At 67.7% G+C, this 110890-nt stretch carries 113 protein-coding genes and 1 pseudogene (2 of these 114 only partly in view); 54 read left to right on the top strand and 60 right to left on the bottom strand.

Annotated features, from left to right (window positions below; all coding sequences use genetic code 11):
* From Q0579_RS12675 to Q0579_RS12660, 4 genes are all read right to left on the bottom strand, one after another.
* A protein-coding gene (locus tag Q0579_RS12675) for a M20/M25/M40 family metallo-hydrolase (protein ID WP_298812904.1) crosses the window boundary here: on the bottom strand, positions 1 to 563 show its start. 724 nt of this gene lie to the left of the window's left edge; 563 of the gene's 1287 nt are visible here — the first part of the coding sequence; the start codon lies at positions 561 to 563; the stop codon falls past the left edge of the window.
* Between the two features lie 177 nt (positions 564 to 740).
* Entirely contained in the window at positions 741 to 1526 is a 786-nt protein-coding gene (locus Q0579_RS12670) for an SDR family NAD(P)-dependent oxidoreductase (protein ID WP_298812902.1), read from the bottom strand.
* 13 nt (positions 1527 to 1539) lie between these two features.
* Positions 1540 to 2721, bottom strand: a complete 1182-nt coding sequence (locus Q0579_RS12665) for a zinc-dependent alcohol dehydrogenase (RefSeq protein WP_298812899.1) — start codon at positions 2719 to 2721, stop codon at positions 1540 to 1542.
* Positions 2718 to 3290, bottom strand: a complete 573-nt coding sequence (locus tag Q0579_RS12660) for an SRPBCC family protein (RefSeq protein WP_298812894.1) — start codon at positions 3288 to 3290, stop codon at positions 2718 to 2720. The genes Q0579_RS12665 and Q0579_RS12660 overlap by 4 nt, the downstream gene beginning before the upstream one ends.
* A 231-nt stretch (positions 3291 to 3521) precedes the next feature.
* Here Q0579_RS12660 and Q0579_RS12655 point away from each other — a divergent pair, with 231 nt between their 5' ends.
* Both Q0579_RS12655 and Q0579_RS12650 read left to right on the top strand, forming a co-directional pair.
* Positions 3522 to 3944, top strand: a complete 423-nt coding sequence (locus Q0579_RS12655; protein ID WP_298812890.1) for a hypothetical protein — start codon at positions 3522 to 3524, stop codon at positions 3942 to 3944.
* Positions 3945 to 3947: 3 nt separating this feature from the next.
* Positions 3948 to 4685 carry a TorF family putative porin gene (locus tag Q0579_RS12650; RefSeq protein WP_298812887.1) on the top strand — a complete coding sequence of 246 codons (738 nt, stop codon included), beginning with the start codon at positions 3948 to 3950 and terminating at the stop codon, positions 4683 to 4685.
* A gap of 215 nt (positions 4686 to 4900) precedes the next feature.
* Here Q0579_RS12650 and glnA read toward each other — a convergent pair whose 3' ends face one another.
* From glnA to map, 3 genes are all read right to left on the bottom strand, one after another.
* Positions 4901 to 6313 carry a type I glutamate--ammonia ligase gene (gene glnA / locus Q0579_RS12645; RefSeq protein WP_298812884.1) on the bottom strand — a complete coding sequence of 471 codons (1413 nt, stop codon included), beginning with the start codon at positions 6311 to 6313 and terminating at the stop codon, positions 4901 to 4903.
* Between the two features lie 115 nt (positions 6314 to 6428).
* Positions 6429 to 6767 carry a P-II family nitrogen regulator gene (locus tag Q0579_RS12640; protein ID WP_174191831.1) on the bottom strand — a complete coding sequence of 113 codons (339 nt, stop codon included), beginning with the start codon at positions 6765 to 6767 and terminating at the stop codon, positions 6429 to 6431.
* Between the two features lie 170 nt (positions 6768 to 6937).
* Entirely contained in the window at positions 6938 to 7765 is an 828-nt protein-coding gene (map, locus tag Q0579_RS12635) for a type I methionyl aminopeptidase (protein WP_298812882.1), read from the bottom strand.
* 67 nt (positions 7766 to 7832) lie between these two features.
* Between map and Q0579_RS12630 the strand changes: the two genes are divergently transcribed.
* Positions 7833 to 8588 carry a molybdopterin-binding protein gene (locus tag Q0579_RS12630; protein ID WP_298812878.1) on the top strand — a complete coding sequence of 252 codons (756 nt, stop codon included), beginning with the start codon at positions 7833 to 7835 and terminating at the stop codon, positions 8586 to 8588.
* 88 nt (positions 8589 to 8676) lie between these two features.
* Here the strand turns inward: Q0579_RS12630 and Q0579_RS12625 are convergent, their stop codons facing one another.
* A complete protein-coding gene (locus Q0579_RS12625) occupies positions 8677 to 9213 on the bottom strand; it encodes a molybdenum cofactor guanylyltransferase (RefSeq protein WP_298812876.1) in 537 nt (178 codons plus the stop codon).
* A gap of 346 nt (positions 9214 to 9559) precedes the next feature.
* Between Q0579_RS12625 and Q0579_RS12620 the strand changes: the two genes are divergently transcribed.
* A complete protein-coding gene (locus Q0579_RS12620) occupies positions 9560 to 10072 on the top strand; it encodes a hypothetical protein (protein ID WP_298812873.1) in 513 nt (170 codons plus the stop codon).
* Positions 10073 to 10079: 7 nt separating this feature from the next.
* Here the strand turns inward: Q0579_RS12620 and purB are convergent, their stop codons facing one another.
* Positions 10080 to 11390: an adenylosuccinate lyase gene (gene purB, locus Q0579_RS12615; protein WP_298812869.1), complete on the bottom strand. Its 1311-nt coding sequence runs from the start codon at positions 11388 to 11390 to the stop codon at positions 10080 to 10082.
* A gap of 260 nt (positions 11391 to 11650) precedes the next feature.
* Here purB and Q0579_RS12610 point away from each other — a divergent pair, with 260 nt between their 5' ends.
* The gene (locus tag Q0579_RS12610) at positions 11651 to 12151 is read left to right on the top strand and encodes an EF-hand domain-containing protein (protein ID WP_298812866.1); all 501 of its coding nucleotides are present in this window, start codon (positions 11651 to 11653) and stop codon (positions 12149 to 12151) included.
* 149 nt (positions 12152 to 12300) lie between these two features.
* On the opposite strand, the gene radC is transcribed toward Q0579_RS12610, so the two are convergent.
* Complete coding sequence (radC, locus tag Q0579_RS12605; protein ID WP_298812863.1) at positions 12301 to 13032, bottom strand: DNA repair protein RadC; 732 nt, start codon at positions 13030 to 13032, stop codon at positions 12301 to 12303.
* Positions 13033 to 13115: 83 nt separating this feature from the next.
* On the opposite strand from radC, the gene Q0579_RS12600 reads away from it, so the two are divergent.
* The 9 genes from Q0579_RS12600 to Q0579_RS12560 all read left to right on the top strand — a co-directional run bounded on the left by Q0579_RS12600 (position 13116) and on the right by Q0579_RS12560 (position 20386).
* Positions 13116 to 16316, top strand: coding sequence for a YdbH domain-containing protein (locus Q0579_RS12600; protein ID WP_298812860.1), 3201 nt, complete (start codon positions 13116 to 13118; stop codon positions 16314 to 16316).
* A 56-nt stretch (positions 16317 to 16372) separates the two neighbouring features.
* Positions 16373 to 16537, top strand: coding sequence for a YnbE family lipoprotein (locus Q0579_RS12595; RefSeq protein WP_366522286.1), 165 nt, complete (start codon positions 16373 to 16375; stop codon positions 16535 to 16537).
* A gap of 3 nt (positions 16538 to 16540) precedes the next feature.
* Complete coding sequence (locus Q0579_RS12590) at positions 16541 to 16930, top strand: YdbL family protein (protein WP_298812858.1); 390 nt, start codon at positions 16541 to 16543, stop codon at positions 16928 to 16930.
* A gap of 237 nt (positions 16931 to 17167) precedes the next feature.
* Complete coding sequence (locus tag Q0579_RS12585; protein WP_298812856.1) at positions 17168 to 17518, top strand: AtpZ/AtpI family protein; 351 nt, start codon at positions 17168 to 17170, stop codon at positions 17516 to 17518.
* A 27-nt stretch (positions 17519 to 17545) separates the two neighbouring features.
* Entirely contained in the window at positions 17546 to 18334 is a 789-nt protein-coding gene (locus Q0579_RS12580) for a F0F1 ATP synthase subunit A (protein WP_298812854.1), read from the top strand.
* Positions 18335 to 18429: 95 nt separating this feature from the next.
* On the top strand, positions 18430 to 18657 hold the full coding sequence (locus tag Q0579_RS12575; RefSeq protein ID WP_019515901.1) for a F0F1 ATP synthase subunit C: 228 nt from the start codon (positions 18430 to 18432) through the stop codon (positions 18655 to 18657).
* Positions 18658 to 18717: 60 nt separating this feature from the next.
* Positions 18718 to 19212, top strand: coding sequence for an ATPase (locus tag Q0579_RS12570; protein ID WP_298812848.1), 495 nt, complete (start codon positions 18718 to 18720; stop codon positions 19210 to 19212).
* Positions 19205 to 19840, top strand: a complete 636-nt coding sequence (locus Q0579_RS12565) for a hypothetical protein (protein WP_298812846.1) — start codon at positions 19205 to 19207, stop codon at positions 19838 to 19840. The genes Q0579_RS12570 and Q0579_RS12565 overlap by 8 nt, the downstream gene beginning before the upstream one ends.
* Positions 19841 to 20005: 165 nt before the next feature.
* Positions 20006 to 20386: a JAB domain-containing protein gene (locus Q0579_RS12560; RefSeq protein WP_298812843.1), complete on the top strand. Its 381-nt coding sequence runs from the start codon at positions 20006 to 20008 to the stop codon at positions 20384 to 20386.
* Here the strand turns inward: Q0579_RS12560 and Q0579_RS12555 are convergent.
* Both Q0579_RS12555 and prfB read right to left on the bottom strand, forming a co-directional pair.
* Positions 20378 to 21064, bottom strand: a complete 687-nt coding sequence (locus Q0579_RS12555; RefSeq protein ID WP_298813164.1) for a class I SAM-dependent methyltransferase — start codon at positions 21062 to 21064, stop codon at positions 20378 to 20380. The genes Q0579_RS12560 and Q0579_RS12555 overlap by 9 nt on opposite strands.
* A gap of 47 nt (positions 21065 to 21111) precedes the next feature.
* A complete protein-coding gene (prfB, locus tag Q0579_RS12550; RefSeq protein WP_298813163.1) occupies positions 21112 to 22239 on the bottom strand; it encodes a peptide chain release factor 2 in 1128 nt (375 codons plus the stop codon).
* A 249-nt stretch (positions 22240 to 22488) separates the two neighbouring features.
* On the opposite strand from prfB, the gene Q0579_RS12545 reads away from it, so the two are divergent.
* Positions 22489 to 22659, top strand: a complete 171-nt coding sequence (locus Q0579_RS12545) for a hypothetical protein (RefSeq protein ID WP_298812841.1) — start codon at positions 22489 to 22491, stop codon at positions 22657 to 22659.
* A 43-nt stretch (positions 22660 to 22702) separates the two neighbouring features.
* On the opposite strand, the gene Q0579_RS12540 is transcribed toward Q0579_RS12545, so the two are convergent.
* Both Q0579_RS12540 and Q0579_RS12535 read right to left on the bottom strand, forming a co-directional pair.
* Positions 22703 to 25198 carry a transglycosylase domain-containing protein gene (locus tag Q0579_RS12540; RefSeq protein WP_298813161.1) on the bottom strand — a complete coding sequence of 832 codons (2496 nt, stop codon included), beginning with the start codon at positions 25196 to 25198 and terminating at the stop codon, positions 22703 to 22705.
* Positions 25199 to 25310: 112 nt separating this feature from the next.
* A complete protein-coding gene (locus Q0579_RS12535; protein WP_298812838.1) occupies positions 25311 to 26555 on the bottom strand; it encodes an N-acetylmuramoyl-L-alanine amidase in 1245 nt (414 codons plus the stop codon).
* Positions 26556 to 27027: 472 nt separating this feature from the next.
* Here Q0579_RS12535 and Q0579_RS12530 point away from each other — a divergent pair, with 472 nt between their 5' ends.
* The 3 genes from Q0579_RS12530 (at position 27028) to Q0579_RS12520 (ending at position 32078) form a co-directional block, all read left to right on the top strand.
* Positions 27028 to 29859: a ribonuclease E/G gene (locus tag Q0579_RS12530; protein ID WP_298813159.1), complete on the top strand. Its 2832-nt coding sequence runs from the start codon at positions 27028 to 27030 to the stop codon at positions 29857 to 29859.
* A gap of 159 nt (positions 29860 to 30018) precedes the next feature.
* Positions 30019 to 31362 (top strand): M48 family metalloprotease, encoded by a 1344-nt coding sequence (locus tag Q0579_RS12525; RefSeq protein ID WP_298813157.1) that lies wholly within the window; start codon positions 30019 to 30021, stop codon positions 31360 to 31362.
* Complete coding sequence (locus Q0579_RS12520; protein ID WP_298812835.1) at positions 31359 to 32078, top strand: DsbA family protein; 720 nt, start codon at positions 31359 to 31361, stop codon at positions 32076 to 32078. The genes Q0579_RS12525 and Q0579_RS12520 overlap by 4 nt, the downstream gene beginning before the upstream one ends.
* 97 nt (positions 32079 to 32175) lie before the next feature.
* Here Q0579_RS12520 and Q0579_RS12515 read toward each other — a convergent pair whose 3' ends face one another.
* The 13 genes from Q0579_RS12515 to Q0579_RS12455 form a co-directional block, all read right to left on the bottom strand.
* Positions 32176 to 32475, bottom strand: coding sequence for a GCN5-related N-acetyltransferase (locus Q0579_RS12515; RefSeq protein WP_298812833.1), 300 nt, complete (start codon positions 32473 to 32475; stop codon positions 32176 to 32178).
* Positions 32472 to 32678: a molybdopterin-binding protein gene (locus Q0579_RS12510; RefSeq protein WP_298812829.1), complete on the bottom strand. Its 207-nt coding sequence runs from the start codon at positions 32676 to 32678 to the stop codon at positions 32472 to 32474. The genes Q0579_RS12515 and Q0579_RS12510 overlap by 4 nt, the downstream gene beginning before the upstream one ends.
* A gap of 98 nt (positions 32679 to 32776) precedes the next feature.
* A complete protein-coding gene (locus tag Q0579_RS12505; RefSeq protein ID WP_298812826.1) occupies positions 32777 to 33007 on the bottom strand; it encodes a hypothetical protein in 231 nt (76 codons plus the stop codon).
* 148 nt (positions 33008 to 33155) lie between these two features.
* Positions 33156 to 34547 (bottom strand): dihydrolipoyl dehydrogenase, encoded by a 1392-nt coding sequence (gene lpdA, locus Q0579_RS12500; RefSeq protein WP_298812823.1) that lies wholly within the window; start codon positions 34545 to 34547, stop codon positions 33156 to 33158.
* A gap of 112 nt (positions 34548 to 34659) precedes the next feature.
* On the bottom strand, positions 34660 to 35946 hold the full coding sequence (gene odhB, locus Q0579_RS12495) for a 2-oxoglutarate dehydrogenase complex dihydrolipoyllysine-residue succinyltransferase (RefSeq protein WP_298812820.1): 1287 nt from the start codon (positions 35944 to 35946) through the stop codon (positions 34660 to 34662).
* A gap of 26 nt (positions 35947 to 35972) precedes the next feature.
* Positions 35973 to 38939 carry a 2-oxoglutarate dehydrogenase E1 component gene (locus Q0579_RS12490; RefSeq protein WP_298812817.1) on the bottom strand — a complete coding sequence of 989 codons (2967 nt, stop codon included), beginning with the start codon at positions 38937 to 38939 and terminating at the stop codon, positions 35973 to 35975.
* A 137-nt stretch (positions 38940 to 39076) separates the two neighbouring features.
* Positions 39077 to 39961: a succinate--CoA ligase subunit alpha gene (sucD, locus tag Q0579_RS12485; RefSeq protein WP_298812814.1), complete on the bottom strand. Its 885-nt coding sequence runs from the start codon at positions 39959 to 39961 to the stop codon at positions 39077 to 39079.
* A 23-nt stretch (positions 39962 to 39984) separates the two neighbouring features.
* On the bottom strand, positions 39985 to 40947 hold the full coding sequence (gene mdh, locus Q0579_RS12480; RefSeq protein ID WP_298812811.1) for a malate dehydrogenase: 963 nt from the start codon (positions 40945 to 40947) through the stop codon (positions 39985 to 39987).
* 123 nt (positions 40948 to 41070) lie between these two features.
* Positions 41071 to 42165: a cell division protein ZapE gene (gene zapE, locus Q0579_RS12475; protein WP_298812809.1), complete on the bottom strand. Its 1095-nt coding sequence runs from the start codon at positions 42163 to 42165 to the stop codon at positions 41071 to 41073.
* Positions 42165 to 42638, bottom strand: coding sequence for a PaaI family thioesterase (locus tag Q0579_RS12470; protein ID WP_298812806.1), 474 nt, complete (start codon positions 42636 to 42638; stop codon positions 42165 to 42167). Before Q0579_RS12470 ends, zapE begins: the two co-directional genes overlap by 1 nt.
* Positions 42639 to 42733: 95 nt before the next feature.
* Positions 42734 to 43516, bottom strand: coding sequence for a succinate dehydrogenase iron-sulfur subunit (locus Q0579_RS12465; protein WP_298812803.1), 783 nt, complete (start codon positions 43514 to 43516; stop codon positions 42734 to 42736).
* Between the two features lie 183 nt (positions 43517 to 43699).
* Positions 43700 to 44293 carry an ATP-dependent Clp protease proteolytic subunit gene (locus tag Q0579_RS12460; RefSeq protein ID WP_298812799.1) on the bottom strand — a complete coding sequence of 198 codons (594 nt, stop codon included), beginning with the start codon at positions 44291 to 44293 and terminating at the stop codon, positions 43700 to 43702.
* Positions 44294 to 44339: 46 nt separating this feature from the next.
* A complete protein-coding gene (locus Q0579_RS12455) occupies positions 44340 to 45305 on the bottom strand; it encodes a C13 family peptidase (protein WP_298812797.1) in 966 nt (321 codons plus the stop codon).
* A 119-nt stretch (positions 45306 to 45424) separates the two neighbouring features.
* On the opposite strand from Q0579_RS12455, the gene Q0579_RS12450 reads away from it, so the two are divergent.
* Positions 45425 to 46462 (top strand): SDR family oxidoreductase, encoded by a 1038-nt coding sequence (locus Q0579_RS12450; RefSeq protein WP_298812795.1) that lies wholly within the window; start codon positions 45425 to 45427, stop codon positions 46460 to 46462.
* A gap of 172 nt (positions 46463 to 46634) precedes the next feature.
* Here Q0579_RS12450 and sdhA read toward each other — a convergent pair whose 3' ends face one another.
* From sdhA to sdhC, 3 genes are read right to left on the bottom strand one after another with little or no spacing between them, the layout of a single operon-like run.
* Complete coding sequence (gene sdhA, locus Q0579_RS12445) at positions 46635 to 48434, bottom strand: succinate dehydrogenase flavoprotein subunit (RefSeq protein WP_298812793.1); 1800 nt, start codon at positions 48432 to 48434, stop codon at positions 46635 to 46637.
* Entirely contained in the window at positions 48434 to 48811 is a 378-nt protein-coding gene (gene sdhD / locus Q0579_RS12440; RefSeq protein ID WP_298812791.1) for a succinate dehydrogenase, hydrophobic membrane anchor protein, read from the bottom strand. Before sdhD ends, sdhA begins: the two co-directional genes overlap by 1 nt.
* Positions 48811 to 49245, bottom strand: coding sequence for a succinate dehydrogenase, cytochrome b556 subunit (gene sdhC / locus Q0579_RS12435; protein WP_298812789.1), 435 nt, complete (start codon positions 49243 to 49245; stop codon positions 48811 to 48813). The genes sdhD and sdhC overlap by 1 nt, the downstream gene beginning before the upstream one ends.
* 98 nt (positions 49246 to 49343) lie before the next feature.
* Between sdhC and Q0579_RS12430 the strand changes: the two are divergent.
* From Q0579_RS12430 to Q0579_RS12415, 4 genes and pseudogenes are all read left to right on the top strand, one after another.
* Positions 49344 to 49682 (top strand): annotated as a pseudogene (locus Q0579_RS12430) (chemotaxis protein); the annotation flags it as partial.
* Positions 49683 to 49692: 10 nt separating this feature from the next.
* Positions 49693 to 51039: a methyl-accepting chemotaxis protein gene (locus tag Q0579_RS12425; protein ID WP_298812787.1), complete on the top strand. Its 1347-nt coding sequence runs from the start codon at positions 49693 to 49695 to the stop codon at positions 51037 to 51039.
* 55 nt (positions 51040 to 51094) lie between these two features.
* Positions 51095 to 51793, top strand: coding sequence for an SDR family oxidoreductase (locus Q0579_RS12420; RefSeq protein WP_298812785.1), 699 nt, complete (start codon positions 51095 to 51097; stop codon positions 51791 to 51793).
* Positions 51783 to 52751, top strand: a complete 969-nt coding sequence (locus Q0579_RS12415) for a 50S ribosomal protein L11 methyltransferase (RefSeq protein WP_298812782.1) — start codon at positions 51783 to 51785, stop codon at positions 52749 to 52751. Before Q0579_RS12420 ends, Q0579_RS12415 begins: the two co-directional genes overlap by 11 nt.
* 25 nt (positions 52752 to 52776) lie before the next feature.
* On the opposite strand, the gene Q0579_RS12410 is transcribed toward Q0579_RS12415, so the two are convergent.
* The 5 genes from Q0579_RS12410 to rsmI all read right to left on the bottom strand — a co-directional run bounded on the left by Q0579_RS12410 (position 52777) and on the right by rsmI (position 57477).
* The gene (locus tag Q0579_RS12410) at positions 52777 to 53379 is read right to left on the bottom strand and encodes a DedA family protein (protein ID WP_298812780.1); all 603 of its coding nucleotides are present in this window, start codon (positions 53377 to 53379) and stop codon (positions 52777 to 52779) included.
* Positions 53380 to 53425: 46 nt separating this feature from the next.
* Positions 53426 to 54391, bottom strand: a complete 966-nt coding sequence (gene gshB / locus Q0579_RS12405; protein WP_298812778.1) for a glutathione synthase — start codon at positions 54389 to 54391, stop codon at positions 53426 to 53428.
* 191 nt (positions 54392 to 54582) lie between these two features.
* Entirely contained in the window at positions 54583 to 54963 is a 381-nt protein-coding gene (locus Q0579_RS12400; RefSeq protein ID WP_298812776.1) for a YraN family protein, read from the bottom strand.
* 172 nt (positions 54964 to 55135) lie between these two features.
* On the bottom strand, positions 55136 to 56566 hold the full coding sequence (locus Q0579_RS12395; protein ID WP_298812773.1) for a sensor domain-containing diguanylate cyclase: 1431 nt from the start codon (positions 56564 to 56566) through the stop codon (positions 55136 to 55138).
* Between the two features lie 62 nt (positions 56567 to 56628).
* Complete coding sequence (rsmI, locus tag Q0579_RS12390) at positions 56629 to 57477, bottom strand: 16S rRNA (cytidine(1402)-2'-O)-methyltransferase (RefSeq protein WP_298812771.1); 849 nt, start codon at positions 57475 to 57477, stop codon at positions 56629 to 56631.
* Here rsmI and Q0579_RS12385 point away from each other — a divergent pair.
* Positions 57476 to 58681 carry a penicillin-binding protein activator gene (locus tag Q0579_RS12385; protein WP_298812769.1) on the top strand — a complete coding sequence of 402 codons (1206 nt, stop codon included), beginning with the start codon at positions 57476 to 57478 and terminating at the stop codon, positions 58679 to 58681. The two genes, rsmI and Q0579_RS12385, sit on opposite strands and share 2 nt — an antisense overlap.
* 52 nt (positions 58682 to 58733) lie before the next feature.
* On the opposite strand, the gene hemW is transcribed toward Q0579_RS12385, so the two are convergent.
* Complete coding sequence (gene hemW, locus Q0579_RS12380; protein ID WP_298812767.1) at positions 58734 to 59924, bottom strand: radical SAM family heme chaperone HemW; 1191 nt, start codon at positions 59922 to 59924, stop codon at positions 58734 to 58736.
* A 20-nt stretch (positions 59925 to 59944) separates the two neighbouring features.
* Between hemW and Q0579_RS12375 the strand changes: the two genes are divergently transcribed.
* Both Q0579_RS12375 and Q0579_RS12370 read left to right on the top strand, forming a co-directional pair.
* Entirely contained in the window at positions 59945 to 60502 is a 558-nt protein-coding gene (locus Q0579_RS12375; protein WP_298812765.1) for a CAP domain-containing protein, read from the top strand.
* 62 nt (positions 60503 to 60564) lie between these two features.
* On the top strand, positions 60565 to 62052 hold the full coding sequence (locus Q0579_RS12370; protein WP_298812763.1) for an aminotransferase class V-fold PLP-dependent enzyme: 1488 nt from the start codon (positions 60565 to 60567) through the stop codon (positions 62050 to 62052).
* Position 62053: 1 nt separating this feature from the next.
* Here the strand turns inward: Q0579_RS12370 and Q0579_RS12365 are convergent, their stop codons facing one another.
* The 3 genes from Q0579_RS12365 to rph form a co-directional block, all read right to left on the bottom strand.
* Positions 62054 to 62218, bottom strand: coding sequence for a hypothetical protein (locus Q0579_RS12365; RefSeq protein ID WP_298812760.1), 165 nt, complete (start codon positions 62216 to 62218; stop codon positions 62054 to 62056).
* A 179-nt stretch (positions 62219 to 62397) separates the two neighbouring features.
* Positions 62398 to 63024 carry an RdgB/HAM1 family non-canonical purine NTP pyrophosphatase gene (gene rdgB, locus Q0579_RS12360; protein ID WP_298812757.1) on the bottom strand — a complete coding sequence of 209 codons (627 nt, stop codon included), beginning with the start codon at positions 63022 to 63024 and terminating at the stop codon, positions 62398 to 62400.
* Positions 63021 to 63734: a ribonuclease PH gene (rph, locus tag Q0579_RS12355; protein ID WP_298812755.1), complete on the bottom strand. Its 714-nt coding sequence runs from the start codon at positions 63732 to 63734 to the stop codon at positions 63021 to 63023. The genes rdgB and rph overlap by 4 nt, the downstream gene beginning before the upstream one ends.
* Before the next feature lie 160 nt (positions 63735 to 63894).
* On the opposite strand from rph, the gene hrcA reads away from it, so the two are divergent.
* The 4 genes from hrcA (at position 63895) to Q0579_RS12335 (ending at position 68834) form a co-directional block, all read left to right on the top strand.
* Positions 63895 to 64938, top strand: a complete 1044-nt coding sequence (hrcA, locus tag Q0579_RS12350; RefSeq protein WP_298812752.1) for a heat-inducible transcriptional repressor HrcA — start codon at positions 63895 to 63897, stop codon at positions 64936 to 64938.
* Between the two features lie 45 nt (positions 64939 to 64983).
* Positions 64984 to 65529 carry a nucleotide exchange factor GrpE gene (gene grpE / locus Q0579_RS12345; protein WP_298812751.1) on the top strand — a complete coding sequence of 182 codons (546 nt, stop codon included), beginning with the start codon at positions 64984 to 64986 and terminating at the stop codon, positions 65527 to 65529.
* A 199-nt stretch (positions 65530 to 65728) separates the two neighbouring features.
* Positions 65729 to 66952: a threonine synthase gene (locus Q0579_RS12340; protein WP_298812748.1), complete on the top strand. Its 1224-nt coding sequence runs from the start codon at positions 65729 to 65731 to the stop codon at positions 66950 to 66952.
* A gap of 82 nt (positions 66953 to 67034) precedes the next feature.
* Complete coding sequence (locus tag Q0579_RS12335; protein ID WP_298812745.1) at positions 67035 to 68834, top strand: aspartyl protease family protein; 1800 nt, start codon at positions 67035 to 67037, stop codon at positions 68832 to 68834.
* A 47-nt stretch (positions 68835 to 68881) separates the two neighbouring features.
* Here Q0579_RS12335 and Q0579_RS12330 read toward each other — a convergent pair whose 3' ends face one another.
* Positions 68882 to 69880 (bottom strand): Gfo/Idh/MocA family oxidoreductase, encoded by a 999-nt coding sequence (locus tag Q0579_RS12330; protein ID WP_298812742.1) that lies wholly within the window; start codon positions 69878 to 69880, stop codon positions 68882 to 68884.
* On the bottom strand, positions 69873 to 70838 hold the full coding sequence (locus Q0579_RS12325) for a zinc-binding dehydrogenase (RefSeq protein ID WP_298812740.1): 966 nt from the start codon (positions 70836 to 70838) through the stop codon (positions 69873 to 69875). Before Q0579_RS12325 ends, Q0579_RS12330 begins: the two co-directional genes overlap by 8 nt.
* Positions 70839 to 71101: 263 nt before the next feature.
* Here Q0579_RS12325 and Q0579_RS12320 point away from each other — a divergent pair, with 263 nt between their 5' ends.
* From Q0579_RS12320 to Q0579_RS12310, 3 genes are all read left to right on the top strand, one after another.
* Positions 71102 to 72292, top strand: a complete 1191-nt coding sequence (locus tag Q0579_RS12320) for a PAS domain-containing protein (protein WP_298812738.1) — start codon at positions 71102 to 71104, stop codon at positions 72290 to 72292.
* Positions 72289 to 72741, top strand: coding sequence for a response regulator (locus tag Q0579_RS12315; protein ID WP_298812736.1), 453 nt, complete (start codon positions 72289 to 72291; stop codon positions 72739 to 72741). The genes Q0579_RS12320 and Q0579_RS12315 overlap by 4 nt, the downstream gene beginning before the upstream one ends.
* Positions 72742 to 72854: 113 nt before the next feature.
* Positions 72855 to 73148 carry a CsbD family protein gene (locus Q0579_RS12310; RefSeq protein ID WP_298812733.1) on the top strand — a complete coding sequence of 98 codons (294 nt, stop codon included), beginning with the start codon at positions 72855 to 72857 and terminating at the stop codon, positions 73146 to 73148.
* 49 nt (positions 73149 to 73197) lie between these two features.
* On the opposite strand, the gene Q0579_RS12305 is transcribed toward Q0579_RS12310, so the two are convergent.
* Both Q0579_RS12305 and Q0579_RS12300 read right to left on the bottom strand, forming a co-directional pair.
* Entirely contained in the window at positions 73198 to 73749 is a 552-nt protein-coding gene (locus Q0579_RS12305; RefSeq protein WP_298812730.1) for a PRC-barrel domain containing protein, read from the bottom strand.
* An 11-nt stretch (positions 73750 to 73760) separates the two neighbouring features.
* Entirely contained in the window at positions 73761 to 75638 is a 1878-nt protein-coding gene (locus Q0579_RS12300; protein WP_298812728.1) for a YhjD/YihY/BrkB family envelope integrity protein, read from the bottom strand.
* 174 nt (positions 75639 to 75812) lie between these two features.
* Here Q0579_RS12300 and Q0579_RS12295 point away from each other — a divergent pair, with 174 nt between their 5' ends.
* From Q0579_RS12295 to Q0579_RS12280, 4 genes are all read left to right on the top strand, one after another.
* The gene (locus Q0579_RS12295) at positions 75813 to 76103 is read left to right on the top strand and encodes a hypothetical protein (protein WP_298812726.1); all 291 of its coding nucleotides are present in this window, start codon (positions 75813 to 75815) and stop codon (positions 76101 to 76103) included.
* A 79-nt stretch (positions 76104 to 76182) separates the two neighbouring features.
* Positions 76183 to 76455, top strand: a complete 273-nt coding sequence (locus Q0579_RS12290; protein WP_298812724.1) for a DUF1488 family protein — start codon at positions 76183 to 76185, stop codon at positions 76453 to 76455.
* A gap of 40 nt (positions 76456 to 76495) precedes the next feature.
* Positions 76496 to 76660: a hypothetical protein gene (locus tag Q0579_RS12285; RefSeq protein ID WP_298812721.1), complete on the top strand. Its 165-nt coding sequence runs from the start codon at positions 76496 to 76498 to the stop codon at positions 76658 to 76660.
* Between the two features lie 260 nt (positions 76661 to 76920).
* Positions 76921 to 77928, top strand: coding sequence for an NAD(P)-dependent alcohol dehydrogenase (locus tag Q0579_RS12280; protein WP_298812719.1), 1008 nt, complete (start codon positions 76921 to 76923; stop codon positions 77926 to 77928).
* Between the two features lie 431 nt (positions 77929 to 78359).
* Here Q0579_RS12280 and Q0579_RS12275 read toward each other — a convergent pair whose 3' ends face one another.
* A complete protein-coding gene (locus tag Q0579_RS12275) occupies positions 78360 to 79940 on the bottom strand; it encodes a hypothetical protein (RefSeq protein WP_298812716.1) in 1581 nt (526 codons plus the stop codon).
* A 380-nt stretch (positions 79941 to 80320) separates the two neighbouring features.
* Between Q0579_RS12275 and rlmN the strand changes: the two genes are divergently transcribed.
* The gene (gene rlmN / locus Q0579_RS12270; protein WP_298812714.1) at positions 80321 to 81541 is read left to right on the top strand and encodes a 23S rRNA (adenine(2503)-C(2))-methyltransferase RlmN; all 1221 of its coding nucleotides are present in this window, start codon (positions 80321 to 80323) and stop codon (positions 81539 to 81541) included.
* Positions 81542 to 81817: 276 nt separating this feature from the next.
* On the opposite strand, the gene Q0579_RS12265 is transcribed toward rlmN, so the two are convergent.
* A complete protein-coding gene (locus Q0579_RS12265; protein WP_298812711.1) occupies positions 81818 to 82444 on the bottom strand; it encodes a hypothetical protein in 627 nt (208 codons plus the stop codon).
* Positions 82445 to 82756: 312 nt separating this feature from the next.
* Between Q0579_RS12265 and Q0579_RS12260 the strand changes: the two genes are divergently transcribed.
* Complete coding sequence (locus Q0579_RS12260; protein WP_298812707.1) at positions 82757 to 83512, top strand: sulfite exporter TauE/SafE family protein; 756 nt, start codon at positions 82757 to 82759, stop codon at positions 83510 to 83512.
* Between the two features lie 57 nt (positions 83513 to 83569).
* Positions 83570 to 83893 (top strand): hypothetical protein, encoded by a 324-nt coding sequence (locus Q0579_RS12255; RefSeq protein WP_298812705.1) that lies wholly within the window; start codon positions 83570 to 83572, stop codon positions 83891 to 83893.
* A 78-nt stretch (positions 83894 to 83971) separates the two neighbouring features.
* Here Q0579_RS12255 and Q0579_RS12250 read toward each other — a convergent pair whose 3' ends face one another.
* The gene (locus Q0579_RS12250) at positions 83972 to 84589 is read right to left on the bottom strand and encodes a flavin reductase family protein (RefSeq protein WP_298812702.1); all 618 of its coding nucleotides are present in this window, start codon (positions 84587 to 84589) and stop codon (positions 83972 to 83974) included.
* Between the two features lie 26 nt (positions 84590 to 84615).
* Between Q0579_RS12250 and Q0579_RS12245 the strand changes: the two genes are divergently transcribed.
* Genes Q0579_RS12245 through Q0579_RS12230 form a run of 4 tightly spaced genes read left to right on the top strand, consistent with a single transcriptional unit; the run spans position 84616 to position 87888 of the window.
* On the top strand, positions 84616 to 85416 hold the full coding sequence (locus tag Q0579_RS12245; RefSeq protein ID WP_298812700.1) for a cytochrome b/b6 domain-containing protein: 801 nt from the start codon (positions 84616 to 84618) through the stop codon (positions 85414 to 85416).
* Entirely contained in the window at positions 85413 to 86159 is a 747-nt protein-coding gene (locus Q0579_RS12240; protein WP_298812697.1) for a molybdopterin-dependent oxidoreductase, read from the top strand. Before Q0579_RS12245 ends, Q0579_RS12240 begins: the two co-directional genes overlap by 4 nt.
* Positions 86160 to 86216: 57 nt before the next feature.
* Positions 86217 to 87443 carry a cyclopropane-fatty-acyl-phospholipid synthase family protein gene (locus Q0579_RS12235; protein WP_298812695.1) on the top strand — a complete coding sequence of 409 codons (1227 nt, stop codon included), beginning with the start codon at positions 86217 to 86219 and terminating at the stop codon, positions 87441 to 87443.
* A gap of 34 nt (positions 87444 to 87477) precedes the next feature.
* The gene (locus Q0579_RS12230) at positions 87478 to 87888 is read left to right on the top strand and encodes a hypothetical protein (protein WP_298812693.1); all 411 of its coding nucleotides are present in this window, start codon (positions 87478 to 87480) and stop codon (positions 87886 to 87888) included.
* Between the two features lie 94 nt (positions 87889 to 87982).
* Here the strand turns inward: Q0579_RS12230 and Q0579_RS12225 are convergent, their stop codons facing one another.
* Entirely contained in the window at positions 87983 to 88414 is a 432-nt protein-coding gene (locus Q0579_RS12225; protein ID WP_298812691.1) for an EF-hand domain-containing protein, read from the bottom strand.
* A gap of 113 nt (positions 88415 to 88527) precedes the next feature.
* Positions 88528 to 90576 carry a S46 family peptidase gene (locus tag Q0579_RS12220; RefSeq protein ID WP_298812689.1) on the bottom strand — a complete coding sequence of 683 codons (2049 nt, stop codon included), beginning with the start codon at positions 90574 to 90576 and terminating at the stop codon, positions 88528 to 88530.
* Between the two features lie 183 nt (positions 90577 to 90759).
* Between Q0579_RS12220 and Q0579_RS12215 the strand changes: the two genes are divergently transcribed.
* Together Q0579_RS12215 and Q0579_RS12210 are read left to right on the top strand one after the other, a co-directional pair.
* On the top strand, positions 90760 to 91977 hold the full coding sequence (locus Q0579_RS12215) for an argininosuccinate synthase (protein ID WP_298812687.1): 1218 nt from the start codon (positions 90760 to 90762) through the stop codon (positions 91975 to 91977).
* Between the two features lie 128 nt (positions 91978 to 92105).
* Positions 92106 to 93764 (top strand): hypothetical protein, encoded by a 1659-nt coding sequence (locus tag Q0579_RS12210; protein ID WP_298812684.1) that lies wholly within the window; start codon positions 92106 to 92108, stop codon positions 93762 to 93764.
* 82 nt (positions 93765 to 93846) lie between these two features.
* Here Q0579_RS12210 and Q0579_RS12205 read toward each other — a convergent pair whose 3' ends face one another.
* The 4 genes from Q0579_RS12205 to Q0579_RS12190 form a co-directional block, all read right to left on the bottom strand.
* Complete coding sequence (locus Q0579_RS12205) at positions 93847 to 94977, bottom strand: GNAT family N-acetyltransferase (protein WP_298812681.1); 1131 nt, start codon at positions 94975 to 94977, stop codon at positions 93847 to 93849.
* A gap of 269 nt (positions 94978 to 95246) precedes the next feature.
* Complete coding sequence (locus Q0579_RS12200) at positions 95247 to 95717, bottom strand: RidA family protein (protein WP_298812678.1); 471 nt, start codon at positions 95715 to 95717, stop codon at positions 95247 to 95249.
* A 32-nt stretch (positions 95718 to 95749) separates the two neighbouring features.
* A complete protein-coding gene (locus Q0579_RS12195) occupies positions 95750 to 96397 on the bottom strand; it encodes an HAD family hydrolase (RefSeq protein WP_298812676.1) in 648 nt (215 codons plus the stop codon).
* A complete protein-coding gene (locus Q0579_RS12190) occupies positions 96394 to 96684 on the bottom strand; it encodes a DUF3572 domain-containing protein (protein WP_298812674.1) in 291 nt (96 codons plus the stop codon). Before Q0579_RS12190 ends, Q0579_RS12195 begins: the two co-directional genes overlap by 4 nt.
* A 40-nt stretch (positions 96685 to 96724) precedes the next feature.
* On the opposite strand from Q0579_RS12190, the gene Q0579_RS12185 reads away from it, so the two are divergent.
* On the top strand, positions 96725 to 97087 hold the full coding sequence (locus Q0579_RS12185; RefSeq protein WP_298812671.1) for a response regulator: 363 nt from the start codon (positions 96725 to 96727) through the stop codon (positions 97085 to 97087).
* Between the two features lie 121 nt (positions 97088 to 97208).
* Here the strand turns inward: Q0579_RS12185 and rpmG are convergent, their stop codons facing one another.
* Complete coding sequence (gene rpmG / locus Q0579_RS12180) at positions 97209 to 97376, bottom strand: 50S ribosomal protein L33 (protein WP_019516727.1); 168 nt, start codon at positions 97374 to 97376, stop codon at positions 97209 to 97211.
* A 202-nt stretch (positions 97377 to 97578) separates the two neighbouring features.
* Here rpmG and Q0579_RS12175 point away from each other — a divergent pair, with 202 nt between their 5' ends.
* The 3 genes from Q0579_RS12175 to Q0579_RS12165 all read left to right on the top strand — a co-directional run bounded on the left by Q0579_RS12175 (position 97579) and on the right by Q0579_RS12165 (position 99051).
* Positions 97579 to 97902 (top strand): hypothetical protein, encoded by a 324-nt coding sequence (locus tag Q0579_RS12175; RefSeq protein WP_298812668.1) that lies wholly within the window; start codon positions 97579 to 97581, stop codon positions 97900 to 97902.
* A gap of 18 nt (positions 97903 to 97920) precedes the next feature.
* Positions 97921 to 98487 (top strand): TMEM165/GDT1 family protein, encoded by a 567-nt coding sequence (locus Q0579_RS12170; RefSeq protein WP_298812666.1) that lies wholly within the window; start codon positions 97921 to 97923, stop codon positions 98485 to 98487.
* 123 nt (positions 98488 to 98610) lie between these two features.
* Positions 98611 to 99051 (top strand): DNA starvation/stationary phase protection protein, encoded by a 441-nt coding sequence (locus Q0579_RS12165; RefSeq protein WP_294189947.1) that lies wholly within the window; start codon positions 98611 to 98613, stop codon positions 99049 to 99051.
* A 40-nt stretch (positions 99052 to 99091) separates the two neighbouring features.
* On the opposite strand, the gene Q0579_RS12160 is transcribed toward Q0579_RS12165, so the two are convergent.
* Complete coding sequence (locus Q0579_RS12160) at positions 99092 to 99931, bottom strand: metallophosphoesterase (protein WP_298812663.1); 840 nt, start codon at positions 99929 to 99931, stop codon at positions 99092 to 99094.
* 158 nt (positions 99932 to 100089) lie between these two features.
* Here Q0579_RS12160 and Q0579_RS12155 point away from each other — a divergent pair, with 158 nt between their 5' ends.
* The 3 genes from Q0579_RS12155 (at position 100090) to Q0579_RS12145 (ending at position 103222) form a co-directional block, all read left to right on the top strand.
* Positions 100090 to 100539, top strand: a complete 450-nt coding sequence (locus tag Q0579_RS12155; protein ID WP_298812661.1) for a hypothetical protein — start codon at positions 100090 to 100092, stop codon at positions 100537 to 100539.
* A 135-nt stretch (positions 100540 to 100674) separates the two neighbouring features.
* Positions 100675 to 102294 carry a cisplatin damage response ATP-dependent DNA ligase gene (locus Q0579_RS12150; RefSeq protein WP_298812659.1) on the top strand — a complete coding sequence of 540 codons (1620 nt, stop codon included), beginning with the start codon at positions 100675 to 100677 and terminating at the stop codon, positions 102292 to 102294.
* Positions 102295 to 102358: 64 nt separating this feature from the next.
* On the top strand, positions 102359 to 103222 hold the full coding sequence (locus tag Q0579_RS12145; protein WP_298812657.1) for a DMT family transporter: 864 nt from the start codon (positions 102359 to 102361) through the stop codon (positions 103220 to 103222).
* A gap of 15 nt (positions 103223 to 103237) precedes the next feature.
* Here Q0579_RS12145 and Q0579_RS12140 read toward each other — a convergent pair whose 3' ends face one another.
* From Q0579_RS12140 to recQ, 4 genes are all read right to left on the bottom strand, one after another.
* Positions 103238 to 103408, bottom strand: coding sequence for a hypothetical protein (locus Q0579_RS12140; protein ID WP_298812655.1), 171 nt, complete (start codon positions 103406 to 103408; stop codon positions 103238 to 103240).
* A 49-nt stretch (positions 103409 to 103457) separates the two neighbouring features.
* On the bottom strand, positions 103458 to 103844 hold the full coding sequence (locus Q0579_RS12135; RefSeq protein WP_298812652.1) for a hypothetical protein: 387 nt from the start codon (positions 103842 to 103844) through the stop codon (positions 103458 to 103460).
* On the bottom strand, positions 103828 to 104274 hold the full coding sequence (locus Q0579_RS12130; RefSeq protein ID WP_298812650.1) for a TIGR01244 family sulfur transferase: 447 nt from the start codon (positions 104272 to 104274) through the stop codon (positions 103828 to 103830). The genes Q0579_RS12135 and Q0579_RS12130 overlap by 17 nt, the downstream gene beginning before the upstream one ends.
* A gap of 179 nt (positions 104275 to 104453) precedes the next feature.
* On the bottom strand, positions 104454 to 106220 hold the full coding sequence (recQ, locus tag Q0579_RS12125) for a DNA helicase RecQ (RefSeq protein ID WP_298812648.1): 1767 nt from the start codon (positions 106218 to 106220) through the stop codon (positions 104454 to 104456).
* An 82-nt stretch (positions 106221 to 106302) separates the two neighbouring features.
* On the opposite strand from recQ, the gene Q0579_RS12120 reads away from it, so the two are divergent.
* Positions 106303 to 106575, top strand: a complete 273-nt coding sequence (locus tag Q0579_RS12120; RefSeq protein WP_298812645.1) for a GNAT family N-acetyltransferase — start codon at positions 106303 to 106305, stop codon at positions 106573 to 106575.
* Between the two features lie 54 nt (positions 106576 to 106629).
* Here Q0579_RS12120 and Q0579_RS12115 read toward each other — a convergent pair whose 3' ends face one another.
* Together Q0579_RS12115 and Q0579_RS12110 are read right to left on the bottom strand one after the other, a co-directional pair.
* Positions 106630 to 108873 carry a M3 family metallopeptidase gene (locus tag Q0579_RS12115; RefSeq protein ID WP_298812644.1) on the bottom strand — a complete coding sequence of 748 codons (2244 nt, stop codon included), beginning with the start codon at positions 108871 to 108873 and terminating at the stop codon, positions 106630 to 106632.
* 247 nt (positions 108874 to 109120) lie between these two features.
* Positions 109121 to 110890 carry the 3' portion of an ABC transporter ATP-binding protein/permease gene (locus Q0579_RS12110; protein WP_298813154.1) on the bottom strand. 48 nt of this gene lie beyond the right edge of the window, so only the last 1770 of its 1818 coding nucleotides appear in the window; the start codon falls outside the window, past its right edge; the stop codon is at positions 109121 to 109123.

Raw genomic sequence — 110890 nt, 5'->3', positions numbered from 1 at the left:
GCCCATTTGCCCGCCGCGATCAGGTCGGCGCGCGCGAGGGCGAGCGGTGCGCCGGCGCGCTCCTCGTCGCCGGTTAGCACAACCTGTATGTCGGCGTTCTTGAGCGTGCCCGCCGCCTGCATCGCGTGCAACGCGGCAACGATCACGACCAGCCCGCCCTTGTCGTCCCCCACGCCGGGGCCGTAGGCGCGCGTGCCTTCGCGCCGGAATCCGGTGAACGGGCTGTCGGGCTCGAACACCGTGTCGAGGTGACCGATCAGCAGCACGCGCTTTCCGCGGCCGTTGCCCTTATGCGTCGCGACGATATGGCCCGCCCGCCCGGTCGCGCGCATGTCAACGAAGCGTACGTCGAAACCGAGCGGCGCGAGTTCACGGCGCATTATCTCGCCCACCTTCGTCACGCCATCGAGGTTGAGCGAGCCCGAATTCTGCTCGACCAATCGTTCGAGCAGCGCCTCACTCCGCCCCGCGTCGGCGGTGACCACGTCGCGCATCTTCGTCTCGACGGGAGAAAGCGTGGCGGCAGCGGCAGCAACGGCGAGCGAGAGCAGGGTGGCGATCATGTTCGCCAAGCTAGAACAGTTCCGCACCGATCTGAACAGCGATCAGCGCCGGTCGCCTTTCACTTGATCGATAGATCGCGGCAGCATCGCAAAGTTTAGCCCGCGCAACCTCAAACAATGCGAAAAGCCCGCACCGCGCTCGGCGGTACGGGCTCGTCATAGTGCTAGGCCGTTCAATCAGTCCTTCGCCGATCCCGGTTCCGCCATCTTGCGATGTTGTTCGGCAAGCACCGATCCGGGCACCACATTGGCGAGCACGCCCTGGATCTTCGTCGTCCAACCAGAGAAGACCGACGGCTTGCCGCTCATCAGCGCCTTCCAGCCGTCCTTGGCGACATCCTCCGCCGAGCGCTTGTTCGGATCGCTGCCGACCTGCGTGTCGAGTAGGTCGCCGCGCGCGAAGAACTCGGTGTCGACCGGGCCGGGCATCAGCGTGCTGATCGTGACACCGTCGGCGTCCTTCAACTCGTTGCGCAGCGCCTCGGTGAAGCTGTCGATGAACGCCTTGGTCCCGTTATACACCGCCTGGAACGCGCCGGGAATGTAACCCGCGATCGATCCGACCACCAGCACCTTGCCGTCATTGCGCGCCACCATGTCGGGCAGCACGCGCTGGAGCAGATAGGCGGTGCCGGTGATGTTGGTATCGACCACGTGACGCCAGTCTTCGACCTTCTGGTCGAGGAAGCCGTGGCCCAGCCCGCGTCCGGCATTGGCGCACAGCACGTCGATACGGCGCCCGTTCGCGGCGGCGAGCAGCTTATCGACGCCCTCGATCGTCGACAGATCGGCCTCGACCGCCTGCACGCTCGTGCCGAACTGCTCAAAATCGCGCGCGGCGTCGTTGATCAGCGCTTCGTCGGCGACGACGAGAATGTCGTAGCCGTCCTGCGCAGCGAGCGTCGCGAGCTCGAACCCGATGCCGGTCGAGGCACCGGTGATGATGGCGAATTTGTCGGCCATTACGTCTCTCCTGTTAGCCGTTTAGGCCGGGCTTGAGCACGATCTTGGTGTAGTCGTTCTGCTCGTCGTGGAACTTCTGATAACCGGTCGGCGCGTCCTCCAGGTCCATCCGGTGCGAGATCAGGAAGGTGGTGTCGATCTTCCCGTCGATGATCGCCTGGAGCAGCCCGGGCAGATAGTGCTGGACGTGGGTCTGCCCGGTCTTGAGCGTCAGCCCCTTCTCCATGAACGCACCCAGCGGCCATTTGTCGACGAAGCCGCCGTAGACCGCGGGCATCGACACGCGCCCGCCCTTGCGGCACGCGATGATCGCCTGACGATTGGCGTGCGGGCGGTCGGTGCCGAGGAAGGTCGATGCCTTCACCTGATCCACCACGTTGTCGACGTACAGCCCGTGTGATTCGAGGCCGACCGAGTCGATCACCGCGTCCGGCCCGATCCCGCCGGTCATCAGCATGAGCGCGTCGTAGATGTCGGTCTGCTCGAAGTTGAGCGTTTCCGCGCCGAACTTCTTGGCCAACTCCAACCGGCGCGGAAAGTGGTCGATCGCGATCACGCGTTCGGCTCCCATCAGGAAGGCCGACTGCACCGCGAACAGCCCGACCGGGCCGCAGCCCCATACCGCCACCGTGTCGCCAGGCTCGATGTCGGCATTCTCCGCCGCCATCCAGCCGGTCGGCAAGATGTCCGACAGGAACAGCACCTTGTCGTCCTCGATGCCATCGGGGATGACGATCGGGCCGACATCGCTGAACGGCACGCGGACATATTCCGCCTGACCGCCCGCATAACCGCCGGTCATGTGGCTGTAGCCGAACAGCCCGGCCATCGGGTGGCCGTACAGCTCCTGCGCGATGTCCTGATTGTCGGCCGGCAGTCCGTTGTCGCAGGCCGAGTATTGGTGCTTGCCGCAATGGTAACAGCTGCCGCATGCGATGGTGAACGGCACCACGACGCGCTGCCCCTTCTTCAACGTCGACTTCGCGCCGACCTCGACCACCTCACCCATGAACTCGTGGCCCAGGATGTCGCCCGCCTTCATCGTCGGGATGTACCCGTCGTAGAGGTGGAGGTCCGAGCCGCAGATCGCGGTCGAGGTCACCTTGATGATGCAGTCGCGCGGGTTGACGATGCCGGGGTCGTCCACCGTGTCGACGCGCACGTCATGCTTGCCATGCCAGGTCAGCGCTCTCACAGCCCCATCTCCTCGAATTGCTTCTGGTTCATCGCGGGGGTCGCGATCTCGCCCGCTTCCATCAATTGCTTGAACCGCCGTAGATCGCGGCGCGCCTGGATCGCGGGTTCGCGCTGGAACATCTTGGCGATCAGCTTGCCGACCACGCCCGCGGGTGGATCGTACAGGATCGTCGCGGTCACCACCGTGCCGCGCTGCCCTGCGTCGCGGAATTCGACGCGGCCCGAGTTGGGCACGTCAGCGCCTTCCTCGCTGGTCCAGGCGATCAGCGCATTCGGCTGATCCTCGGTCACGCGCGCGTCCCACTCGACCGTGGTGCCGCCCGGCGCCTTCACGACCCAATGCGAGCGCGTCGCGTCGGGCGTGTCGATGCTGACCACATTCTCCATGAACGAGGGCAGGTTGGAGAAGTCGCGGAAGTAGGCGTAAACCTCCGCCACCGGCTTGTTGATCGTCACCGCGCGCGCAAGCGCGCTGCTGCCCTGCGACTGTGGAATGGTCGCGGCGGTCAGTTCATCAGGGTTCTTCTTCGCGGTCACCACCGGACCGTCGTCGCGGCTATCGGTCATACCAGCCTCCGTTATCAACGCGCCCGACAAGCGCGCGGGCCGCGGCAGCGTTCCCTCATGCGAGTGAGTTGTTGATGTAGATCAATGCCTTGCGCGTCGTGCCCGTAACGATTGCGGCCAGCATCTTACGAATGATGTCCGTGCCGCGCGGGCGCGTTGAAGTGCCTAGCGGCCACGATCATCTCGGTTGCATCGCGGGCCCGAGAGGCTCGCCCTAGCACGGAGAGGACCATGTCACCTATCATCGCCGCCGCGCTGCTCGCTGCCTCCCCGGCGGCCGCGCACCTGCATCACGAACGCTTCGAGCACGCCGGTACGGCGGTTGAGGCGACCTATCAGGGCACGATGCACACCGAGATGCGACAGGTAGGCGCCGTCTCTGCACCGGGGCGCCCCGCAACGCTGCGCTGCCGCTGGCACGCGCGTGTCGCGGTGGACCGCTACGCGCGCCACGCCGCCGGGCACATTGCGGCGCGACGGATCGAGGCACCCGCACTGCTCAGCGGCACGCGGCCGGGCTGGTGCGCGGGTCAGCGCGCGGCTATCCACGCCGAGGTCGCCGCCGCGGGCGAGCGGATGCGCGCGCACCTGGTCGACGTCGCCGCCCGCGACCGCCGCGACCTGATTGCCGATCTCGAACGGATACAAGGATAGTCCATGCGTAAACCCGCCGTCGCCGCCTGGGCGCTGCTCGCCGCAACCGTCGTTCCCGCGCAGGCGCAGGTCATCCCGCATGCCGGGGTCGAGACGACCACCGACGAGCGGCGGCGCGGGATCAGCTGGAGCGATGGCGAGGGCGCGCTTGCCGCGTCTGCGCGACTCGACCTGTCGAGCGGGTTCGACGTCGGCGTCCGCGCGCTCACTACGCGCGGTGATCCGCGTCACGGCGGCGCGGACGCGGTGTTCGAGCCGACGCTCGGCTACAGCCAGTCGGTCAATGGTTTCCGGCTCGATGCGTTCGCGACCGGGCACGTCTTCACGAACGGCAACGGTCCGCTCGATTATTACGAAGGCGGGGCAGGGGCGAGCTACACGCTCGGCCCGGCAGAGGCGGGGATCGAGGCGCGCTACGCGCCGTCGCAGGATGCGATCGGCGGCAGCAATCTGTACTTGGGGCTACGCGGGCGCGTCGGGGTGCCGCTGACGCCGTTCAGCTTCACCGCGAGCGCCGGGCGATCGAGCGGTCGCGTCAACGATCCCGTCCGCGCGGCGCGACTGCGGCCCGACGACACCTATTATGACTGGTCGTTCGGCGTGCAGCACGCGACCGGGCCGCTGGTGCTGACGGTGGAATATACCGGCACCGACATCGACAACACGCGCGCGCTGTCGCCGTTCGCCGCGCGGAACAACGCGGGTGACCGGATCGCGGCGCGCGCGGCGGTCAGTTTCTAGGCGCCGTCGATCCACTCCCGTCACCCCGGCGGCGAGCCGGGGGGCGGCTTTCTTAGCCTACGTAAGAGAAAAGGCGCTCGGATCGCTCCGAGCGCCTTTTCCTTGTCGTGGCATCGCCGCGGCAAAGCCGCGTCGTCGGTCCTCGCCGATGCGAGCCGGCCGGCACCGCGTATGCGAACGGTTGCCCGCTCGCACCGGCTGGCGGCACGCCAGCCTTACGCGCTGTAATACATATCGAACTCGACCGGGCTCGGCGTCATTTCCCAGCGCGCGACTTCCGACCACTTGAGCTCGACGTACGCCTCGATCTGGTCCTTGGTGAACACGTCGCCCTTCAGCAGGAAGTCGTGGTCGGCCTGGAGCGACTCGAGCGCCTCGCGCAGGCTCGCGCACACCGTCGGCACTTCCGCCAGTTCGGCCGGCGGCAGGTCGTACAGGTTCTTGTCCATCGCCTCGCCCGGATGGATCTTGTTCTGAATCCCGTCCAGACCCGCCATTAGCAGCGCGGCATAGGCGAGATACGGGTTCGCCATCGCGTCGGGGAAGCGCACCTCGACGCGCTTCGACTTCGGCCCCGTACCGTAGGGAATGCGGCACGATGCCGACCGGTTGCGCGCCGAATAAGCGAGCAGCACCGGCGCCTCGTAACCCGGCACCAGCCGCTTGTAGCTGTTGGTGGTCGGGTTGGTGAAGGCGTTGATCGCCTTCGCGTGCTTGATGATGCCACCGATGAAATAGAGGCAGGTGTCAGACAGACCCGCGTAGCCGTTACCCGCGAACAGCGGCTCCTTGCCCTGCCAGATCGAGAAGTGCGTGTGCATTCCCGATCCGTTGTCCTCCTTGATCGGCTTCGGCATGAACGTCGCCGACTTGCCGTACGCGTGCGCGACCTGGTGCACGACGTACTTGTAGATCTGCATCCGGTCGGCGGTCTGCGTCAGCGTGCCGAAGGTGAGGCCTAGCTCGTGCTGCGCCGCCGCCACCTCGTGGTGGTGCTTGTCGCACGGCAGGCCCATCTCGATCATGGTCGAGACCATCTCGCCGCGGATGTCGACTGCCGAGTCGACCGGCGCGACGGGGAAATAGCCGCCCTTGGCGCGCGGACGATGCGCCAAATTGCCGCCCTCATATTCGCGGCCCGTGTTGGTCGGCAGTTCGATATCGTCGATCTTGAAATACGACTGGTTGTACGACGTGTCGAAGCGGACGTCGTCGAACATGAAGAACTCGGCCTCCGGGCCGACATAGACGGTGTCGCCAATCCCGGTCTGCGCGACATAGGCTTCGGCGCGCTTGGCGGTGGTGCGCGGGTCGCGCGCGTAGCCTTCTCCGGTCGAGGGTTCGACGATGTCGCAGAACACGATCAGCATCGGCGTGGCCGAGAACGGGTCGGTATAGACTGCGTCCAGGTCGGGCTTCAGAATCATGTCCGACTCGTTGATCGCCTTCCAGCCCTCGATCGAAGAGCCGTCGAACATCAGCCCGTCGGTCCACTCGTCCTCGCCCATGACGCTGGCGACCATCGTCAGGTGCTGCCACTTACCCTTGGGATCGGTGAAGCGCAGGTCGATCCACTCGATCTCCTCGTCCTTGATCTTGCTCAGAACGTCTGCGGCCGTGTTTGCCATGTCGCTTCTTCCTTGATCGTGCGCCGCGCCTTGGGGGCCGGCCGTGATGGAACTGGAGGGATGAAACCTAGGGGATGTGGGTCGCCGCGGCGGTGACCCGCGGATGACCGATGCGTCAGATCGCGTCGTTGTCGCGTTCGCCGGTGCGGATGCGCAGCGCGGTCTCTACCGGAATGACGAAGATCTTGCCGTCGCCGATGCGCCCGGTCTGCGCGGCGGCGGCGACCGCCTCCACCACGCGCTCGGCCAGGCCGTCCTCGACCACGACCTCGAGCTTCACCTTGGGCAGGAAATCGACGACGTACTCGGCGCCGCGGTACAATTCGGTGTGGCCCTTCTGACGGCCGAAACCCTTGGCCTCGGTCACGGTGATGCCGCTCACGCCGATCTCGTGCAGCGCTTCCTTCACCTCATCAAGCTTGAACGGCTTGATGATCGCTTCGATCTTCTTCACGCGTGAACGTCCCAACTCCGACAGACACCCCGGCGCGTCGTCTTGCAGCGAACGTGCCAGCCAGCCGGCCTGAGGGCAAGGGCAGAAAAGCGCGGATTTCTGCCGTTCTCGTGCCGCCAAAACGAGCACGCGCATGTGCCTTGCTCAATAAACAGGCACACGCAGGAGCACTACAGATAAGGCGGCTTGTCGAACCCGGCAGGCGAGGTGGTGAAGATCTCGCATCCCGTCTCGGTGATGCCGATCGAATGCTCGAACTGCGCCGAGAGCGACCGGTCGCGGGTGACTGCGGTCCAGCCGTCGTCGAGCAGCTTCACGTCGGGACGACCGATGTTGATCATTGGCTCGACGGTAAAGATCATGCCGGGGCGCAACTCGGGCCCGGTGCCCGGCCGCCCGACGTGCACCACCTCGGGCGCGTCGTGGAACAATCGCCCGACACCGTGACCGCAGAAGTCGCGCACCACGCCGTAGCGGTGCGCCTCGGCGTGGCGCTGCACCGCGTGCGCGATGTCGCCCATGTGGTTGCCAGGCTTCGCCTGTTCGAGGCCGAGCATCAGGCATTCGTACGTCACCTCAACCAGCCGGCGGGCCTTCAGCGGCACGTCGCCGATCAGGTACATGCGGCTCGTGTCGCCGTGCCAGCCGTCGACGATCGGAGTCACGTCGACGTTGACGATGTCACCCGATTTCAGCGGCTTTTCCGTCGGGATGCCGTGGCAGACGACGTGGTTGATCGAGATACACGACGAATGCGTGTAGCCGCGATAGCCGAGCGTCGCGGGCACCCCGCCGCGCTCGTTAATGAAGTCGTAGATCAGCCGGTCGATCTCGGCCGTCGTCACGCCCGGCGCCATATGCGGCGCAATCATGTCAAGCGTCTCGGCAGCCAGCCGCCCCGCCTTGTGCATGCCTGCGAACGCGTCGGGGCCGTGCAGCTTGATCGCGCCGTCGCGCCCGAGCGGCGCGTCGCTGGTGACGGTAACGTAGTTGGTCATGGGCTTGGATATAGCGCCATTGCGCTGCGTTTGCGAGGCTGCCCGCTTGCCGATAAGGACCTGCTGTATGAGCGAACGCATCTGGACCGCCGCGCTGGTGGTGATCGGCGACGAAATCCTGTCGGGCCGCACGCAGGACAAGAATGTCGCGCAGATCGCAGCATGGCTCAACGTTCAGGGCATTCGCCTGGCCGAGGTGCGCGTCGTCGCCGACCGCGAGGAGGCGATCGTCGAGGCGGTCAACACGCTGCGTGCGCGCAACGACTACCTCTTCACCACCGGCGGCATCGGCCCGACGCACGACGACATCACGATTGACGCGATCGCCGCTGCGTTGGGCGTAAGCGTCGAGCACCACCCGGAGGCGGTCGCGACGCTGGAGCGCTATTACGAGACGCGCGGCGGCGTCACTGAGGCGCGGCTGCGCATGGCGCGCGTCCCCGCCGGCGCGGACCTGATCGAGAACCGCGTGTCGGGTGCGCCGGGCATCCGCATCGGTAACATCTTCATCATGGCGGGCGTGCCGCACATCACCGCGGGCATGCTCGACGCGCTGACCGGCACGCTGGAGGGCGGTCGCCCGGTCGTGTCCAAGTCGATCGGCGGCTGGGTGGCGGAAAGCGAGGTCGCCGATACACTGCGCGCCGCGGAAAAGGCGCACGAAGGCGTCGCGATCGGCAGCTACCCCTTCTTCCGCGAAGGCCGCGTCGGCGCGAACTTCGTCGTCCGCTCGCCCGACGAGGCGCTGGTCGACCGCTGCCTCGCCGATCTGACCCGCGTGCTGGAGGATGCGGGCTACGAAATTACCGCCGGCGGCATCTGACTAGTCTCGTCATCACGGACTTGATCCGGGATCACGCTGCCTTTTTTGCTGATTGCGTAGAAAGCGTGACCCCGGATCAGGTCCCAGGTCACGTTATCTTCGCGTCGATCAAGTTCGTGAGATCGTCCATCGTATTGACGTTCGGTACCGTCACCCCGGGCAGCACCGCCGCCACGTCCGCGCTCATGGCCCAGCGCCGAATCGAGCGGCTCTCGCCCGACGCCAGCCGCGCGAGCAGCGGGTCCAGCAACCGCACCGGCCAGTGCCCCACCGTCGGCGCCTCCGCCGCGCAAGCCGCCTCCTTCGCCAGTAGCGCCGCGACGAGCGCGTTCGGCAGGCTCGGCGTGTCGCACGCGGTGGTCAGCACCGATGAATGCCCGCGCGCCCGCGCAAAGGCGAGCGCCCCCGCGATACCGCCGAGCGGACCGAGATCAGCGTGCGGTAGGTCGGGCGTAACCGCGACGGGCGCGTGGTCACGCCCGACGACCACCAGCGCGTCAACGTGCAGCGCGAGGCTGGCGATTGCGTGTTCCAGCAGTGTCGCCTCGCCGAGCGTGGCCAGCGCCTTGTCACGCCCGAACCGCGTCGCGCGCCCGCCTGCCAGCACTGCACCCAGGATCGTCATGGGTCAGGGTCTAGTGATGAAGGGGAGAAAAGGGGAGGCCGCCCCGGCCAACCCGCCCTCGCGGAAGCGAAGGCGGAGGGCCGATGGGTCAGAGCGTCGTGATGATGGCGCCGACCACCAGCGCCTGTGCCGCGAGCACCAGCACGGTGCTGGCCGCGGTCTCGAAGATGCGCATGTGGGGTCTCCAGTACCGGATCATCCGGCCGCTCGGATATGTAGATCGTTGCGCGTCGACGCAACAAACGTGCGCAACAATCTTGCTTGCAGTTGATGCAATCAGCGCATGCTTGGCGGCATCGCGTGTGGCTGCTAGGTGGTGGAAGCCGGGGCAAACGGACCCATCACCATGCTCGCCGATCCTCCTCTCGCGCCATCACCCGCTGCCGTCCGGATCGTCACCGACGCGCTCCGCTTCTGCGTCAGTGCCGATCCGACTATCGTCGCGCGGCGCGTCGCAGCAGCAGGCTGGAAGGCCACGCGTCCGCCTTCCGGGCTGAGTGTCGCGGCGAACGCTCCCGACCGCGACGAGCAACTCGCCGCCGGCGAGACGGTGCAACCGGCAGAGCGGCTTGAGACGTGCAGCGTCTTCACCAACACGCCGGTTGGTGGCGTCGACGCGCAGGTGGCGCGGGCGCTGGGTACTGCGCCGCTGTTCCGCTACGCAGGCTCGTCAACCTACCGCGCCTGGCGGCCAGGCGGGGCAGGAGGAAACGGGATATGGCGCTCGACGCCGACCGACCCCGCTGCCTTCGCTGAGGCGCGTGCCACGGGGGAGATCTATAGCCTGATCGTGACTGAGAACGCGAACGGCAGCGGCGTGGTGATCGTCAACCCACGTCCTGCCGCCTCACAGCCGTAGGTGCGTGTCAGCCGAACACGCGGTCGAAGATCGTGTCGACGTGCTTGAAATGATAACCAAGGTCGAACTTGTCCTCAACTTCTTCGGGCGACAGCGCCGCAGTCACCTCGTTGTCCGCCTTGAGCAGATCGAGCAGCGACAGCGCGCCATCCGACTCCCACACCTTCATCGCGTTGCGCTGCACCAGCCGATACGAATCCTCACGGCTCACCCCGGCCTGCGTCAGCGCGAGCAAAACGCGCTGCGAGTGGACGAGGCCACCCATGCGGTCGAGGTTCTTCCCCATCCGCTCGGGATAGACGAGCAGCTTGTCGACCACCCCGGTCAGCCGCGCGAGTGCGAAGTCGAGCGTGATGGTCGCGTCCGGTCCGATGTAGCGCTCGACCGAGGAGTGCGAGATGTCGCGCTCGTGCCACAGCGCAACATTCTCCAGCGCAGGCGTGACATAGCCGCGCACCATGCGCGCCAGCCCGGTCAGGTTCTCGGTCAGCACCGGATTGCGCTTGTGCGGCATCGCCGATGAACCCTTCTGCCCGGGCGAGAAAAATTCCTCCGCTTCCAGCACTTCGGTGCGTTGCAGGTGGCGCACCTCGACTGCAACGCGCTCGATCGAGCCGGCGATCACGCCCAGCGTCGCGAAGAACATTGCGTGGCGGTCGCGCGGGATCACCTGCGTCGAGACGGGTTCGACGGTGAGGCCCATCTTCTCGGCCACATGCGCCTCGACCCGCGGATCGATGTTGGCGAAGGTGCCGACCGCGCCCGAGATGGCGCAGGTCGCGATGTCGGCGCGCGCGGCGACCAGCCGTTCGCGGTTGCGGCGGAACTCGGCATAAGCCTCAGCAAGCTTCAGCCCGAACGTCACCGGCTCGGCGTGGATGCCGTGGCTGCGGCCGATCGTCGGCGTCAGCTTGTGCTCGCGCGCGCGCCGCTCCAGCACGACGAGCAGCGCGTCCAAATCGGCGATCAGGATGTCGGACGCGCGCGCGAGCTGCACCGACAGCGTCGTGTCGAGCACGTCGGACGAGGTCATCCCCTGGTGCATGAAGCGCGCTTCATCGCCCACCTGTTCGGCGACCCAGGTCAGGAACGCGATCACGTCGTGCTTGGTCACCGCCTCGATCGCATCGATTGCCGCCACATCAATCGCGGGGTTCGTCGCCCACCAGCGCCACAGCGCCTCCGCGGCCGATTTCGGCACCACGCCAAGTTCGGCCAGCGCGTCGGTTGCGTGCGCCTCGATCTCGAACCAGATGCGGTCGCGCGCCTCGGGCGTCCACAGTGCGGCCATCTCGGGGCGGGAGTAACGAGGGATCACTTGGCGGCTCCTTGGGCGGGAAGGCGGGTGCTGCGCGGAGGAAATCCGAACCACACGCCGCAGCGGGAAAACGGGTCATCGCACCTGAACGACGGCGCGGCGCGCATTAGCAAAGCCGGCAAACCCTAGCAAATCCGCCAGAAATCACCCGTTCACAGCTTGGATAAGTAATTTTGTTGCGTTAACAGTGGAGATTGTCCCTCCCTAAGTAACGTCCTACATCGCGTGCAGCACACGGTTAGAACCAAAAGGAGACGGTGATGCTCAAGTATGTTCTTTTGGCCTCGGCAATGACGATGGCTGCTCCGGCGATTGCGCAGCAGGCGCAAACCGCACCGCAGACTGCGCCAACAACTGGAGCGGATGCAACGGGAACTGCCGCGACACCTGCCGATGCGACACAATCCGGTGCTGCCGCTGCGACGCCGAACGATCCGGCCGCGTCCACGACGCCCCCGGCGCAGACCGCGCAAACACCGACAAGCGAATCTGCGACGCAGGGCACGAACGAGCCCGATCAGGTCGCCTCTATCCTCGACAGCGAATTTCCGAGCTATGACAAGGACAAGTCAGGATCGCTCAACAAGGCCGAGTTCGCGACGTGGATGGACACGCTGAAGGCAAAGGCCGATCCGAGCGCCAAGCCCGACAAGGCGTGGAATGCTGCCGCCTTCAAGAAGGCCGATACTGACAAGTCGGCCAGCGTGAGCAAGGCCGAACTCGCGACCTTCCTCAGCAGCGGTGCAAAGCAGGCCGGCTGAACGTTTCTGACGGAACACGAGGCGGCTGTCGGAGCGATCCGGCAGCCGTTTTCGTGTGCGCAACAAGCGGGTGAGCAGGCGTAGCGGTCACGTTTATTGCTCGATCTGCTTCCTGCTTATCGCTGTGACGCTTGGTGCGCTCACGGCTGCTAGATCACGCCCTTCGCGCGCAGGCTGGTCTGTCCGTTGCGACCGACGATGATATGATCGTGCACCGCGATGTTGAGCGGCTTGCCCGCCTCCACGATCGCGCGGGTGATGCGGATGTCGGCCTGGCTCGGCGATGGGTCGCCCGATGGGTGATTGTGCACCAGAATCAGCGCGGCCGAGCCGATGTCGAGCGCGCGTTTGATCACCTCGCGCACGTGCACCGCCGCTTCGTCGATCGTTCCGCGCGACATGACCTCGTCGCGCACCAGCACGTTCTTGGTGTTGAGGTGGAGCACGCGGAACCGCTCCACCGCGTCGTGCGCCATGTCGGCGTGGAGATAGTCTGCCAACGCCTGCCAATTGGAGAGCACCGGCAGGTCGCGGGTGTGGGCGCGGACCAGTCGGATCGCGGCGGCGTGCGCGATCTTCAAGGCGGCGATGCCGGTGTCGCCCATGCCCTTCACCCGCCGGAGCTCGGCGGGATCGGCGGCAAGCGCGGCACCGATGCCGCCGAACTCGCGCAGCAGTGCTTTTGCGAGCGGCTTAGTATCGACCCGCGGGATCGCGAGCGTGAGCAGATATTCGATCAGCTCGTAATCCTGCAGCCCTTCCGCATCGTCGAGCAGCCGGGTGCGCAACCGTTCGCGGTGACCTTTGGCATCGAGCGCGCGCTGGTCCTCGGGCGTGGGCGCCGCGGACGGCGAGTCGAAGAGCGTGCGCGCGGTTGTCATGCCGCGCGAGGCTAGGTTGCCGCGCGTGTGGGGGCAATTGCGCCATTTGCACGCCACCGCCGCCGCCTTATGCTGCCGCCGCAATGAGCGGTGAGCGATCGGACGACCAGGCGAAGCGATCGCCCGCCAGCCGGCGGCGCGCGCGCGTGCTGGTGGCCGTCTCCACGCTGTCGCTCGCCGCGATCGGCGGCGTCTGGCTCAGCCGCGTGCCGATCGCGACGCGGCTGATCGACCGCGAACTCGCGACGAAACACGTGCCCGCGCGCTACCGGATCAGCGATCTGGGCTTCGGGCGGCAGCGATTGACCGACGTCGTCATCGGCGATCCCGCACGCCCCGATCTCGTCGCCGACTGGGTCGAGACGCGCACCGATGTCGGGTTCGACGGTCCGCATCTGATCGGCGTGCGCGCGGGCCGCGTCCGAATGCGCGCGCGGCTCGTCGACGGGCGCGTGTCGTTCGGCGCGCTCGACCGGTTGATCCCCACGGGCAGCGGCGGCGCGCCGGCGCTGCCGTCGATTGACCTCTCGCTCGCCGACGGCGGGATGCGGCTGGAGACGCCTTACGGGATCGCCGGGGTCAGCCTGAGCGGCAGCGGCAGGCTCGATGGGGACTTCACGGGGCACTACGCGCTCGCGGCCGAACGATTGGCGCAGGGTGATTGCCGCGCCGGCGGCGTGCGCGCGGCGGGACGGGTCACATCGACCGGACGCACACCGAGCGGCGGTTACGGCGTGACGCTCGACGGGCCGCTGCGCGCGGCCGCGGTCGCGTGCGGCGACGCGCAGGTCGCGGCGGTCACGAGTGCGCTACACGGACGTGTGGTCGTCGGCGACTTCCTGCGCTCGACACTGCGGGCGCGGTTCGCCACCGGCGCGGCGCGCTACGCCGCTATTCGCGCCGCGGGCGTGTCGGGCGAGGCTGCGCTCAGCGTGGGGCAGGGTGGTGCCGCGGTCGTTCCGCTCGTCCTCGCCGCGCAGCAGGTCCGCGAGATCGACGGATCGGCGCGTCGCATAGCACTCGACGGTAGCGTCAGCATCGAAGCGGGGCGCACCGCTTTCGCGGGCAAGGTCGCAGTGCAGCGTGCGGACGTGTCCGTGCTGGTGCCCCGCACGCTCGCGACTGGCGCCGCGACGCCGGTCACCCCGCTGCTCGCGCGCGCGACTGTTGCCGCATCACGCGCCGCACGCGACCTCTCAGCCAGCGCAGACGTGGTTGCGAAGATCGCCGACGGCGTGACCGAGATCGCGATCAAGCGCGCGCGCGTTTCCTCGGCGAGCGGTGCGACCGCCGTGCTCGTCACCCGACAACCGTTTCGCTGGCGCAGCGATGCGGCGGTGGCGGGGGCGGGGACGCTCCGGGTCGACGGCGGCGGATTGCCGCAGTTCGTGGCCAGCGTTGCGCGCGGCGGGGACGGCGGCACGCTGACCGGGCAGGCGCAGGTGGCGCGCTACGCCGCGGGTGACGCCGCGATCGCGCTCGACCAGGTGCGGTTCCGTATCGGTGCGCGTGCAGGTGATGCGACCGCGCGCGTGACATTGTCCGGGCCGCTGCCCGACGGACGCGTCGACGCGCTGACGCTGCCGCTCGACCTGCGCTGGAGCGGCAGTAACCTGCGCGTCAATCCGGCGTGTACGCCCGTCGCGTTCGCGCAATTGCGCGTCTCGTCGCTGCGGCTTGATCCCGCCCGGCTGATCGTTTGTCCCGCGGGTGGCGCGTTGGTCGAGCGGCGGGGCGGTGGTGTGAACGTCGCCGCGCGGCTGCCCGCGACGCAGCTGTCGGGCACAATCGGGGGCACCCCGCTGCGCGTCGCCGCAGGAGGCGCGCGGCTTTCGCTCGGCGCGCGCGGGTTCCAGCTCGACGACGTGCTCGCGCGGATCGGGGCTGCCACGCGCGAGACGCGGATCGACGCGACGCGGCTGACGGGGACGCTTGGGCAAGGCGGCGTGGCGGGGGACTTCACGGGGCTGGCGGGGCAGATCGCCAACGTGCCGCTGCTCCTCGGAGACGGCACGGGGACGTGGCGGTTCGCGAACGGCGCACTCGCACTCGCCGGCGCGCTCAAGGTGCGCGACGCCGCGGCGAGCGCGCGGTTTAACCCGATGGTTGCGCGTAACGTTGCATTGTCGCTGGAACGCGGCGCGATCTGGGCGACGGGCACGATCGTCGAGCCGACGCGCGGGGTGCAAATCGCCGAGGTCGCGATCGATCACCGGCTGAGCACCGGTGCCGGTCACGCCGTGCTGAGCGTGCCCGGCATCACCTTCGGCGACACGTTCCAGCCCGAGTTGATCACGCCGCTGACCTTTGGCGTCGTCGCCGACGTGCGCGGCAGCGTCAGCGGGCGCGGCGACATCGCCTGGGGCACGAAGGGCGTGACCAGCACGGGCACCTTTTCGACGAGTGACACCGCGCTCGCCGCTGCGTTTGGACCCGTCGAGGGTTTGTCGGGAACGATCCGCTTCACCGACCTGCTGGCGCTGGAAAGCGCGCCCGCCCAGGTCGCGACCGTGCGCTCGATCAATCCCGGTGTACCCGTGACCGACGGGCGCATCGTCTATCAAACGTTGCCGGGCACGCGCATCAAGGTCGATTCCGGCACATGGCCGTTCGCGGGCGGCACGCTGACGCTGGAGCCGACGCTGCTCGATTTCTCCAGTGCGCAGGAGCGGCGGCTGACCTTCCGCGTCGCGGGCATGGAGGCAGGTGCGTTCCTGCAGCAGTTCGATTTCAAGAATCTGAACGCGACCGGCACGTTCGACGGCGTGCTGCCGATGATCTTCGACACGTCCGGCGGGCGGATCGAGGGCGGGCAGCTGACCGCGCGGACCGGCGGCAGCCTCGCCTATGTCGGCGAGCTGAGCGAGAAGAACCTCGGCTTCTGGGGCAATTACGCGTTCCAGATGCTCAAATCGCTGACCTATCGCAACCTCGACATCGGCATGAACGGGCCGCTCGCGGGGGAGATGATCACCGATGTGCGCTTCGCCGGGATCAGGCAGGGGGTGGGGGCGAAGTCGAATTTCCTCATTCGCCGGCTGACGCGGTTGCTGATCCTGTTCAACATCCGCATTCGCGCGCCTTTCCGCGGGCTGATCGACTCGGCCGCCAGCTTCTACGATCCGCAGCGGCTGGTCGCGCGCAATCTGCAACAATTGATCGAGGAGCAGAACCGGCGCACCGCGCCCAGCACGCTGCCCAGTGCACGGCCGGGCAGCGGAGCGACGACCGACGCGCCGCTGGTTCCTCCCATTCAGCCTTCCGCAAGCGAGATCGTGCCATGAGCGTAACAGGAGCAACGAGGGTGAAGCGAATCGGAGGTGTGCAATGGGGAGCAAAGGTGCTCTTGTTGGCGCCGCTCTTGATGAACGCCGCCTGCGTCAACATCTCGGCCCCGACCAAGCCGATCGAGATCAACCTCAACATCAACGTGACGCAGGAGGTGGTCTACCGCCTCGACAATGAAGCCAAGTCGCTGATCAAGCAGAACCCGGGGATTTTCTGAGCCATGACGCCCAAGACCGCCAAGACCCTGACGATGTTCGCCGCCGCGGTGACGCTGGCGGGCGTGTCCGGGGCTGCCTTCGCGCAGCGCGATCCCGCTTACGCCGCCGCACGGTCGGCCGGCGAGGTGGGCGAGCAGCCCGACGGCTATCTGGGCGTGGTGGGTGCGGGCAACGCGCAGCTGCGCGCCCTGGTCAGCAACATCAACATCCAGCGCAAGGCCGCCTATACGCAGAAGGCGCAGGCGTCGGGCGCGACCGTTGAGCAGCTAGCCTTCACCAGCGGGTGCAATCTGATCGCGCAGACGCAGCCGGGCGAGAAATATCGCACCCCGGCTGGCAATTGGGAAACCCGCGGCAGCGACGCGCCGACGCGCGACCCGCGCTGCGTCTGATCCCGATGTTACCGCTGGCGACAGCTTGGGCGGGAAGGCCGTTCGTCGCGCGCCAGATCGGTTGACACCGCGGGACCATGTCGGCGTTTGATCCAGGTGTTCGAGCGGCGGTGTCCGTGCGTCGCCGCCGACCACGCGATTGTCACAATGGTTGACACCCCCCGACCCCCCGGCTAACCGGACGGCGCCTTGGCGGGGTCGCTTGCCCACCGTGTGCTCACTTCCCCGGCATAAGATATGTGGAGAGGGTGGCGCGTGGCGGATAACGGTTCCGGACAGGATTTCCACGACGCGGAGGACCCGCGGCTCGCCTCGCTGGATCAGCGACTGGAACGGGCTCGCAGGGACGAAGCGAAGCGCACGGGGGTGGTGCGTGACGAGGGGGAGGCGGGCTATCAGCTCGGCAACCGCGTTCTGGCCGCCCTTATCGGAAGTCTCGTCGGCTCGGCGCTGATCGGCTGGCTCATCGACCGCTGGTTCGGCACCACGCCCTGGGCGCTGATCGTCGCGTTGTTCCTCGGAATCGCGGTGGCGTTCAGGCAGATCATTCGGTTAACGACCAAGCGCCCGGACCAGCCGGGCGCTTGACGTATGTGGGAAGCACAAGGGGCTAACGTGGCGGCAGAAGGCGGCAAGATCGATCCGATGCACCAGTTCCTGATCGAGCCTGTGCTCGGTCTGCGCTGGAACGTGGCGGGCTATGATCTGTCCTTCACCAATTCCGCATTGTGGATGGTGATCACGCTGGTCACGTTGTGGCTGTTCATGCTCGGTGGCATGAAGCGCGAACTGGTGCCCGGTCGCTGGCAGGCGGCGGTGGAGGGCTTCACCGGGTTCGTGCAGAACATGCTGACCTCGAACATCGGCCTCGAGGGCAAGCGCTTCGTGCCCTATGTCTTCTCGTTGTTCATGTTCATCCTGTTCGCGAACATCCTGGGGCTGATGCCCGTCGGCATCGTGCCGGGCTGGCATCCCTTCACCGTGACGAGCCACCTGACCGTCACCGGCGTGCTCGCAATCATCAGCTTCTCCATCGTCCTAATTGTCGGCTTCGGTCGCCACGGGTTCCACTTCTTCAGCCTGTTCGTGCCGCACGGTACGCCGGTTGTGATGATCCCGCTGATCTTCGTGGTCGAGCTGATGAGCTTCCTCGTGCGTCCGTTCAGCCTTGGTCTGCGACTGTTCGTCGCGATGACCGCGGGGCATATTCTGCTGAAGGTGCTGGCCGCTTTCGTGATCAACGGCATCAACCTCGGGCCGGGCTATGTCGCGATCGTGTCGCTGCCCAGCTTCGTGCTGATGCTCGGCATCACGCTGCTCGAGCTGCTGGTCGCCGCGATCCAGGCTTACGTGTTCGCGCTGCTCACCAGCGTTTATCTGAACGACGCGGTGAACCTGCACTGATTTTCTGAAACGTCCCCGCGCGCGCACGTGCGTAGGGGTGTGACCTTCGTGACTTTCCGATCCACCACCACGAATTGAACTGGGAGTATATCAAAATGGACGCAAACGCCGCCAAGCTGCTCGGTGCCGGTCTCGCCGCAATCGGCATGGGCATCGCCGCCCTGGGCGTGGGCAACGTGTTCGCTGCCTTCCTCGAGGGTGCGCTGCGCAACCCGGGTGCGGCCGACGGTCAGCAGGGTCGTCTGTTCATCGGCTTCGCGGGTGCCGAGCTTCTCGGTCTGCTCGCCTTCGTGACGATGATCATCCTGGTGTTCGTCGCCTGATTACCCGATCCGCCGCGTGGGTCGCAGGACGCTCGCGGCGGGTATGATTAACGGACCGCCATGCCTCAAATCAGTCAGATCGCCGCAACCTACGCGTCCCAGATCTTCTGGCTGCTCATCACCTTCGGCATCCTGTATTTCGGGATCGGCAAGATGATGGTGCCCAGGGTCACGGGCGTGATGGATCTGCGCGAGCGTCAGATCGCCGACGACCTCGCCGCCGCCGAGCGCACCCGCGCCGAGGCGACGTCGACGGAAGCCGCGTGGCAGTCGGACATGGAGGCGGCGCGCGCCACCGCGCAGGCCGAGGTCGCTGCGGCAAAGCAGCGCGCGACGCAGGCGAGCGAGGCGCAACTGCACGCGGTCGACGAACAGTTGAACGAGCGGGTCGCGCACCACGATCTCGCGATCGGCAACGCCAAGGCCGCCGCCATGGTCAAGGTGCAGGACATCGCTGCCGAGACGGTGCAGGAACTCGTCGCCAAGGTGGCGGGCATGACCGTCTCGCCCGACGTCGCGCACGCCGCGGTTCGCCAGGAGCTGCACAATGTCTAACGCTTCCGCAGCGCCCGCGGTCGACAATCTCTCGGAGGCGACGCACGAGCAATCGTTGCAGACCGCCGACATGCAGAACGGCAGCGGGCTCGTCGGCAACGTGTCCGAGCCCGGCGGGGCCGAGCATGTCGCGGCGCCCACCGCGCTCGGCTTCAACGACACCGGTTGGGTCGGCCTCGCCGCATTGGTCGTGCTGATCGCGGCGGTGATCTGGAAGGTGCCGGCGACGATCGGCGCGATGCTCGACAAGCGTATCGGTGAGATCCGTCGCCAGCTCGACGAGGCAGCACAGCTTCGCCGCGAGGCGGAGGCGCTGCGCGACGAATATGCCGCGCGCGCGCGCTCGGCCGAGGCCGATGCCGCGCAGATGCGTGAGAATGCGCATCACGAAGCCGCGCAGATCGTCGCCAAGGCCAAGGCCGATACCGAGGCGCTGATGGAGCGTCGCACACGCATGGCGGAGGACAAGATCGCCGCCGCCGAGCGCGCCGCGCTGGACGAGGTTCGCGCCACCGTCGTGGCTGCCGCGACCGCTGCCGCCGGCCGTGTCATCGCTGAGCAGCACAATGCCGAGGCGGACCGCGCGCTCGTCAACAGCGCGATCCAGCGGGTCGGCCGCTTCAACTGAACGATCGTCCGACGACATCAAAAAGGGCCGCGATGCAGCAGCGTCGCGGCCCTTCTCGTTTGAGCGCTATCCCTGCGAAGCGCACTACGCAAATTACGTAGTTCGCGCTTCATGTCGGAGCCGACTGGCTGTGGCAATAATGCTGTCTCATCCTAGCATCGCGTCATGTCCGATCGGCCTCGCGACGACGCCCATGTCCTGCCGCCGCTGTTTCAGTCGCTCGGGCGATTGACGCGCGAGGTCGCGGTCACGCTGTATCTCGGCGCGGGCCACGCGCAGCTTGGCGCGCGCCATTTCATGTCCGACCGGCGCGAGAGCGTCGACGTGTCACTGCGGCTGATCGTGTCGGACGTGCTCGCGCTCGACGCGCGCCACGTGCTGCTCGCGCACAATCACCCGCGCGGCGATCCGATGCCCAGTCGCGAGGATCTGAACCTTACCCGACGTCTGTTCGCGACACTCGATACGATCGGTGTGCGGTTGATCGACCATTACATCGTCGCGCCGGGTGGTTGGACGAGCTTTCGCGAACGCGGTTTATTGTGACGCGATCCGGCACGGCTTGATCGCGGCCGGCTCGGGCCGCGCGCCGACCGGCTGGAACGTAGCGAGATAGCCGCCGGCGGAGGGCATGTTGTCGAAGCTGACCTGTTGGTAGCCGACGGCTTCGAACTCGCAGCGCAGGAGCGCAGGGGGGGTGCCGTGGTTCTGCGTCGATCGATTGGCATCGACCACCACAACCAATCCGTCGCTGCGCAGTGACGGACGCATCCGCCACAGGAATTCATAGGGTTGCGCGATCTCGTGATACATGTGGACCATCAGCACGCGGTCGAAGCTGTTGGCGGGCAGCCGCGGATCGGCCGGGCGGCCCAGGCGTACGCTGACGTTCTCCAGTCGCTGTCGCGCCACACGCTCGGCCAGCGCGTCGCGCGTCGCGGGCATGATATCCTCTGCCAGCACGCGCCCGTCCTCGCCGACGCGTGCGGCGAGGCGGATGGTGTAATATCCCTCGCCCGCGCCGATGTCGGCGACCGTCATGCCCGGCTTGATCCGTGCACCGTCCATCACCGCGCCGGCCTCGTTCAACCGGTCGCGCTCTTCCTCGTTCGACCAGCGCGCCGAGACGATGTTGGCGACCGGGCGATCGGCGGCGGGGAACGGGCCGGGCTGTTTGGTCGAATGCTTGATCAGCGGCTGCGAGCCGTCGCACGCGACGAGCATGCCCGCGGCGCTCAGCAGCACGGCTGCGACGAAGGCGCGCTCAGGCGTCAATCGACATCCTCCACCTCGACCTTCTCGCCGGTCACGCGCTGCGACAAGGCCGCGGCCATGAAATCGTCGAGCGCACCGTCGAGTACGTCACCGGGCGAGGTCGAAGTCACGCCGGTGCGCAGGTCCTTCACCAGCTGATATGGTTGCAGCACGTAGGAGCGGATCTGGTGACCCCAGCCGATGTCGGTCTTGGTGGCGTTGACCGCATTCGCTTCTTCCTCGCGCTTGCGCAGTTCGTGCTCATAGAGGCGCGCGCGAAGCTGGTTGTACGCCTCGGCCTTGTTCTTGTGCTGGCTGCGCTGGTTCTGGCACGCGACGACGATGCCGGTCGGCAAGTGCGTGATGCGCACCGCGGAGTCGGTCGTGTTGATGTGCTGACCACCCGCACCCGACGCGCGATAGGTGTCGATCCGCAACTCGCTGTCGTTGATCTCGATATCGATCGAATCGTCGATCACCGGGTACACCCACACTGAGGAGAAGCTGGTGTGGCGGCGCGCGGAGCTGTCGTACGGGCTGATGCGGACGAGGCGGTGCACTCCGCTCTCGGTCTTGGCATAACCGTAGGCGTTCTCACCCTTGAGCAGCAGCGTCGCCGATTTGATCCCGGCCTGTTCGCCGGCGTGATAGTCGATCAGCTCGACCTTCATGCCACGACGCTCGGCCCAGCGCGTGTACATGCGTTGCAGCATCTCGGCCCAGTCCTGGCTTTCCGTGCCGCCGGCGCCCGCGTTGATCTCGACGTAGCTGTCATTGGCGTCGGCCTCTCCGGCGAGCAGCGCCTTGATCTTGTCCGCCTGCGCGCGCTGGGCGAGCGTCTTTAGCGCCTGCGTGCCCTCGTCCGCCATCTCGGCGTCGCCCTCGGCTTCCGCCATTTCGATCAGTTCGGCGGTGTCGGACAGTTCGCGCTCGATATCGCGGGTGGCGGTGATCGCTTCGTCGAGCCGGCGCCGCTCACGCATTACGTCCTGCGCGGCCTTGGGATTTTCCCACAAGGTCGGGTCCTCGACGCGCGCGTTGAGCTCGTCGAGACGACGGAGCGCGCGATCCCAGTCGAGGAAGCGACGCAGCAGCGCCAGCGCCTCGTTGATGGTGTCGGCATGGGCTTGCGCTTCGGCGCGCATATTCTGTTCTCCAAACGCTTCGGTGCCGGCGTTGCGCGTGTCGAAGCCGCTCCGGCGACCCGCCGGACGACGGATCAACAATCATCGTGCGATCTAGGCCGCGCGCCGGCAAACGGCAACGGGGTCAGGCTGTGCGTTCCACCGATTGCGCGGCGTCGGTTCCGGCGGCGTTAACCGCTTTTCCTTCCAACGGCGCAGTGTTGCAATCTTCTGCAATACCACGCCCGATCACGCGTGATACCGGGCACCATGCCCTATCGTGCAGGCCTGGAAGAAGCGAAACAGAAGCTGGCGTCGTTGGAGCAGGCGCGACAGCGATCGGGCGCGAATGGCGAAAGCTCGCACTATGCGTTGGCGCGCGATCGGCTGATCGAGCAGATCGACCTGTTCGAGCGGCTGACCGGCAACAAGCAGCCCTGATCAGCGGCAGCGGGTCGGCAGCGCGCAGCCCGCAGCCCGCCGGTCAGTAAATGCCGCCTTGCTGCTGCAGGAACTCGCTGTCGCGCGGTGCTGGCTGCGCGCTGGGCGCAGCACGCGGGGTCGCGACCGTCGGCGCGGCGGCGGGGGCATAGCGGCGCGGGCGACGCGCCTCGCTTTGCGGCTTGAACGCTTCCCAGATCACCCCGGCCTTGGGATCGTCGTCGCTCGGCCAGGGACCGAACACCGGGCGACCCGACGCGCGATCGATGCGGACCAGCCGGATGCCGGGCGGCGCGCGGAAGGCGAGCACGGGCAGATTCTCGAACGCCTTGGTTGCGAACTGTTTGAAGATCGGCACCGCCAGCGTCCCGCCTTGCGCGTAGCCGCCCAGGCCGCGGGGCGTATCGTAGCCGATGTACAAGCCACCCACCATCTGCGGCGTCCCGCCGATGAACCACACGTCGGTCGGACCGGTGTTGGTCCCGGTCTTTCCGAAGATCGGGCGACCGAGATCGCGCAGCGCGGTCGCGGTGCCGCGCTGGATCACGCCTTCGGTGATATGGACCATCTGATACGCGCTCATCGCGTCGAGCACCTGGCGGCCGCGCGTCACCGGTCGAGGCATCGGGCGGCCGTTCCACCGCGCCATGTTGCATCCGTCGCAGGCGCGCCAATTGGCCGGCCAGACGACTTGCCCGTGGCGGTCCTGCACGAAGTCGATCAGCGATGGATCGTGCCAGCGCCCCTGATTGGCGAGCACGCCGTAAGCATTGACCATCCGCTCCACCGTCGTCTCGCCCGCACCGAGCGAGTAGCTGAGATAGGGCGAATAGTCGCCGATCTGCATCTGCTTCATCAACCCGACAACGTTCTTCATGCCGGTCTGCGCCGCCGCGCGCACCGTCATCAGGTTGCGTGATTGCTCGATGCCCCAGCGCATCGTGTGCGGGCCGGCACCGCGCGAGTTGCCGAAGTTGCGGAAACATTTCTGCCCCAGCCGCGCGCCCTGGTAGACGCAGAACGGGCCGTCGACGATGATTGACGCGGGCGTCATGCCGTGTTCCAGCGCGGCGGAATAGACGATCGGCTTGATCGTCGATCCCGGCTGGCGATAGGCCTGGGTCGCGCGATTGAAGGCCTGCACGCTCGCGTCGAACCCGCCCTGCATCGCCAGAATGCGGCCGGTCGCGGGCTCCTGCACCACGAACCCGCCGGAGATGCGCGGCACGCTGCGCAGCGAGAAGCTGCTGCCCGACGGAGCGACCGCGATCACGTCGCCGACCTTGATCCGTCCGAACGCCGGCGTGCCCGTTCCGCGCGCGGGCGTCTGCGCGGCGCTACGCGGCAGCGTGCCGGTGCGGCCATCGGCGAACCCCAGCGACAAGGCGCCGCTGTCGCGCGCGGTGACGATCGCGGCGTGCCAATCCTTGTAGTCGAGCATGATGTTGGTGCCGATCAGTACGCCCTGCCACTGATCCGGGTCGTCGAGATCGACGTGGGTCAATGGCCCGGACCAGCCGCGTCCGCTCTCGTAGCGGAGCAGCCCGTCGCGCAGCGCTTCCGCGGCATAGCGCTGCACCTGCGGATCGAGCGAGGTGCGCACCCACAGGCCGCCGGAGTAGACGCTGTAGGGCCCCGACTGCGCATTCTCACCGAATCTGTCGATCAGTTGACGGCGGACTTCCTCGACGAAATAGCCGCCCACGCGCTCGAACTTGGGCGCGCGGCGTCGGATCGCACCGATCGGCTCGGCATTCGCGGCACTCGCCTGCGCGGCTGTCACGAAGCCGTTGCGCGCCATTTCACGCAGCACGTAGTTGCGCCGCTCCAGCGCCCGCTCGGTATTGCGGAACGGGTCGTAATTGGCAGGGCCTTTGGGCAGGATTGCCAGATAAGCCATTTGCGCGAGCGTGAGTTCGGGCAATTCCTTGTCGAAATAGGCGTGGCTCGCGGCCTCGACGCCGTACGCGTTGCGACCCAAGAAGATCTGATTGAGGTAGAGCTCCAGGATCTGCTGCTTGGTCAGCGTCTGCTCGATGCGGTACGCGAGGATCGCCTCGCGCACCTTGCGCGTCGGCGAATATTCGTTGCCGATCAGCAGGTTCTTCGCGACCTGCTGCGTGATGGTCGAGCCGCCGCGCGCGCGCTGCCCGGTGCCGAACTTGCTCGCGTAATCGACCACTGCTCCGGCCAGGCCGGGAAAATCGACGCCGTGATGCTCGAAAAAGGTCTTGTCCTCCGCGGCCAGGAACGCGCGGATGAGAAGCGGGGGATATTCGGCGAACGACAGCTGGACGCGCCGCTCGCGCGCGTAGGAATAGATCGGCGCACCATCGATGCCGCGCACGTTGGTCGGCAGCGGCGGCTCATAGGCCTTGAGCTTCTCGACCGAGGGGAGGTCGCGCGCGAAGATCAGCCAGAATGCGGCGAGCGCGACCAAGAGCAGTGCGACCAGCGCCGCGAACCAGCGCACCAGCCGGCGGCGCCACAAGCCGCCGAGTGCGCCGCCGGCGCGCCCGATGCGCTGCCCGATCGTCATCTTTTCCGGTGGGGAAGAAGCCATATGGCCTGCGCGTTTAGCACGTTCCGCGCCGCGCGAAAGCGCTGCGGCCCGGTGCGCCGGTCACGCCGGCCGCTCGGCATAGCGCGTTTCAGCGCAGCGCGAGGCGGCGCGCGAAGTAGATCTCGACCGCGCGCCGCACGCTTTCCGCCACGTTGGCGCGTCCTTCGCTGCTGGCGAGGAATGCCGAGTCGTTGCTGTTGGAGATATAGCCCGCCTCCAGCAGGATCGAAGGCGTGTCGGGCGCCTTCAGCACCATGAGCGACGCCATGCGGTGGAAGTTGGGCTTGATCGCCATCAGCGGCTGCGCCTCACGACCGAGCAGGCGTGCGAACCCCGCCGACGCGTTCATCGTCTCGCGCTGCGTCAGGTCGATCAGGATCGATGACACGTCGGGATTGCGGTCGAGGTCGACGCCGTTGATGATGTCGACCTTGTTCTCGCGCGCGGCCAGTCGCGCAGCTTCCTTGTCGCTGGCGACCTCGGACAAGGTGTAGGCGGTTGCACCGGATGCCTCAGTCGACAGCGCGCTGTCGCAGTGGATCGAGATGAACAGGTCGGCCTTCAACTTGCGCGCGACGCCGTAGCGTTCGCGCAGCACCAGAAAGCGGTCGTCGTCGCGGGTCAGCGCGACGCGCACGCGGCCCGATTTGAGCAGGGCGTCGCGGACCGCGAGCGCCATCTTCAGCGTCAGATCCTTTTCGCGCAATTCGCCATCGGGCGAGATCGAGCCCGGGTCGTGTCCGCCGTGGCCGGCGTCGATCACGACGAGCGGCCGGCTGGCATCACCGCGGACGCGCGGCATCGGCAACGCTTGCCGGGCCGGCGGCACCGCTTGCGACACGGTGTATGCCGCGGGGCGCACCGCGGGCAGCGCGCGCCCAGTCCAGTTGAGTGGCGCGCGCGCGCTCGCGGCGGCGAACTGCTGCGCCGCGACCGGGCGCAGGCGCAGCGTCAGTTCGCGACCGCCATCGTCGAACCCACCGTGTTCCACGATCATCGGTTGGGAGAGGTCGAGCACGACGCGCGCGCCGTCCGCCCCGCGCACGCCCTGGCGCACGGCGGTGATCGCACCGTCGCGCTCGCCGTTGCCGGGCCCTGGACGCGCGCCATCGATATCGACCGCGATCCGCTGCGGCTCGGCGAGCAGGAAACTGGAGGCAGCGGCGACCGCGTCGTCGAACCGGATGACGACCTTGTCGTCGGACACGTCGATCCGCTCCACGGTGGCGGCCCAGCCGGGCGCCCCGGCAAACACGCCCAACAACAACGCGAGCACGATCGACACGCGGCCGCCATGCCGCGAAAGTCGTTTGCCCGTCCAGCGAAAAGCCATGCTACGCAACCCTTTGACCAGGAACATCGGAGTAGCCGGCGGGTCTCAAGTCTGCGTTGCGCAGCGGGGTTAACGCGCCGTTCGGCACGATTTGCCGGCAAGATCCTGCCGCGCGGCTGCAAGAACCGGCAGTTGATGACTGACTTAACCAATGCTAGCAGTCGTGCGACCGGAGTAGTGCACGCGCACGTCAAGCTCCGGTGCCACTGTCCGCCCGGCCTTCTGCCGGTGCCGGGCCATCAGGTTGACGTCCGCATGTTGCATCCCGCCCGTTCGCTGTTCCGCCCGGCCTCTGCCGGCGGAGCGGGCGCGGCGTTTCCCGGCCATCAGGCGCCCGGGGCTGCAGCGCGGACGAAGGCGATTTCTGCAACATCGTGCGCGCCCGCGCTCCCGCGGCGCGCAACCCATTATCGCGCGGGCGCACCGCTAGCCGGACGGCCCAGCGCGCGGAGAACAATCAATGACCACGCGTATGCTGATCGACGCACGCCACCGGGAGGAAACCCGGGTCGCCGTCGTCAAGGGTAACCGGATCGAGGAATTCGATTTCGAAAGCGCCGAGCGCAAGCAGCTCAAGGGGAACATCTATCTTGCCAAGGTGACGCGCGTCGAGCCGTCGCTGCAGGCGGCGTTCATCGATTACGGCGGCAACCGCCACGGCTTCCTGGCCTTCTCGGAAATCCACCCGGACTATTATCAGATCCCCAAGGAGGACCGCGACGCGCTGCTGCGCGAGGAAGCGGAGCACGCCGCGGAAGAAGCCAAGCTGCGTGCCGAACTCGACGCCGAAGACGTGACGTTCGACGACGATGACGACGCGCATCACGACGACGACGTGCATGATCACGACGACGACCACGCGGACGACGACCACGCCGACGATGACGATGCGCACGACGATCACGTCGACGAGGCGGGCGGCGACGGTGATGCCGAGGCGAACGGCGACGGCTCGGGTGGCCGCCGCCGCAAGGGCCGGCGCTCGAACGGCGACGACCAGGTCGAGGCGCTGCGCCAGCGCCGCATGAACCTGCGCCGCCGCTACAAGATCCAGGACGTGATCCGCCGCCGCCAGGTGCTGCTGGTGCAGGTCGTGAAAGAGGAGCGCGGCAACAAGGGCGCGGCGTTGACGACCTATCTCAGCCTCGCCGGGCGTTACTGCGTGCTGATGCCCAACACGTCTCACGGCGGCGGGATCAGCCGCAAGATTTCGAACGCGGGCGATCGCAAGCGGTTGAAGGCGATCATGGCGGACCTGGAGCTGCCGTCGTCGATGGGCTGCATCGTGCGCACCGCCGGGCTGCAGCGCACCAAGACCGAGATCAAGCGCGACTTCGATTACCTCGCGCGCCTGTGGGACGAGATCCGCGACAAGACGCTATCGTCATCGGCGCCCGCGCTCGTGTACGGCGACAGCGACCTGATGAAGCGCGCGATCCGCGACATCTACAACAAGGACATCGACGAGGTGATCGTCGAGGGCGACGAGGGTTATCGTCAGGCCAAGGACTTCATGCGCCTGCTGATGCCGACGCATGCCAAGAAGGTGAAGCATTACAGTGACCCGGTGCCGCTCTACCAGCGCGCGGGTGTCGAGGATCAGCTCGCCGCGATGTACCATCCGGTGGTGCAGCTGAAGTCGGGCGGCTACCTCGTCATCAACCCGACCGAAGCGCTCGTCTCGATCGACATCAACTCGGGCCGCTCGACGCGCGAGCACAATATCGAGCAGACCGCGACCGCGACCAACCTGGAGGCCGCGCAGGAAATCGCGCGCCAGCTGCGTCTGCGCGACATGGCGGGCCTCGTCGTGATCGACTTCATCGACATGGATCACGGATCGAACGTCCGTAAGGTCGAGAAGGCGATGAAGGAGGCGCTCAAGAACGATCGTGCGCGCATCCAGGTCGGCCGCATCTCGTCGTTCGGCCTCATGGAGATGAGCCGGCAGCGGCTGCGCACCGGCGTGCTCGAGGCGTCGACGCGCCAGTGCCCGCATTGCGAGGGCACGGGTCTGGTGCGCACCGCCTCGTCGGCCGGCCTGTCCGCACTACGCCTGATCGAGGACGAAGCGGCGCGCGGGCGCGGCTCGCACCTGACGCTCCGGTGCAGCCAGGAAGCGGCGTTCTACGTGCTTAACCGCAAGCGCGGCGACATCGCCGAGATCGAGGATCGCTACGGCGTGCAGGTCGACATTCTCGCCGACGGTGAGGAGGAAGGCGCGCGCATGTCGGTCGAGGCCGCCGGTCCGCCGCCTGCCTATGCGCCCAAGTTCGACGCCCCGATGATCGAGGTCGAGGAAGACGTCGAGGACGAGTACGAGGTCGAGGAAGAGGAAGCGGTCGAGGAAGACGCGCCCGCCGAGCGCGAGGAGCGCGAGCGTGACCGTGACCGTGACGCCGGGGACCGCGAGGGTGGTCGCCGCCGTCGCCGTCGTCGCGGGCGTCGCAACCGCGCGCGCGGTGAGGGTGACGAGGCGCAGGCCGACGAGGCCGGTGTCGACGAGGTCGAGGCCGACGACATCGAGTCGGACCGGGCTGGGCCGAACGAGGCTGACGCCGATGAGGCGGGTGACGCGATCGTGTCCGACGAGGGCGCGAACAACGATGAGGCGGCGGGTGAGGCGCCCGCGGGTAACGGCCGTCGCCGCCGTCGCAACCGCCGCGGTCGTCGTCGCGACGGGCAGGGCGCTGTCGCAGGCGAGGAGGCGAGCACGGAGGCCGCCGGCGAGGCAGAGCTGCCGAGCGTGTTGGCGAGCGAGGAGGCGCAACCTGCCGACATCGACGCCGAGCCGGTCGCCGAAGCGGCAGCCGAGCAGCCGGTAGCGGAGGAGCCCGCGTCTGAGCCCGCGCCCAAGCCCAAGACGCGTCGCCGTCCGCGCGCGCGTGCGGCCAAGGCTGCGCCGGAGACGCCGGCCGTCGTCGAGGAGGAGCCGGTCGCCGAAGTGCCCGCAGAGGCCGAAGCTCCGGCCAAGCCGAAGCGCACGCGGCGCAAGAAGGCGGACGCGCCGACGGTTGAAGCCGGCGATGCCGCGCCCGTGACCGACGGCCTGCCCGCGCCCGACAGCGCCGAGGCGGAGCCTGAGCCGGCGCCCGCCAAGCCGAAGCGTACCCGCCGCAAGAAGGCCGACGCTGCGCCCGCGGAGCCGGTCGCGGCCGAGCCCGCCGCGTCGGAACCGGCCGAGACACCGGCCGCGGCTGAGCCGGCGGCGGACGCCGCGCCGACGAGTGACGAGGGCGAGGCTGTGGCAGACACGGAAACGACGCCGCGTCGCGGTTGGTGGCAGCGGACGTTCGGCAACTGACCGCGGTGACATCGCCCGGACGCTTCAGCGGTGGTTCAGCGCCACCGCGGCAAGCATCCGGGCGATGCGCTGCTATGCTCCCGCGCCGTTCGGCGCTACGGTGACGCTCATGCGTCTGCCCCTGTCCCCGGTGTCGACCCGCGCGAGCGCTGCGCGGTGATCCGCCGCATCATCGCCTTGGTCGCGGGCGCCGCGATGCTCGCTGCCGTTCCGGCTCAGGCGCAGTCGCTGCTGCGCGACGCCGAGACCGAGGCGCTGTTCCACGACATGTCCGCGCCCATCGTGACCGCGGCCGGACTGCGGCCAAGCGACGTGCAGTTCGCGCTGGTCAACGACGGATCGATCAACGCCTTCGTCGTCGGAGGGCAGACGGTCTACATCCATTCCGGGCTGATCGAGGCCGCCGACAATGTGAACCAGGTCCAGGGCGTGATCGCGCACGAACTGGGGCACATCGCCGACGGCCATGTCGCCAACGCCGATGCGGGGCAGAAACCAGCGATGGCGATGTACCTGCTGTCGATGGTGCTCGGTCTCGCGACGGCGGCGGCAGGCGGCGGTGCCGCGGGGATGGGCGTGATGGCGGCGGGGCAGCAGGCCGCGATGGGCCATTATCTTGCCTTCACGCGGACGCAGGAAGCAACCGCGGACGCGAGCGCGATCAAATATCTGAAGACCGCGGGCATCTCGGCAAAGGGGATGCTCACCTTCTTCAAGACATTGCAGCAGCAGGAATATCGCTACGGGCTCGGCAACATCGACCCGTTCATGCAGTCGCACCCGCTGTCCGGCACGCGCATCGCGACGCTGGAAGGCGACGTGAAGGAATCGCCCTTCTACGACAAGCCGATCGACCCGCAGTTGCAGGAGCGGTTCCGCCGCGTGAAGGCAAAGCTGCTCGGCTACGTCGCCGATCCCAAGCGGACGCTCAACGAATATCCCGACACCGATCAGTCGATCTACGCGCATTACGCGCGCGCCTACGCCTATCACAAGGCGGGCTACCCCGATCGGGCCGATGCCGAGGCCGCGGCGCTGATCAAGGCCAAGCCCGACGATCCGTATTTCCAGGAAATTGTCGGGCAGATCATGCTGGAGGCGGGGCGGCCGAAGGACGCACTGGTCCCCTTGCGCGCCGCCTTCGAGGGGACGCGCAGCAACCCGTTGATCGGCACCACCTACGGCCACGCGCTGATCGCGACGGAGAACCCGGCCAATTACGACGAGGCGAAGCGCGTGCTGCGCGTCGCGGTGCAGCGCGACGATGAAAACCCCTTCGCGTGGTTCCAGCTCGGCACGGTGTACGAGCGCACCGGCGACGAGGCGCGTGCGGCCCTTGCCGGCGCGGAGCAGGCGAGCCTGACCGGTGACACGCGGACCGCCGCAGTGCGCGCGCGCATGGCGATGGCGGGACTGCCGAAGAATACGCCCGACTGGATCAGGGCACAGGACATTTCGATGACGTCGCAGGACGTGATCGACAAGGGCAAGAAGCGCAAATGAACCGGGCGACATTGTTGGGCATGGTGGCGCTCGGCGCGGCATTTGGCGCGGGCGGCATGTTCCTCGCCGATCGCCTGGCGCCGGGCGATCTGGGAAGCGCGGACAAGGCGCGGGTCGAGCGCGTCGTGCGCGATTACGTGCTCGCCAACCCTGACCTTATCCCGCAGGCGATGCAGAAGCTGCAGGAACGCGACACCGCGCGCGCCGTGGCGGCGAGCCGCGGCGCGATCCAGGAGCCGTACGCGGGGGCGTGGATCGGCAATCCCAAGGGCGACGTGACGCTGGTCGAATATTACGACTATAATTGCGGCTTCTGCCGCGCGACGTTGCCGGTGTTGCAGAAGCTGGTCGATCAGGACCGGAACCTGCGCATCGTCTTCAAGGAACTGCCGGTGCTGTCGGCGGAAAGCCGCGTCGCGGCGCGCGCGGCCCTTGCCGCGGCCAAGCAGAACAGGTTCAAGCCGTTCCATGACGCGCTCTACGCCGCCGGGCCGGTCAGCGACGCCACCATCGCCGCGGCGGGGCGTGCCTCCGGCGTGAACGTCGCCGCGATCCCGGATGATGCCGACGCGACGATCCGGGACAATCTGGAAACCGCGGCCAAGCTCGGCATCACGGGGACACCGAGCTGGGTGGTCGGCGATCAGGTGCTGACCGGCGCGCTGCCGATCGACCAATTGCAATCCGCCATCGCACGCGCCCGCGCGACAGGGTGAGGGCAGGCTCCATTTACGGGTTCCGAACCGCGGGCGTGAAGGGAAACCCGAAAGCGTGGCGGCGGACCGGACCGCGGCGTCTGATCGATATCAGCGCTCAGCGCGCGACCTTGCCCCGCCACGCCAGCGACTGACGATTGAGCGCCGCCAGATCGGCGCTGCCGGCGATCACCGCCTCGCCCAGATCGATGGCGCGCGCGAGCACCGCCGCATCGGCGTGGCGATAGGCGGGTCGCCTGGGTATTGCGTCGTACCACACGCCGCCGACCGCGGTGTCGAGCAGGATGCGCTGGAAACAGTGATCGCTCCGCACCGGCCAGCTGCGCGCGGCGGCGAGCGCGGGCATCGTCTCGCGCGTCAGCGTCAGCCAGCGCCGTTCCAGCGCATCGCGCGTCACTTGCCGATCAGGACGTCGCTCGCCTTCACCAGCACCGTTACCTGATCGCCGACCAAAAGGCCGAGCTCGCCGATCGCTTCCTCGGTGATCGAGGAGGTGACGATGTTGCCGCCGCCGATGTCGACCTTGATCGTGCCATTGACCGCGCCCGGATTGATCGCGGTGATCGTGCCCGGGAATTGATTGCGCGCGCTGATCTTCATGTTCGAATGTCTCCGACGCGGAGCTAGGGCGGTCGCGTCGGAGATCGTCATGCTACGCGCCCGAGGGGCAGGCAAGGGAGCAGCCGCCCCGTCGCGCGTCAGCCGCGATGCGGTTGCGCCTGCGCCGCCTGCTTGCGCGCGGCGACCTTGGCGCGGTGATGGCCGACCGCGCAGCCGATCGCGGCACCCGCGACCGCGTGGCCCTTACCGACGAAATGCCCGCCGACCCCGCCGACCGCCGCGCCCTTCAGACACCCCTTCGCCTCGGCGGGCGCGGTGGCGAGCGTGGCGGAGGTGGCGAGGGCCAGAATGATCGCTGTGTGCTTCACGGTTACTCTCCTTATCGAAGGAGATCGATCTGCGCTTCCCGCGCCGTCACGGCGGTGGCGGCGGCGTTAAACTTCGGTCACCCCGAACGGAAAGCGGCGGCGGCGCATCGCTGCACCACCGCCGCCCGTGTGATCGCGCGGATGCCGATCAGATGTGGATCGGCTTGCCCGTCACCGCCATCGCGGCTTCCTTGATCGCTTCCGAATGCGTCGGGTGCGCGTGGCAGGTGTAGGCGATGTCCTCGCTCGTCGCGCCGAACTCCATCGCCTGCGCGGCCTGCGCGATCATCGTGCCTGCGACCGAGGCGATCGCCCAGACACCGACGACGCGGTCGGTCTTCGCATCCGCGATGATCTTCACGAAGCCGTCGGGCTCGTGGTTGGTCTTCGCGCGGCTGTTCGCCATCATTGGGAACTTGCCGACCTTTACCTCTCCCTGCTCGCGCGCCAGCTCCTCGGTCAGCCCGACGCCCGCGATCTCGGGCCAGGTGTAGACGACCGAGGGGATGATCGCGTGGTTCACGATGCCGTGCTGGCCCGCGATGTTCTCCGCCACCGCGATCCCCTCGTCCTCGGCCTTGTGCGCGAGCATCGGGCCCGGGATCACGTCGCCGATTGCCCATACGCCGTCGACCGACGTGCGGAAATCATGGTCGGTTTCGACCTGCCCGCGATTGTTGGGCGACAGCCCGATCTTGTCGAGCGCGAGGCCGTCGGTGTTCGCGCGGCGACCGATCGAGACGAGCACGCAGTCGGCGGTCAGCGTCGTCGCCTCACCGCCCGCGGCAGGCTCCAGCGTCAGCGTCGCGGTGGTGCCGTCCGAGGTGATGCCGGTCACCTTGGTGCCGAGCTTGAACTCGATCCCCTGCTTCTTGAAGATCTTGTTCGATTCCTTGCGGATGTCGCCGTCGAAGCCGGGCAGGATCTGGTCGAGGAACTCGACGCAGGTGACCTTGGCGCCCAGGCGCCGCCACACGCTGCCGAGCTCGAGGCCGATCACCCCGCCGCCGATCACCACCATATGCTCGGGCACCTTGGGCAACTCGAGCGCGCCGGTCGAATCGACGATCACCTTCTGGTCGATCTCGACACCCGGCAGCGGCGTAACGGTCGAACCGGTCGCGATGACGATGTTCTTCGCGGTCACGCGCTCGCCCGCGACGGTGACGGTGTGCGCGTCCTCGAACGCGGCGCGGCCCTTCAGCCACGTCACCTTGTTCTTCTTGAACAGGAACTCGATGCCGCCGGTCAACTGCTTCACCGCGTCGCGGCGCTGCCCGTGCATCGCTTCCAGGTCGAGTTCGGGCGTCACCTTGATGCCCATCTTCGCCATGGCGCCGTTCGCCGCGGCGTCGAAATATTCGGATGCGTGAAGGAGCGCCTTCGACGGGATGCAGCCGACGTTGAGGCAGGTACCGCCGAGCGTCTCGCGGCTTTCCGCGCACGCGGTCTTGAGCCCGAGCTGCGCGGCGCGGATCGCGGCAACGTAGCCGCCGGGGCCGGCGCCGATCACCAGCACGTCATAGTCGTATTCAGCCATCGTACTTCTCCCGGACATCAGGCCAGCGCGCGGGCCGGCATCTCGCGCGGCAGGAGCGATGCGCTCCCCAGGCACGAGACCCCGGCCGCAACCGGGGTGACGCTTGATATGATTACAGGTCGATCAGGATGCGAGTCGGATCCTCGATCGCGTTCTTCAAGGCGACGAGGAACGTCACCGCCTCGCGTCCGTCGATCAGGCGGTGGTCGTAGGAGAGTGCCAGATACATCATCGGGCGCACCACGACTTGGCCGTTCACCACCACCGGGCGATCCTCGATGCGGTGGAGGCCCAGCACCGCAGACTGCGGCGGGTTGATGATCGGGGTCGACATCAGCGAGCCGAACACGCCGCCGTTCGAGATCGTGAACGTGCCGCCACGCATCTCGTCCATCTTGAGCGTGCCGTCCTTGGCGCGGCGGCCGAAGTCGCCGATCGTTTTCTCGATGCCCGCAACCGACAGATCCTGCGCGTCGCGAATGACGGGAACGACCAGGCCGTTCGGCGCAGATACCGCGACCGAGATGTCGGCGTAATCGTGGTAGACGATCTCATCGCCCTCGATCGAGGCGTTGACGGATGGAATGTCTTTCAAGGCCATCGTCGCGGCCTTCACGAAGAAGCCCATGAAGCCCAGGCGCACGCCGTGCTTCTTCTCGAACAGGTCCTTGTACTTGGCGCGCGCCTCGATCACCGCGGTCATGTCGACGTCGTTGAACGTCGTCAGCATCGCGGCGGTGTTCTGCGCTTCCTTTAACCGCTTGGCGATCGTCTGGCGCAGGCGCGTCATCTTGATGCGCTCTTCGCCACGCGAAGACGCACGGCCGGCGGTGGCGGCGCCACCGTCCGCCGACGCGCCTGCGGCGGCGGGGGCGGCGGTCGCCTGGGACTTGGACGAAGCCGCGGCGGCGACGTCTTCCTTGGTCAGGCGGCCGTCCTTGCCGGTGCCCTTGATCGTCGCGGGGTCGACGCCGTGCTCCAGCACCGCGCGGCGTGCCGAGGGGGACAGCGCGGCGGGGCCTTCGCCCGCGACCGGGATCGCGCCGTGGTTGCCGTAGCCGCCGGCGGTCGGCGCAGCGGCGCCCTGATCGTTGTTGGTGGAGGAGGCGGGCGTCTGCGTGACGGCCGGCTGCGGCGCGCTCGACTGCGCGGGCGCGGAGCCGCCCGCGTCGACGGTCGCGAGCAACGCGCCGACCTCGACCGTGTCGCCGACCTTGACCGCGTGCTCGCCCATCACGCCCGCGACCGGCGAGGGAACCTCGACCGAGACCTTGTCGGTCTCAAGGCTCGCGATCGGCTCGTCGGCGGCGACCTTGTCGCCCGGCTGCTTCAGCCACTCGCCGACGGTGGCTTCGGTGATCGATTCGCCCAGCGTGGGCACCAGAACTTCGGTTGCCATTCTATTTTCCTGTCTTGAGCGAAGGGTCAGGCGCCGGCGGTGCCGGCCTTCTTGGTCGTGTCGGCCTCACGGGTCCGGCGGATTTCCTCGCGCACGTTGTGGCCGAGCGCGTCGGCGATCAGCGCACCCTGCTCGGCCTGGTGGCGCTTCATCAGACCCGTCGCGGGCGAGGCAGCGGCGGCGCGGCCGGCGTAGCGCGGACGCTTGACCGGTGAGTTCGCGAGCCCCAGCACTTCCTCGATGAAGGGTTCGACGAAGAACCAGTAGCCGTTGTTGCGCGGCTCTTCCTGCGCCCAGATCACCTCTTCGAGGTTCGGCATCCGCGCAATCCGCTCAACCAGCGACTGCGTGGGGAAGGGGTAGAGCTGCTCGACCCGCACGATCTGCGTGTGCTCGTCACCCGCCGCATCGCGCGCTTCCATCAGGTCGTACGATACCTTGCCGGTGCACAGCACCAGCCGCTTGGTCGCCGCATCCGCGGGTGCCGACGGGTCGGACAGCACGCGGCGGAAATGCGTGTCGCGCTGGAAGTCCGCCGCACTCGACACCGCCAGCTTATGACGCAGCAGCGACTTGGGTGTGAAGACGACCAAGGGCTTGCGGAAATTGCGGTGCATTTGACGGCGCAGCAGGTGGAAATAGTTCGCCGGCGTGGTGCAGTTCGCGACCTGGATGTTGTCGCCGGCGCACGCCTGCAGGAACCGTTCGGGGCGCGCCGAGCTATGCTCGGGACCCTGGCCCTCGTACCCGTGCGGCAGCAGCATCACCAGACCGTTCGCGCGTAGCCACTTGGCCTCACCCGAGGTGATGAACTGATCGATCATGATCTGCGCGCCGTTGACGAAGTCGCCGAACTGCGCCTCCCACAGCACCAGCGTCTTCGGATCGGCGAGCGCGTAGCCGTATTCGAACCCGAGCACGCCATACTCCGACAGCGGGCTGTCCAGCACCTCGAAGCTGCCGTGCTCGACGTTCCACAGCGGCACGTGGCGGTGCTCGTCATTCTGGTCGACCCAGACGGCGTGGCGCTGCGAAAAGGTGCCGCGGCCCGAATCCTGTCCCGACAGGCGGACGCCGTAGCCTTCGGACAAGAGCGAGCCGAACGCCAGCGCCTCGCCGGTCGCCCAGTCGAAGTTCGCACCCGAACGGAACATCTCGCGCTTGGCATCGAGCACGCGCGACAGCGTCTTGTGGACTGCGATCGTGTCCGGGATCGTCGTCAGCAGCCGGCCGATCGCGTCGAACAGCTTGGGCTCGATCCCGGTGTCGACGCTGCGGCGCTGGCTGTCGGCGTCGGCGGGGGCGTGGAGCCCCGACCAGCGACCCGCGAACCAGTCCGCCTTGTTGGGCTTGTAGCTCGCGCCGGCCTCGAACTCGCCTTCGAGCAGCGTCGTGAACTGCTTGACGTTGTCGTCGACCCAGGCCTGATCGACCACGCCTTCCTGCACCAGCCGCTTGGCATAGATGTCGCTGACGCCCGGATGGCTGCGGATCGCCTTGTACATCAGCGGCTGGGTGAAGCCGGGCTCATCGCCCTCGTTGTGGCCGAAGCGGCGATAGCACCACATGTCGATCACGACGTCGCGGTGGAACTTCTGCCGGTATTCGATCGCCATCTTGGTGGCGAAGGTCACCGCCTCGGGATCGTCGCCGTTGACGTGGAAGATCGGCGCCTGGACGCCCTTGGCGACGTCCGACGGATAGGGCGACGACCGCGCGAATTGCGGGCTGGTCGTGAAGCCGATCTGGTTGTTGATGACGAAGTGGACGCAGCCGCCGGTGTTGTAGCCGCGGATGCCCGAGAAGCCGAAACACTCCCACACGATGCCCTGGCCCGCAAAGGCGGCGTCGCCGTGGATCAGCACGGGCAGCGACTTGCAATGGTCGGTCAGGTCGCCCGCGATCGTCTGGATCGCGCGCACCTTGCCGAGCACGACCGGGTCGGCCGCCTCGAGATGCGAGGGGTTGGCAACGAGGCTCATGTGCACCTTGTGACCGTCGAACTCACGGTCGGTCGAGGTGCCGAGGTGGTATTTGACGTCACCCGAGCCGCCGATGTCGTCGGGGTTGGCGCTACCGCCCGCGAATTCGTGGAAGATCACGCGCAGCGGCTTGCCCATGACGTTGGCGAGCACGTTCAGCCGCCCGCGGTGGGCCATGCCGAACACGATCTCGTTGACGCCGGCCGCGCCGCCGTATTTGATCAGACTCTCGAGCGCGGGGATCATGCTCTCGCCGCCGTCGAGCCCGAAACGCTTGGTGCCGACATACTTGCGGCCGAGGAACTTCTCCCACTGCTCGGCCTCGATCACCTTGTTGAGGATCGCCTTCTTGCCCTGGGGCGTGAACTCGATCGCCTTGTCCTTGCCCTCCATGCGGTCTTGCAGGAACCGGCGCTCCTCGACGTCGGCGATGTGCATGTATTCGAGGCCGACGTTGCCGCAGTAGTTGGCGCGCAACGTGTCAACGACCTCGCGCACAGTCGCCCATTCGAGGCCGAGCGTGCCGCCGAGATAGACGGGGCGATCGATGTCGTTGTCGGTGAAGCCGTAATATTCGGTCTTCAGATCCTCGGGCAGCTCACGCAGGCCCGACAGGCCGAGCGGATCGAGGTTGGCGGCGAGATGCCCGCGCACGCGATAGGTGCGCACCAGCATCTGCACGCGGATCGCATCACCCGCGGCGCGGATGATGTCGTCCTTCGACGGGGCAGGAGCCGCGGCGGCAGGCTTCGCGCCACCCTTGGCGGGCTTGGGCGCGGGTTCCATCTGCGTCGGGTCGAGCGCGGCGGTCAGATCGTCGGTGGTGGTGAGCGGCCAGCGCTGGTTGGTCCACGACGGGGTGCTGCTCGCACCCTCCAGCCCTTCGAAAAAGGTACGCCAGCCCGGCTCGACGCTGTCCGGCGCGGATTTGTAGCGGGCGTAGAGCGTGTCGATGAACGCGGGGCTGACGCCGCCGGCGATGTCGCTGAAATCCTGACCTTCGAAGCCCATCACACACCTCATGTCCCGCCCGCGAGAGCGAGGATGGGGCCAGCCACCTCAAAGGCGGCGAGCGGACGAGCGCGGGTGGCCCCAGTTACAAGCGCCCGTCCGTTTTCAACGCTCCGCCCCATGCAGGGCGGCGTACTTCAACCCTTGAGAACTTCCAGCAGCGTCGAGCCGAGCTCGCTGGGCGAGGCTGCGACCTTGATGCCGGCCGCTTCCATCGCCGCAATCTTGCTCTCGGCATCGCCCTTGCCGCCCGACACGATCGCGCCGGCGTGACCCATGCGACGGCCCGGAGGCGCGGTGCGGCCCGCGATGAAACCGGCCATCGGCTTCTTGCGACCGCGCTTCGCCTCATCCTTGAGGAACTGCGCCGCCTGCTCCTCGGCGTCGCCGCCGATCTCGCCGATCATGATGATCGACTCGGTCGCGTCATCGGCGAGGAACAGTTCCAGCACGTCGATGAAGTTGGTGCCGTTGACCGGATCACCGCCGATGCCGACCGCGGTCGTCTGACCGAGCCCTGCGTTCGAGGTCTGGAACACCGCTTCGTAGGTGAGCGTGCCCGAGCGGCTGACGACGCCGACCGAACCCTTGCGGAAGATGTTGCCCGGCATGATGCCGATCTTGCACTCGCCCGGCGTCAGCACGCCCGGGCAGTTCGGGCCGATCAGCCGCGACTTCGAACCCGACAGCGCGCGCTTGACGCGCACCATGTCGAGCACCGGAATACCCTCGGTGATGCAGACGATCAGCGGCACCTCGGCGTCGATCGCCTCCAGGATCGAGTCCGCGGCGAAGGGCGGCGGCACGTACACCGCGCTCGCGGTCGCACCCGTAGCGGCAACGGCCTCGTGCACCGTGTTGTAGATCGGCAGGCCGAGATGCTCGCTGCCGCCCTTGCCCGGCGTGACGCCGCCGACCATCTGCGTGCCGTAATCGAGCGCCGCCTGGGTGTGGAAGCTGCCGGTGTTGCCGGTCATCCCTTGCGTGATGACCTTGGTGTTCTTGTCGACGAGGATGCTCATCGGGGGTCCTTTTCGTCAGCCGTTCAGGCGAGCGTGTTGTCGATGCCGCGGCACGCGGTGAGCAGTTCCTTGACCGCGTCGACCGATACCTGGAGGTTCTGCTTCGCCTCGTCGGACAGCTTGACCTCGACGATCTTCTCGACGCCGCCGGCCCCGATCACAACGGGGACGCCGACGTAGAGGTTGTCGATGCCATACTCACCCGACAGGTTCGCCGCGGCGGGCAGGATGCGCTTCTGATCGTACAGATAGGCTTCCGCCATCGCGATGCCGCTGGTCGCGGGCGCGTAATAGGCAGAACCGGTCTTCAGCAGGGCGACGATCTCGCCGCCGCCGCCGCGCGTGCGCTTCACGATCTCGTCGACCTTCTCCTTGGTGGAGAAACCCATCTCGATCAGGTCGCTGACGGGGATGCCGGACACGGTCGAATATTCGAGCACCGGCACCATCGTGTCGCCGTGGCCGCCGAGCACGAAGGTGTTCACGTCCTTCACCGACACGCCGAACTCGGTCGCGAGGAAGTGCGAGAAGCGCGCCGAGTCGAGCACGCCCGCCATGCCAACGACCTTGTTGTGCGGCAGGCCGGAGAATTCACGCAGCGCCCACACCATCGCGTCGAGCGGGTTGGTGATGCAGATGACGAAGGCGTCGGGGGCGTTGTTCTTGATGCCCTCGCCGACGGCCTTCATCACTTTGAGGTTGATGCCGAGCAGGTCGTCGCGGCTCATGCCTGGCTTGCGCGCGACACCGGCGGTGACGATGATGACGTCCGCGCCCGCGATGTCGGCGTAATCGTTGGTGCCGGTGATCTTGGCATCGAAGCCCTCGACCGGACCGCACTGCGACAGGTCGAGCGCCTTGCCCTGCGGCACGCCTTCGACGACGTCGAAGAGGACGATGTCACCCAGGTTCTTGAGCGCAGCCAGGTGCGCGAGCGTGCCGCCGATGTTGCCGGCGCCGATCAGCGCGATCTTCTTGCGGGCCATTCCATCCCCTCTCGTCGTTACGGTGGATGGGAAGGTCGCCTACGCCCTTTGGCCGTCCGCGACAACCCGCAAAAGCCTAGGAACCAATATAGTAGAGATAACGGTTCGCAATAGCGATTACGCTCAATCCTGGCCGTGACCCTGCGTCAGATACTCCTCGGATCGCATCTCCTCCAACCGGCTGACGGTGCGCTCGAACTCGAAGCGGCCGTCACCCGTCGGGTAGAGCTGGTCCGGTTCGGCGTCGGCGGCGGCGAGCAGCTTGACCTTATACTCGTACAATGCGTCGATCAGGCTGACGAACCGCGCCGCCTCGTTGCGCATGTCCGGCCCGAGCTGCGGGATGCCGACGACGATGACGGTGTGGTAGCGACGCGCGATGCAAAGGTAGTCGGCAGGGCCGCGTGCTTCACCGCACAGCCGCTTGAAGCTGAACACCGCGACGCCTTTAAGCGCCTTGGGCACGTGGAGCGTGCGGCCCTGCACCGACAGCTCCTCGCTCGGCACGTGTTCGCGATCCTCGGGCGGGTAATCGGTCAGGCGGAAGAAGGCGGCGGACAGCTCGGCGGTGGCCTCGGCCCCGTTGGGCACGAGCCAGGTGTCCTGCTGCCCCAGGCGGTCGCGACGGTAATCGACCGGGCCGTTGAGCGCGAGCACGTCGAGCCGCTCGCCGATCAGCGCGATGAAGGGGAGAAAATGCTCGCGGTTGAGCCCGTTGCGGTAAAGGTCGGTCGGCGCGCGGTTGCTGGTGGTGACGATCGTCACGCCGGCCTCGATCATCGCGGTGAACAGCCGCGACAGGATCATCGCATCGGGCGAGTTGGTGACCATCATTTCGTCGAACGCGAGCAGGCGCGCGGTGTCGGCGAGTGCTTGTGCGACGGGCAGGATCGGATCGCCCGCTTCCTTGCGCCGCTCGACAGCGATGCGGCCGTGCACCTCGATCATGAATTCGGCGAAGTGGATGCGGCGTTTGGAGGTGACGTCGACGTGATCGTAGAACAGGTCCATCAGCATCGACTTGCCGCGCCCGACGTCGCCCCACAGATAGACGCCGCGTGCGGGCACCGCACGTTTACGGAAGAAGCCGGTGGTGCGCGGATGTTCGAGCTCGCGGGCGAGTGCGTCGAGCCGGTCGGCGGCGGCGGCCTGCTCGGCATCGGGACGCAGCTCGCCCGCGGCGATCAGCGCGTCATAGGCGGCACGCACTTGTGCCATCAGCCGGCGCTCGGTTTGCGGATCGTGCCGGAGAATTCGGCGACGGTCATCTCCATCTGCACCAGCAGGCCGCGCACGAAGATCAGCCGACGCGTTTCGCGCAATATCTCGACCTGCGCCTCCAGCGGCTCGCCGACGCGGCCGGCGCCGATGAAATGCGTGTTGAGGTCGAGCGTCACCGCCGGTCCGGCCGAAAGCACGCCGAAGCTGCGCAGCGCCGCGAACAGCGCGACGTCGATGAACCCGAGCAGCGCACCGCCGTGGACGTTGTTGCCGAAGTTCGAGTGGCGGTGCTCGGGCCTCATGCGGACGCGGGCGAGTGCGTCCTCCTGCCGGACGATCACGTCACCCAGAAACGAATTGAACCGCGTTTCATCGCGAAAGCGCCAGTGCATCCAGCCGGGATGGTCTGGATGCTCGTCGAAGAGAAAGGCGCGCGAGGGCTCGGCCTCGCTGTGGTCGCTACGATCCATGGTGATCCATTCATGCGGGCTGCGGCGGAAACGTGTTCAGGCACGCGCCGCGGCAGGACCGGCATGAACGGCGAGGGGGGAGGTGTGTCGGCGGATCAGACGATCCGCTCGACCTCCATCTTCTTGATCTCGGCGATCGCCTTGGCGGGCGAGAGACCCTTGGGGCAGACGTTCGCGCAATTCATGATGGTGTGGCAGCGATACAGCCGGAACGGATCCTCCAGCGCGTCGAGCCGCTCGCCCGTCATCTCGTCGCGGCTGTCGGCGAGCCAGCGATACGCCTGGAGCAGGATCGCCGGACCCAGGAACTTGTCCGAATTCCACCAATAGCTCGGGCACGAGGTCGAGCAGCACGCGCACAGGATGCACTCGTACAGACCGTCGAGCTTCGCGCGCTCCTCCGGGCTCTGCAGCCGTTCCTTGCCCGAGGGGGGCGGCGTCACCGTCTGGAGCCACGGTGTGATCGAGGCATATTGCGCGTAGAAGCGCGTGAAATCGGGGACCAGGTCCTTCACCACGTCCATCGCGGGGAGCGGCGTGATCTTCACCTCGCCCTTCACGTCCTCGATCGCGGTGGTGCAGGCAAGGCCGTTGCGCCCGTCGATGTTCATCGAGCACGACCCGCAGATGCCTTCGCGGCACGAGCGGCGGAAGGTGAGCGAGGAGTCCTGCTCACCTTTGATCTTGATCAGCGCGTCGAGCACCATTGGACCGCATTCGTCGAGGTTGACCTCGAACGTGTCGAAGCGCGGGTTCTCACCCGAGTCCGGGTCATAGCGGTAGATCTTGAAGCTGCGCATCTTGCCGCCGGGCTGCGGCGAGGGGTGCTTGGTGCCGCCCTTGATTCGGCTGTTCTTGGGAAGGGTGAACTCGGCCATGCGTCTCGTTCTCGTGTTCGGGCAGGATCGCGGGCGCGCAACACGTCACGATCGCTGTCGGCTCGGATACTCCATCGCGGCATATGCCGCAAACGGGCCCGTGTCGCTCCTAGCGCACGGGCGCCTGCGCTCAAGATATAATGTGCGCAGGCCCCGGCACCAACACCCGAGATGGCCTAGTGGTCAAATGATGTCGAGCACCAAGCCCAGATCGCGCGCCTGGCTCGCCTCGATGTACCAATTGTGCGGCGCCCGCTGTTTCAGTTCCTCCAGCGTGACCTGCGTGCCGCGGACGAGATCGGCGAAGCCCTCGTCCTGGATGCGGATCGAATCCTCGATCTCGTTGAGCTTGGCATTCAACACCGGCGACAGCGCGTTGAGCGGGCCCGACAGCTCGATCGTCGAGTTCATCAGCCGCTCGTGGATCATCAGGCGCGAATTCTTGGTCAGGAAGCGCTTGTCGGCGGGAAAGGCCGACATGAAGGTCGCGCCGGCGGAATAGACTGCGACCTTGCCGAGGAACAGCGCCTCGCGCCCGGTATATTCGCGCAGCAAACGGATCGAATCGCCCATCGCACGCGCCATCTCGGGATCGCCGCCGAGCGTGGTGATCGACACCACCAGCGGTCCGTCGGCGGGCGCGGCGGCGAGCCCGTCGAGGAATTTAGCGTACATCTGATCGTCGACGGTGCCATACAATTGGATGTGCGGGCGTGCGAGCAGGGGATAGTTGTTCGCGTTGCTGGGCGTGGTGGCGGCGGTGCTGGGCTGGTTCATGGCGCGCTTAGCGTCAGGCGCGGTGCAATGTTCCGGCGGCGCGCTGTTACTTAACCTGGAGCAACGTGATCGCGGGTCGTCCGACCGGCGTGGTGGTGGGCGGCAGGTCGCGCTCGAGCGCGTCGAGCCAGCGGCCCGCGCCCGCGCCGATCGCGACCTGCGGGCGAGAGGGATCGAGCGCGGCGGCTTTCTCCCATCCCGCGATCAGGCTCTGCGCCTGATCGACCGCGGCGGCGAGCGGTTGCGGCTTCCTGAGTGCGGTGTTGATCAGCGCGTCACCGAAGAAGGTCCAGTCATTGTCCGCCTGACACCCGAAGGACGGGCGATCGGACGCGGCGGCGGTGACGATCGCGGTCGTGTCCGACGACAGCATCGGCACGAACACGCCCGAGTAACAGGCGCTGAGCAGGATCAACCGGTTGCGGATGCCGAGCGTCGACAACTGGCTCCACAGCCTGCTGGGCGACACCGCGCCATATCCCTGGTCGCCATCGTTATAGTAGAGCCCGAACGGCGCGCCGTGGCTGGTGGTGTAGAGGATCAGCACATCTTCTGCGGGGTCCATCACCTCGGCGACGCGCGCCAGCGCGAGGTCGAGGTTGCCGGGGCTGCCCATCGGCAGATCGCTGTCGCGCGTGCCGTCGCTGCCCGCGAGCAGGATGACGTGCCCATCGGCGTGATAGCGCCGGGCGAGCACCCGCGCCGCCTCGCGCGCCTCGCGTCCGAACACGGGATCGCTGTCGAGCGCGGCGACGATCACGAAGGCGTCGACGCTGCCGGCGCGCTGCGGCCGCACCGCGGAGAGCGCGCGATCGAGCCGGCGATGCTCGGCGAGGCGCCAGCGTGCGGGCCGGTCGCGCTCGACATCGATCCCCATGTCGGCCTGCACCTGCGTCTCGCCGTCGTCACCCGCGAACACGGGGGCGGGCAGGGTGTAGCGAACGGGTTGGTAGCGCTGCGCCGCGGCGGCGCTTGCGAACAATGCGATGACGAGCGGCAGAAGCGTGCGCATGCTCAAATCCCCCCACCATCAGATTAGCGGGCGCAGCACGGCGCAGGTCAAGCATAATTGGCGGAGGGAACGCGCACGCGGCCTGTTCGCTGAGCGGACAACGAGAGGGAAGTTCTGCTATGTCATTGAAGCTGAAGCCGATCGACCAGCAGGTGATCGCGATCACGGGCGCCACGTCTGGGATCGGGCTGGTGACCGCGCGCATGGCGGCGTCCCGTGGCGCGAAACTGGTGCTGGTCGCGCGCGACGATGCCGCCCTCGCCGAATTGGTGAGTGAGATCGAGGCGGCAGGCGGTGAAGCCTATGCGATCGCCGCCGATGTCGGTGATCCCGAAGCCGTGGCGCGCGTCGCCCGGCACGCGGTGGCTCGGTTCGGGCGCATCGATAGCTGGGTCAACAATGCCGGTGTCGCGATCTATGCCAAGTTGGTCGACACGCCGTTCGACGAGCACGAACGGCTGTTCCGCACCAATTATTTCGGCGTCGTCAACGGGTGCGCGGCGGCAGTGCCGCACCTGCGCGAGCAGGGCGGCGCGCTGATCACCGTCGCCTCGATCGCGGCGGGGATGCCCAGTCCGTTGATGGGTGCCTATGCCGCGAGCAAGCACGCGGTGAAGGGCTATATCGACACGCTCAGGGGCGAGTTGCTGCAGGAGGGCGCGCCGATCTCGGTTACGCTGATCCAGCCGTCAGGCATCGACACGCCGGTTGCCGAACACGCCAGCAACCACGTCGGCGGCAAGGCGCGCATCCCGCCGCTGGTCTACGATCCAACCCTGGTCGCAGAAGCGATCCTGGACGCGGCGACCCGGCCGATGCGCGGCGTGACGGTGGGCGGTGCGGGCAAGGCGCAGGTGCTGTTCGCGCAGCACGCACCCGCGTTGTTCGACCGTGTGGCGGCGATCGGATCAGCGCTGTTCGTCGATCCAACGAAGAATCAGCCCCGACCGGACAATCTGTTCGCGCCCGCGCATGACGGCGTGGAGCGATCGCGTGACCAGAGCGGAAAAGGATTCAGCCTCTACACCGCCGCGATGCGGCATCCAGCGACGACACTGGCGCTCGGCGCAGCGCTGGCCGGGGCGGGGATCTGGTGGAGTCGGAAAGATGGCGAGGCCGCGACACCGCGGGAATATGGAAGGGCGGGAGCTGCTTAGGAGTGGGACCCCGCGGGACCATAATCGGCTGAACCGGCGTTGATCGAGCCGATCGGGCTGCACGCCACCGTCGTCATCCCGGAGTTAATCCGGAACCCCGCTTTTCTACGCCGTAGAGAAGGAGCGCGGCCCCGGATCATGTCCGGGGCGACGCAAGTTCGTGTGAAGTTGCTTAGTACACGCGCTTCTTGGGCTTGATGTACTCGATATCGTCGGTCAGCGAGTAATCGTGCACCGGGCGATAATCGATCGCGACCTGTCCGCCCTTGCCACCCCAACCATCGAACGTCGCGATGGTGTGCTTCATCCAGTTCGCGTCGTCGCGCTCGGGGAAGTCCTCGTGCATGTGCGCGCCGCGCGACTCCTTGCGGTTGTCGGCCGAGCGCATCGTGACGACCGCCTGCGACAGCAGGTTGTCGAGCTCCAGCGTTTCCACCAGATCGGTGTTCCAGATCAGCGAGCGATCCTTGACCGACACGTCGCCGATCGAGGCGTAAACCTGATCGATCTTCTGCACGCCCTCGGCGAGGAGCGCGGTGTCGCGGAACACCGCGCAATGCTTCTGCATCGTCTGCTGCATCTCGCGGCGGATCAGCGCCGTGGGCGTGGACCCAGCGGCGTTGCGGAACGTGTCGAGACGGGTCAGCGCCATCTCCTCCGATCCCTTGGGCAGCGGATTGTGCGGCGTGTTGGGCTTCAGAATATCGCGGACGCGCAGACCGGTTGCGCGGCCGAACACGACCAGGTCGATCAGGCTGTTCGATCCCAGACGGTTCGCGCCGTGAACCGACACGCACGCCGCCTCGCCGACCGCGAACAGGCCGGGCACGACCGCGTCGGGGTTGCCGTCGCGCAAGGTCACGACCTCGCCGTGATAGTTCGTCGGGATGCCGCCCATGTTATAGTGGACGGTCGGCGTGACCGGCAGCGGCTGGCGCGTCAGGTCGACGCCGGCGAAGATCTTGCCCGTCTCGGTGATGCCGGGCAGCCGCTCGTGCAGCACCTTGGGATCGATGTGGTCGAGGTGGAGGTAGATGTGATCGCCCTCCGGCCCGACACCGCGGCCTTCGCGCATTTCCGCCGCCATCGAGCGCGCGACGACGTCGCGGCTGGCGAGGTCCTTCGCCGAGGGTGCGTAACGCTCCATGAAGCGCTCACCCTCGGAGTTGGTGAGGTAGCCGCCTTCGCCGCGCGCGCCCTCGGTGATGAGCACGCCTGCGCCGTAGATGCCGGTCGGGTGGAACTGCACGAACTCCATGTCCTGCAAGGGCAGCCCGGCGCGCAGCACCATCGCGTTGCCGTCGCCGGTGCAGGTGTGCGCCGACGTCGCGGAGAAATAGCAGCGGCCGTAGCCGCCGGTCGCCAGCACGACGTTGTGCGCGCGAAAACGGTGGATCGAGCCGTCTTCCATGCAGAGCGCGATGACGCCGCGGCAGACGCCGTTCTCCATGATCAGGTCGAGCGCGAAATATTCGACATAGAAGTCGGCGTCGTACTTGAGCGATTGCTGGTACAGCGCGTGGAGCATCGCGTGACCGGTACGGTCGGCAGCCGCGCAGGTGCGCTGCACCGGCGGGCCTTCGCCCATGTTCTGCATGTGGCCGCCGAACGGACGCTGGTAGATCGTGCCGTTGTCGTTGCGGCTGAACGGCACGCCGGCGTGTTCGAGCTCGTACACCGCCTGCGGTGCCTCGCGCACCATGTACTCGATCGCGTCCTGGTCGCCGAGCCAGTCGGAACCCTTGACCGTGTCGAACATGTGCCACGACCAGTGATCGGGCGAATTGTTGCCGAGCGATGCGGCGATGCCGCCCTGCGCCGCGACCGTGTGGCTGCGCGTGGGGAACACCTTGGTGATGCAGGCGGTCTTCAGGCCGCTCTCCGCGATGCCCATCGTCGCGCGCAGGCCCGAGCCGCCCGCGCCCACGACAACCGCGTCATAGGTATGGTCGATGATCTGATAGGCAGCCATTACTGCGCGGCTCCGAAGGCGATCTTGAGGATGGAGAAGATGGCAACGCCCGCGATCGCCGCAGCGTAGACGTTGAGCAGGACGATCGCGACGAAGCGGCTCTGCATGCGCGCGTAATCCTCGATCGCGACCTGCAGGCCTAGACGGAAGTGATAGGTGATCGAGACGATCAGCAGCAGCATCGGGATCGCTGCCCAGGCCGAGCCGAGCCACAGCCGTATCGTGGCGAAGTCATAGGCGGGCAGCATCGCCAGCGACGTGAGCAGCCACACCATCAGCAGCAGGTTGGTGCCCGCAGTGAGTTTCTGGTGCCACCAATGGTGCACACCCTCGTGTGCGCTGCCGTAACCGCGGACGCGGCCGAGTTCGGTGCTCATTACTTCAACCCCAGCCAGAGCCAGAACAGGATCGTCATCGCGATCGAGAAGACAAAGGTCAGCCGCGCGGCGAGTTGATTGACCTTCAGCTCGAACGCGGCGCCGGTGTCCATCATCAGGTGGCGGATGCCGCTCGCCATGTGCTGGAACACGGTCCAGGTCAGCCCGATGCCGACGACATAGCCGAGAACGTTCAAATTGCCGCGATCGGTGGTGAACACGTCGACGAAGGTCGCATAGGCGCTCTCACCCGACGCGATCGCCGCGAGGAACCACACCAGCAGCATCGCACCGACCGTCGCCATCGTCGCGCCGGTGGCCCGGTGGATGATCGACGTTAGCATCGCCGGGCTGAAGCGGTAATGAAATTGCATCGGGCCCGTGAAGAGGTGCGGGCTTCTCGGACGGGAGCGGGGTGCGGGTCGGCTGGCCAACGGCGGTTCCTTTCAGCCTACGCCCTTAGCCGTGATACCGCGCGATGCAAGCACAGCACCACGGTCGCGACGGGTTCAACGAGGCATTAACCCTCCTAATTGCGGGCAAGATCGCCGCGATCCAGGCCGCGACGCGCGTGACGGTCGACACCTCGGCCTCGATCCGCACCACAGTGCTGGAGGTACAGGATTCGGCCACGCGCATCCGCCACGCGATGGAAGCGCAGGCGCATACGGTGACCGCGATCACCGCCGCGGTGGACGAAACCGCGCTCGCCGCCGACTCGATGTCGCACACGGTTGCCGCGATCCGCGCCGATACCGAAGGCGTCGCCTCCGAGATCGACGCACTCGGCAACGGGTTCGATGCGCTGGCGCTGCGGCTCGGCTCGCTGGAGGGCAGCGCGAGCGATTTCGTCACCAAGGTCGCGGCCTGAGGACACGTTCATGAACGCTGCGATCTGGAGTGCGGGCGCGCGCACCTTTGCCGAAGAGGTCCGCGATTATGACTGGGACGGTGCGATCGCGCCGGTGTGCGCGGAGATTACCCGCGTGCTCGACAGCGGCGACGCCTGGCAGCAGGTGTCCGCCGCTTTCTGGGAACATTATCTGGCGCTGCCGGTCGCGACCGCGTTCCGCGGGACGCTCGGCGAAGCGGGCCTCGCCAAGCAGATCAGGCGCAGTGCCGCCTACACGCGGACGCGCTACGCCCGGCCGTTCGACGGCGAATGGCAGCGGTTGGCACGTGGACACGTAGAATTGGCGCGCGCGACCGGCGTGCCCTTGCCGGCGTTACTGGCAGCCCTGTCGTTCGCGCACGCGCGCGCGCTTCAACTGATCGAGGGCGCCACGCAGATGCCGTTCGGACGGATCGCCGACGTGGTGCAGCGGCTCGCGCTGGTCGAGGCGAACGTCATGGCGACGCACCTGGGCGAGAGCGAAGCGGCGCGCGCGCAGGCCGAGCGGACCGCGGCGGGGGTGCTGTTCCGCGACCGTATCTTCGGCGGCATCGGCGAGGCAGCAACATCGGGACAGCGCGCGCGCGTTCAGGCGGCGGGCGCATCGGCGTCGGCGCGCGGGATGCTGGGCAAGACGAGCGAGGTGGCAGCGGCGGCGGAGCAATCGGCGGTGGCGATGCGCGACGCGGCATCGACCGCGGCCGGGCTGATCCGCGCAATCGAGGACGCGCGCGTCGAGGTGGAGGCCGCGGCCGAGATCGCGACGAGGGCGGGGCGACAGGCGGGCGACGCCGTTGGCGTGTCGGAAGCGCTGAGCGAGCACGCCAAGTCGATCGAGTCGATCCTGGGGCTGATCCGCGACATTGCCGGGCAGACCAACCTGCTGGCGCTCAACGCGACGATCGAGGCAGCGCGCGCGGGCGACGCCGGGCGCGGCTTCGCGGTGGTGGCACAAGAGGTCAAGAGCCTCGCCAACCAGACCGCGCGCGCGACCGACGACATTGCGGGCAAGATCGCCGCGATCCAGGCCGCGACGCGCGTGACGGTCGACACCTCGGCCTCGATCCGCACCACAGTGCTGGAGGTACAGGATTCGGCCACGCGCATCCGCCACGCGATGGAAGCGCAGGCGCATACGGTGACCGCGATCACCGCCGCGGTGGACGAAACCGCGCTCGCCGCCGACTCGATGTCGCACACGGTTGCCGCGATCCGCGCCGATACCGAAGGCGTCGCCTCCGAGATCGACGCGCTGAAAGGTGAATTCGTCAGCGTCGAGGCACGGCTGGAAGCATTGCGCGGATCGGCCGAGCAGTTCGCGCAGAGCGTCGCGTAAGCGCCGCTCGCCGGGGCGTTGCTGCGCGCGCGGGCGCGGCCTACAGCGGCGCCCCATGACCAACATCCTTCTCACCGGATCGAGCCGCGGCATCGGCGCCGCGATCGCCGAAACGCTTCGCAATGGCGGCCACCACGTCGTTGGGCATGGCACCGCCAGCGGCATCGCGGCCGATTTCGCCGATCCTGCCGCACCAGACCGTTTGTGGGATGCCGCGCTCGCGCAGCTAGATGGGCGGGTCGACGTGCTGATCAACAATGCCGGTGTGTTCGAGGCCGCCCCGCTAGACGATGCCGATGACGCATGGCTCGCCAATTGGGAGCGCACGATGCAGGTCAATCTGACCGCTTCGGCGATCCTGTGTCGCCGCGCGGTGCGCCACTGGCACGAGCGCGGCTGCGGCGGGCGGATCGTCAACGTCGCCAGCCGCGCGGCCTATCGCGGCGACAGCCCGTCGCACTGGCATTACGCCGCATCCAAGGCCGGCATGGTCGCGATGACCAAGACGATCGCGCGCGGTTATGCGGCGCAGGGCATCCTGGCGTTCGCCATCTGCCCGGGGTTCACGATGACCGGGATGGCCGAGGATTATCTCGCCAGCCGCGGCGGCGACAAGCTGCTCGCCGACATTCCGCTCGGCCGGGTCGCGGCGCCCGACGAAGTGGCGGAGGCCGCGCGCTGGCTGGCGCTCGATGCGCCGGCGTCGATGACGGGCGCGGTGATCGACGTGAACGGGGCGAGCTATGTCCGCTGACGGCGAGGTGTCGAGCGACGCCGTGATCGACAGCTGGCGCGTGACGCTGCCATGCACCCGCGCCGAGGCAGAGGCGATCGACGCGGCGGACGATCTGACGATCGACGCGGTGTTGATGACGACGGAGGAAGTCGAGGATGATCGCGAGCGCTGGCGGCTCGACGCCTATTGCGAGCATGAGCCCGACGAGGCGATGATCGCGGCGCTGCGCGCGCTGGTGCCGAGCGCGGCGGGCAGCGAGGCGGCGATCACGCCGCTGACCGCGCAGGATTGGGTCACAATGAGCCAGGCCGGGCTGGAGCCGATCCGCGAAGGACGGTTCGTGGTACATACCAGCGCGCACCCGCTCCAAGCGCCCGAGGGCGGTCGCGCCTTTCTGATCGACGCGGGGCAGGCATTCGGCACCGGGCACCATGCGACGACCGCGGGATGCCTGGCGATGCTCGATGGACTGGCGGCGACCCAGTTCGGCAACGTCATCGATCTGGGGACGGGGACGGGTCTGCTCGCCTTCGCCGCGCAGCATCTCTGGCCCGCCGCGTCGATCACCGCGACCGACATCGACCCCGCCGCGATCACCGTGACAGCGGAGAATGCAACGGCGAACGGCGTGTCGGGGCTGCGGCTGGTCGTCGCCGACGGCGCGCTGAGTGACGAGATTGCGGCGGCGGCGCCGTACGATCTGGTGATCGCCAACATCCTCGCCGGGCCGTTGATCTCGATGGCGCCGGAGGTGGCGGCGATCGCGGCGCCAGCGGCCGCGATCGTGCTGGCGGGGTTGCTGGAGACGCAGCGCGCCGAGGTGGTGGCGGCGTTCGAGGCGTGCGGTTGCGTGCTGGAGGCCGTCGACCGGCGTGGCGACTGGACGATCCTGCGGCTGCGCGGCGGCGAGGCGCGCTACGTGCCGAACAAGCCGATCGATCCCAAGGGCCGCGACGGCTGGGCGCTCGACCTCTGATCGGGGCGGCGCTGTCACGCGGCGGTCAGTTGCCGCGCGGGTGCCAGGTGATGACGCGGTAGACGTAGACGACGACCGCGAGCGCCATCAGCACGAGACCCACGGGTCCGACATATTTGTCCAACTCGGCGTAGCGGGTGCCGAGATAATAGCCCGCGCCGCCCAGGATCACGTTCCAGATCGCCGAGCCCAGGAAGGTCCACAGCATGAAGCGCCACAGCGGCATCGCGGTCATGCCGGCGGGCAGCGAGATGAGCGTGCGGAACGTCGGCATGAAGCGGAACACGAACACGACCCAGCCGCCCTGGCGCTGAAAGAAGGTGTGGATACGCTCCACGTCATTCCATTCAAGCGTCAGCCAGCGGCCGTGACGCTCGACAAAGGGGCGGAAGCGCGCGTAGCCGAGCCGTCGACCAACCTCGTACCAGAACAAATTGCCGATCGTGGTCCCGGCTGTACCCCATAGCACCAGCGGCACCATCGCCATCTGCCCGCGCGCGACCGCGATGCCGCCCAGTCCCATGATGACCTCCGACGGGATTGGCGGAAAGATGTTCTCCAGCGCCATCAGCAGGAAGATGCCGAGGTAACCGCCCCAGGCGATCCAATCGAGGATGAGGGTCGTCACGGGCGCTTAGGACAGGTCATACGGGCGGGCAACGGCCGCGGAAGGCTCAGCGTTCCGCCACGCTGCGCTCGATCGCGTCCCAGATCAGCCCGCCGACATCGGTGCCGTCGAAGCGTTCGATCGCGACGATGCCGGTCGGCGAGGTCACGTTGATCTCGGTCAGCCACTCGCCGCCGATCACGTCGATGCCGACGAAGATCAGCCCGCGGCGCTTGAGTTCGGGGCCGAGCGCGTCGCAGATCTCGCGCTCGCGCGGCGTCAGCCCGGTCTTCTCTGCCGACCCGCCGACCGCGAGGTTGGAGCGGATTTCGCCTTCGCCGGGCAGACGGTTGATCGCGCCCGCGACCTCGCCATCGACCAGCACGATACGCTTGTCGCCCTTCGCCACGTCGGGGAGGAAAGCCTGAACCATGTGCGGCTCGCGCCAGGTCTGATTGAACACCTCGAACAAGGCGGAAAGGTTGAGCCCGCCTTCCTCGACCTTGAAGATCGCCTTGCCGCCATTGCCGTGGAGCGGTTTCACGACGATCGCGCCGTGTTCGGCGAGGAACGCGCGCGCCTCGTCGGTGCTGCGGGTGACAAGCGTTGGCGGCATGAAGCGCGCATAGTCGAGCACGAACACCTTTTCGGGCGCGTTGCGCACCTGCGCGGGGTCGTTGACCACCAAGGTCTTGTCCGCGATGCGTTCGAGCAGGTGCGTCGCGGTGATGTAGCCGAGGTCGAACGGCGGGTCCTGCCGCATCAGTATCACGTCTGCCTCATCGCCGAGGTCGAGCTTGATCGGCGCATCGAAGCGGAAATGGTCGCCCGCGTTCGGCGCCGAGGGCTGCTGAACGGTGACCGGATGCGCTTTTGTCCACAGCCGCCCGTCGGACCAATTGAGGTCTTCCGCCTGGTAATGAAACAGCCGGTGCCCGCGCGCTTGGGCCGCGAGCATCAGCGCAAAGGTCGAATCGCCCGCGACGTTGATCTGGTCGAGCGGGTCCATCTGGACGGCGACGGTGAGCGACATGGTTCCTCCGGGCAGCGTGGTCGCGCCGACCTAGGCGCAGGGTGCGGGCTTGTCACCCGCGGGTGGCGCGGCACCCGCGGAAGGTCACTAACGTCACACCCCTGCGCATGTGTGTGCGCGAAGGACACGTGACCTTCACTGCCTGCACCCGAGATAGCGGCGTGAGTGGCGCGTAGGACAGCCGGGCTCGCTCAGCCGATCCACGCATTCTCGATATGGCGCGGGCGGGTGCCGGGCGCGAGCAGGATCACGTCGACGCGGATGTCGTCACCGGGGCCCGCGTAGCGCGGCATCAGCACCTCGGCCGCGGCGGCGACGCGTGCGAGCCGGTGCTGGTCGATCGCGTGGTCGAGCTCGCCGGCGGTGCGGCGCATCTTTACCTCGACGAAGGCGACGAGAGCGCCGCGGCGCGCGACGAGGTCGACCTCGCCCGCGGGCGTGCGCACGCGGCGATCGATGATGCGCCAGCCCTTCAGCCGCAGCCACCACGCCGCCAGCCGCTCACCCCGCCGCCCGCTCGTCTCCGCCGCGCGGCGCTGCTCGGGCGAGCGGGTGGGGGCGGGGCGGGGCACATCGGCACGGTGCGGGAAAGCGGTTGCGGGAGCAAGCGGCGTGTTCGCCCGGCGTTGTCAGCGGCGTAGCGACCGGCACGCACGGCGTGGCATGTGCATGATGATATGCTAGCCGAGCGGACGGTGGTTCATCGATCCATCAAGCGTCCCCGGCGCGTACTGGCGTCGACGCTCATCCCGCGGCGCGGATTGCGTTCCGCCCGCCCTCTTTCGCCTGGTACAATGCCTCGTCCGCGCGTCTGGCCGCGTCCTCGAACGTGCCGCCGCTTGAAAGTCCGGCGATGCCGCAACTGATCGCCACCATGATCTGCGTCTTATCGTCCGCCGGGATCGGCTGTTGTCGCAGCGCGGCCTGTATGCGCGCGCAGATCGTCTCGCCATCGTCGCGGCCGCCGACGCGCAGGATCATCATGAATTCGTCCCCGCCCAGCCGGCCGATGAGGTCTCCTGGCCTCGTATTCGACCGCAGCGTTGCGGCGATATGCTGCAGCACGCGGTCGCCGACATGATGCCCCCAGCGACCGTTGATCGACTTGAAACGATCAACGTCGATCGCGACGCAGCAGAGCAACGGTGGCCGTTCCGCCAGCAGCGCTGCGACCGCGCGGTCGAACCCGCGGCGGTTGAGCAATCCGGTGAGCGTGTCGGTGGTTGCTTCGATATGCGCCGTGGCCACTCGCTCCTTCAACTGTTCGGCAAGCCGGTTGCGTTCGGAGATTTCGGCCGCGACCGGCAGGCAGGTGAGCAGCAGCATCGCCAGAAAAGACTGAAACAAATGCGCCTGCACGGTGGGATCGGTCGTCACCATGACAACTGGGCCGTGTCCCGATGCCATCGCGCAGAAGCCCATCACCGCGATCGTCACGACCGCCATCTTGGTGCCGACCGGCCCGATGCGAAAGGTCACCAGCATGACGGGCGCGTAGAGCAGAAACAACGCCGGCGATGTTGCGACGAAGAAGACGGCGTATGCGGTACCCGCCACCATTGCGATCAGCGCGATCGCGCCCGCACGCTCCATTGTTGTCTTGTTGAGGAAGCATGCTTTGACCTGACCGTCGAGAACCGCGGTGAACACGGGCGTAAAGACGAGCAGGCCTAAGCCATCGCTGAGGAACCAGGCAGTGAAGGAGGGCGCGAAGGCTTGGTCATAGACGGTCGTAGCGGTGGCAGCACCTAGTAGCGCGCTCGCCATCGGCGCGACGATGCCGGCCACGATCACGAAGCGGACCAGGCTATGCGTCGAGCGCAACAGGTCGATCGTGGCGGTTCGTCGCTTGATGAGGAGCGTCGCGGCGACGACTTCGACAGCGTTGGCCAAACTGTACAACAACGGACCCGCTACCGTGCCGCGGGTAAAAAGATTGGCGGCGATGTTGCCGACCAGCCCCGCGCTCAGCACCGTCAGCCAGCGCGGGGCCGGCTGTACCAGCAGCAGCGCGACCAAGACGGCGTTCGCCGGCCACACCGCGGCGATGGTCTTGCCGTCGCTAGTCAGGTGGATGGTCGATGCGGCGAGCAGGAAATAAAGCGATGCTGCGATCAGCCAGATCGCGCCGAGCTGCGCACGCGACGGTTGGGCGGTCTTGGACGCTTCTTCCATGCGCCCAGATTGATCCGTATCGGTCTAAATGCCGTTAACGGGCCAGGGTCGCATGCAACCGATCAGCGCTCGCCCTTCAGCTCCATCGCACGGGCATAAAGCATGCGGCGGTCGAGGCCGAGCGCGCGGGCGACCTCGCCGGCGGCCTTGGCGGCGGGAAGGCGGGTAAGCGCTTCGGCAAGAGCCGTGTCGGCGTCGGCCTCGCTCGCGGGGGCAGGGGCGTCGGGCGGACCGACGACGATCACGATCTCGCCCTTGGGTGGCGCATCGGCGTAGCGCGCCGCGAGGACGGACAGCCGGCCGGTCACGGCTTCCTCGAACTTCTTGGTGATCTCGCGCGCGACCGCTGCCTCGCGGTCGCCCAATCCTTGCGCGAGCGCCGCGAGGCAGGCGGATAGGCGCGGGCCGCTCTCGTACAGCACCAAGGTCGCGCGGACGCCGGCGACCTCGGCGATCGCCTCGGCGCGGGCGTGCTGTTTCGACGGCAGGAAGCCCAGAAAGAAGAAGCGGTCGGTCGGAAGCGCGGCGAGCGTCAACGCGGCGATCGCGGCGCACGGACCGGGGATCGTCACCACGCTGTGGCCGGCGGCACGCGCGTCGCGCACGAGCTTGTAGCCGGGATCGGAGATGAGCGGTGTGCCCGCGTCGGAGACGAGCGCGATCGCCTCCGTCGCCATTCGCGCGATCAATTGCGGGCGCATGCCCTCGGCATTGTGGTCGTGATAGGGCAGCATAGGACGCTTGACGCCGACGTGGCGCAGCAGCCCGGCGGTGACGCGCGTGTCCTCCACCGCGACCGCATCGGCGCGCGTCAGGATGTCGGCCGCGCGCGGCGAAAGGTCAGCGAGATTGCCGATCGGCGTCGCGACGATGTACAGACCGGGGGATAAGGGTTCCACGAGGGGTGTCATGGCAGAATCGAAGCAGGGGCCGCAACTCGCACGCGCGGTGTCGAAGGCATTGGCGCTCGCGGGCGCGGTGTTGCTGTCCGCATGCGCGACCGTTGTACCGCGCGGACCGGCACCGGCGCCCGACCGTCCGGCGGCCGAACGCCCGCGTCCGTCGCGCGGCGACACCGGCGGCGTCATCGCGGGCGTGCCGCAGGATGCCGAGCGCAACCGCGTCGCGCTGCTGGTGCCGCTGTCGGGCAGCAACGCGGGGGTCGGGCGCAGCATCGCCAATGCGACGCAGCTCGCACTGCTCGACGCGCGCAGCCAGCAGGTGCGGATCACCAATTACGATACCGCGACCGGTGCGGCGGCAGCGGCGAACCGGGCGATTGCGGAAGGGGCGCAGTTGATCCTGGGGCCACTGCTTGCCGACGACGTGCGCGCGGTGACGCCGATCGCCCGGCGCGCGGGCGTGCCCGTGATCTCGTTTTCCAACGACGTCAGCCTGGGTGGCAACGGCACCTATGTGCTCGGCTATGCGCCGAGCCAGTCGATCGAGCGCGTGGTCGGTTTCGCACGCAGCCAGGGGGTGACGAACTTCGGCGGGCTGGTGCCGAACGCGCTCTACGGATCGCGCGCGTCGAGCGTGTTCCTGCGCGCAGTCGAGCAGGCTGGCGGCCGCGTGGTGTCGCTGCAGACCTATGATCGTGCGCCGGCGGCGGTTGCATCGGCGGTGACGCGGATGAACAGGGATGCGCCGTTCGACGCGGTGCTGATCGCCGATGGCGGCAGCACGGCAGCCGCCGCCGCGCCGCTGCTCCGCCGCGCGAGCCCGTCGACCCGGTTGCTCGGCACCGAATTGTGGAATTCGGACCGGACGGTAGCGACCCAGGCGGCGCTGAATGGCGCGTGGTTCGCGAGCGTGCCCGACAATCTCTACCGCCAGTACGCGCAGAACTACCGCGCGCGCTTCAACGCGGCGCCGTACCGGCTGTCGAGCCTGGGGTACGACGCGGTGCTGCTGGTGGTCCGCATCTCGCGTGACTGGCGCGTCGGCAGCGCGTTTCCGCAGAGCCGGCTGCGCGACGCGGACGGGTTTGCGGGCATCGACGGCGCGTTCCGGTTCGGACGCGACGGGGTCGCGGAGCGCGCGCTGGAGGTGCAGGAGGTGCGCGGCGGAACGACGGTCACCGTGTCGCCCGCGCCGACGCGCTTCGACGATTGAGGGCTAGCGCGGCGGGTGGCCCGACAAGGATGGTCGCCGGGGGCGACCGGGATCAGGCCGCCGCGCGCTCGTCGGCGCGAACGACGCGCGGCAGGATCGCGTCGAGCAGCAGCATGCCGGCGTCGGTCACGGTCAGGTGATCGCCGTCGAGGTGGATCAACTCGGGTAGCTGCGCGACGGCGCGCCGGTCGATCAACTCGTCGGTGGTGAGCCCCGTACGGCGGGTGATGCGCGAAAGGTCGACCCCTTCCGCCAGCCGCAAGCCCATCAACAGCGCTTCGGATGCCTGCAGCGCGGGCGCGAGCGCTTCCTCGACCTCGATGCCGTGGCGGTTGCGATCGACCGCGGCGAGCCAGTTCTCGGGCTTGCGGCGGCGCTGCGTCGCGTGTCCGTGACGGCGGCCGTGCGCGCCGGGACCGATGCCGGCATAGTCGCGGTAGCGCCAGTAAGCGAGATTGTGGCGGCTCTGCGCGCCGGCGCGCGCATGGTTCGATACCTCGTAGGCCGGAATGCCCGCGATGGCGGTGATCGCGCGGGTGCGCTCGAACAGGTCGGCGGCGGTGTCGGCGTCGGGAATGACGAGGCGCCCGGCGGCGGCCTCGGTCGCGAAGCGCGTGCCTGGCTCGATCGTGAGCTGGTAGAGCGACAGATGCTCGGTCCCGAACGACAAGGCACGGCGCAGCTCGGCCTCCCAATCGTCGATCGGCTGTCCGGGGCGGGCGTAGATCAGGTCGAAGCTGACGCGCGCGAAGCTGCGTTGCGCGGTGTCGAGCGCGCCCAGCCCCTCGGCAACATCGTGTGCGCGGCCGAGGAAGTGGAGCGCGCGGTCGTTGAGTGCCTGCAGCCCGAGCGAGACGCGGTTGACCCCGGCGGCGGCGAGGTCGGCGAAGCGCGCGGCCTCGACCGACGAAGGATTGGCCTCCAGCGTGATCTCGAGGTCGGCCACGGGCGACCAGGCGCTGATGGCGGCCTGGATGATCGCGGCGACGGTCGCGGGTGGCATCAGCGAGGGCGTGCCGCCGCCGAAAAAGATCGAGCCGAGCCGCCGGCCGGGCAGCGCCGCGACCTCGTGCGCGAGATCGAGCAGCAGTGCGTCGCGCCAGCGTGCCTGATCCACCTGCTCGCGCACATGGCTGTTGAAATCGCAATAGGGGCATTTGGAGACGCAGAACGGCCAGTGGACGTAGAGCGCGAGCGGCTCGTCCTCGGAGTGCGATCGCGTGGCGGGATTGTCGGGCGTCATGCCGCGCCCATATGGCGGCGATGACGCCGAAACGCCACGCCGCGCTGCTTGCCCTGCTGCTGTCGGCGTGTTCCGCCGGCAGTGGTGCGCCCGCGCCGGAGCGGGTTGTCGAGCCGCTGACGCGCACGACACCCGCGCCGCGCGGTCCGGCGCTGCTCGAGCGGATAATGCTGTCGCGGCACAATGCGGCGCGCGCGGCGCTCGGCCTGGCCCCGCTCGTTTGGGACAAGGGACTGTCGGCGGATGCGCGCAACTATGCCGAGGCGATGGCGGCGAGCGGCCGCTTCGCGCACGCCGATCAGCACGGCGAGGGCGAAAATCTGTTCACGGGTACGCGCGACGCCTACTCCTACGCCGAGATGATCGACCTGTGGCTCGCCGAGCGACGCGATTTCGTCAACGCGGCGACGCCGGGGTTCAGCCGTACCGGGCGGGCGGGCGACGTGGCGCACTACACGCAGATCGTGTGGCGCGGCACGCGCGCGGTCGGCTGCGCACTCGCCAGCAACGCGCGCGACGATTTCCTCGTCTGCCGCTATTCACCGCCGGGAAACGTGGTGGGTGAGCGCGCTTACTGATTTATTTTCATGACATGGGTGGAACGGTAGGACACCGTACGACAGGGCAGCGTTCCTGCCGCATGGATCAGACCCAAGCCCCCATTCTCGACGCCTTGCAGCAGATGGAGCGCAACAAGGTTCACGGCTTCGGCGCGCCCGGCCACCATCAGGGAGCCGCCGTCCCGCGCGATCTTGCCAAGGCGCTTGGCAAGCGCGTGTTCGAGGCCGACGTGATCACGCCCAAGGGCCTGGACGACCGCACGGAGGGCGCGCACGTGCTCCAGCGCGCACACGAGATCGCGGCGGAGGCGTGGCAGGCGGACTTCTGCCGGTTCGTGACCGGTGGGTCGACGCAGAGCCTGCACACCGCGCTCGCCGCGGTCGCGGGGCCAGGCGACACGGTGCTGCTCGCCGCCAACGTCCATAAGGCCGAGCGCGCGCACGCGTTGGCGGTGGGGTTGAAGGCGCAGGTCGTCCCGGTGATGATCGACGCGACCTTCGACATCGAGCATGGCGTCGCGTCGGAGGCGCTGACCGCAGCGCTCGACCAGCACCCGCAGGCCAAGGCGTTCGTGGTCGTGTCGCCGACCTATTTCGGCGTGACCAGCGACATCGCCGCGCTCGCCGCCATCTGTCACGCGCGTGGGCTGCCGCTGATCTGCGACGCGGCGTGGGGCGGGGCGTTCGCCTTCTGCGAAGGGCTACCCGACGACGCGTTGACCAAGGATGCCGATGTCGCGGTCTACAGCGTCCACAAGACGATGGGGGCGCTGACGCAAGGGTCCGCGCTGCTCGCGCGCGGCGAACTGGTCGATCGCCAGCGATTGTGGATGGCGTACGAGCTGTTCGAGACGACCAGCCCCTCGGTGCCGATCCTCGCCAGCCTGGACGTGGCGCGGCGCGAGCACGTGCTGCACGGCGAGGAAATGTGGGGCGAAGCGCTGGCGCGCGCGGCCGACCTCCGGCGCAAGCTCGGCAAGATCAAGGGCGTGCGCGTCTTCGGTCGCGACGATCTGCCCGCGGGCGCGGACCTGGACGAGACCAAGGTACTGATCGACGTGAGCGGGCTGGGCGTGTCGGGCTATGCGATCGACGATTGGTTGAACAAGGAATATCGCGTCAGCGTCGGGTTGTCCGACGCGCGGCACCTGCTGGCGATCGTCGCGCCGGGCACGACGGCGAGCGACGTGCGCGCACTGGCGCGCGGGCTGGCGGCGTGCGCGAAGGGGCTGCGCAAGGGCACCTTGTCGCTCGCACCGACCGGCGATGCGCCGCCGATCAGCGCGCTGGGCGTCGACATGGCGATCGACCCGGGCGAGGCGCTGTTCGGCGCGGCCGAGCAGGTGCCACTGGCCCAGGCCGAGGGCCGGATCGCAGCGGAGATGATCGCGCCCGCGCCGCCGGGCGTGCCGCGATTGGTGCCGGGGCAGCGGATCAGCGCGGCGCATGTCCAATCGCTGACCGCCAATCGCGACGCGGGCGCGTTCTTCCTCGATCCGATCGATCCCAGCGAGCGGACGCTGCGGGTGGTGGCGGATCAGCCCGCGCAGGCGCTGGCCGCGGAGTGAACTAGCGCGCGCGATCCTGCGCGCGGCGGGCGGAATAGCCGGTCCAGATCAGCGACGCGAAGATCACGAACGGCACGCCCGCGCCGGGCACGACCTGCGCGATGATGAAGCCGACGAGGGCGATCAGCGCGGCGACGGCGAGGTAGACGAGAACCGGCATGTGCATCTTCTGCTCCTAGCGCTTTCCGACTTAGCAACTCCCGTCGTCCCGGACTTGATCCGGGATCCCGCTTCTTGGACGTGATAGAAGAAGGCAGCGGGACCCCGGATCAGCTCCGGGGTGACGTTGGCGCGAAACCGTTGGTACACGCCCCAAAACTTCCAACTCGACCGCCACCACGCCGATCAGAACACCGCCGCGACCATCTGGCGGAAGGCGTCGCCGCGGTGGCTGATCTCATTCTTTGCGGGTTCGTCCATCTCGCCGAACGTCACGTCGTGGCCTGCGGGCCGGAACACGGGGTCGTAGCCGTGGCCCTTGTCGCCGCGGGGTGGCCAGACGAGCGTGCCGTCGACGCGGCCCTCGAACCATTCGACGTGGCCATCGGGCCAGGCGAGCGCGAGCGCGCAGACGAAATGCGCGTCTCGGGGCGCGTGGGGCTGCTGCGCGAGCTTGTCCTCGACCAGCCGCATCGCGTGGGCGAAATCCTTGTTCTCGCCGCCCCAGCGCGCGGAGAAGATGCCGGGATCGCCGCCCAATGCTTCGACGCACAGCCCGCTGTCGTCGGCGAGCGCGGGGAGGCCCGATAGATCGGCGGCGGCGCGCGCCTTCAGCTCCGCGTTCATGACGAAGGTGGTGCCGGTTTCCTCCGGCTCGGGCAGGTCGAGCGCGCCCGCCGAGATCACCTCGAGCCCGCGGCCTTCCAGCAGCGCGGCGATCTCGCGCACCTTGCCCGCATTGTGGCTGGCGATGACGAGCTTGCCGGATTGGAGCTTGCGGATCGCCTGCGGTTCGTTGCCCTCGCCGCTCATTGCGTCGCGCGGTCCTGCGCGGCGAATATCTCGGTGCAGCCGATGCGGGCGAGGCGGAGCAGGCGGAGCAGCGCTTCCTCGTCGTAGGTGGCATGCTCGGCGGTTGCCTGCGCTTCGGCGATGTGGCCGTTGCCGAGCAGGACGAAATTGCCGTCGGCGTCGGCGTTCGAGTCCTCGACGTAATCGAGGTCGAGCACCGGCTGCCCCTGATAGATGCCGCACGACACCGCGGCAACTTTTTGCGTGATCGGGTCGGCGGTGAGCTTCCCCTGCGCCATGAGCGTGTTGACCGCGAGGCGGAGCGCGACCCACGCGCCCGAGATCGCCGCAGTGCGCGTGCCGCCGTCGGCCTGGATCACGTCGCAGTCGAGCGTGATCTGCCGCTCACCGAGCAGCTTCATGTCGGTGACCGCGCGTAACGAGCGCCCGATCAGCCGCTGGATTTCCTGCGTGCGGCCCGACTGCTTGCCCTTTGCGGCCTCGCGGCTGCCGCGGGTGTGGGTGGCGCGCGGCAGCATGCCGTATTCGGCCGTCACCCAGCCCTGACCCTTGCCGCGCAGGAACGGCGGGACGCGCTCCTCAACGCTGGCGGTGACGAGCACGCGCGTGTCGCCGAAGCCGATCAGGACGGACCCTTCCGCGTGGCGGGTGAAATGGGGCTCGATCGCGATGGCGCGCATCTGGTCGGGCGCACGGCCGCTGGGACGCATGGGAACTCCTTGGGTAATGTGACGTGGTTCCTAGCGGGCAGCGGTGGGCGACGCCAGCGGTGGTTGGCAGGTGGCCGGCGATCAGTCGCGTTGGTCAGGTGCCTTGATCCAAGAGCGCACCCGGTTGAGCGACGCGCGCTGCGCGCATACATTCCGTTCCATGAGCGCGACCCCGCCGATCGCCGAATTGTCCGACCGCGCGCGCGACATCTTTCGCCGCGTGGTCGACGGCTATCTGACCAGCGGGCAGCCGGTGGGATCGAAGACGCTGGCGCAGGCGGGATTGAACCTGTCGCCCGCCTCGATCCGCGGCGTGCTGGCGCAACTGGAAGCGATGGGGCTGCTCGCGGCGCCGCACACCAGCGCGGGGCGGATGCCGACCGAGCGCGGGCTTCGCCTGTTCGTCGACGGCATGATGCAGGCGCTGGAGCCGAGCGCGGAGGAGCGTGCGCAGATCGAGGCGCGCGCGGCCAATCGCGGGCCGGTGGAGGAAGCGCTGGCGGCGACCACCGCGGCACTGTCGGGATTGTCGGCGTGCGCGGGGCTGGTGATGGTGCCCAAGCGCGAGGCGGTGCTGCGCTCGATCGGGTTCGTGCCGTTGGGGCAGGCACAGGCACTCGCGGTGCTGGTGGCGGAGGACGGCGGGGTCGAGAACCGCGTGGTCGACCTGCCGTCGGGGATCGGCGCGTCGGCGCTGGTCGAGGCCGGCAACTACATGACCGCAACACTCGGCGGATTGACGCTCGCCGAAGCGCGCGCGCGGATCGAGCGCGAGCTGGGCGAGGGGCAGAGTGCGCTGGACGCGGCGGCGCGGACGCTGGTGGAGCGCGGGCTGGCGGTGTGGAGCGAGGACGGGGCGCGGCGATCGGTGCTGATCGTGCGCGGGCAGGGGCGCTTGCTCGACGATGCGGCAGCGGCGGACCTGGAGCGGGTGCGCGAATTGCTCGACGATCTGGAGGGCAAGCAGGAGGTTGCCGCGCTGCTGGGTGCGGCGAGTGCGGGCGATGCGACGCGCATCTTCATCGGTGCGGAGAACAAGCTGTTCGCGCTATCGGGCTCGTCGGTGATCGCGAAACCGTTCCGCGGGCTCGACGGACGCGTCGTCGGGGTGGTCGGCGTGATCGGGCCTACGCGGTTGAACTACGCGCGGATCGTGCCGATAGTGGATTTCACCGCGGCGACGCTCGCCCGATTGATGGGTTGAGCGGCGCCAATCGCAATCAGATTCGTATCAAACACAGGGGCAATGATGGCCGACGAGACGACCGAAGACCTGCGCGAACAGACCGCCGAGGCAGCACCCGAGCTGGCCGAGCATGACGGCCAAGCCGCGCGGATCGCCGAGCTGGAGGAACAGCTCGCCGCCGCGCAGCAGGAAACGCTGTACGCGCGCGCCGACATCCAGAACGTGCGCCGCCGGGCGGAAAAGGATGCCGCCGACGCGCGCGCCTATGCCGCGACCAATTTCGCGCGCGACGTGCTGTCGGTCGCCGACAATCTGGAGCGCGGGCTCGCCGCGATCCCGGCCGAGCTGCGCGGCGACGACAAGTTCAAGGGGCTGGTGACGGGCCTGGAAGCTACGGGCCGTGAGCTGGAAAAGGTGTTCGAGCGCAACGGCATCACGCGCATCGCCGCAATGGGCGAGCCGCTCGACCCCAACAAGCATCAGGCGATGATGGAGATGCCGAGCGACGCCGAGCCCGGCACGATCGTGCAGGAGATGCAGTCGGGCTGGATGATCAAGGATCGCCTGCTGCGCCCCGCGCTGGTCGCGGTGGCGAAGAAGCCGGACTGAGCGGCGAGGAGGTTAACTCATTGCCCGTCATCCCGGCCTTGAGCCGGGATCCCGCTTCTATTGCTGCGGGTGGAAGAAAGCGGGTGCCCGGATCAAGTCCGGGTGACGGGATTGCGAGGGGCGGGGACGGTGTCCTCGCCCCTTCTCGTTTCGGTGGCGGGCATTGTGTCGGCGCACGGGAGCTCTAGAACTCGTGTCCATGAACGAGAATCTTTCCGCCGATCGCCCGACCTTCGTCACGCACCTCGAATGTTCGATGACGGGGGAGCGGTACGAGGCGGACCAACTGCATAATCTCTCACGGGCCGGGCGACCGTTGCTGGTGCGCTACGATCTGGACGCGGTGGGTACGGCACTGTCGCGCGACCAGCTTGCCACGCGCGAGACCGATCTGTGGCGGTGGCGCGAGCTGCTGCCGGTCAGGCACACGCGCGATATCGTCAGCCTGGGCGAGATCGAGACGCCGCTGATCCCGGTACCCAAAAGCGGCGGCGCCAACGTGCTGGTTAAGGACGAGGGGCGGTTGCCGACGGGCAGCTTCAAGGCGCGCGGGCTCGTCATGGCGGTGGCGATGGCGAAGGAATTGGGTGTCAAGCGGATCGCGATGCCGACCAACGGCAATGCGGGCGCGGCGCTAGCGGCGTACGCGACGCGCTGCGGCATCGAGACGATCGTGTTCTGTCCCGAGGATACGCCCGAGATCAACGTGCGCGAAATCCAGGCGCAGGGTGCGCGGGTGTGGCGCGTCAACGGCTTGATCGATGATTGCGGCGCGATCGTCGGCAAGGGGGCGGCGGAAGGGCGCTGGTTTGATTTCTCGACGCTGAAGGAGCCGTACCGGATCGAGGGCAAGAAGACGATGGGGCTGGAACTCGCCGCGCAGCTCGGCTGGCGACTGCCCCGCGCGATCTTCTATCCCACCGGCGGCGGGACCGGGCTGATCGGGATGTGGAAGGCGTTCGACGAGCTCGAGCGGCTGGGCTGGATCGGCTCGGAGCGGCCGCGGATGTACGCGGTGCAGGCGTCGGGCTGCGCGCCGATCGTTCGCGCGTTCGAGGCGGGCGAGGAACATGCCGAGCGCTGGGAGGACGCACACACCGTGGCGGCGGGCATCCGTGTGCCGCGCGCAGTCGGCGACTTCCTGATCCTGCGCGCGGTGCGCGAGAGCGGGGGCAAGGCGCTGGGCGTCGGCGATCCGGCGATCCTCAGGGCGGTTGATGACTGCGCGCGACGCGACGGCTTGCTGTTGTGCCCCGAAGGCGGCGCGACGCTGGCGGCGTACAAGCAGGCGCTTAAGGACGGCGAGGTCGATGAGGACGAGGAAGTCGTGCTGTTCAACTGCGCGACGGGGCTGAAATATCCGATGCCGGAAGCGCACAACTGGCTCGACCGCCACGCCGCGATCGACTTCGACCAACTGTAAATTCCGGTCGTTTGCGCGCGCCGCAGCCCGGGCTAGGTTCTCCCAAACCCGTGCTGGGGAGCGCGGGCGTGGGGGAGTGTGGATGCGTAAGGGCTTCATTCTAGCGGCGCTGTTGGGCGGATCGTTTCCGACAGGTGCATGGGCGGCGGACAAATGCGAGGTGCGTGTCGCGGCAACCCTGCCGGTTACGATGGCAGGGCGGCAGCCGATGATCTCGGCAAAATTCGGCGACAAGACCGCGCGCTTCATCCTCGATAGCGGCGCATTCTACAGCACGCTGTCACGCGCGTCGGCGCAGGAATTCGGCCTGCAAATTCGCAAGATTGACGGGTTCTTCGTGTCTGGCATCGGCGGCGACGCGTCCGCGGGCGTCGCCAACGCGCGCAACTTCGCCCTTGCAGGCATTCCGATCCCCAAGGTCGACTTCGTCGTCGCGGGCAGCGACACCGGCACCGCCGGGTTGATCGGGCAGAATATTCTCGGCGCGATGGACGTCGAGTACGACCTGCCGCACGGTGTCGTGCGCTTGATGAAGGTGACCGGATGTAAGGGAGGCAATCTCGCTTATTGGGCGGATGATCGGCCGGTCAGCATGTTGAACCTGATCCGTCAGCCCGGCAGCGTGTTCAACCCTCACACCGAAGCGCAGATCCTGATCGACGGCCAGAAGGTGCAGGCGATGTTCGATACGGGTGCTGACGAGTCATTGTTGTCGGCTGCAATGGCCAAGCGGCTCGGCGTGGTGCCGGGCGGGGCCGGGGTCAGCGAGGACGGACTGAGCCGTGGCCTGGGCATGCGGCATGTCCAGACCTACCGGGCAACGTTCAAGCAGATCGAAGTCGGTGGCGAGGCGTTGAGGAAGCCAACGATCCAGTTCGCCGACATGGGCGTGGGCGATACGCAGATGCTGGTCGGAATCGACTTTTTTCTTACGCACCGCATCTTCGTCTCGAATTCGCAGCGCGTCATGTTCTTCACCTACGAAGGCGGGCCGTTGTTCGGGCTCAATCCGCGACGCGCGGTGACCGCTGACGGCACGGTGATCGCGATCAACGACAAGACGCCCCAGCCGACCGATGCTGCCGGGTACAGCCGCCGCGGTGCGGCCGCGGCATCAAACAAGCGATATGCCGAGGCGATCGCCGACTTCGACAAGGCGATTGTGATGGCGCCAGGCGAAGGACATTACCGGTACCAGCGTGCGATGGCGCATTTCTCGATCGCCTATGACAAGCGCGGCAAGGAGCCGACGTCGGCGGAGACGGTTGCCGAAAAGGCGGGGGCGGCCGATCTCGACCGTGCGATCGACCTGTCGCCGAGCGACGTCGACGCACGGATGCTGCGCGCGGGGCGGCGGTTGCACGACGAGGATCGCATGGGCGCGCGCGTCGATCTGCGCGCCGTCGATGCGACGCTCGCGCCGCAGTCCGACCGGCGGTTGAGCGTCGGTGGCATGTTGACCGAACTGGGCGACTATGATCGCGCGGTTGCCAATTATGACTCGTGGTTCAAGGCGCATCCCGAGGACAGCAGCCGTGCGTCGGCGTTCAACGGCCGGTGCTGGGCGCGCGCGCTCGCCGGAACCGGGCTCGATCAGGCGCTGAGCGATTGCGACGCCGCGCTGCGGCTGCGCAAAGGCGACGTGAGCACGCTCGACAGTCGCGCGCTGGTGCGGCTGCGGCGCGGGGAGTGGAAGCTGGCAGTGGCGGACTACGACGCCGCGCTGAAGGGTGATCCCGACAACGCTTGGTCACGCTACGCGCGCGGCGTTGCGCTGACCCGCGGCGGCGACACGAAGCGTGGAAGCGAGGATCATGCCGCGGCGCTCAAGCTCGACGAGAAGATCGAGGAGCGCGCGAAACGGTACAATCTGACGTATTGATGGCGCATCCGCCGCGCGTTCTATCGCGCGCGGCGGATGCGTGAGCTTCACTGCCCGGCGTAGATGCGGTCGAGCGCGCGCGCGGTGGCGACGAACTCGTCGGCCTGCGGGTCGAAATGCGGATTGGCGGCAAGGCGGCGTGCCCAATCGACCGCGGCGCGACCGCCCCATTCCTCGGGCGGAGTGGCGACGACGGCCGCGTGCGTGCCGGTATTGTGCCGCGTCTCGAAATCGTAGAACGAGCCACCGACGTTGCGCATCGTGGCGCCGCCGTTCGTGCCGTAGAAGCTTGCCTCGATCACCGCATCTTGGCCCGCGTGGAGGCGCCACGAACAGGCGAGGCGGACGGTCACGTCATTGTCGAGCGTGAGCGTGGCGACGGCGTAATCCTCCACCGTATCGCGACCCGCCAGCGGCGCTCCGCCAGCAAACAATGACGAGGACACCGATTGGACGTCCTCGCCAGTCAGCCACATCGCGAGGTCGACCAAGTGGATGCCGAGATCCATCACGCAACCGCCACCCGATTGCGCGCGGTCGTAGAACCACGGCTTGTCGGGACCGTAGGCGTTGTGGAAGACGAGATCGACCGCGAACAGCCGGCCAAGCGTTCCTGCGCGTACCAGTTCGGCTATCTTCTCCATGCCCGCGATGAAGCGGTAGGACAGGTCGACGCCGAGCAGCCGGTCGGCGGCGCGGGCGGCGGCAACGACGGCCTGCGTTTCCGCGGCGTCGCGGCCGAGCGGTTTCTGGCAGAACACCGCCTTGCCGGCCTCAAGCGCCTGGATCGACTGCGCGGCGTGGAGCGCGCTGGGACTGGCGATGACCACGCCATCAAGGTCGAGCGCGAGCATCGCGTCGAGGTCATCGACCACCTGCGCGTGCGGTGCGAGCAGCGCGGCGTCGCGCATCATGTCGGGCGAGGGGTCGCTGATCGCGGCGGCCTCGACCAGTCCGGTCGCGAGCATCGCCTCCATGCGGTGACGACCGATCCAGCCTACGCCGAGGAAACCGAGCCGCGGTTTGCGAGGCCTGGCGTTACTCATAGATCACCAGCGCCTTGACGAAGCCGTGCGGCTTGTCGCGCGTCGCGAGAATCGCGTCTGACAATTGCGACAAGGGATAGCGGTGGGTGAGGAGGGCGGCGAGGTCGATTCGGCCCGATGCGACCGCGTCGATCGCTTCCTCGACGCCGCGACGCTGGACCGCGGGATCACGCTCGTGCGCGTTGACGACGTCGATCCCCTTCCAGTTCCAGTCCTGCATGTTGACCTGGCGCGGGCCGTCCTGGTGGTAGCCCGCGATCACGAGCCGGCCGCCGAAGCCGATCAGCGCGGTGGCTAGGTCGAGCGGCCATTGCTTGCCGACCGCCTCGATCACGCGCTCGCACATCACCTCACCGGTCAGGCGCTTGACCTCGTCGATGATCGCCCAATGATCGTGCATCGGCACCGTCTCGGCCGCGCCGAAGCGGCGGGCGAGATCGAGCGACTCATCACGGCGCGAGATCGCGATCACGCGGGCGCCGACATCGGTGGCGAGCTTGGTCAGCACCGCACCCAGAAAGCCGATGCCGATGATCGCGACCGTCTGTCCGGCGCGGATGTCGGCGCGGCGGAAGATGTTCATCGCGCAGCCGAGCGGCTCGCCGGGAAAGGGCTGATCGCCGAGCGCGTCGGGCAGCTTCACCACCATGTCGGCGGGCGCGACGTCGTAGTGCGCGAAGCTGTGACCGGCGAGAAAGGCGACGCGGTCGCCGGGTGCGAGCTCGGTTACGCCGTCTCCCAGCGCGTCAACAATGCCCCAGCCCTCGTGCCCCATGCCGCCGGGCGCGCCGGGGAAGGTCGACCAAGGCTGACCCTCGAACGGCTCAACGTTGGACGCGCAGACGCCGCAGCCCTCAAGCCGGATGCGAACCTCGCCCGCGGCGGGGACGGGCCGATCCACGTCGGTAATCGTCATTTCTCCGGGCGCGGTCAGCACCGCGGCCTGCATCGTCGTCATTCGGATCTCCCCGGCGCGGCTCGGCGCGCTTCGATGGTCGCGTGAGACACGCGTGTTGCTCTCGCGCTTGCCCGTTCGCGCGCGCCTCGTCCAGTCGCGCCGCCGCGCGCGATTTCGTATGGGTGCGCAGGACCGTTCCTGCACCATCCCGCGTTGGGCACCACAACTTGGCTTGCGGTCTCATCTGCCGCATAGAAATTCTTAACGTGGATTGGTTGTTTGTGTTCGGCACGCGTGTATCCGCGGCAGGAAGCGGGGGAAAGATGGATCAACGCGACGACTGGCATCTGACCGATCTTGTCGAGCACGAAAGCGGACGCGGTGATCCGTTCGCCGCCGCGGTGCGTGCGACGCGCATGCCGATGATCATCACCGATCCGAGACAGGATGACAATCCGATCGTGTTCTGCAACGAAGCGTTCCAGAACCTGAGCGGCTATGACCGCGACGAGATCATCGGCACCAACTGCCGCTTCCTGCAGGGCCCGAAAACCGATCGCTCGAAAGTGGCCGAGGTGCGCACCGCGATCGAGGCGGGCACCGACATCGCGGTCGACCTGCTCAATTATCGCAAGGACGGCTCTACGTTCTGGAACGCGCTGTACGTCAGTCCGGTGCGTAACAAGGATGGTGAGATCGAGTTCTTCTTCGCCAGCCAGATGGACGTGAGCGACCGGATCGAAGCGCAGGAGCGGATCGCGCGGCAGAAGGCGGAAGTCGAGCGCCAGGTCGAGGCGCGTACCGCCGATCTGAAAAGCGCGCTGGAGGACAAGACGCTGCTGCTCCACGAGGTCGATCACCGGGTGAAGAACAACCTGACGATGATCGGCTCGCTGCTGCGCCTGCAGGCGCGCGGTATCTCAGACCAGGATATTCTCGCGCGGCTGAACTCGATGCTGGAGCGGGTCGATGCGTTGGCGAGTGTGCATCGCCGATTGTACCAGTCCGACGACGTGACGCGGTTCGACGCCGGCGCGTTCGCGGTCAATCTCGCGAACGACGTGGTTGCGTCGAGCGGGCGTACGGAGATCGACGTGCGCACCGACGTAGAGATGCTCGACATTCCGTCGACCAACGCGTCGGCGCTGGGATTGGTGCTGAACGAGATCGTGACGAACGCGGTCAAACACGGCTTTGCCGACGGACGCGCGGGAACGCTGACGGTGACCGCGCGACGCGACGGCGACGCGGCGACGATCACGATCGCCGACGACGGTCCCGGGTTCGATCCCGCGAACGTATCGGAGGATGGACTGGGCCGCGTGCTGATCCGGCGGTTGTCGCGGCAAATCGGCGCGAAGGTCGGCTGGTCCTCGGCCGAGCCGGGCGCGCAGGTGACGATCAGTTTCGCGATCGAGCCCGACCCGGCGGCCGGCCGCAGCCCGCGAGCAGAGGCGGGCCGGAACGACGGCGAGCAGGGCGACCGCGCGCCGGATCAGGAGCGAGCGGCTTGATTCGTCTGACGGCTCCTTTCCGCGTCCTGATCGTCGAGGACGAGGCATTGCTCGCGATGGACATTGAGGCGCTGGTCGAGGATGCGGGGCACCGCGTCGTCGGTGAGGCCGCGTCGGTGGACGAGGTCGAGAACCTGCCGCAATCGGCCGCGCCCGATCTCGCCTTCGTCGACCTGCAACTGGCGTTCGGCAGCAACGGGCTCGATGCCGCGAAGCTGATCCATCAGCGCTGGTCGGATGCCGCGGTGATCTTCGTCACTGCCAATCCCAAGAAGATACCCGAGGATTTTGCAGGCGCACACGGCATGATCCCCAAGCCCTTCTCACGCGCGGGTCTGACCTCGGCGCTGCGCTACATCGAGGAAGGTCTGGTCGCGCCGCCGCCGACCAGCCCGATGCCCGCGAGCTTCATCGCCTCCCCGGCCTTTGCCGCGAGTTGGGAGCGCTGATCACCCGCGCGGCAAATCGCACCGACATGGAGTGAACCGAACCGCCGCTTCGTCGTTACCGGCATCCTGAGGCGCATGAGCGCCCCGCGTCTTCAACGACAAGGAGGTTTGTGATGAACATCGACGAGCTCAAGGGTACCGGCAACGACGTCAAGGGGCAGGTCAAGGAAGCACTCGGCAACGCGACCGGCGACCATGACACCAAAGCGGCGGGGATCGCCGACCAGGTGACGGGTTCGGTGCAGAAGACCGTCGGTGCGGCCAAGGAAGCGGTGACCGACAATGTCGCGCCGCTGGCGGGGCAGGCGAAGGGGTTCGCCAAGCAGCGCCCGTTCGCGACCGCCGCGCTCGTCGGCGTCGTTGGCCTCGCGCTCATCAACACGCTGCGCGGCAAGAAGGCGGCGTAATCGGGCAGGGCGCGCGGGTCGGAACCTGCGCGCTCACGCTCGCGTGAATCTACTGCGTCTCGGCGCGGGTCAGCCGCGACAGCGCCATTGCATCCAAGTCGGTCTCCAGCGCGGCATCGCGTACGCGGACCATCTTACGTGGCAGCCGTCGCAGCGTTTCGCCCACACCCGCGACACCGCCTTCTCGCACGATGAAGAAGTCGATCGTGCCGCCCGCGCAGGTCGCGAGCGCGTCGACGCTGTGCGCGATCACCTGACCATCCGCGCCTTTCACGGGCAGGCCGTCGATCCGTGAGATCGAGAACAGGGGCTGGTCAGGTCCGTGTTCGCTGCGCGCCTGCTCGGCATCAGCGGCGTCGCTGAACTTCGCGCGGCGTGCCAGCCAGCGCCACACGCCGAACACGTCGACGATCCCAAGAAAGATGTTCGACCACAGCAACTGGGTCTGCCCGGTCTCCAGCCCGACCACGATCCAGGCGACAGCGCCGACCGTGAACACGACGAACCCCCAGCCGGTCACGCGCGCGCCGAGGTTCGACGCAGTCATCAGCGCCGCGACACAAGTGGCGGCGAGCGCGATCCATCCGGCGATGTCCTGCATGACGCGTCCCTTTATCGTGCGAGCGGCGAGCGCCGGTAATCGTGGAGGATCGCCGCTGCATCGTCGTAGAGCGCGCGCGCGCCTGCGCGTTCGAGCGTGCGATCGGCGAAGCCGCCTGACCGGACCGCGACCGTGGCAATGCCACATTTCGCCGCGGCGGTGACATCGTACGGGGTGTCGCCGACGACGCGTGCGGCCGCAGGCGCAACGCCGAGCTTCTTTACCGCGGCGGCGAAGATATCGGGCGCGGGCTTGGTGGTGTCGGCGTCGTCCTTGCTGGTCGCAGCGGACAGCACATCGCCGACGCCGAGCAGATCGACGTAATGGTCGAGCTCGTTCTTGCTCGCCGACGAGGCGAGCGCGACCTTCTGCCCCTGCGCCGCGACATGGCGCAGCAGATCGGCGGCGTGCGGAAACGGGCGGACGCGCGCGAGATAGCGCGTCTTGAAGATCTCTCCGTGACGAGAGGACAGCGCCTCGATCTCCTGCTCGGTCGCGCCGGGGATGAGCGCGGGGACGAGCAGGTCGCCGCCCTTGCCGATCTGATCGTGGATGCGCGCGGGTGCGATCTCGTAACCGCGTTCGCCAAAGGCGTGCTGCCAGGCCCAGACGTGATAATTGTTGCTGTCGACCAGCGTGCCGTCGAGGTCGAAGATGACTGCCTCGACCGCGTGATCGTCGGACCGGCGACGTGACCGCCAGGCGAGCAGCCCCGCGCCGGCGAGCAGGGCGGCGCCGGGTAGCGCGCGTCCCTCGCGGCGCAGCAATGCGAGGCCGAGCGTCGCGGTCGCGGTCTGGGTCACGCCGACTTTCTCCAGCCCGGCGAACCGCGCGACCCGCGTCGCGGCGCGTGCGGTGGCGTGATCCCTCAGGCCACCACCGCTATGCTGCGGGGCAGGCGCATCGGCGATGCCAGCACGGGAATCCTCGGCGGGCGCCCCCTCGGCGACATGGTCGGCGACCCACGCGCCGCGCTCACCCAGCGGCCGGCGGCTGCGCGTCGTGTCGCGCGCGGTCTGATGCTCGAGTTCGGAATTGAGCTCGGCGCCGAACAGCAGGATGTAGCTCGACAAATACATCCACGTCAGCAGCACGATCACCGTGCCGAGCGAGCCATAGGTCGCGTCGTAATTGCCGAAATTGGCGACGTAGATGCCGAAGCCGATCGTCAGCAGCAGCCACAGCAGCGCGGCGAGCAGCGATCCCGGCGTCAGCCAGGTCCAGCGCGCGTGGCGGCGATCGGGCCCATAACGATAAAGCGTCGCCGCACCCGCGGCGCCGGCAGCGGCGAGCACCAGATAGGCGACGACCTTGCCGAGAACAGCGAGCGGCGCGGGCAGCGTCGGCAACAGCGTCTGGAGGAAGCCGAGGGCGGTGACCGCGACCATCGCGACGATCGCCACCAGCACGGCGCAGGCGGTGATCGCGAGCGCGAGCAGGGTGACGCGCACGAACCCGCGCGTTTCCTCCTCCTCATAGGCTACGTTGAGCGCCGTGACGACCGCCCCCGCCGCGTTGCGCGCACCGAACAGCGCGATCGCGAGCGCGACCAGAAGGCCGAGCCCCTTCTTGCCATCAGAGGTACGCACGACGTTGAGCAATTGTTCGCCGATCAGCGTCGCGGCCTGTTGCGGCAGGACCGAGGTGAGCGTCGTCATGTTGCTGGTCACGGTGTTCGCGTCGGCGAACAATCCGTAGCTGAGGACGATCGCGCCCAGCAGCGGGACGAGCGCGAGGAAGCCGTAGAAAGCGACGCCAGCGGCGATCAGCCCGACATTGTCGTTGCTCGTCTCCGCCCAGGTACGTTTCGCGACCTGCACCCAGGCCGACAGCGGCATCTGCCACGGTGACTGCGCGTTCGTTCCGGTGTGCTCGCCCTGTTGCCCCACGCCGTTCTTGCCCCCCTTGCGCCACCTGCCGGTGACAAACCGCCGTTGCTAGCCGTCGTTCCGGGTTTGACCTGGGTTAAGCGGTTCGCGCGATTGAGTTTCGCCCGACGCCGGAGAAGACAGGAACTCGTGCGGCGCGCACGCGCTTGGACGGCATCTCTAAAGGGAGCCGTGATGACCGAGGCGAGTTGGAGCGATGAGGGAACGGCCGCGATCGCGTGGACGATGAGCGCGTCGCTGGAAGACGTGAGCCGCAGCGGCGAGCAGGTGCCCGAGGTGACCAGCCTGGAACGGGCGGTGCGTGCCTGGACCGAACTCGAGGCCGAGCAGCGCGAGGCGGCGGTACTCACCACCGAGCGGCCGGTGACGCTGCCGGGCGCGATGCCGCTCGACCGCTTCGTCGGCGAAGCGATCGGACAGTTCGTCGATCTGCTGCCCGCGCGCGACGGCGGCGAGGCACGCTAGCCGTTCACGCCCGATCCTGCGGAACACGCGCCCGCGCCGGGGCTTGTAGATCTCGCTGAATAGAGAGAGAGGTTTGGTGATGGCAGCGAGCCAGTTGGAGATCGATCATTCGAGCATCCTCGACAACATCGAGGGCGAGCAGGTCGAGTTCACCGCCGAGGTGGACGCGGAGGAATATGAGTTCGCGGTGCAGTATGACGTGCTCGAGGCGCTGAGCGGCGATCGCCCGGACGGCGACGCCGCCGACATGTTCCAGCGCTTCATCGACCCGATCACCGACGCTGCATTGTCCGCACTGTCGCGCAACTCGGATCAGGCGATCATCATCGTGAGCGAGAACGATCTCGAGTGAACATGCGCGTCGAGCCCATCAAACGGAGAGGATGAATATCATGCCCGATCAAGACCAGAACAACGCCGATCTCGACACGTTCAAGGACGCGGCAAAGCGCAGCCAGGACGCCGGCATCGCCGACGAGAGCGCGGCCTATGACAATGCCATGGTGCCGACCGAGGGCGGCAAGCCCGCCGAGGACAGCGAAGCGCATCCGAGCTGATGAAGCGGGGGCGCCGCGGCCCTAAGGTCGTGGCGCTCGTCGTAATGATCTGACTGATGCTACATGCCCGAACGATTTGCATCGCGGGGTTAGAGTTAGCGGGCCTGTAGCTGGATCTGCCTTTGCCGTTCCGACCTGCCCCGGCGACGTAACGGATGCTGCCTCAGGCGATCGATGAGCATCGATACATCGGCACCGACACGTAACCGACGGAGACGACGCGATCATCGCGCGTTGGGCGCGGCGAAGGAGATCGTGCGATGAAGGTGATGGTGCTGGGCGACACGCCGGGGCTCGACGGACTGAAGCAGGTCGCGCGCGACGATCCCGGGCAGCCGGGGGCGGGGATGATCCGGGTGCGGATCGAGGGCAGCTCGCTCAACTATCACGACCTGGGTGTGGCGACGGGCAAGATGCCGAGTGCGTCGGGGCGCGTGCCCTTGTCGGATGGCGCAGGGATGGTCGAGGCGGTCGGCGAGGGCGTGACCGAATTCACCATCGGCGACCGGGTGGTGTCGTGCTTCTTCCCCGATTGGCAGGACGGCGCGCCGACGATCGGCGATTTCAGCCGCACGCCGGGCGACGGGATCGACGGTTTCGCGCAGGAGCATGTCGTGCTGCCCGCGACTGCCTTCACGCGTGCGCCGGCCGGCTATGATGCTGTCGAGGCGGCGGCGATCACCACCGCCGGGCTGACCGCGTGGCGCGCGCTGGTGGTCGATGGCAAGTTGAAGGCGGGCGACCGCGTGCTGCTGCTCGGTACCGGCGGCGTGTCGATCTGGGCGTTGCAGATCGCGAAGGCGATGGGAGCGGTTGTCGCGATCACCTCGTCCTCGGACGAGAAGCTGGCGCGAGCGAGCGAGCTCGGTGCTGATTTCACGCTCAACTATCGCACGCACGACGATTGGGGCGCGCGGGTGCGCGACTGGGCGGACGGGCGCGGGGTCGACCACGTGGTCGAGGTCGGCGGACCCGGCACGCTCGCGCAGTCGATCGAGGCGGTGCGCGTCGGCGGGCACATCTCGCTGATCGGCGTGCTGACGGGCACGGGCGGCGAGGTGCCGACCGCGGCCTTAATGGGCAAGCAGGCGCGGTTGCAGGGGCTGATCGTCGGCAGCCGGCGCGAGCAGGGGGACTTCGTTCGCGCGATCGAGGCGAACGGCATCAAGCCGGTGATCGACCGCCGCTTCAAGATGACCGAACTGGCCGACGCCTTCGCGTATGAGGCGGGAGCGAGCCATTTCGGGAAGATCGGCGTCGAATGGTGAGGTGATGCCGCGGGCATGGCGGTGCGCACCCCTTCAATGAGGAGCGGGGCGGCGTGGCGCGGCGCACCAGGACCCGAGCAAGGTTGATCGCGTGAGGCTGCGACCCGGGGTTCAATCATGTTCGGTCATGATACCTTGGGTCGCTTTCCATTCCTCTACCCGACGGTTGTGGTCGCAAGAAGAGGCAGTGGCGATCGGCTCGCATGTGTTCTGATCGCGCGGCACCGCTCGCAAGGTGATCGCCTGCGACTAGATGTTGCAGGATCGTGGCGTTTGTCCCTTCACCCCCCAATCGCTGGTTGAACAATGGGTAAGCGTCGGCACGGACAGGATCGCGCCGCGCGGTATGGGGGTAGAGCATAAGAGGCTGGCGTTCCTCCATGCCGCATCGCCGCCGCTTCCGCCTGGGTCGAACGCGGTGGCAACAGGCGTCACACCGCATCCTTGCCGATCGGCTGCGCGGTGGGTGGCGCGCGGTAGGGCTCGAACCCGGTCGGCAATCGCTCGCCGACTGGGGCGGGGAGGATACGGCCGACCGCGGTGGCGGCGGCGATGACCGTGGGGTCGGCGCGGACCTGCTGGCGCACCGGATAGGTCAGCCGGTCGAGCACGAAGCGCGGATCGAGCGTGTGCGGTTGCATGAACCCAAGCGCCCAGCCGCGCGTGTCCTCGTTCGCCAGTTGCGCGACAACCAAGGTACGGATCGCGGCGGCGTCGTTCATGCAGGCGAGCATGTCGGCGACGCGCGACGGGTTGGTGGCGCTGGCGAGCATCACCTCCGCCTTGACCCGCTCGGCTTCGGCGGTGCGGCCGAGGCGGAACAAGGCGCAGGCGCGATATGCCTGGACGCCGACGATCGCGCTGGCGTTGACGCTGGTGCCGAAGCCCTTGGCACGCGCGAGAAACGCGTCGGCGCGCGTGACCGCTTGCGCCCAGTCACCGTTCAGCGCGGCGAGCGTCAGATAGGCGGCGTCGATGTTGAGCGCGTTGGCGGCAGCCTCGCGCGGGAGCTTGGCGGCGACACGTGCGAGCAGCGCCTGCCCTTCCGCCGCGCGACCCGTTGCGGTCAGCGCGCGCGCGACGATTGGCGCGAGCGTTTCCGCGCCCATGGTCAGCTCGGCGTTCGGCGCGCGGTCGAACATCGGCAGGAACAGCGCAACAACGGCGGGATAGGCGCGTCGGCTTGCCAGTTCGCGCGCGTAGGGCGTCGCGGTCTCGAAATCGTCGGCGGCGTTCCAGTCGGCGCGGAGTTCCTCGAGATAACGGCGCGACGGCGCATCGAAGCTGCCGCCCGACCATTCGGTGATCCGCGGCCAGAGCACGGCGTAGCGTTTGTCGATGAACATCGCGACGAGGTCGTCGGGGTCGCCGACCGTGGGGACGGCGGCGACCGCGTCGGCGGTGCGGCCGGCGCGCATCGCGTCGTGGATCTGCGCGGTGGCGTAGCTCGATCGTTCGGGCGCGAGCGCGGCGGCGAAACCGATCTCGCCCAATCGCGCGGACACACGGTCGGCGCGCGCATTGTCGCCCTTGTCGCGTAGGCGGCCGACCAGCGCGATCATGGTGTAGCGCTGGCTTTCCCGCGCCAGGGCGGGTGCCTGCTGGCTGAGCGCGAGCCACAGGTCGGCGGCGCGCTGCGGGGCACCGGAAAAGGTAAACACCTCGGTCGCGATCATCTTGGGCAGCGGGTGGTCGGGCAAAAGACGCAGCGCCTCGTCGATGGCGGCAACCGCGGGGCGGTGATCGGGTTCGGCGTTGAGGATCGCGGCGCGCGCGCTCTGCACCATGCCGCGCAAGGGCGTGGGGCGGGGCAGTTTGGCGAGCACCGCGTCGAGCTTGGCGAGGCTGGGCGGGCGCTCGGCGACCGCGGCAGCGGCCTCGGCCATCACCGCCTTGTCGGCCGGATCGGTGGTCAGTTCGATCGGGCTCTTCACCTGCGCGGCGGCTGGTGGGCTCGCGAGCGCGACCGGCGCGATGACGGCGAGCAATGTGGCGGCGACCGGCAGTCGCATGATGATCTTCCCCCCGATGCGTGCCAGCGGTGCGGCACTTTGCGAACGGCATCGTGGCTGAGGAGGCAGGGAGGCGCAAGCGGAGGCGGCAGCGATCGGTCAGGCAGGACGATCCACGCGCCAAGCGCGGGTGAGCGCCGCGTCAGGAAGGCGGCGCAACCGTATCGCGGTCGCTAACCTTGTTGCACCTGCGAGCATGGCGCGACGACGCCGCCGTGCACGGCTGGTCCGCGCTGTGGCTGGTCGCGGCGGTCGGCCTGATGGTGATGAGCGCGGTGCAGGCATGGCGTAAGTGGCACGCGGTGCGGGTCGGCTAGGCAGGCGCGCGGCTGCGGCGGCGTGAGTGGAAAAACGTCGCCGGATCGGCTATATACGCGCGCATGCCTGAGATCGCCGCCGCCATCATGCCCATTGCCGGGCACATCGACCCTGTGCCCGTGCCGCGCGCGGTTGCGCCGCGCGGCGACGGTCGCGTCGACCTCGTCGGGTTGAACAAGGCGGAACTGCGCGAAGCGCTGCTCGCCGCCGGCATGGAGCCGCGACAGGCGAAGCTCCGGTCGAAGCAGATCTGGCACTGGATCTACAATCGCGGCGCGACGGAGTTCGCGCAGATGACCGACATCGCCAAGGCGCAGCACCCGTGGCTGGAGGCGCGTTTCGTCGTCGGGCGGCCGGAGGTGGTCGAGGCGCAGGTTTCGTCGGACGGGACGCGCAAGTGGCTGCTGCGCTCGCCAGACGGGCAGGATTACGAGGCGGTGTTCATCCCCGACGCCGATCGCGGCACCTTGTGCGTGTCGAGCCAGGTCGGGTGCACGCTCAATTGCACCTTTTGTCACACCGGCACGATGCGGCTGGTGCGCAATCTCACCGCGGGCGAGATCGTCGGGCAGGTGATGCTGGCGCGCGACGCGCTGGGCGAGTGGCCGTCGCAGCCCGAGGGTCGGATGCTGACCAATATCGTGATGATGGGGATGGGCGAGCCGCTGTATAATTTCGACAACGTGCGCGACGCGTTGTCGGTGGTGATGGACGGCGATGGCCTCGCGCTCAGCAAGCGGCGGATCACGCTCAGCACGTCGGGCGTGGTGCCGATGATGGCGCGCGCAGGGGCGGAGATCGGCGTCAACCTGGCGGTGTCGCTCCATGCGGTGACCAAGGAAATCCGCGACGAGATCGTGCCGCTGAACCGCAAATACGGCATCGAGGAATTGTTGCAGGCGTGCGCGGACTATCCCGGCGCCAACAACGCGCGGCGGATCACGTTCGAGTATGTGATGCTCAAGGACAAGAACGACAGCGACGCGCACGCGCACGAGCTGGTCCGGCTGCTCAAGCGCTACAAGCTGCCCGCCAAGGTCAATCTGATCCCGTTCAACCCGTGGCCGGGTGCGGCATACGAATGCTCGACGCCCGAGCGCGTACGCGCGTTCAGCGACATCGTGTTCGCGGGCGGCATCTCCGCGCCGGTGCGCACCCCGCGCGGGCGCGACATCGACGCGGCGTGCGGGCAGTTGAAGACCGCGGCGGAAAAGAAGAGCCGCGCGCAGTTGGACCGCGAGGCGGCGGCGGAAGGCGCGGGGGAGCTGGTCGCGGCGGGGTAGGGGCTGTTCAACGGTCGATCGACGTAGCGGCCGCTGACCTTCGCCGGATGGCCGTACGTCGCCTGACCGCGCGTTTCACGTCGAGGCGGGCAGGCGTCGGCGGATAGCGGTCGCGAAGGTCGTCGCCGCGTCCGGCGCCGCAAGGAAGAAGAGATCGGGTTCGGTCAGTTCGACTTCCATGACGATGAGCCGATCACCGACGGGAATACCATCAACGCGAGCGTACAGGTCACCGCCGGCCAGTTCGGCTGCCCGATGTGCCTGGTCGATCAGCGCCTAGGGCGGATCGACGCGTTCGACGCGCCCGCCGAACTTGGCCTGGACGCGGAAATCGCCGGTGCGCGGCACCTTTTGCACCACGTGGCTGAGTACGCCATCGAAGAAGATGAACGACAACTCACCCGCCAGCACCTCGGGCAAGAACGGCTGAACGAGGACGTCACTGTCCGCGGCCAAGGCGGCCAGTGCCTCGTCGGGTGCATGATCGTCTGCGGCGGACCATCGTATGATGCCGCGCCCGCCCGCGGAGATAGCAGGTTTGGCAATGATCTCGGCCCAGCCACGCGCCGATGCGATGCTTCGCACATCGACGTGCTCGGTTCCGCGCGCGAGCCACGTCGTCGGAACGATGGTGACACCGGCCGACGCAAGCTCCTTCAGATACCGCTTGTTGATGTTGCGGCGTATCGTGTTGGCTGGGTTCCAGACGATGGTGCCGCACGCGTCGAGCGAAGCGATCCAGGCCAGGAACGCGCGGGTCTTTTCGTGATAGTCCCACGTTGATCGGATCAGCACGGCGCCATAGCGTGACCAGTCCGCTTCCGCGCTCGTCCAGGGCACAGCTGTCCATGTCACGCCTTGCCGTGTCAGCGCTTCACCGAGAAGTTCGTCGTCCGCGGTCAAGCCGGGCTGATCGGCGTGGGTCGCGATTGCGAGATCAGCCATATGCCCGAACACTCCACATGATCGTCGACCCAGCAGGACAACCGATGCTGACGCTATAGAGGCGTCCGCGTTCCCACCCAAGCGGCGCGGGGTAGCGGGAGGATCGCAAAGCATGAGCCGTGCCCGATGCTGCTGCCCTCGTGAGGTCCGGGCAGAGCGGCCGGTCCGCCGTACCAAGCGCGAGACCTGCATCCCGCGTGAGAGGAGGCGTTGCCGTTTGGCTCCGCGAGAGTAGAGCAACGAGGCGGACAGCGGCGGAGTGCGGGTGCGATGGACGTGACGACGCTGGCGCTGGTCGCCATGGCGGGGGTGGCAGGCGGCGCGATGAATGCGCTTGCCGGGGGCGGGACGTTCGCGACGCTGCCCGCGCTGCTGGCGGCCGGGGTGCCGGCGAACGTCGCCAATGCGACCTCGAACGTCGCGCTGCTGCCGGGTGCGGCGACGAGTGCCTGGACGTTTCGCGACGAACTGGGGCCGGTCGGCGGGGTCGATCACCGCTTGCTCGCCGCGATCACCTTTGCCGGCGGGCTGGTGGGAAGCTGGTTGCTGGTGGTGACACCGGGTGCGACCTTTGACGTGATCGTGCCGTGGCTGGTGCTGTACGCCTTCGTGGTGCTGGCGTTCGGGCGGCGTGCATCGTCGTGGCTGGCCGAGCGCGTGACGATCGGCGCGCGGACGCTGGTGGTCGCGCAAGCCCTGTTGGGGGTTTACGGCGGCTATTTCGGTGGCGGCGTGGGGTTGATGACGACCGCGACCTACGGGCTGCTCGCGAGCATCTCGCCGCGCGCGATGTTCGCACCGCGCACGCTGATGCTGGCGGTGGCCAATGCGGCGGCGGCGTTGGTGTTCGTCGCCAGTGGCATGGTCGAGTGGCGATATTGCCTACCGATGCTGGTGGGTGCGGTGGCGGGCGGCTGGGGCGGGGCGGTGCTGGGCAAGCGGCTACCCGAGCGCGCGGTGCGGGCGTGGACGCTGGCGGTGACCGGAGTGACGGCGGCGGTGTTCTTCTGGCGCGCCTATGGATGATTGACGTGGGCTGTCGGTGAGCAGAGCCTGTGCGCCAACGGGAGCGGGGAGCGAGCGATGCGGATGATGGCGGCAGCGGCGTTGGCATTGATGGCGAGCGGCACGGCGGCCGCCGGCGAGGGCGCGCGACGGACGACGGTGACGCGGTCGCACGCGCTCAGCACGTCGCTGAACTATGACGCGCAGGCGAACGCATTGCGGGTCGGGTGCGTGTCGAGCGACGGGGCGTGCCGGGTGACGATCGTCGACGGCGAGCGGCGCAAGGTGCTGGCGCTTCGATCAACAAACGTCGTGCTGGTGCGCGGCGTGTCGCGCGCCGCGCGGGTGTGTGCGGTGGACCGGTCGAGCGCGACGTGTGACTGGCGCCGGGTGTCGTCGTAGCGGAGGGGACGGCTCTCCTCCGGCTGGCCACCGGCTCTGTTCGCGGTTGCTCGGCTTCACCCCGATGCGCGAGGGACGCTAGCCCGGGCGTTTCATCGCGAATTTGGCCGCTTCGGTGATCTCGAAATAATCGGCCGGGCCGCCGCCGCGCAGGATCGGGTGCGCGCGCGCGGTCTGGTACACGCCGTCTTCCAGCATCGCGCGGTCGATGTGGATGCCGACGACCTCGCCGATGACGAGCCAGGTGTCGACGGCCGCGCCATCTCTTGTCTCGAGCCGGATCAGTTGCGTCAGCACGCATTCGAACGAAGCGGGGCTGAGCGCGACGCGCGGCGCGGCGATCTTGTTGGACGGGGCGACCGCGAGGCCGGCGAGCGTGAACTCGTCGACCTCGCCCGGGACGGTGGCGGCGCTGGCATTCATTTGCTCGGCCAGCGCGCGGGTGGCGAGGTTCCAGGTGAAGGCGCGTGTCTGCTCGATGTTGGCGACCGAATCGTTCCAGCCGTTGGAGGAGAAGGCGAGCAGCGGGGGCTTGTAGTTGAGCAGGTTGAAGAAGCTGTAGGGTGCTAGGTTGCGCACGCCTGCGGCCGAAACGCTGCCGATCCAGCCGATCGGGCGCGGGGCGACGATCGCGTTCAGGGGATCGTGCGCGAGGCCGTGGCCGTTCGCGGGTTCGTAGAAATGCCATTCGGTCATGGCGCGTAAACTGATATGGGTTGGAAATGGACGCAACGCCGATCGCTGATCCCGTCACCATCCGGCGCCACTCGCTCGCTACCCGCGTGTGGCACTGGATCAACGCGGTCGCGATCTTCGTCCTGATCGGGTCGGGGCTGGGGATCAGCAACGCGCACCCGCGGCTCTATTGGGGGCGGTACGGCGCGAATTTTGATCCTGCATGGGCGACGCTGCCGCGGTTTCCGGCGTGGATCACGATCCCGCAGAATTACAATCTGGCGATTTCGAGGCGTTGGCACCTGTTCTTCGCACTGGTGCTCGCGTTCGGGTTGCTCGGCTACATGATCGCGAGCCTGATCAACCGGCATTTTCAGCGCGATTTGGCGGTGCGCGCGAAGGACCTGAGCCCCGCGCATCTCGCCGCCGACGTGCGCGCGCATCTGCAATTCAAGTTCCACGACGAGGCGCATCCAGGCGCGTACAATCCGTTGCAGAAACTGTCCTACGCTGGCGTCGTGTTCGTAGCACTTCCGCTCGTCATCCTGACCGGGCTGGCGATGTCGCCGGGGATGGACGCAGGCTGGCCGTGGCTGCTGGAGCTGTTTGGCGGGCGGCAGTCGGCGCGCTCGATCCATTTCATCACCATGGCGGCAATCACCGCGTTCGTGGTGGTGCATCTGGTGCTCGTCATCCTGGCAGGGTGGCGGCGCGAATTGTGGTCGATGATTTCGGGCAAGTGGCGCGTGCCGGGCAGCGCGCGCGACGCGCGCGCGGAGACACCAGCGGGCGAGGCGGCGGCGAAGGACCTGTCGCATCCCGCGCGGGGTACGGAGGCGGTACGATGATCCGGCGTCGGACACTGATCGCCGGTGGCGGCGCAGGGTTGCTGCTGTCGGGGTGCGACCGCGTGATCGCGCAGCCGCAGGTGCGCGACATCATCTTCAAGGGCGAAGACATGCACCGCGCGCTCCAGCGCGCGCTGATGAACCGTGATGCGCTCGCGCCCGAATTTACGTCCGACCAGCGCTCGCCCTATTTCCGCACCAACGGGACGCGCGATCCGGGGACGGCGGCGTATAATGCGCTGCGTAGCGGGCGCTTCGCCGATTGGCGGTTGCAGGTCGATGGGCTGGTCGCGCGGCCACTGTCGCTGTCGCTCAGCGATCTTGGACAGATGCCGCAGCGCGCGCAGATCACGCGGCACGACTGCGTCGAGGGATGGAGCGCGATTGGCAAGTGGCAGGGGCCGCGCCTTGGCGACGTGCTGAAACAGGCGGGGGTACGCGACGCGGCGCGCTACGTCGTGTTCACCTGCGCCGATCTGTACGGCGGCGCGCCTTATTACGAGTCGGTCGACATGGTCGACGCATTCCACCCGCAGACGATCCTCGCCTGGGCGCTGAATGACCGGTTCCTCGATGTCGGGCACGGCGCGCCGTGCCGGCTGCGCGTCGAGCGGCACTTAGGCTACAAGCACGCGAAATATCTGATGAAGATCACCGCGGTCGACAGCCTGGCGGGTATCGGCAAGGGGCAGGGCGGCTATTGGGAAGATAACGTCGACTACGATTGGTACGCGGGAATTTGACCGTTTCCCCCTGTTGCTAGTGACAGCCTGGCGCGCGATCCGTTAGCGGGTGCACGCATGGCATTGATCGACGTTTTCCTCCGCCGCGCGATCCGCCGCGGCGACCTGACCCTCATCAAACCCGACGGCTCGCGCACCCGCTTCGGCGCGCCGGACCCTGAGTTGAAGCCCGTCACCTTCACGATCCATGAGCGCAGCGTCTACCGCGCGATCGTGGCCGACCCCGCGCTAGGGCTGGCGGAAGCGTTCATGGACGGGCGCGTAACGTTGCAGGAAGGCGACATCCTCGACCTGCTGACGCTCGCCACAGCCAATTCGCGCTGGGAGAACGGCACCAACCACTTGGGCGCCAATCGCTGGCGCACGATCAAGGGTGTGTTCCGCCACCGGTTCCTCAGGCTCAACAAGGCGCTGGAATCAAAGAAGAACGTCGCGCATCACTACGACCTGTCCGACCGGCTGTACGACCTCTTCCTCGACGCCGACAAGCAGTACAGCTGCGCTTATTACACCGACCCCGACAACACGTTGGAGCAGGCGCAGGCGGACAAGAAGGCGCACATCGTCGCCAAGCTGGCGATCGAACCGGGGATGCGCGTGCTCGACATCGGCTGCGGCTGGGGCGGGATGGCGCTGTACATTCACGCCAAGACGGGCGCCGAGGTGCTGGGCATCACCTTGTCCGAGGAACAGTTGAAGGTGGCGCAAGCGCGCGCCGCGGCGGCCGGGGTCGCGGACAAGGTCAAGTTCCAGTTGATCGACTATCGCGCGCTCGACCAGACGTTCGACCGCATCGTGTCGGTCGGCATGTTCGAGCATGTGGGCGTGCGCAATTTCCGCACCTATCTGGAGAAATGCCGCGACCTGCTGACCCCTACGGGCGTGATGCTGCTCCACACGATCGGACGCGCCGACGGTCCCGGTTTCACCGATCAGTTCACCGACAAGTATATCTTTCCCGGCGGCTATATTCCGGGGCTGTCGGAGGTGCTGGAGGCGAACAACTACATTCGCTGGTTCGTCAGCGACGTGGAGGTGCTGCGGCTGCACTACGCCTATACGTTGCGCGAATGGTACGCGCGGACGGTGGCGAACCGCGACGCGATCGTCGCGCTGTACGATGAGCGGTTCTTCCGGATGTGGACCTATTATCTGGCGGGCGCGATCGTATCATTCACCAACGGTCCGCTGGTCAATTTCCAGATCCAGTTCACGCGCGACCGCGATGCACTGCCGCTGACGCGCGATTACATGCTTGAGGGGGAACAGCGGCTGCGGGGGTGAGGGGATAATGCGCGTGATTGGGACCGTCCGCGACATGCTGTGGCTCGTTGCGATATACGCGGTCGCCAGTCCGGCGGTCGCGCGGCAGACGCCGCCGCCGCCGCCGGTTCCGGCAAATGCCTTGCCCGAGCGCGATCCGCTTCCCGGGCCCTATCTGGTGTTCTTCGACGATGCGGGGATGATGCCAGCGTATGAAGAGGTGCTGCGGCTCGCGGTCGAGCGGTGGCAGTTGGACGGGAACGAAGCCTTCCTTTTGTGTAGCAGAGCGAAAGAGGGCGCAGGTGGCGGCAAGGCGCCCGACATGAGCGTCGTCGCGAGACGGTTGCGGGCGCATGGGGCCAAGGTCGTCGTTAGCGACAGTACGGCGTCGTGTCAGGGGCCGCTGGTGAATGATGCGCAACGAACGTTCGGCAGCGTCGAGGTGCGGGGCGGCTACGCCTTCTGAGTCACAATGCAACGATCGCGTATCGGGCCTGTGTGAGGTTCGAACCGTGACGCTCGGGCCTGAGCCGCAGCCGCTGGGGTAGCCGATCCGTCGCTCACCGTCCCTTGGGCGGGCCGCTGGTCGCCTGAGCCTTGGCGGCGGCGCGGGCGGCGGCGGCTTCCTGGCCGTCGACGCGGCCGTCGTGGTTGAGGTCGTATTTTGAGAAGACGTTCGCCATCAGCGCCTGCGATTCGGCTTCGCTGACCTTGCCATCCTTGTTGGTGTCGGCGCGCGCCATGAACAGGGTGGCGATCTTCTTGGCCTGCGCGGGGTCGAGCCGCTTGCCGCCGGACACCTTCATGTTGCTCATCCGTGCGAGCACCTCGGCCTGGCTGAGGAAGCCGTCGTGATTGGTGTCGGACGCGGCGAATTCACCGTCGAGTTTCGTTTCGGCGCTCTTGCGCGTTTCCTGCGCGGTGGCGGGCGCGACCTGCGTCAGCGCGAGCGGGGGAAGGGCAAGGGCGGCGAGGAACAGGGCGCGGGTCATCGTGGAGGTTCTTTCCAAAGGAAACGGGCGCCGTGTTGGCGCCCGTCGTTTGTACGGCAGATGAACGCAGGCGCGCCGAACGAGGTCCGGCGCGCGCGTCCCCAGAGGAGCGATCAGCGCGCCGCCAGTTCGCGCACCAGCGCGGGCGCGGGATAGACCTTCTCCAGCGCCTGCTGCACCGCCGCTGCCGAGACGACCACGGTGCGGTTGAGTTTCGGATCGTAGCCGAAATTGCCGCCCAGTGAGTGGATGTTGCCGTCGAATGCGGCACCGATCACCGAGCCATCGCGCGCGATCACGGGCGAGCCCGAATTGCCGCCGATGATGTCGTTGGTGGTGACGAAATCGAACGGCGTGTCGAGGTTCAGCGACGATTTCGCCCGCGCGTAGGCGGGGGCGAGCTCGAACGGGTCGGCGCCGGTCGCGCGGTCGTAGAGGCCGGCGACAATGGTCTGGTACGGGATCGCGCGTCCGCGCTCGTTCCAGCCTTGGACGCGCCCGAAGCTGATGCGCAGCGTGAAGGTCGCGTCGGGGTAATTGCCCGCGCCATAGGCGGCGAAGCGGGCTTGCGCGATTTTGGCCTGCGCGGCCGTGACCGGCGCGTCGACCTGCGCGGCATATTGCTGGCGCAAGCTGCGCGCGGCAGCGTCGTTGGCGAGGACGAAGCGGATCAGCGGATCGTTCGACGACTGAATTGCCGCCGCGCCGCCGTCGAACAGCCGCTTGCGGACCGCCGGATCGGCGAGCCTGGTGCCCGAGACGAGGCGACGCGCGAGCAGTTCGGGCGACTCGCGGCCGAGCAGCGCCTTGACCTGCGGATTGTCGGCGGTGAGATATTCGCGCGCCTTGCTGAGCCAGAAGGAGAGGTTCGCTTCCTCCAGCCAGGGCTCGATCGGCTTGGCATCGGTCAATTGCTTCTCAACCAGCGGCAGCGCGCTGTCGGTGTAGCCGGGCAGGCGATCGGCGTTGGGCTTCTGCCGCTCGGCCGCGGCGCGGACCAGCGCCTTGGCATAAGCGTAGAGGTCCGAGGTCCAGCCGGCGCGGCTCTCCAGGAAATAATAATCGAGGTAGATGTTGCGCAGGCTGCGGTCGGCGGCGGCAATATCGGCCCAGGGCGTGCCGTAGCGTGTGCCCGCGCGGCGTTGCAGGTCGGCCTCGTTCCTGGCGAGGGTGGCGGCAAAGGCGTCGTCGTCGAGCGCGCGCGCCTGGCCCCAATAGACCTTGTAGCTGTTCTCGGTGCCGAACAGCGAATCCTGCGCCTCGCGGCGGCGCTCCTCGCTCTGCGCGCCGGCGGCGATCAGACGGCCACGCCATTCGGACAACAACGTGGTGGTGAGCGGGATCGCGACCTCGCGCTGGAACGCGAGCTGGTCCTGCGTCAGCAGGCGCTGGGTGCGGCCGGGGTTGCCGACCACGAAGGTCGCCTCGTTCGCGATCGGCCCGCGCGGGTTCCAGCGCAGGTGCGCGGGGGTGCTGACCGGGCGACCATTCTCGTACGCGCGCAGGAACGAGGCATCGAGATCGTAGCGCGGAAAGTTGAAATTGTCGGGGTCGCCGCCGAAGAACGCCGCGGCGAACTCGGGCGCCCAGACGAGGCGCACGTCCGAATATTTGCGATATTTGTAGAGCTTGTACTGACCACCGCCGTAGAGCGTCACGACCTGGCAGCGGGTGGTCGCCTTGTCCGTGCAGTTCTGCGCCTCGATCTGCGCGATCTGCGCGTCACGTGCCTTGGTCAGTGCTTCGCCAGACAGCGCGGCGATCGCGGCGGTGACGGGCTTGGTCACGTCGGTGATCTCGGTCACCACCTCGGCCTGCTGGCCCGGGCATTTCTGCTCGCGTGCGCGGTCGCCCGCGATGAAGCCTGCTTTCAGATAATCCTTGCTGTTCGACGACAGGTCCTGCGCGCATTGCGCAACGCAGTGGTGGTTGGTGAGGATCAGCCCCTCCGCCGAGACGAACGACGCCGAGCAGCCGCCGGTAAGGCGGACGGCGGAGGCCTGCACGCGGTCGAGCCACGCCTGATCCGGTGCCCAGCCGTACGTCGCCTTCATCCGCGCTGCCGGAAAGCCGTCAAAGGTCCACATGCCCTCGTCCGCCTGTGCCGTGGCGGCGGTGAAGACGAGTCCGGCGGTGGCGGCGAGCGCGGCGATCTTCCTCATGCGAGCTTCCCCTGTTCGTAGCATTTGTTACGGCATGGTTTCTGCGCCGGTTCGCAGACCAGGGCAAGCCTATGTTATAAAGTCTCCGCGCGGACCCCGACGCCGCGTCAACGGTTGCATGGCCGCGCACGCGCGCATAGGGCGCGCGCGATTGATTGCCCGTATCCAGGAGCACCCCCACGCATGTCCGAGCCCATCAAGAAGGTCGTTCTCGCTTATTCCGGCGGGTTGGACACCAGCGTGATCCTGAAATGGTTGCAGGAAACCTACGGCTGCGAGGTGGTGACCTTCACCGCCGACCTCGGCCAGGGCGAGGAGCTGGAGCCCGCGCGCGCTAAGGCCGAACTGATGGGGGTCAAACCCGAGCATATCTACATCAACGACCTGCGCGAGGAATTCGTGCGCGATTTCGTGTTCCCGATGATGCGGGCGAACGCGCAGTACGAGGGGCTGTACCTGCTCGGCACCTCGATCGCGCGTCCGCTGATCTCCAAGCGGCTGATCGAGATTGCCAAGGAAACCGGCGCGGACGCGGTGGCGCACGGCGCGACCGGCAAAGGCAACGACCAGGTGCGGTTCGAACTGTCGGCCTATGCGCTCGACCCCGACATCAAGGTGATCGCGCCGTGGCGCGAGTGGGATCTGAACAGCCGCACCAAGCTGATCGAATGGGCCGAAGCGCGGCAGGTGCCGATCCCGCACAACAAGCGCGGCGAAGCGCCGTTCTCGACCGACGCCAACCTGCTCCACACCTCGAGCGAGGGGCTGGTGCTGGAAGACCCGTGGGACGAGGTGCCCGATTACGTTTATTCGCGCACGGTCAACCCGGAGGACGCACCCGATACGCCGGAGACGATCGAGATCGAGTTCGAGCGCGGCGACGGCGTAGCGCTGAACGGTGAGCGGATGAGCCCGGCGACGCTGCTGGAGGCGCTGAACGAGCTCGGACGCAAGCACGGCATCGGGCGGCTCGATCTGGTCGAGAACCGCTTCGTCGGCATGAAGTCGCGCGGCATGTACGAGACACCGGGGGGCACGATCTACCTCGAAGCGCACCGCGGGATCGAGGCCATCACGCTCGACCGCGGGGCGGCGCATCTGAAAGACGAGTTGATGCCGCGCTATGCCGAGCTGATCTACAATGGCTTCTGGTTCTCGCCCGAGCGCGAGATGTTGCAGGCGGCGATCGACCTCAGCCAAGAGAAGGTGTCGGGTACCGTGCGGTTGAAGCTGTACAAGGGGCTGGCGTCGGTAACGGGGCGCAAGTCGCCCAATACGCTGTATTCGGAAAAGGTCGTGACGTTCGAGGACGATCAGGGCGCGTACGACCAGCGCGATGCGGCCGGCTTCATCAAGCTGAACGCGCTCAGGCTGCGCTTGCTCGGACGGCGCGATCGTTGATCGTCTACGCGGGGCGGTCGGACCAGCGCTGATCGCCCGCCCCCCCTCCCATCCACGGCGGCTTGTCCGATCCATGTGGGTGACGACAGCCTTGCGGGCGGGGGCCTGTCGCCCGTAAGGCGTTGCCGATGAACGCGGGGGAGCGGCACTGGTGGCAGACTAGGTGGTTCGTCGTGCTGGCGGCGCTGATCGCGTGCGTGCCGCTGATCTGGCCCGACATTCCGCCGATCGTCGACCTGCCCGGGCACATGGGGCGCTACCGCGTCCAGCTCGACCGCGGCGCGCACGCGTGGCTGGCGGACTGGTACAATTTCGAATGGTCGCTGATCGGTAACCTAGGCGTCGACCTGCTGATCGAGCCGCTAGCGCCGATCATCGGTCTGGAGCCGGCGGTCAAGCTGATCGTGATGGCGATCCCCGCGCTGACTGTCGCGGGGTTCCTGTGGATCGCGCGCGAGGTGCAGGGACGTATCCCGGCGACTGCGCTGTTCGCGCTGCCGCTCGCCTATGGATATCCGTTCCAGTTCGGGTTCGTGAATTTCGCGCTGTCGATGGGGCTGGCGCTGTGCCTGTTCGCGCTGTGGCTGCGGATGGCGCGGCTGGGGCGGTTGCGACTGCGCGCGATCGTGTTCGTGCCGCTGTCGTGCCTGCTCTGGGTATGTCACACCTTCGGCTGGGGCGTGCTGGGCGTGCTCGCCTTTTCGGCCGAGATGATCCGCCAGCACGACCTGCGCAAGGATCGCCAGTCGGGGCATTGGGTGGCGAGCTGGTTCCGTGCTGGCCTCGGCTGCGTGCCGCTCGCGCTGCCGATGGTGTTGATGGTTGCGTGGCGATCGGGCGCGGACGTGACCGGGCAGACGGCCGACTTCTTCTACTGGCGCACCAAGATCATGTGGGTGCTGATGGCGCTGCGCGACCGCTGGCTGTGGTTCGACGTCGCGAGCGTGGCGGTGATCTACCTGGTGCTGTTCAAAGCGTTGCGCGATCCGCGGATCACCTATTCGCGCCATCTGGGCCTGTCGGCGCTGTTCATGCTGGCGGTGTTCATCCTGCTGCCGCGGATCGTGTTCGGATCGGCCTATGCCGACATGCGGCTTGCCCCCTTCATGCTGGCGATCGCGGTGATCGCGATCCGGCCCAAGCCCGGCCAGTCGTTCCGCCACGCGAACGTGCTGGCCGCGGTGGGCTTCGCCTTTTTCCTGGTGCGCATTGCGGGCACCACGATCAGCTTCGCGCAGTTCGATCGCGATTACGATCAGGAACTGGTCGCGCTCGACCACGTGCCGGTCGGCGCGCGGCTGTTGTCGTTCGTCGGGCACAATTGCCACAACGACTGGCGCATGAGCCGGCTGGAGCACATGCCCGCGCTCGCACTTGAGCGGCGGCTGGCGTACACCGACGATCAATGGTCGATGGCGGGTGGGCAGTTGCTGACCGTGCGCTACGACGCCGCCGGCGGTTACGCGCACGATCCGACGCAGATCGTGACGCCGGTCCGCTGCCGCGGCGAATGGTGGCGGCCGGTCAATTACGCGATCGCGCGGCTGCCGCGCGACGCGTTCGACTATGTCTGGCTGATCCGCCCGCCCAAGTGGGACGCGCGCTTCGCCCCGGGGCTGGTGCCAGTGTGGCGATCGTCGACGAGCGCGTCGGTGCTGTTCCGCATCGATCACGCGGTGCCCGCGCCGGAGGCGAGCGACGAGGAACTGGGTATCCCGCACTACATAGTCGAGTTCATGCGGCGGCGGCGCGAGCGATTGATCGCGAGCGGCGCGATCGGGAAATAGGCGGCGTTTCGCTGGGGAGGCGGTCCGAGCTGCGCCTACCCACCCCCGGCCCCTCTCTTCCAGAGAGGCGAGCTTGTCTCATTTAGCCGCGCTTGAACGGCGTCATCTGGCCTAAGAACTCCTGGTCACGCTCGACCGCGGCGCGTTCGCGTATCAGGAAGTCGGCGACCGCGTGGCGGAAGCCTGGGTCGGGGATGAAATGCGCCGACCAGGTGGGGACGGGGGAATAGCCGCGGGCGAGCTTGTGTTCGCCCTGCGCTCCCGCCTCGACGGTCTTCAATCCCCGCGCGATCGCGGCATCGATCGCCTGATAATAGCAGAGCTCGAAGTGGAGGAAGGGCACGTCCTCGGTGCAGCCCCAGTAGCGGCCGTAGAGCGCGTCCGCGCCGATCAGGTTGAGTGCACCCGCGATCGGTACGCTGTCGCGCTCGGCCAGGATCAGCAGCACGCGGTCGCCCATCGCCTCGCCCAGCAGCGGGAAGAAGGCCCGTTTCAGGTAAGGCGTCCCCCATTTCCGGCTGCCGGTGTCCTGATAGAAGGTCCAGAAGGCGTCCCATTCGCGCGCGCCGATCTCCGCACCGGTCAGGTGGCGGATCGTCAGGCCCTCGACCGCGAGGCTACGCTCCTTGCGGATCGCCTTGCGCTTGCGACTGGCGAGCGCGGCGAGGAAGTCGTCGAAGGTCGCGTAGCCCTCATTCTGCCAGTGGAATTGCGTGCCCTCGCGGATCAGCCAGCCGGCGGCCTCGAACAGCGGTAATTGGTCGGGCGCGACGAAGGTGGCGTGTGCGGAGGAAAGGTCGTGCTGGCGCGTCACCGCCTCGATCGCGGCGATCAGCGACGGCGCGGCGGCGGGGTCGCGCAGCAGCAGGCGTGGGCCGGGGACGGGCGTGAAGGGGGCGGCGACCTGTAGCTTGGGGTAATAATCGCCGCCGGCGCGCGTCCAGGCATCGGCCCAGGCGTGGTCGAAGACGTACTCGCCCTGGCTGTGGCTCTTGGCATAGGCCGGCGCGACGGCGATCGGCACATTGTCGTCGCCGTCGACGATCAGCGGGATCGGCTGCCAGCCGCTGCGCCCGCCGACGCTGCCTGAGTCTTCCAGTGCCTTCAGGAAGGCGTGGGTGGTGAACGGATTGGCGGTGCCGGCGCAGGCATCCCATTCGGCGGCGGGTATCTGGGCGACGCCGTCGGCGATCCGTGCGGTGATGGCGGTCATTGCGCGCCAAGATAGGGGCGGGTGGGGATGAGGGGTAGGGGTATGCTCGTGGTGGCGAGCAGCGTTCGCGCGCGGCTGGCTTGTTAGATCACCTTCGTCACCCCAGACTTGATCCGGGATCCCGTTTTCTTTGACAGGTGAGGAAGAGAAGCGGGATCCCGGGTCGAGCCCGGGATGACGGGAGGAGAAGGTCGGTGCTCCGGTTCAACGGGGAGTGCGCAACCCACCCAGCCACGGCCCCTCCTTTGTCGGGGAGGGGAGCAGGCGGCTTACAGCGAGCGTTCGATCTCGACGATGGCGTCGACCTCGACCGCGGCGCCGAGCGGCAGGACCGCGACGCCGACCGCGGAGCGGGCGTGCTTGCCCGCGTCGCCGAACAAGGCGGTCATCAGGTCGGATGCGCCGTTCGCGACCTTGGGCTGGTCGGTGAAGTCGGGGGTCGAGTTGACGAACACGCCGAGCTTCACGATCCGCTTGACGTGTTGGAGGTTGCCGAGGTGCTGGCGGATCTGCGCGACGAGCATCAGGCCGCAGGCGCGTGCCGCCTCCTGGCCCGCCTCTAGGCTGACGTCGTCACCCAGGCGCCCGGTGATGATCTGCCCGTCCTTGAAGGGCAACTGGCCCGAGATGTGGAGCAGCCCGCCCGCTTCCACGAGGGGCGTATAGGAAGCGACGGGGGCGGCGGCCTGGGGCAGTTCGAGCCCGAGGTCGGCGAGTTTGCGGTCGATCTGATCGGTCATGGGCTGCGGATTGGGCGCGGTGACCCGAGAGGTCAAGTGGTGGCGAACGCCTCGACCGGCGGGGCGGGCTCGGCGGCAGCGAAGCGCGCCTCGATCCACGACTGACCCTCCTGCCAGTCGTCGATGCGCGCGTGCGCGGCGGGCGCGGGGGCGATACCGGCGGCGAGTTGCGGTTCGGACACCATGTGGAGCCGCCAGACCTCGGGAGCGTGATCGGCGACGGATTGGTGATGGACGGGCAGGTCGTCGACGAACACCGCGACGCTAGGGCCATATTCGGCGACGAGCGCGGCGACGGGGCCGCCCTTGCCGCCCTGGTTGCAGACGACGCGGTGCTCGATCCCGAAGGCGGCGAGCTGTTCGACGCGGTGCGTCTGGCATTGCTGTTGCAGGTTGGTGAGGATCACGACGTCGGCCTGACACCCGAGCGCCGCGATCGCCTCACGCGCGTGCGGGACAATCGTCTGGCGGTGCATCTGTTCGGGGAAGAAGCCGTGGAGGAAGCCGTACATTTCCTCCTGGCTGAGTGCCTCGCCCGAGCGGCGGCGCATGTTCTTCGCCAGTTCCCACGAGCCGAAGGTGAAGTCGACCTCGTGCGCCTCGCCAAGCCAGTCGGCGAAGTGGCGGACCATGTGGACAAGGACCTCGTCGCAGTCGGTGATGAGCAGGGGTCGGTTCATGAATGCTCCAGCGTCGCGCGCGCGGCGACCAATGCTTCGGGGCGGACATCCAATTCGTGCGCGCAGGCGATCAGATCGGGTTCGTAGCTTTCAAGATAGGTGAGCACGGCGGCGAGCACCGCGGGTTCGCCCAGCCGCTCTCGCAGGTCGCCGGGGGCGAGGCCCGTCAGCGTCAGCAGCCGCCCGGCGCGATCGTCGTCCGACAGGACCCAGGCGAGCGCGGAGAGCGCCAGCGCGGCGGCGACGTCGGGATCGGCCGCGTTCCTATTTGTCAGCGGCTCACGCATTGCCTATCTCTCACGAGGTTCGATGGGGGTGAATGATCGCGTGGCAAAAAGGGTGCTCGTTGTCGAGGACAACGAACTGAACCTGAAGCTGTTCTGCGACCTGTTGCGCGCGCACGACTTCGCGGCCGAGGCGGTGCGCGACGGGCGCGAGGCGGTGGCGCGCGCGCGCGAGGTGATGCCCGACCTGATTATCATGGACATCCAGATGCCGCACGTCACGGGATACGAACTGATCCTGGAGCTGAAGGCGGACGAGGCGCTGCGCCACATACCGATCATGGCGGTGACCGCTTATTCGGGGCGCGAGGACGAGGAGCGCATCCGCGCGGCGGGGGCGGACGCGTATGTGTCGAAACCGATCAGCCTTGCGCGGTTCATGCAGGCGGTAGGCGCGCTAGTGTGACCTCCTCTCCCTCCTGGTGAGCGGGTTACCTGCGCATACGACAAAACCGCGGTGGATCGCTCCACCGCGGTTTCGGAACCCTGACGTAATCGCGCGGGCGGCGAGGGGCCGCCGGTGCGGATTACTTGATCTTGGCTTCCTTGAAGTCGACGTGCTTGCGCACGACAGGATCGTACTTGCGGAAGGAGAGCTTCTCGGTCTGGGTGCGCGGATTCTTCTTGGTGACGTAGAAGAACCCGGTGTCGGCCGAGCTGACGAGCTTGATCTTGACGGTGGTCGGCTTTGCCATGACCGTATCCTGTGCACGAATAGAAAACAAAAAGCGGCGAGGCGTGCCCGCTGGGCTGCCTTGCCGCGTCTGGTGAGGGCGAATGACGGATTCGTGACCCCAAGTCAAGGCGCGTGCGTCGCGCCAGCGATCGGTCGCTGCATTTAGCGGCGCGTTAACCCTGTCGGGCGCATGAAGCGGGCGAGAACAAGCGGGGTGGGGCATGCAGACGGGGCGGCAGGAAACGGACGGAGCGGCGGCGATCAGGGCCGATCTGGCGCGGCGCGTGGCGGCGATCGAGTGGCGCAGCGGGCCGGCGAAGCTGGCGGGCGAGGTCGACCAGATCCGCCGCGTGGCGCGCGCGCACGGCATGCTGCCCGCGCTCGCGGTCGCGCAGCAGTTGGAGCGCGCGCTGGCGCGGGGCGATCACGGGCCGATCGTCCATGCCTGGCTGGCGATGCTGGGCGAGGCGGTGCTCTGCGAGCGCCAGGATGCGGCCGCCTCCGACACGTTCGCGGCGGCGTGCCAGGTGCGTTTCGCGGCGTGAGGCGCGCGGGCTGACGCGGTGGACGCGTTGATGGCGGCGATCGTGCTGGGCGCGATCTGCCAGATATCCGACAAGACGCCGTGGCTGGCGGCGATCTTCGCCGACCGGTTCCGCTCGCCGGCGCTGGTGGTCGCGGCGGCGGTGGTGGCGCTCAGCGTCAATTACGCGATCGGAGTGGCGGCCGGACTGGCGGTAACCGCGCTGCTGACGCCGGAAGCGCGGTTGCTGCTGCTGGCACTCGCGCTCGTGCTGGCGGGTGCGGGAACCGGGGTTCGGTTCAAGCGGCCCGACGCTCTGGACGGGTGGCGTACCGGCCCCGCCTTCACCAGCATCGCGGGGCTCGTCATCATGGCCTTCGGCGATCGGATGCAGTTCGTCGTCGCGGCGCTGGCCGGGCGCAGCACGCTTCCCTGGGCGGCGATGGTCGGTGCGGTGATCGGCGGCGCGGCGGTCAACGTCGTTGCCGTCGCGCTGGGCGAGGCGGGATGGCTGCGGCTGCCGCTCAAGGCGTTGCGGATCGCGGCGGCGGCGATCCTGCTGATTGCGGGGGTGGTGATCGGCCTCAACGCGCTCAGGTTGGTCTAGCGGGAGCGTTTTGAGCGCGCGACCGTTGTGGAGGCGAAATCAACGCATCACCGGAGACCCAGCGCCGTGGCCGACATCGACCCCAAGCTTGCAACCCCGACCGACCTTGCCCGCAACGACACGATGACCGCGGCCGACGCGCTGAACGTCGCGCTGGCGGATTGTTTCGCGATCTATCTCAAGACCAAGAACTTCCACTGGCACGTGTCTGGCCCGCATTTCCGCGACTATCATCTGATGCTCGACGATCAGGCGGCGCAGATCTTGGGCGTGACCGACGCGATCGCCGAGCGGGTGCGCAAGACCGGCAACACCACGCTGCGTTCGATCGGCGACATCAGCCGGCGCCAGCAGGTGGCTGACAACGACCGCGAGTTCGTCTCGCCCGACGACATGCTGGCCGAGCTGCGTGAGGACAATCTGAAGCTCGTCGAGGCGCTGCGCCGCGCGCGAGAGAAGGCGGAGGAAGCCAACGACACCGCGACGTCGAGCCTCGCCGACGACTGGATCGATCAGGCCGAGGAGCGCGCCTGGTTCCTGTTCGAGGCGAGCCGCAAGGGCTGAGGGACGGTCATGGCGGCGCTGATCGACGGCGCCGTCACTCCTATCGCGCGCGTACCGGACCGAGGGTGAGCAGCCATACGTCCGGCGGTGCGCGCCAGCGGACGGGCACGTCGCTGGTGCCGAGCCCGGCGGTGACGAGTATTTGGTGCCCGTGGTCGCGCACCAGCCCGCACAGGAAACGGTGGTGCGTGCGTACGGGCAGGATCGGCGGGCCGATCACGGGCAGGCGGACCTGTCCGCAATGCGTGTGCCCGGCGATCATGAACGGCGCATTCGCGGGCAATTTGGTCGCTAGATCGGGCGAGTGGGTGAGCAGCAATGCCGCGCCGCCTGCACGACCCAGCGCCGCCATCGTGGCGGGCAGGTCATCGGCGCGGCTGTAATCGTCGTCGACGCCGCCGATCGCGAGCGGGCCCAGGCGCAAGGCGCGATTGGCGAGCACGGTGACGCCGGCACGGGTGAGTGCATCGCGCACCGCAACAATGCTGGTGCCGTGGTCGTGATTACCCGGCACCGCGACGACGCCCAGTGGCGCGCGCAGGTGCGACAGCGCCGCGGTGAGCGCGTCCGTCACGTCGAGCGCATCCTGAGCGCCGTAGCCGTTGATGAAATCGCCCGCGATCAGCACGAGATCGGGGCGGAGCGCGTTCACCTGCGCAACGATGCGCGTCAGCCGCGCCTCGTCCATTGCCATGCTGCCGATGTGAATGTCGCTCATCACCGCGACGCTGACCGGTGCGGCGCCCGCGGGCCAGTCACCGAGCTCGATCGTCTCGCGACGGATGACCGGGTCCGCGCGCGCGTTCCACACGCCGAATGCGAATGCCGCCGCGATGAGCGCGGGCAGGGCGGTGAGGACGAGGAGCAGACGGCGGCGCATGGCGCGGCGGTGTACGGGCGGCGCGCGCGGGCGCAAGGGTGTCGTTCACCCGATGGATGCACGTCTCTGGGGTGCTATGTGGTTGCGCAGGATGTTGCTACGTTGCTGCCTCACCAGGTTATCGTTCCGGCTGAGGAACGGTGAAGGATCATAGCATCATGCGGCACGCGTGGATCGTTGCGGTGGGGTTGCTAGTGTCGGAACACGCCTCCGCGCGGGTCGGTTCGACGGAGGCCACGCGGGCAGAGTTTCGTGAAGCGGTCAAAAATTACCAGATGTTCGTCGTTCCGCATTGCGCGCCCGCCGACGTCGACGCTTATGTGCGTGCCAGGGCGGATCGCGACCGTGTCTTTGTCCAATCGCTGCGCCGCACCAAGCTCGCCGCCGATTACAAGCGGGCCGTGGCGAAGCGCGCCAGGGCTGACCGAAACACGGTGTTCGAGTGCATGGGACCGCCACCGCTGCCCGGTGCACCGGCGCCAACCCGCGCGCAGATCGAGCAGGAACACGCCGCATCGTTGCAGGCGTTCTTCGCGGGCGGCGATCGGGCCTTTTCCGAGATGGTACGCCTGCGCGATGCTGTGATCGACGCCAAGCGCGCATCCTGATCGCAGCTAGTCGTCGAGCGGCGATCAGCTTAGCGTTCACGTCGCAACGCTGCGGACGCGCCCAGGCTCTTCACGCGGGCAGCCTAATGCTAGGTCAGCGCGGGAGCCCGCGGCTCGTGCGATCGTTACGCCCCCATGCACGCCTTCGCGCAGCTTCTCGACTCGCTGATCTATACCCGGTCGCGCAACGCCAAGTTGAAACTGATCGGCGATTACCTGCGTGTGACGCCCGATCCCGATCGCGGCTGGGCGATGGCGGCATTGACGGGGGACCTCGACCTGCCGGGCGTCAAGCCGGCGCTGTTGCGCGCGCTGATCGAAGAACGGTTCGATCCGGTGCTGTTCCGGATGAGCCGGGAATATGTCGGCGACACGGCGGAGACGATCGCGCTGCTGTGGCCCGAGCCTGCGGACGTGGTGGACGCCGAGCCGCTCACCGTGTCCGCGGTGATCGACCGGTTGATGCACCTGTCGCGATCGGATGCGGGCGGCGTGCTGGCGGGAATGCTCGACCGGTTGGACGCGGAGGAGCGGTTCGCGCTGCTCAAGATGGCGACGGGGTCTTTGCGCGTCGGCGTGTCGTCGCGGCTGGCCAAGCAGGCGCTGGCGGACGCGTTCGGGCTCGACGTCGATGCGGTGGAGGAGGTGTGGCACGGGCTGGAGCCGCCGTACCCGACGCTGTTCGCCTGGGCCGAAGGGCAGGGCGAGCAGCCGACGCCCGCCGACGTGCCGGTGTTTCGCCCGTTCATGCTGGCGCACCCGCTGGAGGACCTGCGCGTCGACCTGTCCGACTATGTCGCGGAGTGGAAGTGGGATGGTATTCGCGTCCAACTCGTTCATGTCGTGGGTGCGGACGGGCGCGGCGAGACGCGGCTCTACAGCCGCACCGGCGACGACGTGACGCGCGCCTTTCCCGACGTGGCGGCGGCGTTCCGGACGCCCGGCGTGCTCGACGGCGAGTTGATGGTGAAGGGCGACGTGCAGGGCGGCACGCTCGAGGACGGCGGGGGTGCGGCGAGCTTCAACGCGCTGCAGCAGCGGCTCGGGCGGAAGGTCGTGTCGGCGAAGATGCTGGAAGAAAGCCCGGCGTTCGTGCGGCTGTACGACATATTGTTCGACGGCGCGGAGGATTTGCGCGCGCTGGGCTGGACCGAGCGGCGGACGCGGCTGGAGGCGTTTATGCCGCGGCTCGACCCCGATCGTTTCGACCTGTCGGCGGTGGTCGAGGCAGAGGATTTCACCGCGCTCGAGGCCATCCGCATGGGCGCGCGCGACGCCGCGATCGAGGGCATGATGCTCAAGCGCCGCGATGCGCCCTATGTCGCGGGGCGGCGCGCGGGGCTGTGGTACAAGTGGAAGCGCGATCCGCTGACCGCCGATTGCGTGATGATGTACGCGCAGCGCGGCAACGGGCGGCGATCATCCTATTACAGCGACTACACCTTCGGCTGTTGGACCGGCGGGGCGGCGGGCGAGGGTGAGCTGTTGCCGGTCGGCAAGGCGTATCAGGGGATCACCGACGAGGAACTGCGCCAGCTCGACCGCTTCGTGCGGCACCACACCACCAACCGCTTCGGCCCGGTGCGCGAGGTCGAGCGGTCGCTGGTGCTGGAAATCGCGTTCGATTCGATCCACGAATCGAAACGACACAAATCGGGGCTGGCGATGCGCTTCCCCCGCATCGCGCGCATCCGCACCGACAAGCCCGCGCACGAGGCGGACACGATCAAAGGGCTGCGCAAGCTGGTGACCTGACGCGGGTGCGCGCCGAGGCTGAGGCGTTGACGCGGGCAGCGCCCGCGCGCCAGGCTGGCGGGCGATGGATGCCTATCTGATCGCCGCTGGGATGATGGTGGCGTCGGGGTCGATCCACGCGATCGTCAACGCGATCGTGAAAGGCCGCGGCGGTGCGGCGGCGGGCGGATCGGGCGGTCACGCCATCATGGCCGGGCGCGCGGCGACCGATGGGGTCAGCGCGCTGCTGCTGCTGCCCGCGATTGCATGGGTGCCATGGCCGAGCGGGGCGTGGAACTGGCTGGCGGTGAGCGCGGTCGTCCACGTCGTCTATCTGTACGCGATGATCCGCACCTACACGGTGGCGGACTTTTCCGCGGCCTATCCGGTGCTGCGCGGCACCGCGCCGCTGGTCACCGCGGCAGTGGCGATCGGGGTCGCGGGCGAGCGTGTCGGCATGAGCCAGGTCGCCGGCATCGTGCTGATCGGCGGGGCGATGCTGATGCTGGGGATGGCGCGACACCTGACACGCGCGGCACTCGGCTGGGCGATGCTGACGGGCTCGATGACCGCCGCCTATACGGTTGCCGACGCGCACGGCGTCCGCGCGGCGCCGAGCGTCGCGAGCTATATCGTCTGGGACTTCGTGCTGATCGGAGCGCTGTCGGTGGTGATGTTCACCGCGATCGGCGGCGGTGCGATGCTGCGCGCGGTGCGGCGGCAGTGGCGCGCCGGGGCGACCGCGGGCGCGCTGTCGATCGTGACCTATGGCCTGGCGCTGATCGCCTTGTCGATGGGGCCGACCGCGCCGCTCGCCGCGCTGCGCGAGACGGGAATGGTCACCGCGCTGCTGATCGGGGTGTTCGCGCTGGGCGAGCAATTGACCGTGCAGCGCGTCGCGGCGGTCTCAGCGATCCTGATGGGTGCGGCGCTGATCCTCGTCGGATGAGCGCCGCGCGCGTGGTCAGGCGAAATCGCCTAACTGGTCGCCTTCCTTGTCGGGGAGGCCGGAGGCGTCGTCATCCATCGGCGGCTGTTCGGGGTTGGCGATGCCGTCGGCCTCGGTCGGCTCGACGCCGGTCTGTTCGGGATCGTGTTCGCCGTGGTCGGGACGGGGATCGGGGGTGCTCGCCATCGTCTGCTCTCCTGTTCGCGCAGCGTGAACGCGCGGAGAGCGTGGAAGGTTACGCGCCTTGATCGTCGGGGCTGTGTTCTGGCTGGCCGAGGCGGCGGACGTCGAGTGCGGTGATGCCGATCAGCGTGACGGTGCCGAAGCGGCGGTCGCCCTCGATCACGATTCCCTCGACCGTCTGGCGCAGCGCGGTCCAGGGTAGGACCTGCGCGATCGCGCGTGCGCCGCGCAGGCGGACCGCGAGCACGCCGCCGCGCGCGTCGATCGCCAGCCCCGAGCGCCCGTCATGGGAGACGAGCGCGTCGATCGCGGCGAAGGCAGTGCCCGTCTCCGTAATCGCGCCGATAACCTCGTCGGGCGAGCGCAGCAGGCGATTGGGGCGGCCGAACCCCAGCATCACGCGGCCCTTGCCGAACGCGTGGTCACTGGTGTTGGTCACCCCGATCGGGCGCGACCGCGTCCATCAGCGGGCGCAGGCCGTTCAGGTCGTAGCCCGCCTCCGCGCCCTTGCCGACGAGCGCGTCCTGATCCTCGCCGAGCCCCGCGGCGGCGAGCGCCCACAGGTTGCACGAGCGCGTGCCCGAGCGGCAGTAGGCGAGCACGGGGCCATTCGCCTGCGCCATCGCGTCGATCATCGCGGCGACCTGCGGGTGTGAGAAGCCGGCGTGGGTGACGGGGATTGAGGTGTAGGCGAGCCCGGCGTCCTCCGCCGCGGCGCGGACTGCGTCACCCGATGGCTGGCCGGCTTCCTCGCCATCGGGGCGATTGTTGATGATTGCGCTGTAGCCCGCCGCCTTGATCGCGGGGATGTCGGCCGGGTCGATCTGGGGCGAGACGGCGATGCGCGCGTCGATGCGGCGGATGTCCATGGGCGTGGCGATAGGCGATGGCGGGGCGTGCGTCACGAGGGTGTGAGGGACAAATTGCCCGGCGGCGTCGAGATACGCGCGCCTCTCCCCTCCCTGGAAGGGAGGGGTCGGAGGTGGGTGGGACCGTCCCCGCAGCCGACCCGCCCCCAGCCCCTCCCTTTCAGGGGGGGCCTAAGCGCTCAGCCCTGTTCGCGGATGACCTGGAGGAAGGCGTCGCCATAGGCGTCGAGCTTGCGCTGGCCGACGCCGGTGATCCGCCCCAATGCCCAGGCGTCGCGCGGGCGGGCCTCGGCCATCTCGCGCAGGACCGAGTCGTGGAAGATGACGTAGGGGGGCACGCCCTGTTCCTTGGCGAGATCGCGGCGACGCGCGCGGAGCGCCTCGAACAGCGGATCGTCGGTCGGGTTGGCGGTGCCCGAGCCCGAGCCGCGGCGGCGTTTGGTGCGCGCGGGCGCTTCGAGCAGGGCGACGTCGGCCTCTCCTTTGAGGATCGCGCGCGCGCCGGGGCCGAATTCTAATCCGCCGTGTTCGTTGGTGCGCAGCGCGTCGCGCAGCAGGAGCGCGCGGCCGACCGGTTTCAGCAGCGCGGCGTCGTCGCCCTCGACGATGCCCCAGACCGAGAGTTGCTCATGCCCGTTCATCAGGCTGCGCTCGCTCGACTTCGCGGTCAGCACGCTCTCGATATAGCCCATGCCGAACATCTGACCGGTGCGGAACACCGCCGAGAGATATTTGCGCGCGACTTCGGTCGCGTCGGTCGAGCGCGGGGGGGAGAGGCAGTTGTCGCAATTGCCGCACGTGGCGGGCGGGTTCTCGCCGAAGTGGCGCAGGAGAATCGCGCGGCGGCAGCCCGCGGTTTCGACCAGTGCACCGAGGCTGGCGAGGCGCTGACGCTCGCCGGCGTGGCGCTCGGGCTCCATCTCGGCGATGCGTTGTCGCGCGCGGGCGAAGTCCTCCGCGCCCCAGAACAAATGCGCGACCGACGGGTCGCCGTCGCGTCCGGCGCGGCCGGTTTCCTGGTAATAGGCCTCGATCGACTTGGGCAGCCCGGCATGCGCGACGAAGCGGACGTCGGGCTTGTCGATCCCCATCCCGAACGCGACGGTGGCGCACATCACCATGTCCTCGGATGCGACGAAATCGCGCTGGTTCTTGGCGCGGATCGCGGGGTCGAGCCCGGCGTGATAGGCGCGGGTCGGGCGGCCGGTGACGGCGAGCGCGGCGGCCATCTTCTCGGTCGCGGCGCGCGTCTGGACGTAGACGATGCCGGGGCCCTCTGTGTCGCGTACCACGTCGGCGATCTGGCGGGTGAGATTGTCCTTCGGCTGGATCGTGTAGCGGATGTTGGGGCGGTCGAACCCTGCGACGATCATCCCCTCGGGCGGGATGCCGAGCTGTTCCAGGATGTCGGCGCGGGTGTGCGCGTCGGCGGTCGCGGTGAGTGCCAGACGCGGCACATCGGGGAAGCTGTCGAGCAGCGGGCGCAGTAGGCGGTAGTCGGGACGGAAATCGTGGCCCCATTCGCTGACGCAGTGCGCCTCGTCGATCGCGAACAGCGCGAGCGGGGCGGCGGAGAGCAGATCGCGAAAGCTCGTGTTCGAGGCGCGTTCGGGTGCGACGTAGAGCAGGTCGAGCTGACCGTCGCGGAAACGCTGCATCGTCTCGGCGCGGTTTTCGTCGACGCTGGTGAGCGTCGCGGCGGCGAGGCCAACGGCTTCGGCAGCGCGCAACTGGTCGTGCATCAGCGCGATCAGCGGCGACACGACGACGCAGGTGCCCGGCAGCATCGCGGCGGGAAGCTGGTAGGTCAGCGACTTGCCCGCACCCGTCGGCATGACGGCGAGCGTGCGCTGCCCGGCGAGCGTGCGGTCGACCACCTGCCGCTGGACGCCGCGGAAGTCGGGAAAGCCGAAGATGCGTTGTAATTCGTGCCTGGGGTCGTTCACCGCATCCCTATCGGTATTGCGGGCGTGTCGCGCAACAGGCGAGCGGGGCGAGGCGTTGGGGCTCGCGACGAAGGGAAGCGATATGAAGAGCGTGATCGACAACAAGGCCGAGCAGGAGTTCGAACTGACCGTCGACGGGTACCGGGCAGTCGCGGCGTATCAGTTGGAGGGCGACACGATCGTGTTCACGCATACCGAGGTGCCGCCCGAGATCGAGGGGCGCGGCGTCGCATCCAAGCTGATCCAGGCGGCGCTCGACTCCGCGCGCGATCGCGGGTTGAAGGTGGTGCCGCAGTGCCGTTTCGTGCGGGCGTATATGGAGAAGCACCCCGAGACGCGCGACATGCTGGGGTGAGGTGCCGCCCGTCACCCCGGCGTCGAGCCCGGGGTGACGGTGGCTGGTTAGGCGTTACTTGCCGATCTTGCCCGGTGCGGGGGGGCGCGGGGCGGGCGCGGTCGGGACCGGGCCGTCGCTGTTGGGCGTGGCGCCGGTGCTCGGCGCGACGCGCGAGCCGTCGGCGTTCAGGCCCAGGTCCTTCAGCAGCGGCGCGACCTGCGGGTCGGCACCGTTGAAGGCGCGGAACATCGGCGCGTAATCCATCGTGTGACCCTTCGACAGGATCATGTCGCGGAAACGCTGGCCGTTCGCGCGCGTCATGCCGCCGTGCTGCTCGAACCAGTTGAACGCGTTCGCGCTCAGCATCTTGGTCCAGCTATAGGCGTAATAGCCGGCCGAATAGCCGTTGCCCCAGATGTGGAGGAAATAGGGCGAGCGGTAGCGCGGCGGCACGTCCGCCACGTCGAGCCCGGTGGCGGCGAGCGCCTTCTGCTCGAATGCATCGGCGTTCTGCAGCCCTTGCGCCGCGGTCAGCGAGTGCCAGCTCATGTCCATCTCGGCCGCGGCGAGCGCCTCGCCGAACGAATAGCCCGAGTTGAACGTGCCAGCGCGCTTGATCTTATCGACAAGCGCTTGCGGGATCACCGCGCCGGTCTTGTAGTTGACGGCGTAGTGCGGCAGCACCTTGGGATCGAGCGCCCAGTGTTCGTTGAACTGTGACGGGAACTCGACGAAGTCGCGCGCGGTGTTGGTGCCCGAGACGCTGGGATAGGTCTGGTTGGCGAACAGGCCGTGCAAGGCGTGGCCGAATTCGTGGAACATCGTCGTCACGTCATCGAAGCTGATCAGCGCGGGCTGACCCGCCGACGGCTTGGTGAAATTGGCGACGTTGTAGATGACGGGCTTGGTGCCGTTCAGCCGCGACTGGTTGACGAAGTTCGACATCCACGCGCCGCCGTTCTTGTTGTCGCGCTTCCAATAGTCGAAATACATCAGGCCGACGACCGCGCCATTCTCCTCGGTCACTTCGTAGACCATCACGTCGGGCTGGTAGACGGGGATATCGGTGCGACGCTTGAAGTTCAGGCCGTAGAGCTGGTTGGCGGCGTAGAACACGCCGTCGGTCAGCACCTTGTTGATCTCAAAATAGGGTTTCAGCTCGTCCTGGTTGAGGTCGTACTTCGCCCTGCGGACCTGCTCCGAGTAGAAGTCCCAGTCCCAGGGCTTCAACTGGAAGTTGCCGCCGGTTGCCTTGATCTGCGCCTGGAGCTCGGCGGCCTCGCGGCGCTGCTCGGCGGCCACCGGGGTTCCGAGCTGCTGCATGAAGCCGAGCGCGGTCTTCGGGTTCTTCGCCATCTGGTCCTGAAGGACGTAATCGGCCCAGGTTCGGAAGCCGAGCAGCTTGGCCTTTTGCGCGCGGAGCAGCGCGATCTGCGCAATCGTCTGGCGGGTGTCGTTCGCGTCACCCTTGCTCGCGCGGGTCCAGCTGGCGTTGAACAACGCCTCGCGCGTCGCGCGGTCCTTCATGGTGGCGAGTTCGGGCTGCTGCGTCGTGTTCTGGAGCGTCAGCACGTACTTGCCGTCCAGCCCGCGCGCCTTGGCGGCGTCGGCGGCCGCGGCGATCTCCGCGTCGGACAGCCCGGCGAGCTTGGCACGGTCATCGACGACAAGCGCACCGGCCTTGGCGGCGGCGAGCAGCTTCTGCTGGAACGCGGTCTCCAGCGTCGAGAGCTGGCTGTTGTACTGGCTGAGCGTCTGCTTGTCGGCCGCCGAGAGCTGTGCGCCGGCGCGGACCATCCCCTCGTAAGTGAGGGTCAGGACCTGCAATTGCTCGGGGTCGAGGCGCAGCGACTGGCGCTGGTCGTAGAGCGTCTTCACGCGCGCGAAGAGCGCCGGGTCGAGGTTGATCGCGTCCTGATGCGCCGCGAACTTCGGCGCGAGGTCGGCCTGCGTCTTCTGCAGCGTGTCGTCGGTGTTGGCGCCGACGACGCCGTAGAACGCCATGCTGGCGCGCTCGAGCAGGCGGCCCGAACGCTCCATTGCGGCGATCGTGTTCTCGAACGTCGGGGCCGAGCGGTGGCGGGTGATCGCGTTGATCTCCGCGCGCTGCTGCGCCATCCCGGCGAGGAGCGCGGGGGCGTAGTCGCTGCTCTTGATACGGTCGAACGGCGGCGCCTGAAGCGGCAGGGTGCTGGGCTGCGCGAACGGGTTGGAGGCGGGTAGCGCCGTATTCGCTGCGGCGCTGGGCGCGGCCGTCTGGGCGATCGCGGTGGTCGACATCAGGGTCATCAGGGCAGTGGCAGCGAGCAGACGCATCGTTGTTCCTCTTGGGGCGTGTATGGTGCGTGTGATGCACCCGGGCGCGGTGCGCTTCAAGGGTAAGCGCAATGTTGTGCAACGATTAGGGCAGGGTGGCTGACGGTGTGGTGAACGATCGGCTGCGCAGGGGGAGCTGCTTTCCTGCCTAAGAAGAGAGGGCTAGCGTTCCCTTGCGGGCGGCGGCGCTTCGTGTTGCACCTACCCACCCCCGGCCCCTCCCTTGTCAGGGAGGAGAGAGGAAGGGTCACGCCGCCTCTGCTTCCGCCTCTTCGCGTTCGTTGGCCTGGCGCTCCCACATCTCGGCGTAGAGCCCGCCGCGACGGAGCAACTCGGCGTGGGTGCCGCGCTCGACGATCTGCCCAGCCTCGAGCACAACGATCTGGTCGGCGTGGACGATGGTCGACAGGCGATGCGCGATGACGATGGTGGTGCGCCCGCGCTCGATCGCCTCCAGCGTGTCCATGATCTCGGCCTCGGTGCGGCTGTCGAGTGCGCTGGTCGCCTCGTCGAGGATCAGCACCGGCGGGTTCTTGAGCAGGGTGCGCGCAATCGCGACGCGCTGCTTCTCGCCGCCCGACAGTTTCAGCCCGCGCTCGCCGACGCGTGTCGCATAACCGTCGGGCTGGCGTTCGATGAACCCGGCGATCGCCGCACCCTTGGCTGCGCCCTCGATCTCGGACTGGGTCGCGTCGGCGCGGCCGTAGGCGATGTTGTAGCCGATCGTGTCGTTGAACAACACCGTGTCCTGCGGCACGATGCCGATCGCGGCGCGTAAGCTCGCCTGCGTCACTGCTGCGATGTCCTGTCCGTCGATCGTGATGCGCCCGCCGGTCAGATCGTAAAAACGGTACATCAGCCGCGCGAGCGTCGACTTGCCCGCGCCCGAGGGGCCGACCACCGCGACAGTGCTGCCCGGCGCGACGTCGAGGTCGATGCCTTTCAGGATCGGCATGTCGGCGTCGTAGCCGAAGCGTACGTTTTCGAACCGGACGTGACCGCGCGCCACTGACAGCGGCTGCGCGGAGGGGGCGTCGGTGACCTCGGACGGCGTGTCGATCAGGTCGAACATCGCGCCCATGTCGATCACCCCCTGACGGATGGTGCGATAGACCATGCCGAGCAGGTCGAGCGGGCGGAACAGCTGTGACAGGAGCGTCGAGACGAGCACGACGTTGCCCGCGGTGAAGCGCCCCTGGCTCCAGCCCCAGGCGACATAGGCCATGCCGGCGCCGAGCATCAGGTTGGTGATGAACGCCTGTCCGACGTTCAGCCACGCGAGGCTGTTCTCCGACTTGACCGCGGCATCGGCGTAGGAGCGCATGGCATTGTCGTAGCGGCGCGCCTCGCGCTCCTCCGCGCCGAAATATTTGACGGTCTCGAAGTTCAGCAGCGAGTCGACCGCGTGCGCGACCGCGCCGGTGTCGAGGTCGTTCATCCGTTCGCGCAAGCTCGAGCGCCAGTCGGTCACCATGCGCGTGAACCAGATGTAGACCGCGACCATCACCAGCGTGGCGGCGACGAGCGGCCAGCCGAACTTCACCCAGAAAATGCCGAGCACCAGCGCGAGTTCGAGGATCGTCGGCGCGATGTTGAACAGGAGGAAGTAGAGCATCGTGTCGATGCTCTTGGTCCCGCGCTCGACCACCTTGGTCACCGCGCCCGTACGACGTTCGAGGTGGAAGCGCAGCGATAGCTGGTGAAGGTGGCGGAACACGCGCGCGGCGAGGCGGCGGGTCGCTTCCTGACCGACGCGCTCGAACACGGTGTTGCGAAGGTTGTCGAACAGTGTCGAGCCGAAGCGCGCGGCGGCGTAGCCGAGGATCAGCAGCACCACGAGCGAGACGGGGGTGGTAGCGACCCCCATCCCGTCGATCGCGCCCTGGAGCGCGAAGGGCGCGCCATAGACCTGGACGAGTTTCGACGCGATGACGAGCGTCATGGCGCCTGCCACGCGCAGCTTCATGCCGGGCGCGTCGCTGGGCCACAGATCGGGGAGGAAACGGCGGATCGTCGG

This window comes from uncultured Sphingomonas sp. (genome assembly GCF_936927845.1).
Lineage (GTDB): Bacteria > Pseudomonadota > Alphaproteobacteria > Sphingomonadales > Sphingomonadaceae > Sphingomonas.
The sequence above is the reverse complement of the archived record's forward strand: the minus strand, read 5'-3'. Positions and strand labels throughout refer to the sequence as shown.

Bases quoted from the DNA above. Each gene is read 5' to 3' on its own strand.
- Q0579_RS12670 (WP_298812902.1), bottom strand. From the start codon at position 1,526: ATGGCCGACAAATTCGCCATCATCACCGGTGCCTCGACCGGCATCGGG.
- Q0579_RS12660 (WP_298812894.1), bottom strand. From the start codon at position 3,290: ATGACCGATAGCCGCGACGACGGTCCGGTGGTGACCGCGAAGAAGAAC.
- Q0579_RS12655 (WP_298812890.1), top strand. From the start codon at position 3,522: ATGTCACCTATCATCGCCGCCGCGCTGCTCGCTGCCTCCCCGGCGGCC.
- Q0579_RS12650 (WP_298812887.1), top strand. From the start codon at position 3,948: ATGCGTAAACCCGCCGTCGCCGCCTGGGCGCTGCTCGCCGCAACCGTC.
- glnA (WP_298812884.1), bottom strand. From the start codon at position 6,313: ATGGCAAACACGGCCGCAGACGTTCTGAGCAAGATCAAGGACGAGGAG.
- map (WP_298812882.1), bottom strand. From the start codon at position 7,765: ATGACCAACTACGTTACCGTCACCAGCGACGCGCCGCTCGGGCGCGAC.
- Q0579_RS12630 (WP_298812878.1), top strand. From the start codon at position 7,833: ATGAGCGAACGCATCTGGACCGCCGCGCTGGTGGTGATCGGCGACGAA.
- Q0579_RS12625 (WP_298812876.1), bottom strand. From the start codon at position 9,213: ATGACGATCCTGGGTGCAGTGCTGGCAGGCGGGCGCGCGACGCGGTTC.
- Q0579_RS12620 (WP_298812873.1), top strand. From the start codon at position 9,560: ATGCTCGCCGATCCTCCTCTCGCGCCATCACCCGCTGCCGTCCGGATC.
- Q0579_RS12610 (WP_298812866.1), top strand. From the start codon at position 11,651: ATGCTCAAGTATGTTCTTTTGGCCTCGGCAATGACGATGGCTGCTCCG.
- radC (WP_298812863.1), bottom strand. From the start codon at position 13,032: ATGACAACCGCGCGCACGCTCTTCGACTCGCCGTCCGCGGCGCCCACG.
- Q0579_RS12600 (WP_298812860.1), top strand. From the start codon at position 13,116: ATGAGCGGTGAGCGATCGGACGACCAGGCGAAGCGATCGCCCGCCAGC.
- Q0579_RS12590 (WP_298812858.1), top strand. From the start codon at position 16,541: ATGACGCCCAAGACCGCCAAGACCCTGACGATGTTCGCCGCCGCGGTG.
- Q0579_RS12585 (WP_298812856.1), top strand. From the start codon at position 17,168: ATGTGGAGAGGGTGGCGCGTGGCGGATAACGGTTCCGGACAGGATTTC.
- Q0579_RS12575 (WP_019515901.1), top strand. From the start codon at position 18,430: ATGGACGCAAACGCCGCCAAGCTGCTCGGTGCCGGTCTCGCCGCAATC.
- Q0579_RS12570 (WP_298812848.1), top strand. From the start codon at position 18,718: ATGCCTCAAATCAGTCAGATCGCCGCAACCTACGCGTCCCAGATCTTC.
- Q0579_RS12565 (WP_298812846.1), top strand. From the start codon at position 19,205: ATGTCTAACGCTTCCGCAGCGCCCGCGGTCGACAATCTCTCGGAGGCG.
- Q0579_RS12560 (WP_298812843.1), top strand. From the start codon at position 20,006: ATGTCCGATCGGCCTCGCGACGACGCCCATGTCCTGCCGCCGCTGTTT.
- Q0579_RS12555 (WP_298813164.1), bottom strand. From the start codon at position 21,064: ATGCTCGTCGCGTGCGACGGCTCGCAGCCGCTGATCAAGCATTCGACC.
- prfB (WP_298813163.1), bottom strand. From the start codon at position 22,239: ATGCGCGCCGAAGCGCAAGCCCATGCCGACACCATCAACGAGGCGCTG.
- Q0579_RS12545 (WP_298812841.1), top strand. From the start codon at position 22,489: ATGCCCTATCGTGCAGGCCTGGAAGAAGCGAAACAGAAGCTGGCGTCG.
- Q0579_RS12540 (WP_298813161.1), bottom strand. From the start codon at position 25,198: ATGACGATCGGGCAGCGCATCGGGCGCGCCGGCGGCGCACTCGGCGGC.
- Q0579_RS12535 (WP_298812838.1), bottom strand. From the start codon at position 26,555: ATGGCTTTTCGCTGGACGGGCAAACGACTTTCGCGGCATGGCGGCCGC.
- Q0579_RS12530 (WP_298813159.1), top strand. From the start codon at position 27,028: ATGCTGATCGACGCACGCCACCGGGAGGAAACCCGGGTCGCCGTCGTC.
- Q0579_RS12520 (WP_298812835.1), top strand. From the start codon at position 31,359: ATGAACCGGGCGACATTGTTGGGCATGGTGGCGCTCGGCGCGGCATTT.
- Q0579_RS12510 (WP_298812829.1), bottom strand. From the start codon at position 32,678: ATGAAGATCAGCGCGCGCAATCAATTCCCGGGCACGATCACCGCGATC.
- lpdA (WP_298812823.1), bottom strand. From the start codon at position 34,547: ATGGCTGAATACGACTATGACGTGCTGGTGATCGGCGCCGGCCCCGGC.
- odhB (WP_298812820.1), bottom strand. From the start codon at position 35,946: ATGGCAACCGAAGTTCTGGTGCCCACGCTGGGCGAATCGATCACCGAA.
- Q0579_RS12490 (WP_298812817.1), bottom strand. From the start codon at position 38,939: ATGGGCTTCGAAGGTCAGGATTTCAGCGACATCGCCGGCGGCGTCAGC.
- sucD (WP_298812814.1), bottom strand. From the start codon at position 39,961: ATGAGCATCCTCGTCGACAAGAACACCAAGGTCATCACGCAAGGGATG.
- mdh (WP_298812811.1), bottom strand. From the start codon at position 40,947: ATGGCCCGCAAGAAGATCGCGCTGATCGGCGCCGGCAACATCGGCGGC.
- zapE (WP_298812809.1), bottom strand. From the start codon at position 42,165: ATGGCACAAGTGCGTGCCGCCTATGACGCGCTGATCGCCGCGGGCGAG.
- Q0579_RS12470 (WP_298812806.1), bottom strand. From the start codon at position 42,638: ATGGATCGTAGCGACCACAGCGAGGCCGAGCCCTCGCGCGCCTTTCTC.
- Q0579_RS12465 (WP_298812803.1), bottom strand. From the start codon at position 43,516: ATGGCCGAGTTCACCCTTCCCAAGAACAGCCGAATCAAGGGCGGCACC.
- Q0579_RS12460 (WP_298812799.1), bottom strand. From the start codon at position 44,293: ATGAACCAGCCCAGCACCGCCGCCACCACGCCCAGCAACGCGAACAAC.
- Q0579_RS12455 (WP_298812797.1), bottom strand. From the start codon at position 45,305: ATGCGCACGCTTCTGCCGCTCGTCATCGCATTGTTCGCAAGCGCCGCC.
- Q0579_RS12450 (WP_298812795.1), top strand. From the start codon at position 45,425: ATGTCATTGAAGCTGAAGCCGATCGACCAGCAGGTGATCGCGATCACG.
- sdhA (WP_298812793.1), bottom strand. From the start codon at position 48,434: ATGGCTGCCTATCAGATCATCGACCATACCTATGACGCGGTTGTCGTG.
- sdhD (WP_298812791.1), bottom strand. From the start codon at position 48,811: ATGAGCACCGAACTCGGCCGCGTCCGCGGTTACGGCAGCGCACACGAG.
- Q0579_RS12425 (WP_298812787.1), top strand. From the start codon at position 49,693: ATGAACGCTGCGATCTGGAGTGCGGGCGCGCGCACCTTTGCCGAAGAG.
- Q0579_RS12420 (WP_298812785.1), top strand. From the start codon at position 51,095: ATGACCAACATCCTTCTCACCGGATCGAGCCGCGGCATCGGCGCCGCG.
- Q0579_RS12415 (WP_298812782.1), top strand. From the start codon at position 51,783: ATGTCCGCTGACGGCGAGGTGTCGAGCGACGCCGTGATCGACAGCTGG.
- gshB (WP_298812778.1), bottom strand. From the start codon at position 54,391: ATGTCGCTCACCGTCGCCGTCCAGATGGACCCGCTCGACCAGATCAAC.
- Q0579_RS12395 (WP_298812773.1), bottom strand. From the start codon at position 56,566: ATGGAAGAAGCGTCCAAGACCGCCCAACCGTCGCGTGCGCAGCTCGGC.
- Q0579_RS12385 (WP_298812769.1), top strand. From the start codon at position 57,476: ATGGCAGAATCGAAGCAGGGGCCGCAACTCGCACGCGCGGTGTCGAAG.
- rsmI (WP_298812771.1), bottom strand. From the start codon at position 57,477: ATGACACCCCTCGTGGAACCCTTATCCCCCGGTCTGTACATCGTCGCG.
- hemW (WP_298812767.1), bottom strand. From the start codon at position 59,924: ATGACGCCCGACAATCCCGCCACGCGATCGCACTCCGAGGACGAGCCG.
- Q0579_RS12375 (WP_298812765.1), top strand. From the start codon at position 59,945: ATGACGCCGAAACGCCACGCCGCGCTGCTTGCCCTGCTGCTGTCGGCG.
- Q0579_RS12370 (WP_298812763.1), top strand. From the start codon at position 60,565: ATGGATCAGACCCAAGCCCCCATTCTCGACGCCTTGCAGCAGATGGAG.
- Q0579_RS12365 (WP_298812760.1), bottom strand. From the start codon at position 62,218: ATGCACATGCCGGTTCTCGTCTACCTCGCCGTCGCCGCGCTGATCGCC.
- rdgB (WP_298812757.1), bottom strand. From the start codon at position 63,024: ATGAGCGGCGAGGGCAACGAACCGCAGGCGATCCGCAAGCTCCAATCC.
- rph (WP_298812755.1), bottom strand. From the start codon at position 63,734: ATGCGTCCCAGCGGCCGTGCGCCCGACCAGATGCGCGCCATCGCGATC.
- hrcA (WP_298812752.1), top strand. From the start codon at position 63,895: ATGAGCGCGACCCCGCCGATCGCCGAATTGTCCGACCGCGCGCGCGAC.
- grpE (WP_298812751.1), top strand. From the start codon at position 64,984: ATGGCCGACGAGACGACCGAAGACCTGCGCGAACAGACCGCCGAGGCA.
- Q0579_RS12340 (WP_298812748.1), top strand. From the start codon at position 65,729: ATGAACGAGAATCTTTCCGCCGATCGCCCGACCTTCGTCACGCACCTC.
- Q0579_RS12335 (WP_298812745.1), top strand. From the start codon at position 67,035: ATGCGTAAGGGCTTCATTCTAGCGGCGCTGTTGGGCGGATCGTTTCCG.
- Q0579_RS12330 (WP_298812742.1), bottom strand. From the start codon at position 69,880: ATGAGTAACGCCAGGCCTCGCAAACCGCGGCTCGGTTTCCTCGGCGTA.
- Q0579_RS12325 (WP_298812740.1), bottom strand. From the start codon at position 70,838: ATGACGACGATGCAGGCCGCGGTGCTGACCGCGCCCGGAGAAATGACG.
- Q0579_RS12320 (WP_298812738.1), top strand. From the start codon at position 71,102: ATGGATCAACGCGACGACTGGCATCTGACCGATCTTGTCGAGCACGAA.
- Q0579_RS12310 (WP_298812733.1), top strand. From the start codon at position 72,855: ATGAACATCGACGAGCTCAAGGGTACCGGCAACGACGTCAAGGGGCAG.
- Q0579_RS12305 (WP_298812730.1), bottom strand. From the start codon at position 73,749: ATGCAGGACATCGCCGGATGGATCGCGCTCGCCGCCACTTGTGTCGCG.
- Q0579_RS12295 (WP_298812726.1), top strand. From the start codon at position 75,813: ATGACCGAGGCGAGTTGGAGCGATGAGGGAACGGCCGCGATCGCGTGG.
- Q0579_RS12290 (WP_298812724.1), top strand. From the start codon at position 76,183: ATGGCAGCGAGCCAGTTGGAGATCGATCATTCGAGCATCCTCGACAAC.
- Q0579_RS12285 (WP_298812721.1), top strand. From the start codon at position 76,496: ATGCCCGATCAAGACCAGAACAACGCCGATCTCGACACGTTCAAGGAC.
- Q0579_RS12280 (WP_298812719.1), top strand. From the start codon at position 76,921: ATGAAGGTGATGGTGCTGGGCGACACGCCGGGGCTCGACGGACTGAAG.
- Q0579_RS12275 (WP_298812716.1), bottom strand. From the start codon at position 79,940: ATGCGACTGCCGGTCGCCGCCACATTGCTCGCCGTCATCGCGCCGGTC.
- rlmN (WP_298812714.1), top strand. From the start codon at position 80,321: ATGCCTGAGATCGCCGCCGCCATCATGCCCATTGCCGGGCACATCGAC.
- Q0579_RS12260 (WP_298812707.1), top strand. From the start codon at position 82,757: ATGGACGTGACGACGCTGGCGCTGGTCGCCATGGCGGGGGTGGCAGGC.
- Q0579_RS12255 (WP_298812705.1), top strand. From the start codon at position 83,570: ATGCGGATGATGGCGGCAGCGGCGTTGGCATTGATGGCGAGCGGCACG.
- Q0579_RS12250 (WP_298812702.1), bottom strand. From the start codon at position 84,589: ATGACCGAATGGCATTTCTACGAACCCGCGAACGGCCACGGCCTCGCG.
- Q0579_RS12245 (WP_298812700.1), top strand. From the start codon at position 84,616: ATGGACGCAACGCCGATCGCTGATCCCGTCACCATCCGGCGCCACTCG.
- Q0579_RS12240 (WP_298812697.1), top strand. From the start codon at position 85,413: ATGATCCGGCGTCGGACACTGATCGCCGGTGGCGGCGCAGGGTTGCTG.
- Q0579_RS12235 (WP_298812695.1), top strand. From the start codon at position 86,217: ATGGCATTGATCGACGTTTTCCTCCGCCGCGCGATCCGCCGCGGCGAC.
- Q0579_RS12230 (WP_298812693.1), top strand. From the start codon at position 87,478: ATGCTGTGGCTCGTTGCGATATACGCGGTCGCCAGTCCGGCGGTCGCG.
- Q0579_RS12225 (WP_298812691.1), bottom strand. From the start codon at position 88,414: ATGACCCGCGCCCTGTTCCTCGCCGCCCTTGCCCTTCCCCCGCTCGCG.
- Q0579_RS12220 (WP_298812689.1), bottom strand. From the start codon at position 90,576: ATGAGGAAGATCGCCGCGCTCGCCGCCACCGCCGGACTCGTCTTCACC.
- Q0579_RS12215 (WP_298812687.1), top strand. From the start codon at position 90,760: ATGTCCGAGCCCATCAAGAAGGTCGTTCTCGCTTATTCCGGCGGGTTG.
- Q0579_RS12210 (WP_298812684.1), top strand. From the start codon at position 92,106: ATGAACGCGGGGGAGCGGCACTGGTGGCAGACTAGGTGGTTCGTCGTG.
- Q0579_RS12205 (WP_298812681.1), bottom strand. From the start codon at position 94,977: ATGACCGCCATCACCGCACGGATCGCCGACGGCGTCGCCCAGATACCC.
- Q0579_RS12200 (WP_298812678.1), bottom strand. From the start codon at position 95,717: ATGACCGATCAGATCGACCGCAAACTCGCCGACCTCGGGCTCGAACTG.
- Q0579_RS12195 (WP_298812676.1), bottom strand. From the start codon at position 96,397: ATGAACCGACCCCTGCTCATCACCGACTGCGACGAGGTCCTTGTCCAC.
- Q0579_RS12190 (WP_298812674.1), bottom strand. From the start codon at position 96,684: ATGCGTGAGCCGCTGACAAATAGGAACGCGGCCGATCCCGACGTCGCC.
- rpmG (WP_019516727.1), bottom strand. From the start codon at position 97,376: ATGGCAAAGCCGACCACCGTCAAGATCAAGCTCGTCAGCTCGGCCGAC.
- Q0579_RS12175 (WP_298812668.1), top strand. From the start codon at position 97,579: ATGCAGACGGGGCGGCAGGAAACGGACGGAGCGGCGGCGATCAGGGCC.
- Q0579_RS12165 (WP_294189947.1), top strand. From the start codon at position 98,611: ATGACCGCGGCCGACGCGCTGAACGTCGCGCTGGCGGATTGTTTCGCG.
- Q0579_RS12160 (WP_298812663.1), bottom strand. From the start codon at position 99,931: ATGCGCCGCCGTCTGCTCCTCGTCCTCACCGCCCTGCCCGCGCTCATC.
- Q0579_RS12155 (WP_298812661.1), top strand. From the start codon at position 100,090: ATGCGGCACGCGTGGATCGTTGCGGTGGGGTTGCTAGTGTCGGAACAC.
- Q0579_RS12150 (WP_298812659.1), top strand. From the start codon at position 100,675: ATGCACGCCTTCGCGCAGCTTCTCGACTCGCTGATCTATACCCGGTCG.
- Q0579_RS12145 (WP_298812657.1), top strand. From the start codon at position 102,359: ATGGATGCCTATCTGATCGCCGCTGGGATGATGGTGGCGTCGGGGTCG.
- Q0579_RS12140 (WP_298812655.1), bottom strand. From the start codon at position 103,408: ATGGCGAGCACCCCCGATCCCCGTCCCGACCACGGCGAACACGATCCC.
- Q0579_RS12130 (WP_298812650.1), bottom strand. From the start codon at position 104,274: ATGGACATCCGCCGCATCGACGCGCGCATCGCCGTCTCGCCCCAGATC.
- Q0579_RS12120 (WP_298812645.1), top strand. From the start codon at position 106,303: ATGAAGAGCGTGATCGACAACAAGGCCGAGCAGGAGTTCGAACTGACC.
- Q0579_RS12115 (WP_298812644.1), bottom strand. From the start codon at position 108,873: ATGCGTCTGCTCGCTGCCACTGCCCTGATGACCCTGATGTCGACCACC.